Annotated in this window: 93 protein-coding genes, 6 tRNA genes, 3 riboswitches and 1 other annotated feature (2 of these 103 only partly in view); of the genes, 88 read left to right on the plus strand and 11 right to left on the minus strand. The window is 37.4% G+C overall.

The annotated features are described in order from the left end of the window. Both BJL90_RS07760 and aroF read right to left on the minus strand, forming a co-directional pair. Positions 1-133, minus strand: partial view of a hypothetical protein gene (locus BJL90_RS07760; protein WP_156778736.1) — the 5' portion only. Its footprint begins 416 nt before the window's first position; only the first 133 of its 549 coding nucleotides appear in the window; the start codon lies at positions 131-133; the stop codon falls past the left edge of the window. Positions 134-397: 264 nt separating this feature from the next. Beyond that, positions 398-1,399 carry a 3-deoxy-7-phosphoheptulonate synthase gene (gene aroF, locus BJL90_RS07765; RefSeq protein ID WP_070966203.1) on the minus strand — a complete coding sequence of 334 codons (1,002 nt, stop codon included), beginning with the start codon at positions 1,397-1,399 and terminating at the stop codon, positions 398-400. A gap of 499 nt (positions 1,400-1,898) precedes the next feature. Further along, positions 1,899-2,158, plus strand: a binding site (T-box leader). Positions 2,159-2,307: 149 nt separating this feature from the next. Between aroF and trpE the strand changes: the two genes are divergently transcribed. From trpE to ligA, 17 genes are all read left to right on the plus strand, one after another. After that, on the plus strand, positions 2,308-3,774 hold the full coding sequence (gene trpE / locus BJL90_RS07770) for an anthranilate synthase component I (RefSeq protein ID WP_070966205.1): 1,467 nt from the start codon (positions 2,308-2,310) through the stop codon (positions 3,772-3,774). Then, entirely contained in the window at positions 3,771-4,340 is a 570-nt protein-coding gene (locus BJL90_RS07775; protein WP_070966208.1) for an anthranilate synthase component II, read from the plus strand. The genes trpE and BJL90_RS07775 overlap by 4 nt, the downstream gene beginning before the upstream one ends. Positions 4,341-4,375: 35 nt before the next feature. After that, positions 4,376-5,395 (plus strand): anthranilate phosphoribosyltransferase, encoded by a 1,020-nt coding sequence (gene trpD / locus BJL90_RS07780; protein ID WP_070966211.1) that lies wholly within the window; start codon positions 4,376-4,378, stop codon positions 5,393-5,395. After that, complete coding sequence (gene trpC, locus BJL90_RS07785) at positions 5,392-6,165, plus strand: indole-3-glycerol phosphate synthase TrpC (RefSeq protein WP_070966214.1); 774 nt, start codon at positions 5,392-5,394, stop codon at positions 6,163-6,165. Before trpD ends, trpC begins: the two co-directional genes overlap by 4 nt. Before the next feature lie 4 nt (positions 6,166-6,169). After that, on the plus strand, positions 6,170-6,772 hold the full coding sequence (locus tag BJL90_RS07790; RefSeq protein ID WP_070966216.1) for a phosphoribosylanthranilate isomerase: 603 nt from the start codon (positions 6,170-6,172) through the stop codon (positions 6,770-6,772). A 1-nt stretch (position 6,773) separates the two neighbouring features. Then, positions 6,774-7,973: a tryptophan synthase subunit beta gene (trpB, locus tag BJL90_RS07795; protein ID WP_070966219.1), complete on the plus strand. Its 1,200-nt coding sequence runs from the start codon at positions 6,774-6,776 to the stop codon at positions 7,971-7,973. Next, the gene (gene trpA, locus BJL90_RS07800) at positions 7,963-8,763 is read left to right on the plus strand and encodes a tryptophan synthase subunit alpha (RefSeq protein WP_070966222.1); all 801 of its coding nucleotides are present in this window, start codon (positions 7,963-7,965) and stop codon (positions 8,761-8,763) included. Before trpB ends, trpA begins: the two co-directional genes overlap by 11 nt. A 144-nt stretch (positions 8,764-8,907) precedes the next feature. Beyond that, a complete protein-coding gene (locus BJL90_RS07805) occupies positions 8,908-10,035 on the plus strand; it encodes a prephenate dehydrogenase (protein ID WP_070966224.1) in 1,128 nt (375 codons plus the stop codon). After that, complete coding sequence (aroA, locus tag BJL90_RS07810; protein WP_070966227.1) at positions 10,019-11,299, plus strand: 3-phosphoshikimate 1-carboxyvinyltransferase; 1,281 nt, start codon at positions 10,019-10,021, stop codon at positions 11,297-11,299. The genes BJL90_RS07805 and aroA overlap by 17 nt, the downstream gene beginning before the upstream one ends. Positions 11,300-11,337: 38 nt before the next feature. Further along, the gene (gene pheA, locus BJL90_RS07815) at positions 11,338-12,159 is read left to right on the plus strand and encodes a prephenate dehydratase (protein ID WP_070966230.1); all 822 of its coding nucleotides are present in this window, start codon (positions 11,338-11,340) and stop codon (positions 12,157-12,159) included. Positions 12,160-12,171: 12 nt separating this feature from the next. Further along, the gene (aroC, locus tag BJL90_RS07820; protein WP_070966232.1) at positions 12,172-13,308 is read left to right on the plus strand and encodes a chorismate synthase; all 1,137 of its coding nucleotides are present in this window, start codon (positions 12,172-12,174) and stop codon (positions 13,306-13,308) included. Beyond that, positions 13,290-14,336, plus strand: coding sequence for a 3-dehydroquinate synthase (aroB, locus tag BJL90_RS07825; RefSeq protein WP_070966234.1), 1,047 nt, complete (start codon positions 13,290-13,292; stop codon positions 14,334-14,336). Before aroC ends, aroB begins: the two co-directional genes overlap by 19 nt. 14 nt (positions 14,337-14,350) lie before the next feature. After that, positions 14,351-15,130 carry a chorismate mutase gene (locus BJL90_RS07830; RefSeq protein ID WP_081561894.1) on the plus strand — a complete coding sequence of 260 codons (780 nt, stop codon included), beginning with the start codon at positions 14,351-14,353 and terminating at the stop codon, positions 15,128-15,130. 191 nt (positions 15,131-15,321) lie between these two features. Then, positions 15,322-17,334 (plus strand): sensor histidine kinase, encoded by a 2,013-nt coding sequence (locus BJL90_RS07835; RefSeq protein ID WP_070966238.1) that lies wholly within the window; start codon positions 15,322-15,324, stop codon positions 17,332-17,334. 83 nt (positions 17,335-17,417) lie between these two features. Beyond that, complete coding sequence (locus tag BJL90_RS07840) at positions 17,418-19,172, plus strand: methyl-accepting chemotaxis protein (protein ID WP_070966241.1); 1,755 nt, start codon at positions 17,418-17,420, stop codon at positions 19,170-19,172. A gap of 369 nt (positions 19,173-19,541) precedes the next feature. Continuing rightward, a complete protein-coding gene (gene pcrA, locus BJL90_RS07845; RefSeq protein WP_070966243.1) occupies positions 19,542-21,722 on the plus strand; it encodes a DNA helicase PcrA in 2,181 nt (726 codons plus the stop codon). A gap of 25 nt (positions 21,723-21,747) precedes the next feature. Continuing rightward, positions 21,748-23,730 carry an NAD-dependent DNA ligase LigA gene (gene ligA, locus BJL90_RS07850; protein ID WP_070966246.1) on the plus strand — a complete coding sequence of 661 codons (1,983 nt, stop codon included), beginning with the start codon at positions 21,748-21,750 and terminating at the stop codon, positions 23,728-23,730. Positions 23,731-23,830: 100 nt separating this feature from the next. Here ligA and BJL90_RS22315 read toward each other — a convergent pair whose 3' ends face one another. After that, positions 23,831-24,007 carry a hypothetical protein gene (locus tag BJL90_RS22315; protein WP_169824202.1) on the minus strand — a complete coding sequence of 59 codons (177 nt, stop codon included), beginning with the start codon at positions 24,005-24,007 and terminating at the stop codon, positions 23,831-23,833. Positions 24,008-24,215: 208 nt separating this feature from the next. Here BJL90_RS22315 and BJL90_RS07855 point away from each other — a divergent pair, with 208 nt between their 5' ends. Continuing rightward, the gene (locus tag BJL90_RS07855) at positions 24,216-24,896 is read left to right on the plus strand and encodes a TIGR01906 family membrane protein (protein ID WP_070966248.1); all 681 of its coding nucleotides are present in this window, start codon (positions 24,216-24,218) and stop codon (positions 24,894-24,896) included. Between the two features lie 72 nt (positions 24,897-24,968). On the opposite strand, the gene BJL90_RS07860 is transcribed toward BJL90_RS07855, so the two are convergent. Continuing rightward, positions 24,969-25,391, minus strand: coding sequence for a rubrerythrin family protein (locus BJL90_RS07860; protein ID WP_070966251.1), 423 nt, complete (start codon positions 25,389-25,391; stop codon positions 24,969-24,971). Between the two features lie 331 nt (positions 25,392-25,722). Between BJL90_RS07860 and BJL90_RS07865 the strand changes: the two genes are divergently transcribed. The 4 genes from BJL90_RS07865 (at position 25,723) to BJL90_RS07880 (ending at position 29,425) form a co-directional block, all read left to right on the plus strand. After that, positions 25,723-25,938 carry a FeoA family protein gene (locus BJL90_RS07865; protein ID WP_070966257.1) on the plus strand — a complete coding sequence of 72 codons (216 nt, stop codon included), beginning with the start codon at positions 25,723-25,725 and terminating at the stop codon, positions 25,936-25,938. After that, complete coding sequence (locus BJL90_RS07870) at positions 25,939-27,705, plus strand: ferrous iron transporter B (RefSeq protein ID WP_070966260.1); 1,767 nt, start codon at positions 25,939-25,941, stop codon at positions 27,703-27,705. A 168-nt stretch (positions 27,706-27,873) separates the two neighbouring features. Then, complete coding sequence (locus tag BJL90_RS07875) at positions 27,874-28,509, plus strand: SAM-dependent methyltransferase (RefSeq protein ID WP_070966263.1); 636 nt, start codon at positions 27,874-27,876, stop codon at positions 28,507-28,509. Beyond that, the gene (locus BJL90_RS07880; protein WP_070966267.1) at positions 28,445-29,425 is read left to right on the plus strand and encodes a lysylphosphatidylglycerol synthase transmembrane domain-containing protein; all 981 of its coding nucleotides are present in this window, start codon (positions 28,445-28,447) and stop codon (positions 29,423-29,425) included. The genes BJL90_RS07875 and BJL90_RS07880 overlap by 65 nt, the downstream gene beginning before the upstream one ends. 118 nt (positions 29,426-29,543) lie before the next feature. Here BJL90_RS07880 and BJL90_RS21855 read toward each other — a convergent pair whose 3' ends face one another. Then, positions 29,544-29,696 (minus strand): hydroxymyristoyl-ACP dehydratase, encoded by a 153-nt coding sequence (locus BJL90_RS21855; RefSeq protein WP_156778737.1) that lies wholly within the window; start codon positions 29,694-29,696, stop codon positions 29,544-29,546. Between the two features lie 93 nt (positions 29,697-29,789). Between BJL90_RS21855 and BJL90_RS07885 the strand changes: the two genes are divergently transcribed. From BJL90_RS07885 to BJL90_RS07950, 14 genes are all read left to right on the plus strand, one after another. Then, complete coding sequence (locus BJL90_RS07885) at positions 29,790-30,374, plus strand: hypothetical protein (protein WP_070966270.1); 585 nt, start codon at positions 29,790-29,792, stop codon at positions 30,372-30,374. Positions 30,375-30,424: 50 nt separating this feature from the next. Then, positions 30,425-31,408, plus strand: coding sequence for an AIR synthase family protein (locus tag BJL90_RS07890; protein WP_070966273.1), 984 nt, complete (start codon positions 30,425-30,427; stop codon positions 31,406-31,408). A gap of 189 nt (positions 31,409-31,597) precedes the next feature. Beyond that, positions 31,598-33,688 (plus strand): N-acetylmuramoyl-L-alanine amidase, encoded by a 2,091-nt coding sequence (locus BJL90_RS07895; protein WP_070966275.1) that lies wholly within the window; start codon positions 31,598-31,600, stop codon positions 33,686-33,688. A gap of 226 nt (positions 33,689-33,914) precedes the next feature. Then, positions 33,915-34,436, plus strand: a complete 522-nt coding sequence (locus BJL90_RS07900) for a DUF2179 domain-containing protein (protein WP_070966278.1) — start codon at positions 33,915-33,917, stop codon at positions 34,434-34,436. A 79-nt stretch (positions 34,437-34,515) separates the two neighbouring features. Continuing rightward, a complete protein-coding gene (locus tag BJL90_RS07905) occupies positions 34,516-35,526 on the plus strand; it encodes a GerMN domain-containing protein (RefSeq protein ID WP_070966281.1) in 1,011 nt (336 codons plus the stop codon). Positions 35,527-35,784: 258 nt separating this feature from the next. Next, entirely contained in the window at positions 35,785-36,561 is a 777-nt protein-coding gene (rph, locus tag BJL90_RS07910; protein WP_070966283.1) for a ribonuclease PH, read from the plus strand. Further along, a complete protein-coding gene (locus tag BJL90_RS07915; protein ID WP_070966286.1) occupies positions 36,551-37,165 on the plus strand; it encodes an XTP/dITP diphosphatase in 615 nt (204 codons plus the stop codon). The genes rph and BJL90_RS07915 overlap by 11 nt, the downstream gene beginning before the upstream one ends. Next, positions 37,158-37,643, plus strand: a complete 486-nt coding sequence (locus BJL90_RS07920) for a YfcE family phosphodiesterase (RefSeq protein WP_081561896.1) — start codon at positions 37,158-37,160, stop codon at positions 37,641-37,643. Before BJL90_RS07915 ends, BJL90_RS07920 begins: the two co-directional genes overlap by 8 nt. Before the next feature lie 290 nt (positions 37,644-37,933). Continuing rightward, positions 37,934-38,007 (plus strand) — tRNA-Gly (locus tag BJL90_RS07925). Positions 38,008-38,014: 7 nt separating this feature from the next. After that, positions 38,015-38,091 (plus strand) — tRNA-Arg (locus BJL90_RS07930). 10 nt (positions 38,092-38,101) lie between these two features. Continuing rightward, positions 38,102-38,177, plus strand: a tRNA-His gene (locus BJL90_RS07935). A 22-nt stretch (positions 38,178-38,199) separates the two neighbouring features. Then, positions 38,200-38,275 (plus strand) — tRNA-Gln (locus BJL90_RS07940). A gap of 35 nt (positions 38,276-38,310) precedes the next feature. Next, positions 38,311-38,385 (plus strand) — tRNA-Gly (locus BJL90_RS07945). Positions 38,386-38,409: 24 nt separating this feature from the next. Further along, positions 38,410-38,486 (plus strand) — tRNA-Arg (locus BJL90_RS07950). A 115-nt stretch (positions 38,487-38,601) separates the two neighbouring features. On the opposite strand, the gene BJL90_RS22515 is transcribed toward BJL90_RS07950, so the two are convergent. Together BJL90_RS22515 and BJL90_RS22520 are read right to left on the minus strand one after the other, a co-directional pair. Beyond that, positions 38,602-39,333, minus strand: a complete 732-nt coding sequence (locus tag BJL90_RS22515; protein ID WP_205684308.1) for a tyrosine-type recombinase/integrase — start codon at positions 39,331-39,333, stop codon at positions 38,602-38,604. 25 nt (positions 39,334-39,358) lie between these two features. Next, positions 39,359-39,730 (minus strand): tyrosine-type recombinase/integrase, encoded by a 372-nt coding sequence (locus BJL90_RS22520; protein WP_070966293.1) that lies wholly within the window; start codon positions 39,728-39,730, stop codon positions 39,359-39,361. Between the two features lie 172 nt (positions 39,731-39,902). On the opposite strand from BJL90_RS22520, the gene BJL90_RS07965 reads away from it, so the two are divergent. The 10 genes from BJL90_RS07965 (at position 39,903) to hypE (ending at position 49,611) form a co-directional block, all read left to right on the plus strand. Continuing rightward, positions 39,903-41,036 (plus strand): IS30 family transposase, encoded by a 1,134-nt coding sequence (locus BJL90_RS07965; protein ID WP_070966297.1) that lies wholly within the window; start codon positions 39,903-39,905, stop codon positions 41,034-41,036. Between the two features lie 451 nt (positions 41,037-41,487). After that, the gene (locus BJL90_RS07970) at positions 41,488-41,991 is read left to right on the plus strand and encodes a cytochrome b5 domain-containing protein (RefSeq protein WP_236905044.1); all 504 of its coding nucleotides are present in this window, start codon (positions 41,488-41,490) and stop codon (positions 41,989-41,991) included. Positions 41,992-42,006: 15 nt separating this feature from the next. Beyond that, entirely contained in the window at positions 42,007-42,885 is an 879-nt protein-coding gene (locus BJL90_RS07975) for a hydrogenase small subunit (protein WP_472235339.1), read from the plus strand. 21 nt (positions 42,886-42,906) lie between these two features. Further along, positions 42,907-44,316, plus strand: a complete 1,410-nt coding sequence (locus tag BJL90_RS07980) for a nickel-dependent hydrogenase large subunit (protein ID WP_070966299.1) — start codon at positions 42,907-42,909, stop codon at positions 44,314-44,316. Position 44,317: 1 nt separating this feature from the next. After that, entirely contained in the window at positions 44,318-44,770 is a 453-nt protein-coding gene (locus tag BJL90_RS07985; RefSeq protein WP_081561897.1) for a hydrogenase maturation protease, read from the plus strand. A 1-nt stretch (position 44,771) separates the two neighbouring features. Continuing rightward, positions 44,772-45,032: a hypothetical protein gene (locus BJL90_RS07990; protein WP_070966301.1), complete on the plus strand. Its 261-nt coding sequence runs from the start codon at positions 44,772-44,774 to the stop codon at positions 45,030-45,032. Beyond that, on the plus strand, positions 45,013-47,307 hold the full coding sequence (hypF, locus tag BJL90_RS07995; RefSeq protein WP_236905045.1) for a carbamoyltransferase HypF: 2,295 nt from the start codon (positions 45,013-45,015) through the stop codon (positions 47,305-47,307). The genes BJL90_RS07990 and hypF overlap by 20 nt, the downstream gene beginning before the upstream one ends. Before the next feature lies 1 nt (position 47,308). After that, complete coding sequence (locus tag BJL90_RS08000; protein ID WP_070966304.1) at positions 47,309-47,542, plus strand: HypC/HybG/HupF family hydrogenase formation chaperone; 234 nt, start codon at positions 47,309-47,311, stop codon at positions 47,540-47,542. Beyond that, positions 47,523-48,605 (plus strand): hydrogenase formation protein HypD, encoded by a 1,083-nt coding sequence (gene hypD, locus BJL90_RS08005; RefSeq protein WP_236905046.1) that lies wholly within the window; start codon positions 47,523-47,525, stop codon positions 48,603-48,605. The genes BJL90_RS08000 and hypD overlap by 20 nt, the downstream gene beginning before the upstream one ends. 1 nt (position 48,606) lies before the next feature. Further along, a complete protein-coding gene (gene hypE, locus BJL90_RS08010) occupies positions 48,607-49,611 on the plus strand; it encodes a hydrogenase expression/formation protein HypE (RefSeq protein ID WP_070966307.1) in 1,005 nt (334 codons plus the stop codon). 91 nt (positions 49,612-49,702) lie between these two features. On the opposite strand, the gene BJL90_RS08015 is transcribed toward hypE, so the two are convergent. Further along, a complete protein-coding gene (locus tag BJL90_RS08015; protein ID WP_472235342.1) occupies positions 49,703-50,257 on the minus strand; it encodes a cupin domain-containing protein in 555 nt (184 codons plus the stop codon). 127 nt (positions 50,258-50,384) lie between these two features. Between BJL90_RS08015 and BJL90_RS08020 the strand changes: the two genes are divergently transcribed. The 3 genes from BJL90_RS08020 (at position 50,385) to BJL90_RS08030 (ending at position 53,522) form a co-directional block, all read left to right on the plus strand. Beyond that, on the plus strand, positions 50,385-50,564 hold the full coding sequence (locus BJL90_RS08020; RefSeq protein ID WP_156778739.1) for a hypothetical protein: 180 nt from the start codon (positions 50,385-50,387) through the stop codon (positions 50,562-50,564). Between the two features lie 8 nt (positions 50,565-50,572). Further along, positions 50,573-50,636: riboswitch (Fluoride riboswitch) on the plus strand. 104 nt (positions 50,637-50,740) lie between these two features. Then, positions 50,741-51,925 carry a cation:proton antiporter gene (locus tag BJL90_RS08025; protein ID WP_070966315.1) on the plus strand — a complete coding sequence of 395 codons (1,185 nt, stop codon included), beginning with the start codon at positions 50,741-50,743 and terminating at the stop codon, positions 51,923-51,925. 130 nt (positions 51,926-52,055) lie between these two features. Further along, the gene (locus tag BJL90_RS08030) at positions 52,056-53,522 is read left to right on the plus strand and encodes a spore germination protein (protein ID WP_070966318.1); all 1,467 of its coding nucleotides are present in this window, start codon (positions 52,056-52,058) and stop codon (positions 53,520-53,522) included. A gap of 229 nt (positions 53,523-53,751) precedes the next feature. Here BJL90_RS08030 and BJL90_RS08035 read toward each other — a convergent pair whose 3' ends face one another. Next, the gene (locus BJL90_RS08035) at positions 53,752-55,149 is read right to left on the minus strand and encodes a DUF6179 domain-containing protein (RefSeq protein ID WP_070966320.1); all 1,398 of its coding nucleotides are present in this window, start codon (positions 55,147-55,149) and stop codon (positions 53,752-53,754) included. Positions 55,150-55,179: 30 nt separating this feature from the next. Continuing rightward, entirely contained in the window at positions 55,180-55,656 is a 477-nt protein-coding gene (locus tag BJL90_RS08040) for a DUF6323 family protein (RefSeq protein ID WP_070966324.1), read from the minus strand. A 316-nt stretch (positions 55,657-55,972) separates the two neighbouring features. Between BJL90_RS08040 and BJL90_RS21860 the strand changes: the two genes are divergently transcribed. Next, the gene (locus tag BJL90_RS21860; protein WP_156894486.1) at positions 55,973-56,143 is read left to right on the plus strand and encodes a hypothetical protein; all 171 of its coding nucleotides are present in this window, start codon (positions 55,973-55,975) and stop codon (positions 56,141-56,143) included. A gap of 124 nt (positions 56,144-56,267) precedes the next feature. Here the strand turns inward: BJL90_RS21860 and BJL90_RS08045 are convergent, their stop codons facing one another. After that, positions 56,268-57,509, minus strand: a complete 1,242-nt coding sequence (locus tag BJL90_RS08045) for an aminopeptidase (RefSeq protein WP_070966327.1) — start codon at positions 57,507-57,509, stop codon at positions 56,268-56,270. A gap of 352 nt (positions 57,510-57,861) precedes the next feature. Between BJL90_RS08045 and BJL90_RS08050 the strand changes: the two genes are divergently transcribed. The 38 genes from BJL90_RS08050 to BJL90_RS08235 form a co-directional block, all read left to right on the plus strand. After that, entirely contained in the window at positions 57,862-58,713 is an 852-nt protein-coding gene (locus tag BJL90_RS08050) for a transporter substrate-binding domain-containing protein (protein ID WP_070966329.1), read from the plus strand. Between the two features lie 78 nt (positions 58,714-58,791). Next, positions 58,792-59,475: an amino acid ABC transporter permease gene (locus tag BJL90_RS08055; protein ID WP_070966332.1), complete on the plus strand. Its 684-nt coding sequence runs from the start codon at positions 58,792-58,794 to the stop codon at positions 59,473-59,475. A gap of 4 nt (positions 59,476-59,479) precedes the next feature. Further along, positions 59,480-60,205 carry an amino acid ABC transporter ATP-binding protein gene (locus tag BJL90_RS08060; protein WP_070966335.1) on the plus strand — a complete coding sequence of 242 codons (726 nt, stop codon included), beginning with the start codon at positions 59,480-59,482 and terminating at the stop codon, positions 60,203-60,205. A 257-nt stretch (positions 60,206-60,462) separates the two neighbouring features. Beyond that, positions 60,463-60,777, plus strand: a complete 315-nt coding sequence (locus tag BJL90_RS08065; protein ID WP_070973086.1) for a DUF6506 family protein — start codon at positions 60,463-60,465, stop codon at positions 60,775-60,777. A 24-nt stretch (positions 60,778-60,801) separates the two neighbouring features. Beyond that, entirely contained in the window at positions 60,802-61,857 is a 1,056-nt protein-coding gene (locus BJL90_RS08070) for a 2,3-butanediol dehydrogenase (protein ID WP_070966338.1), read from the plus strand. Between the two features lie 103 nt (positions 61,858-61,960). After that, a complete protein-coding gene (lipB, locus tag BJL90_RS08075) occupies positions 61,961-62,665 on the plus strand; it encodes a lipoyl(octanoyl) transferase LipB (RefSeq protein WP_070966340.1) in 705 nt (234 codons plus the stop codon). Beyond that, a complete protein-coding gene (gene lipA / locus BJL90_RS08080) occupies positions 62,634-63,491 on the plus strand; it encodes a lipoyl synthase (RefSeq protein WP_335617830.1) in 858 nt (285 codons plus the stop codon). The genes lipB and lipA overlap by 32 nt, the downstream gene beginning before the upstream one ends. 206 nt (positions 63,492-63,697) lie before the next feature. Next, positions 63,698-65,668 (plus strand): sigma-54-dependent Fis family transcriptional regulator, encoded by a 1,971-nt coding sequence (locus tag BJL90_RS08085; protein WP_070966343.1) that lies wholly within the window; start codon positions 63,698-63,700, stop codon positions 65,666-65,668. A 462-nt stretch (positions 65,669-66,130) separates the two neighbouring features. Beyond that, on the plus strand, positions 66,131-66,514 hold the full coding sequence (locus BJL90_RS08090; RefSeq protein WP_236905047.1) for a Lin0512 family protein: 384 nt from the start codon (positions 66,131-66,133) through the stop codon (positions 66,512-66,514). Between the two features lie 12 nt (positions 66,515-66,526). Next, on the plus strand, positions 66,527-67,513 hold the full coding sequence (gene pdhA / locus BJL90_RS08095; RefSeq protein ID WP_081561899.1) for a pyruvate dehydrogenase (acetyl-transferring) E1 component subunit alpha: 987 nt from the start codon (positions 66,527-66,529) through the stop codon (positions 67,511-67,513). After that, positions 67,510-68,493 carry an alpha-ketoacid dehydrogenase subunit beta gene (locus tag BJL90_RS08100; protein WP_070966350.1) on the plus strand — a complete coding sequence of 328 codons (984 nt, stop codon included), beginning with the start codon at positions 67,510-67,512 and terminating at the stop codon, positions 68,491-68,493. Before pdhA ends, BJL90_RS08100 begins: the two co-directional genes overlap by 4 nt. 51 nt (positions 68,494-68,544) lie before the next feature. Then, positions 68,545-69,540, plus strand: coding sequence for an ATP-NAD kinase family protein (locus tag BJL90_RS08105; RefSeq protein ID WP_070966352.1), 996 nt, complete (start codon positions 68,545-68,547; stop codon positions 69,538-69,540). 54 nt (positions 69,541-69,594) lie between these two features. Further along, positions 69,595-70,902 carry a dihydrolipoamide acetyltransferase family protein gene (locus BJL90_RS08110; RefSeq protein ID WP_070966355.1) on the plus strand — a complete coding sequence of 436 codons (1,308 nt, stop codon included), beginning with the start codon at positions 69,595-69,597 and terminating at the stop codon, positions 70,900-70,902. A gap of 23 nt (positions 70,903-70,925) precedes the next feature. Continuing rightward, the gene (gene lpdA / locus BJL90_RS08115) at positions 70,926-72,314 is read left to right on the plus strand and encodes a dihydrolipoyl dehydrogenase (protein ID WP_070966358.1); all 1,389 of its coding nucleotides are present in this window, start codon (positions 70,926-70,928) and stop codon (positions 72,312-72,314) included. A gap of 243 nt (positions 72,315-72,557) precedes the next feature. Next, the gene (locus BJL90_RS08120; protein ID WP_070966360.1) at positions 72,558-73,601 is read left to right on the plus strand and encodes a PocR ligand-binding domain-containing protein; all 1,044 of its coding nucleotides are present in this window, start codon (positions 72,558-72,560) and stop codon (positions 73,599-73,601) included. A gap of 343 nt (positions 73,602-73,944) precedes the next feature. Continuing rightward, positions 73,945-75,810: a sigma-54-dependent Fis family transcriptional regulator gene (locus tag BJL90_RS08125; RefSeq protein WP_070966363.1), complete on the plus strand. Its 1,866-nt coding sequence runs from the start codon at positions 73,945-73,947 to the stop codon at positions 75,808-75,810. 214 nt (positions 75,811-76,024) lie between these two features. After that, complete coding sequence (locus BJL90_RS08130; RefSeq protein ID WP_070966366.1) at positions 76,025-77,305, plus strand: four-carbon acid sugar kinase family protein; 1,281 nt, start codon at positions 76,025-76,027, stop codon at positions 77,303-77,305. Positions 77,306-77,459: 154 nt separating this feature from the next. Continuing rightward, entirely contained in the window at positions 77,460-78,887 is a 1,428-nt protein-coding gene (locus BJL90_RS08135; RefSeq protein WP_070966370.1) for a GntP family permease, read from the plus strand. 255 nt (positions 78,888-79,142) lie between these two features. Continuing rightward, positions 79,143-80,378 (plus strand): nickel pincer cofactor-dependent isomerase, group 22, encoded by a 1,236-nt coding sequence (locus BJL90_RS08140; RefSeq protein WP_070973092.1) that lies wholly within the window; start codon positions 79,143-79,145, stop codon positions 80,376-80,378. Positions 80,379-80,436: 58 nt separating this feature from the next. Continuing rightward, positions 80,437-82,107, plus strand: coding sequence for a dihydroxy-acid dehydratase (gene ilvD / locus BJL90_RS08145; RefSeq protein WP_070966373.1), 1,671 nt, complete (start codon positions 80,437-80,439; stop codon positions 82,105-82,107). Positions 82,108-82,141: 34 nt separating this feature from the next. Next, the gene (gene panB, locus BJL90_RS08150; protein WP_070964061.1) at positions 82,142-82,999 is read left to right on the plus strand and encodes a 3-methyl-2-oxobutanoate hydroxymethyltransferase; all 858 of its coding nucleotides are present in this window, start codon (positions 82,142-82,144) and stop codon (positions 82,997-82,999) included. 136 nt (positions 83,000-83,135) lie between these two features. Further along, positions 83,136-83,324, plus strand: a riboswitch (cobalamin riboswitch). A 147-nt stretch (positions 83,325-83,471) separates the two neighbouring features. Next, positions 83,472-83,636, plus strand: a complete 165-nt coding sequence (locus BJL90_RS21415) for a DUF2292 domain-containing protein (RefSeq protein WP_205684282.1) — start codon at positions 83,472-83,474, stop codon at positions 83,634-83,636. A gap of 117 nt (positions 83,637-83,753) precedes the next feature. Further along, positions 83,754-93,017 (plus strand): S-layer homology domain-containing protein, encoded by a 9,264-nt coding sequence (locus BJL90_RS08160; RefSeq protein ID WP_070966376.1) that lies wholly within the window; start codon positions 83,754-83,756, stop codon positions 93,015-93,017. Between the two features lie 449 nt (positions 93,018-93,466). Continuing rightward, positions 93,467-93,997 carry an ECF transporter S component gene (locus tag BJL90_RS08165; RefSeq protein WP_070966379.1) on the plus strand — a complete coding sequence of 177 codons (531 nt, stop codon included), beginning with the start codon at positions 93,467-93,469 and terminating at the stop codon, positions 93,995-93,997. A gap of 13 nt (positions 93,998-94,010) precedes the next feature. Further along, positions 94,011-94,622, plus strand: coding sequence for a class I SAM-dependent methyltransferase (locus tag BJL90_RS08170; RefSeq protein WP_070966381.1), 612 nt, complete (start codon positions 94,011-94,013; stop codon positions 94,620-94,622). A 459-nt stretch (positions 94,623-95,081) separates the two neighbouring features. After that, positions 95,082-95,480 (plus strand): nucleotidyltransferase substrate binding protein, encoded by a 399-nt coding sequence (locus tag BJL90_RS08175; RefSeq protein ID WP_070966384.1) that lies wholly within the window; start codon positions 95,082-95,084, stop codon positions 95,478-95,480. Beyond that, positions 95,477-95,788 carry a nucleotidyltransferase domain-containing protein gene (locus BJL90_RS08180; RefSeq protein ID WP_070966386.1) on the plus strand — a complete coding sequence of 104 codons (312 nt, stop codon included), beginning with the start codon at positions 95,477-95,479 and terminating at the stop codon, positions 95,786-95,788. Before BJL90_RS08175 ends, BJL90_RS08180 begins: the two co-directional genes overlap by 4 nt. 134 nt (positions 95,789-95,922) lie before the next feature. Beyond that, a riboswitch (cobalamin riboswitch) is annotated at positions 95,923-96,112 on the plus strand. 410 nt (positions 96,113-96,522) lie between these two features. Next, positions 96,523-97,041: a hypothetical protein gene (locus tag BJL90_RS08185; protein WP_070966390.1), complete on the plus strand. Its 519-nt coding sequence runs from the start codon at positions 96,523-96,525 to the stop codon at positions 97,039-97,041. Positions 97,042-97,144: 103 nt separating this feature from the next. Then, positions 97,145-102,874, plus strand: a complete 5,730-nt coding sequence (locus BJL90_RS08190; protein ID WP_070966393.1) for a stalk domain-containing protein — start codon at positions 97,145-97,147, stop codon at positions 102,872-102,874. Positions 102,875-103,291: 417 nt separating this feature from the next. Next, positions 103,292-105,295, plus strand: a complete 2,004-nt coding sequence (locus BJL90_RS08195) for a hypothetical protein (RefSeq protein ID WP_070966395.1) — start codon at positions 103,292-103,294, stop codon at positions 105,293-105,295. Further along, positions 105,288-105,986: a hypothetical protein gene (locus tag BJL90_RS08200; RefSeq protein WP_070966397.1), complete on the plus strand. Its 699-nt coding sequence runs from the start codon at positions 105,288-105,290 to the stop codon at positions 105,984-105,986. Before BJL90_RS08195 ends, BJL90_RS08200 begins: the two co-directional genes overlap by 8 nt. Beyond that, positions 105,987-107,393 (plus strand): hypothetical protein, encoded by a 1,407-nt coding sequence (locus BJL90_RS08205; protein WP_070966400.1) that lies wholly within the window; start codon positions 105,987-105,989, stop codon positions 107,391-107,393. A 2-nt stretch (positions 107,394-107,395) separates the two neighbouring features. After that, positions 107,396-108,367 carry an AAA family ATPase gene (locus BJL90_RS08210; RefSeq protein WP_070966401.1) on the plus strand — a complete coding sequence of 324 codons (972 nt, stop codon included), beginning with the start codon at positions 107,396-107,398 and terminating at the stop codon, positions 108,365-108,367. A gap of 1 nt (position 108,368) precedes the next feature. Next, positions 108,369-109,208 carry a DUF58 domain-containing protein gene (locus tag BJL90_RS08215; protein WP_070966404.1) on the plus strand — a complete coding sequence of 280 codons (840 nt, stop codon included), beginning with the start codon at positions 108,369-108,371 and terminating at the stop codon, positions 109,206-109,208. Beyond that, positions 109,209-110,729, plus strand: coding sequence for a vWA domain-containing protein (locus BJL90_RS08220; protein ID WP_070966406.1), 1,521 nt, complete (start codon positions 109,209-109,211; stop codon positions 110,727-110,729). Further along, positions 110,716-113,142: a VWA domain-containing protein gene (locus BJL90_RS08225; protein WP_070966409.1), complete on the plus strand. Its 2,427-nt coding sequence runs from the start codon at positions 110,716-110,718 to the stop codon at positions 113,140-113,142. Before BJL90_RS08220 ends, BJL90_RS08225 begins: the two co-directional genes overlap by 14 nt. After that, entirely contained in the window at positions 113,139-114,557 is a 1,419-nt protein-coding gene (locus BJL90_RS08230; protein ID WP_070966412.1) for a DUF4430 domain-containing protein, read from the plus strand. The genes BJL90_RS08225 and BJL90_RS08230 overlap by 4 nt, the downstream gene beginning before the upstream one ends. Positions 114,558-114,591: 34 nt before the next feature. Next, positions 114,592-115,343, plus strand: the 5' portion of a protein-coding gene (locus tag BJL90_RS08235; RefSeq protein WP_070966415.1) for a prenyltransferase/squalene oxidase repeat-containing protein. The gene runs 718 nt beyond the window's last position; only the first 752 of its 1,470 coding nucleotides appear in the window; its start codon is at positions 114,592-114,594; its stop codon lies off the right edge, out of view.

The following is a 115,343-nucleotide window of genomic DNA, read 5'->3' on the forward strand; positions in this document are numbered from 1 at the left end:
GACCTTGTTCATTGATAGAGGCAATAGCTTGTTTTTCTTGATTTAGAAAATGAATCATCCATCCACCCAAAGTCAACGTAATCATCCATGAAACGACTATCAATAATGCTTTCCTATCCTTTAATCTTTTCAAAAGTGCTCACCATCTTTTTATTTATTAAATAGCCACTTATGATAGGGACTATTCTTATAGTTTGTGAAAAAACAATAGATAAGATCCAAGTGGTGCTCAGAAATATACACAGCTTGTTATGCTTTGATTCAACTGGGCTTACTAAGCTAAAACTTTAGGTAATCAGGTGAAGCAGATGCTTCACCTGATTGAAAGCTCTTATCTGTGCAGTGCTTAGAAAAAGAAGGTTATACTCCAAAAACAATATCATGATAAGCCGGTTAGTTATCGAATCGCCACAAGCTTTTCAATACCTCTCATCAATCGAGCAAACTTTTCAGGTTTAAGAGATTGAGCACCGTCGCATAGAGCAACTTCTGGTTGGTGATGCACTTCGATGATGAGCCCATCAGCGCCGGCAGCAACAGAGGCTTTTGCCAGAGGATCTACCATAGACCATTTTCCTGTGGCATGGCTAGGGTCAGTAACAATAGGTAAATGGCTTAGTTCTTTGATGACAGGCACAGCACTAACATCGAAGGTATTCCTTGTGTAGGTTTCAAAGGTTCGAACACCGCGCTCACATAAAATAACATTGTGATTGCCTTCTGCCATAATATATTCCGCTGACATCAATAATTCTTCTATGGTGGCAGATAAACCTCTCTTTAGAAGGATGGGACGTTGACTTTTTCCTGCTCTCTTTAAGAGAGGGAAGTTTTGCATATTTCTAGCACCGATCTGGAGAATATCTGCATATTCCTCCACAATATCAAAAGTATCTTGACACATTACCTCGGTAACAATAGGCATACCAGTGGCTTCTTTAGCTTTTCTAAGGATTTTTAAGCCTTCTTCCCCCATTCCCTGGAAGCTGTAGGGAGAAGTTCTTGGTTTAAAAGCACCGCCTCTAAGGATATGGGCTCCTTCTCTTTGCACAGCAAAGGCGGTTGTCATTAATTGTTCTTCACTTTCTACAGAGCAGGGCCCCGCCATAATCGTCACATTGCCATCACCGATTTTGACACCATCTACTTGGACAACAGTATTTTCGGGATGGAAAAGTCTGCTGGCCAATTTGAAGGGGTGTTGTACCCGTAGCACTTTTTCTACATAGTCATTGGCTTCAATCTGACCCTGATTGATTTTATTGGTATCTCCTATTAAACCCAATACACAGTAACTTGCTCCTTGTACCATATGAACCTCACATCCTAAACTAATCATCTTTTTTTCAATTTTTTCAATAATCTCCTGTGGTGCACCTGGTTTCATTACAATAACCATTGTTAACTCCTCCTTGTTTTTAATAAAATTTTATACAAAATAAAAAAGTGGACTCCTTCTTAGGAATCCACTTGTATAATCATACTACTTTGTGAAAGTGAGAAAAACTATGCTGGTATCAGCTTTTCATCCATATTTTTCCTTAGAAAGAAGCTTTCATATCTATTTTTTTTCCATGCAAAATAGCTGGCGCTAAAAAAGTAAAAGCCCCAGTAAAAGTTAAAATAATAGATATGAAGTTGGCAAATTTCTTTGGTTTTAGTTAACATGGAAATCACCCTTCGAAATAAAATGGTATGTTATATACTTATTGTATGTATTTAGCAAAATTAAGTATCAAATTGTTAGAAAATTTTAATCAAATTATAATGAAATTTTTTAAGTATGTCAATACAAATTTTTTTAAAACCTCATAAAAAATTTTAGTAGAGATATTTTTAAATTTACTGTTGACAGATAAAAGGAATCGTATTAAAATTTATAAAAAACATAATTTATCATAAATTCTGAGATTGGAAAGAGTAGATGAGCTCTGAAGCCAAAGCGAGTTGGGGATGGTGAAAGCCCGATGCAGATAGACTTATTGAATGGTTCCATGAGAAGCAGTGGGAAATCTTTAGAGAGTATCACTAGCCGTAGGTCTTACGTTATAAAGACAGGGTATCGAAATAGAAATCTATTTCCGTACCTGGAAGAGTGAGATGATATAGATCATCTAAAATAGGTGGCAGCACGGAGTAGAAACATTTCGTCCTATAGGGGGATAGAAGTGTTTTTTTATTTCCCTATAACCTGCATCTGTTTTAGAGACGCTATATATCTAATCAAGGTGGCAACACGGAATCTAAAGCATTTCGTCCTTACTATGGGGATGAAGTGCTTTTTTTTATAGAGAGGAGAAAAACACAATGATTTATCCAACATATCACCAATTTAAAGACTTAAGCAAAACCTATAAAATGATCCCTATTTCCATGGAGATACAGGGAGATACCGAAACCCCTATTACCTTGTTTAAAAAGCTGTGTAATACTGCCAATTGCTATCTATTAGAGAGCGTAGAAGGTGGAGAAAAGCGGGGAAGGTACTCTTACATTGGCAGAAAGCCCTTCATCATCATTAAAGGCAGAGACAATCAAGTAACCGTTGTGCGAAGAGATGCAACTTATGAGAAAAAGGGAAAAGAAATAGAAATTATCAAGGAAATTATGAAGGATTATGAAGCTCCCCAAATGGAAAATATGCCGGATTTTATTGGAGGCGGGGTAGGTTATATAGGCTATGATATTATAAGAAATTACGAGAAACTACCCTGTGTCAATGAGGATGACATGCATCTTCCGCTGGTACATCTTTTAGTGGCAGAAGAAATTATTGTATATGACCATGTGAAACAAAAAATTAAGATTATCATCAATTTGCCCATAGAAGAAGAGATAGAAAAGCTCTACGAAAATGGCGTAAAAAGACTTAAAAAAATACAGGAGGAGATATTGAAGAATTTTCTTTTAATGGAGAGGAATGAAAGTGCTTCAGAGCTTCAATATAAGAGCAATGAAACAAAGGATAGTTTTATGGAAAAGGTAAGAAAAGCAAAAGCGTATATCAGAAATGGCGATATTTTTCAAGTTGTTTTGTCTCAGCGTTTACAGGTAAAAACCGAGCTATCTCCCTTTGAAGTCTATAGAAACCTGAGGAGTGTAAGCCCTTCTCCTTATTTATTTTATATTGACTTTGGAGATTATCAGTTGACAGGATCATCACCAGAGCTTTTGGTAAAGGTAAAGGACCAAATCATAGAAACCTGCCCTATTGCAGGAACAAGGCCCAGAGGAAAAAATGCTGAAGAGGATGAGCTGTTGGCGAAGGATTTACTAGCAGATGAAAAAGAAAAAGCAGAACACCTTATGCTGGTGGATTTGGCGAGAAATGATATTGGTAAACTAGCGGAGTTTGGCAGCGTGGAGGTAAGCCAATATATGGAGGTCTGCAGATATTCCCATGTGATGCACATTGTATCAAATGTGATTGGAAAGCTGAAAAAAAGATATGACATGTATGATGCTTTGGTGGCTTGTTTACCGGCAGGAACCCTATCGGGGGCGCCGAAGGTAAGGGCGATGGAAATCATTGACGAACTAGAAAATAAAAAGCGAGGTATTTATGGCGGAGCTGTAGGTTATTTAGGTTTTAATGGCAACATGGATATGTGTATTGCCATTCGCAGCATTGTATTTAAGGAGAAGCAAGCCTATCTTCAAGCGGGAGCTGGGATTGTAGCGGATTCCAATGAAGAAGAGGAATATAAAGAGACCCTAAGAAAGCTAGAAGGGCTGATGGTAACCATGAACAGATTGGAGGAGAGGGTAAGTTGATTGCGATTATAGACAATTATGATTCTTTTACGTATAACCTTTATCAGTATATAGGAGAAATTGATCCAGATATTGAGGTCTTTAGAAATGATGCTATCGGTGTGGAAGCGCTAAAAGAGAAAAAGCCTTCCCATATTATTATTTCCCCGGGACCAGGTTTTCCTGAAAATGCAGGTATTAGTGAAAATGTTATTGTGGAACTGGGAAAAGAAATCCCTATTTTAGGCATATGTCTTGGACATCAGGCGATAGGCGAGGTATTTGGTGGGAAAATTGTTCATGCAGAAGTATTGCTGCATGGAAAAACTTCTATGATTTCCCATGATGAAAGCAATTTATTTTCCGGCATTGCTAGTCCCTTAAAGGTGACACGCTATCATTCTTTGGTGGTGGAAAAGGAAAGCCTGCCAGAGGAATTGGTGGTGACTGCCAGGGGACCAGCAGGAGAAATTATGGCACTACAGCATAAGGAATATCCGATTTTTGGTTTGCAGTTTCATCCAGAGTCCATTGCTACGGAGGAAGGCAAAAAAATTCTTGAAAATTTCTTGAAAATAGAAAAATAAGCGGTTAGCGATTTAAACTGTCGGAGGTGTATAAAATGATTCAGTTTGCTATTGATAAGGTGATAAAGAGACAACACTTGACAGAAGAGGAAATGATGAGGGTGATGCAAAGTATCATGGAGGGGGAAGCTACACCCTCCCAAATTGGTGGTTTTTTGGCGGCTTTGAGGATGAAGGGGGAAACAGTAGAGGAAATTACAGGAAGTGCTAGGGTGATGCGGGAAAAAGCATTAAAAGTGGATGTTGAAGGCTGTTATGCCATTGACACCTGTGGAACAGGAGGGGATCATAGTAACACTTTCAATATATCTACTACAGTGGCTTTCATAGCCGCCGCTGCTGGTGTAACTGTGGTAAAGCATGGGAATCGCTCAGTAACCAGTAGTTGTGGCAGTGCGGATGTCTTGGAAAAATTAGGCGTAAACATTCAGTTAACCCCGGAAGAAGTAAAACGGTGCGTTGAGGAATTAAACATAGGTTTTATGTTTGCTCCTAATTTTCATCAAGCCATGAAGCATGCTGTTCTTCCAAGACGTGAATTAGGTATTCGAACCATATTTAATATACTAGGTCCTTTGACGAATCCAGCTGCTGTTCAAGGGCAGGTTTTAGGGGTCTTTGATGATTCCCTTACAGAAATTATGGCAGAGGTATTGCTGGGCCTAGGTGTAGAGAGGGCGATGGTGGTACATGGATTTGATGGCTTAGATGAAATCACCATCACCGATAAAACCAAAGTAAGCGAACTAAAAGATAAGAAAGTGACGACCTATGCTATTGATCCCAGAAAATTTGATATACCTTTAGCAGGTAAACAGGAAATACAAGGTGGGAATGTTGAGGAAAATGCAGAAATTCTTTTAAATGTCTTAAGGGGTGAGAGAGGAGGAAAAAGAAACATGGTTCTCTTAAATGCTGGTGCAGCGATTTATGTGGGTAAGGCAGCAAATTCTTTAGAAGAAGGGATTGATCAAGCTAGGGAAGTCATTGATATGGGTTTAGCTTTAGATAAACTACATCAACTTATTGCTTTTAGTCAGGAGATGAAACAATGATTTTAGATAAAATCGTGGACTATAAGAAAAAAAGGGTGGAGGAAGAAAAACAACAACTTCCTTTAGGGAAGCTGATGGAGGAATTGAGCTGTATTCATCCCCCTAGAAACTTTAAAAAGCTTCTAAGCAAGGAAAATCAATTGGCCATCATTGCAGAGATAAAAAAAGCCTCTCCTTCAAAAGGCGTTATCAGGGAAAACTTTGATCCTGTAGAAATTGCTGTTTGCTATGAGGAAAGTAAGGTGGAAGCTGTCTCGGTGCTGACGGAAGATAAGTTCTTTCAAGGAAATAATGCCTATCTAAAACAGGTGAGAAGCATTACCTCCTGTCCTCTGCTTAGAAAGGACTTCATCATAGAAGACTATCAAATTTATCAATCAAAACTGTTGGGGGCAGATGCCATTTTGTTGATTGCCGCAATATTGACGAAACAACAGTTAGTAGATTTTCAAAAAATTGCGCAGGAAGTAGGACTTTATTGCCTGCTGGAGGTTCACAATGCAGAAGAATTAGAAAAGGTATTGGAGGCAGAGGGAGAAATCATTGGTATCAATAATAGGAACTTAAAAACCTTTAAAACCACCCTAAAGACCACAGAAAAACTGATGACCTCTATTCCAAAGGATAAAGTGATTGTAAGTGAAAGTGGTATTCATACAAGACAAGACATGAAATTCCTACAGGCGTTAGGGGTGAATGCTGTTTTGATCGGAGAAGGTTTTATGGTAGCTGATGATATAGGGAAAAAGATCAGAGAATTTAGGGGGTAAAACAATGACGGCAATTAAGATATGTGGGTTGACAAGGGAGGAAGATATAGGCTATGTCAATCAGTTAAAGCCGGATTATGTGGGTTTTGTCTTTGCAGAGAGTAAAAGAAAAGTCACAAAGGAGAAGGCAAAAAATTTGATACAGGGTTTGGAGAAGCAGATTAAGACCGTAGGAGTTTTTGTAAATACCTCTATAGAGGAAGTCAAAGAAATTGCCGCATATTGTGATTTAGATATATTACAGCTTCATGGGGAGGAAAACCCAAGCTATATAAATGCTTTTTCTCAGAAGGTATGGAAATCTTTTAGGATTAAAAATGTAGATGGCTTAAAACAATTAGAAAAGTATACTACGGAAGGCTATCTTCTGGACACCTATGTGGAGGGAGCATATGGGGGTACAGGTAAGACTTTAGACTGGACTGCTATTGCACCACTGCCCCAAAACAAGCCCATTATCTTGGCAGGAGGACTTACCCCAGAAAACGTAGAAGGAGCAGTAAAAATTCTTAGGCCCTATGCTGTGGATGTAAGCAGCGGGGTAGAGAGCAGTGGTTACAAAGACTATGAGAAAATAGAAAAATTTATAAGAAAGGTGAGGCGATAGTATGGTGACAAAAACACTACCTAAAAAGTTTGGTGCCTTTGGAGGGCAGTTTGTTCCTGAAACTTTAATGAATGCATTGATTGAACTAGAGGAGGCCTTTATCAAAGCAAAGGAAGATAAAGCATTTGAAGAAGCATATCAATATTATGTACAGGAATATTCCGGAAGACCGACACCTTTATACTATGCAGAAAATCTTACAAGAAAATTAGGTGGGGGAAAAATTTATCTTAAGCGGGAGGATTTAAATCATACCGGAGCCCATAAAATTAACAATGTTATAGGTCAGGTGTTATTAGCACGAAGGATGGGTAAAAAGAGAATTATTGCCGAAACGGGGGCAGGACAGCATGGTGTGGCTACCGCCACCATATGTGCTATGTTTGATTTGCAATGTGAGGTTTATATGGGACAGGAGGATGTAGAGCGGCAAGCCCTCAATGTATTTAAGATGGAAATGCTGGGAGCAAAGGTGAGGTCTGTGACTTCTGGAACTGCCACTTTAAAGGATGCTACCAATGAAGCAATAAGGGATTGGGTAGCCAATGTGGAGAATACTTTTTATGTGATAGGGTCTGTGATGGGTCCTCATCCTTATCCCACCATGGTGAGGGATTTCCAAAGAATTGTTGGCGATGAAGTAAAGCAGCAAATCCTTCAAAAAGAAGGAAGACTACCGGATTATTTAGTGGCCTGCGTTGGTGGTGGAAGTAATGCTATGGGATTGTTTTATCCTTTTATTGAAGATAAGGAAGTAAAAATGTATGGGGTGGAGGCAGCCGGCTTGGGTGTGAACACCGAACATCACGCTGCCACCATAACAAAGGGTTCTATAGGGGTCATTCATGGGATGATGACCTATCTACTACAAGATGATCATGGTCAGATTACACCAGCATACTCTATATCAGCGGGACTAGACTATCCTGGCATTGGACCGGAACACGCTTATTTTCATCAAACTGGAAGGGTACAATATGAAGCCATCACCGATGATGAAGCTGTAGAGGCTTTTCAATATTTAACCAAGATAGAAGGGATTATTCCAGCCTTGGAAAGCGCCCATGCCATTGCTTATCTGATGAAACTGGCGGCTAACACAAAAAAAGAAGAAATTCTTGTAGTCAACTTGTCCGGCAGAGGGGATAAGGATATGCATACCATACGAAAAGTATTAGGAGGAAAAGAAGATGAAGAGTAGAATAACGAAAAAATTTCAAGGGTTAAAGGAAGAAAATAAAAAAGCATTGATCACCTATGTTACTGCAGGAGATCCTGATTTAGATACCACCTATCATCTTGTATTGGAGATGGAAAGAGCAGGGGCGGATATCATTGAACTAGGAATCCCCTACTCTGATCCTTTGGCAGATGGACCGGTGATTCAGAGGGCGGCTGAGAGAGCCTTAAAGGCAGGAGCAAACATCACCTCTATTTTTCAGTTGGTAGCAAAACTTAGGGAAAAAACCCAGATTCCCCTCGTATTTTTAGTGTATTATAACTGTGTGTTTAAATATGGCATGGAAAGATTTTTGGACAATTGCCGCCAAAGCGGTATAGATGGGTTAGTCATACCAGATTTGCCTTTAGAGGAAAGAAAAGAGCTACAGGAGATGATGAAGGATTATCCCATTGATTTGATTCCCTTAGTAGCACCCACCTCAGAAGGTCGTATAGAAGAAATTGTTAAGGATACAGAAGGATTTATTTACTGCATTTCTTCTACGGGGGTGACAGGAACAAGGCAGGGTTTTGAGATAAATTTGGATAATTTCCTACAAAAGGTAAGAAAATATACTGATGTACCTTTAGCTCTGGGTTTTGGTATATCTACCCCTGAAATGATAGAAAGTCTAAAACACCTCTGCGATGGACTCATTGTAGGGAGTGCTATTATAGAAAAAATAGAAGAAGGAATTCAAAAGGGCAATATAAAGGAAAAAGTGTATGCTTTTACGAAAAAATTAGATGAGGCAAAAAACATTGCTTGACAACTGCTATAATATTCAGTAAAGTATTTAATTAAAATAAGTGTGACTGTAATTATGGCTTAAGTTAACGCTAATGATAAAATGATAAGGTTTTAGCAGTTTTTACAGGATAAGCAGATCATCAGATAAAAGGGGAGAAGGAAGATGCAGAAGTTTCAAAGGATTGTCATCATAGGCATGGGATTGATAGGAGGATCTATGGCACTGGCTTTAAAAAAGTCAGGATTTGAAGGTGAAATTATCGGTTATGATGTGTCAAAGGACACTTTAGAAGAAGCAAAGATCCTTAGAGCCATAGATACTTCCTGTGCAGACCCTAAAGAAGCAGTGAAGGACGCGAATTTAGTCGTGATGGCTGTGCCGGTAGGATATTATGCTGAAATTTTTAAAGAAATTGCTCCTTTTTTACCTGAGAATGTTGTTGTTACCGATGTAGGCAGTGTGAAGGGTTATGTGGAAGATGTAGTGGATGCTTATTTGCCAAGGGATATTCAATTTTTAGGGGGACATCCTATGGCGGGTTCAGAAAAGGGAGGGCTTGGAGCCTCTAGTCCTTCCCTTTATGAAAATGCCTACTACTTTTTAACGCCGAATAAAAATACTACTGAAGATACGATTGCAGCCTTAGAAGCTTTGATTAGAAATATGGGGGCATTCCCGGTGGTTGTGGCTGCTGATGAGCATGATAAAATTGTGGCACAAATCAGTCATATGCCACATTTAGTAGCGGTGCTTCTGGCAAACACTTTGGAACGACGCAACAGCATCTGCTATACACCCTTTGTAGGAGGAGGTTTTCGAGATACTACAAGGATTGCTGCAGGAAACCCTCACATGTGGCGGGATATTTTCTTCTACAATCAAAGAGAAATATTAGAGGGAATAGAGGTTTTGGAGGTAATGTTGAAGGAGTTTAAGGAAATATTGAGGCAAGAGAGAACGGAAGAAGTGCTGGATACCTTAAAAAAGGCTAAGACCATCCGTGATGCTATTCCTTTAGGGGCTAGGGATTATATACCTCCTCTGTACGAACTGATTGTTGACGTAGAGGATCGCCCTGGGGTGTTAGGGGAATTAACGCAACTTATTGGAGATAATTATATTAACATAAAAGAAATTGAAATACTTCATGCTAGAGAAGGAGAGAGGGGAGCAGTAAGAATTGCTCTGTCTTCTAAAGAAGGACAGGAAAAAGCCTTTGATCTTTTGAAAAACGGAGGATTTCCCTTAACTTATCGTAAAGGAGAGAGTGAAGATGTTGGCAACCAGTAAAATCAATAAAATTCAAGGAAAAATAACGGTGCCGGGAGATAAATCCATTTCCCATAGGGCTGTCATGTTATCCAGTATTAGTAAAGGGGTTAGTAGAATTCAAGGTTTTTTAAGGGGTGAGGATTGTCTTAGTACCATAGCTTGTTTTCGAGGCCTAGGCATTGAAATTGAAGATAAAGGGAAGGAAATCATCCTTCAAGGAAAGGGTCTTCATGGCTTAAAGGAGCCGGCAGATGTGTTAGATGCAGGAAATTCCGGTACTACAATGCGACTTCTTTCAGGTATATTGGCGGGACAGGAGTTTTTGACGATTGTTACGGGAGATGGTTCTTTAAGAAAACGACCTATGGCAAGAGTGGCTGTACCTTTAAGAAAAATGGGGGCCACCATTGAAGGGAGAGACAATGGCAATCTAGCACCTTTAGTGATAAGAGGAGGAAATTTAAAGGCAATAGATTATACTTCTCCTGTTTCGAGTGCGCAAGTGAAGTCAGCGATATTATTGGCGGGATTATACAGTGGAGGAAAGACCATTGTAAGGGAAGAGATTACTTCAAGAGATCATACGGAAAAAATGTTGAAATCTCTAGGAGCAAAGATTACAACAGAAGCAGGTAAGGTGACGGTAGAAAGGTCAGAACTTTATAGCCAAGGTGAGATAGAGGTGCCAGGGGATATTTCATCTGCTGCCTTTTTTATGGCGGCGGCAGCAGCTATACCAGGGTCTCACCTGATTATTGAAAAAGTGGGGTTGAATCCTACAAGAACAGGAATTATTGATGTTTTAAAGGAAATGGGAGCAGAAATTGAAATAGATAATGTTTTTACCAGCGGTGGCGAAGAAATTGGTGATATTATCATAAAAGGAAAAAAACTACAGGGTACTAGCATAGGAAAAGAAATTATGCCTAGATTAATCGATGAGATCCCTGTCATAGCAGTAATTGCCGCAGTAGCAGAGGGGAAAACCATGATTACTGGGGCAGAAGAATTAAAAGTGAAGGAATCCAATCGTATTACCTCTATGGTAACGGAGATGAAAAAATTAGGTATCCGAGTAACAGAGTTACCGGATGGCATGGAAATAGAAGGAAACAATCAAATAAGCGGTGGTGTGGTAGAAAGTTATGGAGATCATCGGATTGCTATGGCTATGGCGATTGCTGGATTATTTGCCAATGATTCTGTGGAAATAAATGATAGTGCGTGTATTGCTGTATCTTTTCCAGAGTTCGAAGAGACACTAAAACAAGTTGCTAAATAACTAAACATGGCTACTGCGACAGAAAAGAGGGGGATAAGATGAAATTAGGGTATTTAGGGCCAGAGGGTTCCTTTAGTTACACAGCGGCAGTACAGTATGCTCCTGATGCAACTTTAGTAGGGATGAAGACCTTTAAAGAGATTATTGCAGCAGTGGAGGAAAGGAAAATAGACCAAGGGATTTTGCCAATAGAAAACTCCACAGAGGGTGCTGTTACGCAAGTAATGGATGCTTTAATGGATACAAAGGTTTCGAAGATTCAGGCAGAGATGATTTTGCAAATACGGCATAATCTTTTGAGTGTGGAGGAAAATATAGAGGAAGTTTCTTATGTTTTATCCCATCCACAACCCTTGGAGCAATGCAGAGAGTTTTTTGCAAAGCATTTTCCTCAAATTACCCTTATTCCCTGTGAAAGTTCCTCCAGTGCCTGTAGGATCGCGAAAGAAAAGGGGAAGAGCTATGGGGCTATTGGAAACAGCTGGGCTGGAAAAAATAACGGATTAAAAGTTCTTTACAAAGACATACAGGATAATGTCCATAATCAAACCCGTTTTGTTATTATTGGAGAAGGCATGACTGCGCCCACTGGTAACGACAAAACCTCTATTGTTTTTTCCTTTCATAATGATGCTCCTGGTAGTCTGTATAGCGTACTGAAGGAATTTGCTGAGGAAAACATTAATCTATCAAGAATTGAATCTCGTCCTGCTAAAATAGAGTTGGGGAAGTATATTTTTTATATTGATTTTCATGGACACCAAGAAGATTTAAAATCTAAGAAGGTATTACAGCGTATTATGAAGAAAATTAATAAATTAAAGATTTTTGGGTCTTATCCTATTGGGAAAGTATGGTAAGGAGGAAGAAGGATGTTTCGATTATTAACAGCAGGAGAATCCCATGGTAAAAGTTTAGTAGGAATGATAGAGGGATTCCCTTCTAATGTAGCGATAGATGTAGCTCAGATCAATAAAAACCTAGCACGACGACAGGGAGGCTATGGTCGTGGTGGTAGGATGCAGATTGAAAAGGACCAAGTGGAGATTTTATCTGGCATAAGAGGGGGAAAAACACTGGGAAGCCCCATTTCTTTTCTCATTAAAAATAAGGATTATGAGAATTGGGAACCTTATATGAATCCCATAGATGTGGATGAAGAGACAAGAAAAGTTACGCAACCAAGACCTGGTCATGCGGATTTAACAGGAGTCATAAAATATGGTTTTTCAGATATTCGAAATGTTTTAGAGCGTAGTAGTGCCAGGGAAACAGCAGTAAGGGTGGCGGTAGGAAGTTTAGCACAACAATTGATGGAGGTCTTTAATATAGAAGTACATAGCCACGTTACTGCAATCGGCGGTGCATTTCTTCCTGAGAAGATTAGGGATATAGAGAAGATCAAGATAGCAGAAACTTCAGAAGTAAGGTGTTGTGATGCTGAGATAGAAAAGGCGATGATTGAGGAGATAAAAAGTGCTAAAGAAAAGGGAGATTCCTTAGGAGGAATTTTTGAGATACATATCACTGGGGTACCGATGGGACTGGGAAGTTATGTGCAATGGGACAGAAAACTAGATGCAAAATTATCCTATGCTTTAATGGGGATTCAAGCGATTAAAGGAGTAGAGATTGGTTATGGTTTCCAAAATGCTCAGCAGGAGGGTTCATTGGTTCATGATGAAATCTTCTATGGAGAAGATCAGGGTTACTATAGAAAAACCAATCATGCTGGGGGAATCGAGGGAGGTATGTCTAACGGTGAGGATATCATCATCCGATGTGCCATGAAACCAATACCTACCTTGTATACACCGTTGAAAACTGTAGACATTGCCACAAAGGAAGTGGTTTTAGCTACGGTGGAGAGAAGTGATACCTGTGCTGTGCCGGCGGCTTCTATTGTAGGAGAAATGGTAGCAATTACTGTAATTGCACAGGAATTTTTAAGAAAATTTGGTTCAGATTCATTAGAGGAGATTACAAAGCGATGGAAAAATTGTATATAGATTTAGGAGAAAATAGCTATCCTATAGCTATTAACGGCGGACTAAGATACGACATTGATAATTATTTAGGAGAAGCGGATAAGTGTCTGTTGATTACTGATGAAAATGTTGATGGTTTATACGGCAAAGATCTGCAGCAGTTTCTAAAGGAGCGAACAATAGAAAAAATTGTACTGTCTCCAGGAGAGGCAAGCAAAAACCTCGCTACAGTAGAAGGGATTTTGCATAAGATGATAGAAGGCGGCTTCACCAGAAAATCTCAAATTATTGCACTAGGAGGTGGCGTAGTAGGAGATATTGCCGGGTTTTGTGCGTCTATTTACATGAGGGGAATTCCTTTTATACAGGTGCCTACCACACTGTTGTCACAGGTAGATAGCAGTGTAGGGGGAAAGACTGGGGTAAATATGCCTCAAGCCAAAAATATTGTTGGGAGTTTTTATCAACCAAAGTCGGTGATGATTGATATTGAGGTGTTAAGAACCCTGCCTAAACGGGAGTTGCTGAGTGGTATCGGAGAAGTGATCAAGTATGGAATCATTTATGATTATGATTTTTTATGTTATATAAGCGATGAATTTGCTCAGATAATGAACCTGAAAGAAGAATCTTTGAAAAAGGTTATTAAGAAATGTTGTGAGATTAAAGCAGAAATTGTTTCAAAAGACGAAAAAGAGAAGGGGTTAAGGAAAATTTTAAATTATGGTCATACTATTGGTCATGGTTTAGAGGCAATTACCCAGTACAAAAAATATACCCATGGTGAGGCGGTTTTAATAGGTATGTATTATGAGGCCAAGATGGCAAAGGTCATGGGACTCATCAAAGAAGAATATTATAAGGAAATAGAAAATATCATAAAGAAAACAGAGATTTCTCTAGATATAGGAGAATTTTCTTTGCAAGATTTAGTAAAGAGCATGACAAAGGATAAAAAAAATCAGGGTGATAAAATCTCCTTTATCCTTCCCAGTAGTAAAGGAGAAGTAAAAGAAGTGCTGCTGTCTAAGGAAGAGGTAGTATGGTGAAGAGGTGAGAACAAGTGAAGGATTTAGAAGAGTTACGTCAAGAAATTGATGCATGTGATGAAATGATCGTAAAAAATTTTGAAAGAAGAATGGAACTGGTGATGGAGGTACTGGCTTATAAAAGAGAAAAAGGTCTTCCTGTATTTCATCCAGAAAGGGAGCAGCAGGTAATGGAAAAGGTACTGACGAGTTTTTCCCATACCAATTTACCGGAGGAGATTCAGCAGCTTTATAAAGAAATCATGAAAATTAGTAGAAAATTGCAGTCTAAAAGGCTCTTCCCCTATAGTATTGCTTTAATAGGTTTTATGGGTACCGGAAAAACAACAATAGCAGAGGATTTAGCAGAAAAGCTGGAAATGAGGTCCGTAGATATAGATACTTTGATTCAAGAAAAAATGGGAATGACCATAGGAGAAATCTTTGAAAATTATGGAGAAGCCCATTTTAGAAAAATGGAATCAGACACTGTAGAAGAATTAAGTGTTGAAAGAAATATGATTCTTTCCTGTGGTGGGGGGGTAGTATTAAGTCCCTACAATGTGATGAATCTCAAAAAAAATAGTAAGACGGTTCTTTTAAGAGCATTGCCAGAAACCATCCATAAACGGCTGCAAGGGGATAGCTCAAGACCTTTACTTAAGGGAAAAATGCACTTAGAACACATAGAAGATCTTCTAGAAAAAAGAAAGCCTTTGTACAATGAAGCAGCAGATTTTATTGTAGATACTGATGGCAAAACAATCGATGAAATTAGCAAAGAAATTATAAAAAAGTTATTGCAAGGGAACTAAGTGGCTATATGTTAACATATAGCCACTTTTAGTTATGTTTCTTTTTATCAAAAACCTCATTATAGAAAAAAATTATCTAGGATTGTCGATTCAAGATAAAGGAATTACAAGAAAAATGTAGAAATAAATAGTAAAAAAGTCTTAAAGGTAATGGAGAATTATGCTAAAACAATATAGGAGGGTTAGCATGTATGCATTATGAGGAAACGGCAATATCAGATAAACAATTAAATACTGTAGGAAAAAAGTTATACGCTGAATTCGTGGTGTTTTTTTTTCTAATTATAGGGAGCATGTATTTAAGTTTTTATAATTATGTATTATTTCATACCACAATAGAATTACTAGGTGTCATCATCATGCTGATGATGACTATGATTGTTGTTAATACTTACAAATTTAATAATGATCATTATTTGATACTGTTAGGTACCACCTATGGGTTTGTGGCAATGTGGGACTTATTGCATACCCTTGCCTATGATGGATTAGGGATTTTTCCAATGAATACTACAAACTTTGCAACACAATTGTGGATTATGGCACGATACATAGAAGGTATATCGATTTTGGTAGCAACGTTTTCTCTACGATTCAATAAAAAAATAAAGATGAGCAGACTTATTGTTTCATATGGATTCATTAGTGTTGTAGCTTTGCTAAGTATATTTAAGTGGAAGGTATTTCCTGAATGCTTTATAGAGGGCTCAGGTCTTACCATCTTTAAGGTTATCAGTGAGTATATAATTACAGGAATGCTGGTGATAGCTATCATCTTCATGATTTATAATAGAAGGTATTTGGATAAAAAAAGTTTTTGGCTATTAATCTTTTCCTTCATGTTTACCATTGCTTCTGAAATAACCTTATGTTACTACGAGTCTGTGCAGGATGCCTATATGACGATAGGGCATATTTTAAAAATTATATCCTTTTATTTGATCTACAGGGCCATTGTAGAAATTGAATTGAAAAGCCCTTATAGGAAGTTGTCCTACAGTGAAGAACGCTACCGTGGTGTTGTAGAATTGATGCCGATAGGAATTTGTGTTCATATTGAAGAAAAAATCACTTTTGTCAATCCTGCCCTATGCAAAATGTTGGATGCAACTACTGGAGAGGCGCTTATTGGAAAAAACATACTGGACATTGTTCATCCAGCGGATCATCCTCTGATAAAGGATAGAATGGAGGAGGTAAAGGAAGGAAAGGTTGCTGCAAGTATTGAAGAAAGGCTTGTCAACCTAAAGGGAGAAACTGTTCATGCAGAGGTAACATCAAGACTACTGCCCTTTGGAGATAAGCAAGGTATTGTAGCTATTGTGAGGGATCTTTCTGTAGATAAACATGCTATAGCTTTAGAAAAACATATTGCCTATAAGCAAAAAGAACTACAGCAATCAAAAAAATATCAAGAGCTTAAAACCGAGTTTTTCAGCAATTTATCCCATGAGATGAGAACACCTTTAAATGTTATTTTTGGCATTGTACAACTGTTAGAGTTGAAGGTTGAAAAAATTGCAGATAATGCTATAGAAAAGCATATAAAATCCTTAAAGCAAAACTGTTATCGTATGCTAAAGCTGATCAACAACCTATTAGATATTACCAAGATGGATGCTGGATACTTTCAGGTTCATTTACAAAATTATAACATTGTTGAAATCATAGAGGATATAGCCATGTCTATTGCTCCTTATGCAGAAAATAATAATATTACTGTTTTATTTGATACCAATGTAGAAGAAAAGTATATGGCGATAGATTTGAATGGGATTGAACGCATTATGTTAAATTTATTATCAAATGCCATTAAGTTTACAGAAAGAGGAGGAGAAATTTCAGTAAACTTCTGGGACAGAAATAAAAATGTCATAATCGCTGTAAAAGATACTGGAATTGGCATCCCCGAGGAGAAACTACCTTTTATATTTGATCGCTTTAGACAGGTAAATAAATCTTTTGAAAAAAATCAGCAGGGTAGTGGCATAGGTTTATCTCTAGTAGAATCACTGGTAAAAATGCATGGTGGAAGCATCAAGGTACATAGCAAGATTGGAGAGGGAACGGAGTTTATGATAAGCCTACCGGTAAAACTGCAAGAGGAAAGTAGAAAAGAAGTCAATATTGAAGAAGTAGACTTAAAAAGCAAATATGTAGAAAAAATAAATGTTGAATTTTCGGACATCTACCATATTGGATAAAAACTTTGTTGGGATTTTTCTGTTGTTTTAAACAACGGTTAAATCTATACAGCATTCAGTAAAAAACTTTAAAAGGAGTGACAATGGATATGGAACAAACCAATGAAGATAAGGGAAGAAATTACACGAAAAAAATTACTAGAAAAATTATTCTGCTATTTTTAATAACCACTTTAGGTAGTATCTTTTTAATAGCCGCTATTATTTATAATCAAACTGCAAAGATGCTAGTGGATAATCTAAGTTTTCGGGCAGTAGAGATTGCTGAATTTGTTAGTCAGACGATTGATATAGATCATTTTCAGCAGTTCAACACAATAGAAGATGAAAAAGGTCAGGATTTTCAGCAAATGGTTGAGGAACTTCGCTATATAAGAGAAATTAGTGGTGCTAAATATCTTTATACGATGAAAAAAAATCAAGCTGGAGAATATGTATATATAGTGGATAGCGCCTATGGGGAAGGAGAGGAAAGCCATATAGGAGAAGTGGAGGAGTTTTCTTACGTTGGCTTTGACAAGGTATATGAGGGACAGGCCTACAGAGCGCAGAAAATAAGTGTAGATGAATGGGGGATGCTAGTATATGCCTATTATCCAATTAAGGATACGACAGGAGAAGTCATAGGCCTTGTGGGAGTAGATTATGATGTGGAAAATGAGTATTTGGCTTTGCAGAAGTTTAAAGTATTTGTACTGCTTTTTTCTTTAGGATTAGGGGCTATTCTTTTATCGTTGGCAACAATTTTTACTAAAAAAATATTTAAACCAATTGGTATCATGGTAGACATAGCAAAAAATATTGCAGCACTAGATATAACGAAGGATATACCAGAGAAGTACACCAAGAGGGAAGATGAAATTGGTGTTTTATCAAATGCTTTACAAATGATTATTTACAATCTTAGGGAAGTGATGACGAAAATAACTGTATCTTCAGAAGAGGTAATGGTTTCTTCTGAGAAGTTAACAGCCACCTCCCAGCAGACTGCTAGTACTTCTAACCATATTGCTCATGCTACAGAGGAGGTAGCAGAACATGCCAATAAACAATTTGAGGAGGTTGTAAAAGCAACCAATGCCATAGAGGAAATATCCTCTATGATACAAAATGCTTCAAAAAATACTGAGGAAATTAATGACTTAAGTTATAAGGTGCTGGATAAATCTACTTCAGGTAAAGAGACCGTTAAAAGAGCCAGCAGTCAAATGCAGTATATTTATGAGAGCACAAATCAAGTGAAGGAGGCACTGATAGTTGTCACTGAGGGTTCCCAAAAAATGAATGATATTGTCCGTCTCATCCGAAACATAGCAGAACAGACAAACTTATTGGCACTAAATGCTGCTATCGAAGCAGCAAGGGCTGGAGAACATGGCAGAGGATTTGCTGTGGTGGCAGAGGAAGTGAGAAAGTTAGCAGAAGAATCTCAAAAAGCAACAGAAGAAATTAGTCAATTGATTGAAGCGAGTCAATCCAATATAGGAAATGCTAACTTTATTATGGAGGAGGACAATAAAAATGTGGAGGAAGGCATAAACATTATCGTTGCTACGGAAAAAAGTTTTGAAGAAATTGTGGGGCTAGTGGAAAAAACAAGTCATCAGATAAATCGTGTTGCAGGCTTTCTTAAGCAGGTTGTTGATCGTACAAATGTGGTGGTAAAGGCAACGGAGGCGATAGAAGCTACAACAAAGACTGTGGTAGAGGAAACGCAAGGCATTTCATCAGCTACAGAGGAACAAGCAGCTTCCATGGAAGAAGTAGCCTCTACTACAGAAAATTTAGCTGAGTTAGCAGAGAATTTACAATCAATCATTAAGGATTTTAAAATTTAATAAAAAAGGGATTTCTTGTGGGAGAGAAATCCCTTTTTTATTAAAGACTAACTGTGAAAACTGAGAGGTTTCAAGAAAATCTTATGTAAAAGAAAAAAATCCGAAGGAAAAAAATTTACTAAAGTCTAAGATTAACAGAAAAATAGAGGTAACCTGAAAACAGAAAATCATGATAAAAATTGAATAACCCAAGGAAATAATGTAAGATAATATATATAAATATAGCTATACGCCTTTGGCCTTGAAGTTTGGCATTTACAGTCTATGGTTTCATCTTTAGCTAAAAAAACATAACTAAGGATTGAAAATATAGACTTTAGTCTATTCAAGTTTATGGGTGGATAGCTATAGATTGAAGGGAGTAAAAAAATGAATTTATCACATTTGAATAATATGCAGCGTAGGGCTGTAGAACATACAGAAGGACCTCTCCTGGTATTGGCAGGGGCGGGAAGTGGAAAGACAAGGGTACTGACCCATCGTATTGCCTATCTAGTAGAGGAGAAGGGGGTATCTCCTTACAACCTATTGGCGATTACCTTTACCAATAAAGCCGCTAGAGAAATGAAGGAAAGACTTGAGAGTTTAATGGAGGAAGGCTGCAAGGATTTGTGGGTGAGTACCTTCCATTCTGCTTGTATGCGGATGCTTAGAATGGATATTGAAAAAATAGGTTATCAAAAAAACTTTGTTATTTATGATACTGCTGATCAGTTAACGGTGATGAAGGACTGTATAAAAAAATTAAGCTTAGATGAAAAATACTTCAATCCTCGAGCAGTTTTGGGAGCCATTGGAAAAGCTAAGGATCAACTGATAGGGCCAGAAGAGTTTACAAGAATACATGGCAGTGATTTTAGAGATGCTAAAATAGGTGAACTTTATAAAATGTACCAAAAGACTTTGAAGAATAATAATGCCTTAGATTTTGATGATTTAATTATGAAGACAGTGGAGCTTTTTAATCAAAATCCTGCTGTGCTCCACTATTATCACAACAAATTTAAATATATACTAGTAGACGAGTTTCAGGATACCAATATGGCCCAGTATACTTTAGTGAGTATGCTGGCAAAACAGCATAAAAATCTTTGTGTGGTAGGGGATGATGACCAATCCATCTATGGATGGAGGGGAGCTGATATTCAAAATATACTAGGTTTTGAAAAGGATTTTCCTGGAGCGGCAGTGGTAAAATTGGAAGAAAATTACCGCTCCACTAAAACCATATTAGAAGCTGCTAATAGGGTTGTGGTAAACAACGAAGGAAGAAAGGATAAAAAGCTTTGGACAGGTAATGATGAGGGAGAAATTATTCAGTACTATAAGGCCAATAATGAATACGATGAAGCCTCCTACATCGCTAATTGTATAGAGACTTTAAGAAAAGAAAAATATCCCTATTCAAATTTTGCTATTCTTTATAGAACCAATGCCCAGTCCCGTGTATTAGAGGAAGAACTGATGAAACAAGGCGTTCCTTATAAGATTTTTTCAGGTACACGCTTCTATGATCGTAAAGAGATCAAAGATATCCTTGCTTATTTGACGACAGTGGAAAATCCAGTAGATGATATCAGTGTAAAACGAATCATTAATGTACCTAAGAGAGGAATCGGTCTTAAAACGATAGAAAAGATCGAAGCCTATGGAGAAAAATTGGGGATAAGGTTTTTTGAAGCATTATTGGATATAGAAGAAATGGGAGATATCAGCGGAAGGGTACAAAAACAAATTAAAAAATTTACGGATATGATCATAGATTTAAGAGAGAGAAAAGAAGAAATGAAGGTAACTGAAATTGTTGAAGAACTTTACAAGAAAACAGGATATATTGATGCCTTGAAGGAAGAAGATCGTGTGGAGGCGGATACTAGAATAGAAAATCTTTATGAATTTCTATCCCTGACGGTGGATTTCGATGAGAATGCAGAAGTGAAAACCTTAGAGGAATTTTTAGCTAGAACCTCTCTAGAAAGTTCTTTAGATAGTGACAATGAGGAAGAAGATGCAGTCGTACTGATGACTTTACACAGTGCTAAAGGCTTAGAGTTTCCTGTAGTGTTTATGCCGGGAATGGAGGAAGGGATCTTTCCTTCCTATATGTCGATGCAAGAAAAAAATGAAGAAGAAGAGCGAAGACTTTGTTATGTAGGAATTACTCGAGCGATGAAAAAGCTCTATATGAGCCATGCCATGATGCGAACCCTTTATGGTAGAACCAGTTATAATAGCTGTTCTAGGTTTTTAGAGGAAATTCCTCAAGAACTTATTGCTAAGGAAAAGGCCTATAAGCGTAAGGAAGAAGTGAAAAAAATGCAGACTTCTCCCCTCTTTACTGGTGGAGGATTATCCAGTTTTCATGATAAGCCCAAGCTAAATACTACGGTCATAAAGAAGAAAGTAAATGCGGGAGATAAGGTAAAGCACCCTACCTTTGGTATAGGGACTGTAGTGTCTGCCGGTGGTGATATATTAACTATTGCTTTTCCAAGTGCAGGGGTGAAAAAGATTTCTTCAGCATTTGTTCAGTTGGATGTAGTAGAATAATATTGGCTTTTTCTGGAGGTATGAAATGGATCAGTTAGATAGAATAAAACAATTAGTACAACAATTAAATCAATACAATTATCAATATTATGTGTTAGATAATCCCACTGTTAGTGATAAAGAATACGATGCCCTCTATGATGAATTGGTGGCATTGGAAAAGGCGACGGGTATGCTACTGGCAGACTCGCCAACCCTAAGAGTAGGCGGAGAGCCTTTGAAAAATTTCACTTCTCATCATCATATTGCTCCTTTGTGGAGTCTAGACAAAGCAAAAACAGAAGAAGAGTTGTTATCTTGGGATGCACGTGTACAAAGATTGTTGGGGGAATCCCAGGTTCCCTTGGAGTACGTTGTAGAATATAAATTTGACGGACTAACGATTAACTTGACCTACGAAAATGGAGAATTAATACAGGCTGCCACTAGAGGTAACGGTGTGGTGGGAGAGTCGATTTTAGCGCAGGTAAAAACGATTCGTTCTCTACCGCTATCCATTCCATTTAAAGGAAAGATAGAGGTACAGGGAGAAGGACTAATGAAATTATCTGTATTAGAGAAATATAATGAAAGAGCAATAGAGCCCTTGAAAAACGCAAGAAACGCAGCGGCAGGGGCTTTGAGAAACCTCGATCCAAAGGTAACTGCTACAAGAAAACTAGATGCTTTCTGCTACAATGTAGGTTATTCAGAAGGTGTAAGTTTTTCAACCCATATGGAGATGATTGATTTTTTACGGGAAAATAAATTTCCTGTAAATCCATATATAAAGCGATGCGATAGTATGACAGCGGTGATTGAGGAAATTCACCGATTAAAGGATGGCATCAAGGAACTAGACTTTTTAATGGATGGTTTAGTAATTAAAATTAATGACCTGAAGCTGAGGCAGCAGTTGGGTTATACGCAGAAATTTCCCCGATGGGCAATTGCCTTTAAATTTGAAGCCCAAGAGGTGACAACAGCGTTGAAGGATGTTTTGTGGCAGGTAGGAAGAACGGGTAAGCTCACACCTTCAGCAGTATTAGAGCCGGTTGATATAGGCGGGGTTACCGTCAGTAGAGCCACCTTAAACAATTGGGAGGATATACAAAGAAAAAAAGTGAAAAAAGGAGGTAGGGTTTGGTTAAGACGATCCAATGATGTGATCCCAGAAATTATGGGGGCGATTGAAGAAGATAAAGGAGAAGTAATAAGGAAACCAGAGCATTGTCCTGCTTGTGGCAGTGAAGTAGTGGAAAAAGGAGCTCATATATTCTGTCCAAATACGCTTTCCTGTAAGCCTCAATTGGTTTCTGCGATTGTACACTATAGCAGTAGAGATGCTATGGATATTGAAGGTTTTAGTGAACGGACAGCGGAGCAACTTTACGAGGCACTGGGAATCAAAGATATTGCAGATTTATATACATTAAAGTATGAAGATCTAATTAGACTGGAAAGATTTGGAGATAAAAAAGCAAAAAACTTATTGGAGGCAATTGAGAAGAGTAAAATCTGTAGGTTAGATGCTTTTATTTATGCACTGGGCATTCCTAATGTAGGGCGAAAAACAGCAACAGATTTAGCCAACTATTTTAAGGCACTAGAAAAAGTAATGAAGGCGCAATACGAAGAATTAATTACCTTGCCTGACGTGGGAGGGATTGTAGCCACCAGCATTATAGATTTTTTTCAAGATGAAAAAATACTAGCCAGTATTCAGAGGTTATTGGATCAAGGGGTTCAGCCTACCTATCAAGGAGAAGAGAAAAAAGAAAGCAGCTTTACAGAGAAGACTGTGGTGGTTACTGGAACATTAAAAAATTATAGTAGAAAAGAAATCAAAGAGCTCTTGGAAAAGCTAGGCGCTAAGATTACCAGCAGTGTTAGTAAAAATACCGACTATGTTTTAGTGGGAGAAGAAGCGGGTTCTAAACTAGATAAAGCCCAAGAAATTATAAAGGCTGGTGTGGAAACAAACTTAAAAATTTTAACTGAGGAAGAATTTGAAGAAATGATGGAATAAAAACTGAGGAGATGCTTTGTATGTCAGATGTCTAATCTATGTGGTTGCAGGGTTTAAGGGTGGTCTTTAAGACCACCCTTTCAAAGTTTTCTTCTGTGGACTAGCACCAGAAGTATCTTCCACCAAATAGAACGATTAGTAATAGGAAGAAGAATAGTAAGCTATCTCCACCTATAGCTCTGAAGATACCGCAGTTGCAGAAGATAATCACTAGAAGTAAGAAGAAGAACAGTAAACTACTAGTACCTCCCCAAAAACCTCTTGTAGCGTCAGCCATAATCTTTCACCTCCTTGATGAGATAAAGAATACTTTATCTTCTGCTTTATAATATGAAAAAAGGGGAAATAGGGTGATAAAACTTTCAAAAATATTGTTTGGTAGCTGTGCAGCTGCTGCATAATAAAAAGTAGTAAATATAAGAATAAAAATAGAGGACATCTTCAAAATCAATAGATGCCATCTATACAGGTGAGGAGAGGAGAAGGTGCTAAAAAAAGTAAATGTATTTGTCTTTGGACTACTTCTATCTATTGTGTTGTTGTTAACCTCAGTAGAGATTGTAAGTTTTAGCAGCAGGCATTATGAAAGAGAATTTGAGAAACATCATATTTCTACGATTACAGGAATGGATATGAAACAATTACAGTACGTCATAGAGGAGCTGCTGGCGTATTTAAGAGATGAGCGGGATGATTTACACATCATAGCTACTGTAGCAGGAGAAGAAAGGGAAGTCTTTGGAGAACGAGAAAGGTTACATATGGTGGATGTAAAGGAATTGTTTGTTGTGGGAAGAAAAGTAAGAAATAGCGGTGTTTTTTTATTAGGTATACTATTGGTTATAGGGATAAAAAAAGACAAAGGATGGAAAAAAAGTTTATCAGAAACTTTGATGTTTACAGCCATCGTTAACCTTGGCTTGATGGCGGCTTTATCTTTATTGGTTTATTTTGATTTTACCAAGTACTTTGATTATTTTCATTTTATCTTTTTTGATAATGATTTATGGATGTTAAACCCTGAGACAGAAATATTGATTCAAATGTTGCCAGAGAAATTTTTTTATAATACAGCAGTACAAATAGCAATGATTTATATCACAACAATTATAGCACTAGGGGTAGGCGGTTTTTTTTATAATAAAAAGACAGATTTTACAGGATAAAATCCGAGGATGTAGTGCTGGAGCTCCCGCTTGTATAAGCGGGAGTCTTAGTAATATAACGAAGGATCATCTTTAAATGGATTTATCTTTTTCATTATTTTTTTCTTGTAAAAGTTTGGTAAGTAAGGTGGAAAGTTTTTTTTCATGTTCTAGTTCTATAGCCGCCACTTCCTGAAAAAACAAAGCAATTTCTTCAAATCCTTCTTGGCGAGCAACACGTGCAAACTCTTTGTACATGGTAGCTCCCTCATAATTTTCACTTACAGCTGATAACTTTAAGTTAGAAGCTGTATCTTTTATGCCATTTAAAAAGTTAAAGATTGTTTTGGCATGATCTTTTTCTTGATGAGCGATTTCCTCGAAAACATCAGCTATACCCTTATAACCCTCTTGCAAAGCTATTTCAGAAAAATAAGTATACTTGTTTCTCGTTTGGCTTTCCCCAGCAAAAGCAGCCCAAAGATTTTTTTCCGTTTTTGTTCCCTTCAATAACAAAACAAACCCTCCCCCAAAAAATAATCAGTATGTTTCAATCAAATGAAGTATGAAACAAGTAATAGAATGAATATATTCTAACACAATTGAAAGAAAAAAAGAATGGCAAAAGGGTTAAAATGAAAAAACTTCCTTTTATAATTCATAGGTGTTAAAAAACTCAAATCATACAGCAAAATGTAAATCTCTATTTTTTCAATGCCTCGAAATTCAACAGAAAATTTTCTTAATTTACAGAAAACACAAAAATCTATTGATATATGGAAAAAAATGTGTTAAAATTTTAATGAAAGATAATGAAATTTATTATCAGTTGAAGGGGGTTATTATTATGCCGTTGTATCATTTGCAAAAGAATAATCGTTGTATGATAGAAAAATTACCTGTAAATCATTTGTTAAAATCTTTAGGGGTCCGTGAAGGCATGACGGTTTCTGTGATGTCAAGGCAGCCTATGGGGGGGCCTATTGTTATTGGAATAGGCAAAAGAAGTATCGCAATAGCAAGAGATGTAGCAGAGCAGATTTTTGTGAAGGAGGTAAATTAATTGGGTTGTCATAGTACAGAGCAGGCAGATATACATATAGGGAAAGATGAACTAAAGATCTTGCTCATGGGCAATCCTAATGTCGGTAAAAGTGTTGTTTTCTCTAAGTTAACTGGTATGGAGGTAATGTCAGCCAACTATACTGGTACAACAGTAACCTATACACAAGGTAAGATTCGTCATAGGGATAAAAAAGGTGTGCTAATAGACGTGCCAGGTACCTATTCTTTAGAAGCTACTTCTGCTGCAGAAGAGGTAGCTGTTGATTTTTTACAAGATGCTTCTGTAGATGCGGTGATCTGTGTCTTGGATGCTACTAACTTAGAGAGAAATTTAAACTTTGCATTGCAGGTAAAGGAGTATGGTTTACCGATTGTGTTTGCTCTAAATTTAATTGATGTGGCAGAACGTCAGGGGGTAAGCATTGACGTAAAAAAATTAGAGGAAGCCCTTCAGGCTCCAGTGGTACCCACTGTGGCTATTCGTAATATTGGTTTAAGAGATCTTTTAGATAAAATTTGGCAAGTAATAAAGGACAAAGACAAGCTGGCACCTTCGCTGGAGTTATCGGAGGAGGAACGTTGGCAGGTGGTGGGTAGGATAATAAAAAGTACGCAGCAAGTAGAGCATAGACATCCTACGTTTTTAGAGAAATTAGGAGACTTATCGCTGCAGCCTTTTCCTGGACTACCTATAGCTTTTATCGTATTGGTGACAGCTTTAGGCGTTGTTGTAGGAGGTGGTAAAGGTTTAAGAGCTGCTATTTTTTTGCCTCTAGTAAACAACTGGATTGTACCTTTTTTCAGAACGGTGGTTTCTAGTTTTGTAGCAGAAGGAACTTTATATAATGTATTGGTGGGGGAATATGGAGTTTTTGTAAAAGGTATTGAATGGCCATTTGCATTGATATTACCCTATGTGTTTTTGTTCTACATTGTGTTATCTTTTTTAGAGGACAGCGGATACCTTCCAAGATTAGGGGTACTGGTAGATGCAACCCTACGGCGCTTAGGGATCCATGGAGGGAATATTGTGCCCTTCATCATGGGATACGGGTGTGCAGTTCCTGCTATTTTAGGTACTAGGGCTGCTACTACCTTCAAGGAAAGAATTATCGTTTCTTCCTTAGTATCATTAGCAGTGCCATGTGCCGCTCAGACAGGAGCTTTTATTGCACTTTTAGGAGATCGCTCAGCTGTGGTATTGGTTTCAGTATATTTAATATCCTTTATAGCGATTGTTATAGCAGGTGTTATACTAGATCGAATGGTTCCTGGAAAGACGGAACCGATGCTTTTAGAGATTCCAAATCTCTTGATGCCGGATGGTCAGAGTTTATTTAAGAAAATTTCGATTAGAACGAAAGAGTTTATGATAGAAGCTGAAGCACCTATGATGTTAGGGGTAGGCTTTGCTGCTTTGGTAGCAGAAACTGGTATGTTAAATTCCATCAGTAGTTATGTTGCACCCCTTACCAGTGGATGGCTAGGACTTCCTCAAGAAGCTACTTTAGGATTAATGCTAGGAATTATTCGAAGGGAATTGGCGGTATTACCGCTTTTAGAGTTGAATTTGACAACATTACAGTTATTGGTGGGAGCTGTAGTTGCCCTTTTTTATATCCCTTGTTTATCCGTATTGGGGGTATTGATCAAAGAATTTGGTGTGAAAATAGCTGTGACCATAGGGGTAGCCACGATAGTGATAGCCTTCTTATTTGGAGGAATCATTAATCAGGTGGGTAACTTTATGATTGTATTATTTTAATAAATAAAAGGGTGTATTTTTAGAAGAACAAATATACCCTTTTTAATGAATAGATACTCTCAATTACAAATTAATTTCACAAAATTTTTAGATTGATCTACGAAAGAGTTTTGATGCAATTTATAGATTGCATGTTACGTATTTATTATTTTAAAAGGTGGAATATATATGGAGATCAGACCATTTATTACGAGGGAGTTAGAGAAGATTTTATCAAAGCACCCTACTACAGGGCGTATCCTCTTTCCTTATTATAGAGGTATGATAGCAAAAGAAATCCAAATTGTAAATATTTGCAAAGAAGATAAAGTGTTGTGTATTGGTGGGGGCTCGTTTCCTTGTACTGCCCTAGAAATTGCCTTAAAAACAGGGGCTGATGTTGAGGTGGTTGATATAGATCCTATAGCTATTGATAACTCAAGAAGGGTTATCAAAAAGTACCATCTAGATAAGAAGATAAAAGTATTTCAGGAGGCTGGCCAAGAGGTAGACCCATCTAATTTTACTGTAATCCATATCGCTAGACAGGCTTGTCCTCATGAAGAAATATTAAATAATATTTTAAAAAAGGCAACACAAGGTACAAGAATATTGGTAAGGAGTCCTACAAATAGTTTGAAGGATATTTATAGGCTGCTGCAACGGGCGCGTTACTGTGATAAATATAGTTGTATGGAAAAGAAGTACACAATTATGAAGGAAACTTTGCTTTACATAAAAAACCTTGGAGGGAAAAACAATGAAAAAGCTAGTCCTGTTTATGGCAGGGATACTGCTGGTGGGCATCATCCTATGGCAGGCTGACTTTTCACAAGTATTTAAAGTCCTTAAGGACTTCAGTTTTGCAAGTTTATTGTTTGTATGTTTGCTACAGTTGCTTACTATATTATTGCTTAATCTTCAATGGTATAAGATATCTCTAGATATGGGGGAAAAAGTGTTTTTCAAAGACTTCGTATATATGAATATAGTAGGTACTTTTGTGGAAAGCATCACACCCTCAGCAAAGGCAGGGGGTGAGGCTACTAAAGTATATCTATTAAAAAATAAAATGGGGTTTTCTACTGGTAAAGCAGCAGCACTGGTGGCAGTACAAAAAACCATTAGCTTGCTGGCTTTTTTATTTTTAAATATTTTATCGATGGGATGGTTTGTGGCTTCGGTAAAGATGGAAGGATTACAAGTGCAAATTATTTTTGGAAGCTTCTTGTTTTTAACCGTAGTTTTGCTGGTATTAATTCTGTTGATCCTCTATCCTTCTAAATTACTAAACTTTATTAGAGGGCTTTCGATAAAAAAAACCTGGGTCGAAAAGCTATATGATATTTTGGTAACCTTAGAAGCGACGGTCAGAGATATGCTGAAACGAAAAAAACAACTTCTTTGGCAGTTGACTTTATCCGTTGTTATTTGGCTTTTATTTTCTGTAAAGGCATATTTGATAGCGAAGGGGCTAAATATACAGTTGTCTTTCATCGGGGTTGCAGTGATTACCTACTTGACCTATATGATAGGGATGTTGCCACTATTACCGGGAGGCGTAGGAACTTTTGAAGGAAGTATGGTTTTCTTTCTTTTGCCATTAGGCATAACATCTCATGAAGGCATAGCCCTTGCTTTAATACTGAGGTTTGTTACTTTTTGGCTGGTTTTTCTATTAAGTGCTCTTTGTTTAGGAGGACAACAATTAATGAAGTTGCAAAATTTTTATAGTCACTAAAAAAATCAATAGAGATAATAAAAAACAGCAGAAAATATATTTTTGCTGTTTTTCTATTCGTAAGGCTATGAAAATATTTTTGCTATGTTTTTAATAAATAACTTCAAAAAAGATCATACTACATTTTATTAGATTTTTTAATTTCATTTTCCTTTTCCTTATAATAGGCACAGCTTTTGTCGCTTAATTCTGATACTGAAGTGACATGGGTTAGAGTACATATACCTTCATTTTCATAAAGACATGAATGATTACAAAATATTGTTATCAAAACCCCACCTCCTTATATATATTTTGAGATAAAAAAAACTTCTAATACATTGTAATTATTACTATGTAAGGAAATTTCGTGAGAGGTGATGCTATGTTTTTTCAAGATTATGATAAGACGGGAGTCGTCTATCATATTGCACATATAACAGATCTTAAAAAAATTCTGAAAAATGGAATAGAATATAACGATAAAATTACTTATGAAAAGCATTATTACTCCTTCCATGATTTTATTGACACACTCCGACCTGATGATGTACCTCCTTGGGTTGTACGGAAGAAAGCTATATTTGCCTCCATGAACTATAGAAAAGAACCCACTTTTCATTCTCATACAGCAGTGTTAGCAGTAAAAATAGATCCTACAAGATGTTGGATTGCCAACGAAAATAGAGCAAATCAAATTTATGAACCTTTTATACTGCAAGGAATAGAGGGTTTTGATGGTGCGAGTAATTATCTTCAAACAAAGGGAAAGTCTTCAGTAAAAAGCTATTGGGAGACATCTTTAAGTTTTCAAGAAAATCTTAAGGAAAGAAAAGATTTAACAGCCGGTTATGATGCAGAAGTAATGATTTTTCACTCTATTCCTCCAGAAGCGATTGATATTTTATATTTGGTGTCAGATCATCGTACATTAGAGATAGAAGAATGGAAGAGGATATTTTGTATATAATCCAGAAAAAAACTATGTTATAATACCATTAATGGACGAGGAGGATGAGGATGAAGGTTGGAAAGGTGCCTACAGAGATATTGGAAGAAGTAATTTTTAAAAATATTCAACACAAAAGGCCTGAAGTTTTAGTACGACCCGGTATAGGGGAAGACTGCGCTGTCGTAGACTTTGGAGAAAATGTATGTGTGATGAGCACAGATCCTATTACTGGGGCAATAAAAGATATAGGAAGTTTAAGTATACATGTTACATGCAATGATATTGCTTCTAATGGTGTGGAGCCTCTCGGCGTCATGATGACAATTCTGGCCCCAGTGGGTACTACAAAGGAGGATTTGAATTATGTCATGCAGGAGGCGAATAAAGCAGCAGCATCCATTAATGTAGAAATCATAGGTGGACATTCAGAGATTACTGATGCGGTTAATCGCATGGTAATTACCACTACTGCTATTGGAAGACAGAAAAAGAGTGATCTGGTTACTTCTAAAGGTGCAAAAATAGGGGATAGCATTATTATGACAAAACATGCAGGATTAGAAGGAACAGCTATTCTTGCTGCTGATCTAGAGGAACGTTTAGAGAAAAGTATCTCTCATGAGGTGATAGAGACTGCTAAAGGCTTTGCTAAAAAAATTAGCGTAGTCAAAGAAGGGGTGTTGGCAGGGGCAGTGGGCGTAAGTAGTATGCATGATGTAACAGAAGGGGGGCTGCTAGGGGCGCTATGGGAACTAGGAGAGGCTTCTGATGTGGGGATAGAAGTCTATGAGGAGAAAATTCCTGTAGCTCCTGAAACATTAGAGATATGTGAAGTACTATCGATTGATCCCTTTAAGCTGATTTCCAGCGGTGTGATGATTATGGCGGTTTCGCAAGATAAAGAAAACCTGCTTTTGGAAACCTTTGAAAAAAACAAAATTGAAGCTGCTGTAATAGGAAGAATTGTGGAAGGGGAGAAGGTTATCTTAAGGGGAGGTATAAAAAAAGTATTAGAAGCACCGGAGGCTGACGAATTGTATAAGGTGATATAAATAGGCGTAATAGCCTATTTTTTATTACAAATATTTATCTATTTTACATCTTTATGACAATTCCCCTGATTTGTTGACGGGATATTTAAAACAATGATATAACTATAGTAGATACATTTATAGGTGTATGGTTGTTAGCAAAAAAATTTTTCAGCCTGAACCGGAATTATTTAACTGGGGGACAAGCTAATGAAAAAAATCTTTTCGATTGTATTGCTGTTTATCATTCTCTTCACTTCATTTACCTATGCCAATCCTACGAATAACCTTGCTAGAATGGTCATGGATGGGAAAACAATGGACTTTCATATTGTACAACTAAACATTGAAGGTAAACCTGCTACAACCGATGTACCAGCTGTTTTGCATGAAGCCAGGACGCTGGTTCCGATACATACTGTAAGGAGCATGGGCATAGATGTTGAGTGGAAGGATGCTACAAAGGAGGTAATCATCACAGCAGGAGATAAGACAATCGTATTAAAAATCGATAGTCCTATTGCTATGGTGAATGACGTAGCAAAGCGTTTACCTAGTGATGTGCCGCCGAAGATTCTTACCTATCAAGGCAGCGGTAGAACCATGGTTCCAATTGCTTTCCTTAGAGAATTGGGTTTAGAAGTAGCGTGGAATGAGAAAACAAGAACCGTATCTGTAGAAGGAAAACAGGTGGTGTACAAAACCATGAAGGGTATTCAAGTAAATACCATTGGTAACACTACTGAAATTCGTGTTAAAGGGGATCAACAGCTGACTTATAGCACATCTGAACTAAGCAATCCTGCAAGAGTGGTATTTAATTTTTCTGACACAAAGTTCGATTTAGACAATAAAAGCAGATTATTACCCAATGGTACACTACAATTAGAAGTAAATCAACAGGGAATTAGAAGTGTTAGAGCCGCACAATTTTCATTGGAACCTATGACAACGCGGGTGACTGTGGAATTAGAAAGTATGGTAAAACCTGAAGTATTTTATGATAATAACACTAATGAGACAGTTATTCAATTTGTAGCCGCAGAAGTTAGTAAAAATTATGTGAAGGATGTTAAGGCGGATATTTCTCAGGGTGGAGAAGTAATTATTATTCAAGGAGATAATATCGCTAAGCATAATATTGAAAGACTGCATAAACCAGAACGCCTTATAATAGATATAGCATCCTCTTCATTAGATCCTTCAAAAAATTTAAGAAATCTACAAGTAAACAGTAATCTGATTCGATCTATTGATATTGTTGAAATGGCTTCTAATGAGACTGTTAGATTGGTGGTGGATCTACAAGAAAAAGATCGCTATGGGGATTATAAAGCAGTAGTAGAAAGTGATAGGTTGCTTGTATATCTAGACAGTGTAGAAGGTAATTCTTCTACAGAAGTTTTACAATATAGAGAAGTCAGCAAAGACCTTACAAGGTTAGAATTAAAAACAGCTTCACTTACCCAATATGCTTTCAGTGTGAGGGATTATGGGGCAACTTTGCAAGTTGTTGTCTCTAAGGAAGATGTGGAGCTACCGATTAAAACGATGGAAATGAATGATGCTTTCGTGCAGAAAATTTCTATAAGTGAGGATACGACATCGAGAGAATATATTATTGTTATTAATTTGCAGGAAAATACACAATATAGGGTAATCTCACCAAATTATACGCGAGATTATATTATAGAATTTTTAGCCAAAAATAATAACCGTCCGGAGCCTTCAAAAGATCCTTTGATTGTGATCGATGCAGGGCATGGGGGTACAGATCCTGGAGCCATATCTCCAATTAATGGGCTGATGGAAAAAAACCTAGTGCTAGATGTAGCACAGCGTTTGAATAAGCTGTTGACAGAAGCTGGATTTAGAACCTATATGACAAGAGAAACAGATACTTCTGTGTCCTTAGCGGATCGTGCTGCGGTTGCAAATCAGTTGGGAGCAGATTTGTTTGTGAGTGTCCATGCTAATGCTGCCGGTTCTGCAAGCGCTCGAGGTATTGAAAATCTTTATTATCCAAGTGAAATCAATGCCAATGATGATCGACCGAATAAAAAATTAGCAGAAATTTTTCAAAGAGAAATGATAAAAATAACGGGAGCTCATAGTAGAAGTATTGTTCCAAGAGATAGACTGGTGGTTTTAAGAGATACGAAAATGCCGGCAGTGTTAAGTGAAATAGGATTTTTAACGAATCCTGAGGAAGTAGCAAAACTAGCTACTTCAGACTACAAGCAGTTGATAGCAGAAGGAATGTTTCAAGGAATTGTTAAGTATTTTGAAGAAGTAAAATAGAGATAATAAGTGGACAGAGGAACCCTCTGTCCATTGTTTACGTTATATAGTTGAAATGTTTTATAGATGTGCGCCCTTAAATTTTAATATACTAAGGGCTACATTTACAGCCCACGGTTTTGAGGCGAAACCGTAGACCGTGTATATTAAAATTTAACTTTAGAAGCGCGCATCTATATGGGCTATAATGAAAGTAAAGGTGAAAATATATGTAGGAGGGAGAAATATGGAGGGAATTTTGGGTTATCTGTTTATTTATTTTGCTAAGGTCTCTGATGTTACATTGGCAACGATACGTATGATTATGGTAGTAAAGGGAAGGCGGATTCAGGCAGCACTTATAGGTTTTGTAGAAATTACTATTTATATCATGGCCATAGGAAAAGTATTGACAGAACTAGATAATCCTGTTAATGTTATTGCCTATGCTCTAGGCTTTGCTACAGGTAACTATATGGGAATCTTTGTAGAGGAAAAAATGGCGTTAGGAAGCATCATTGTACAGGTGATTTCTTTAGGAAACTCTATGCACTTAGTGGAAAAGTTAAGGGAAGAAGGCTTTGGGGTTACAGTGGTTGAAGGTTATGGGAGAGAGGGAATGCAGCATCTGTTGAACATAATGATGCAAAGAAAAAATTTGTCCAAGCTATATAGAATCGTAGACGAGCATGATAGAAAGGCTTTTGTTACCATTACAGATGCCAGAGCAATACGTGGAGGATATTTTACGCGTTTTAAAAGAAGGTAAACAATGAATAGTACCGTACCCTTGATAATATAATGTTATAAAAGAAAGAGGTATTTTATTGTTGAGGGGGAAGAAAAAAATGAAAGTTTATAAACTATTGGTTGTTAGTATAATACTATGTTTTATGATGGGGTTAATAGGCTGTGAAAATCCAATCGCTAACTTAATACAGGAAAGAAAAGACATTGAAGCCTCTTATGTAAGTTATTTGGTGGACCAGGAAGGTTTTGTAGACTTTGAAAATGAGGGTTTGAGGCAAACTGTGCTCTACTATAGGGATGAAAAAGGATTAATTGTTCCTGTAATGAGAAGAATACCTTGGGATGAAGGAATTGCTCAGGCTGCAATTAATCAGCTAATAGACCGGCCGGTATTAAGAGAGGAGTTAGCCGTGATTGGCTTACAACCGGTATTGCCTACAGGCACAGAAGTGGTTGGAATGACGATCCAGGATGGATTATGTACAGTAGATTTTAACAAAAATATTTTATCCTATCAGAATGAAGCAGATGAAAAAGCCATGATTCAGTCTATTGTATATACTTTAACAGAGTTTGAAAGTATTCACCAAGTGCAGATTATGGTGGAAGGATCTATCGTAAAAAAACTTACATACGGTACAAATACTGCAGAACCTTTAGCAAGGGAATATATTAATCTAGCAGATACCTTGTCTGAAGAGAGTATTCCAGTTGTGGTGTATTATAAGGGAACTGTCAATGGGGAAGAATCCTTTTTTGTTCCTGTAACAAAGGGGATTAGTGCCCTAAAGGCAGATATTAAATCGGCACTAACAGCATTATTGGAAGGGGCTCCAGAAAACAGTGGATTATATAGTGAAATTCCCTTTGGTACTTCCGTCAATGATGTATATGTGAAAGATGGGGTAGCCTATATAGATTTTTCAGAAGAAATTAAAAGAATGCCGGAGAATGTAAGACATCAGCAGTCATTAATCTATGAATTGGGGTTAACCCTTAGGGAAATAGAGCCTACGATCGCGCAGGTAAGAATATTATCTAATGGCACAGAGATACAGTTAAGTAGTGATGTAAGCTTGAATCTACCGTACTTTTCAAATGAATTTTAAATTTAGTCAAAGAGCATAGGAGAAGAGAATCTCCTGTGCTTTTTTATCCTTCGGCGTATTGCCAAGACCCTTACTTCTACAATTGGAAGGTATAAGCGTAAAGACTTTGCTTATCTGCTTATGATTACTGACCTGGGGAAATAAAAAAGAAAAACTTTGGGAAAACTTTTATAGAAAAAGAAAAATATGATACAATACAATTTAGGAAGTTACATATTTTTCTATAGATCTAAAGAATAACAGAGAGGAAGATTTATTTTGAATAGAATAGATGGAAGAAGCTATGATGAATTAAGGCCTGTAAAGTTTACAAAGAACTATACAAAACAGGCACAAGGCTCTGTATTGGTGGAGATGGGAGAAACAAAGGTAATATGTACGGCTATGATAGAAGATAAAGTACCGCCTTTTTTAAAAAATACAGGAAAAGGGTGGATCACTGCGGAATATTCTATGCTCCCTAGTTCTACCCAAACCCGGAAGATAAGGGAATCCTCTAGAGGTAAAATCGAAGGAAGAACCCAGGAAATTCAAAGGCTAATAGGGAGGGCTCTTCGGGCAGTAGTAGACCTAGATCGTATAGGGGAAAGAACGATATGGATAGACTGTGATGTAATCCAAGCGGATGGCGGGACTAGAACAGCTTCCATTACAGGAGCTTTTGTAGCGCTAATGGAGGCTGTTAATTTATTGGTAGAAAAAGGAATGCTCCAAGAATTTCCTATAAAAAACTTTGTTTCAGCTATTAGTGTCGGCATTGTAGAAGACAAGCCTTTGCTAGATCTTTGTTATGAAGAAGATTCAAAAGCAAAGGTTGATATGAATATTGTTATGACAGACAGTGGAGAATTCATTGAAGTACAGGGCACAGGTGAGGAAGCCTCTTTTTCTAAAAAGGATTTAATGGAGTTGTTAGCTTTAGCGGAAAAAGGAAATGCTGAGCTTTTAGCTTTGCAAAAATCTGTATTGGGAGAAGTAGCCGTCAAAGCAAAAAAAATTATCGATGCAACAACGGAGGAAAATAATGAAAGATAATATTGCTGTTATTGCTACTGGTAACCCTCATAAACTTCAAGAAATAGGGGATATTTTAAAAAATTTTAGCTTAGAAATAAGGTCTATGAGGGATGTTCATTTGGAGGACCTAGAAATTGTAGAAGACGGAACTAGCTTTGAAGAAAATGCTTTAATTAAAGCGAAAACTGTTATGGAAAAGACCGGACACATGACGATAGCTGATGACTCTGGTTTAGAGGTAGAGTATTTAGATTGTCAACCGGGAGTTTATTCTTCAAGGTTTGCTGGAGAAAAGGCTACAGATGAGGAAAATAATGAAAAATTACTTAAGTTATTAGAAGATGTTCCCCTTGCAAAGCGTCGTGCTAGGTTTGTATGTGTGATAGCTGTTGCTATGCCTAATGGGGAACACTTTACCGTCAGAGGGGAGCTTTATGGCGTGATTGGCTTCGAACTTAAGGGTAAAGAAGGATTTGGCTATGATCCTCTATTTATGCCTAGAGAATACAACGGTCTAAGTTTGGCAGAGATAGGATCTCAAGAAAAAAATAAGATTAGTCACCGTGCTAAGGCGCTAGAACAAATGCAAAAGGTCCTTAGTAAAAGATTAGGGAGTGAATAGCTTGAAGATAGCGGTATTAGGAGATAGTCATGGACAGACAAAGAATATTGATTGGGCGATGGAATCTATTGCTACCAAGGGTGTAGATTATATTATTCATACGGGAGATAACTTTGATGATATGAGGTATATTGTTGAAAGTTCTGATATTAAAACGATTGGAGTAAGGGGCAACTACGATACTCAGCCAGAGGGAAAGGATGAACTGCTAGAAATCCTCGGAGAAAAAAAGTTATTTGTTACCCACGGACATCGATATGGAGTAAAATATGGATTAGAGAAAATTTTCTATAGGGGAAAAGAGCTAGAGGCAGATATTGTGATCTTTGGGCATAGCCATGTCCCCCACTACTCTATAGAGGAGGAAATGATCCTGTTAAACCCTGGAAGTATTTCTATACCAAGGGGAAACTCTTCAAGATGCTATGCTATTATTATCATTGACGAAGATGTTTCTGTTGAGTTTGTGGAGTTATGATTGAGTTCCTATAGGACTTGTATTGTCCTATAGGAACTTTAATGAAAATAAAATTAGTGGTATTCGTCTATATGGTACTTAATAATTAGGAGAAAATTAAAGAATAAAGGAGTATAATTTTAAGAACAAGGGGAAATCCTTAATAATAACAAGATGAATTTATTGACTTGTAGCTTTATTATAGGTATACTATATCTTGTCTTTCAAAAAAGAAAGAAAATAAACCAAAAAAAGTATTGACTTTTATAAATTGATGTGATAAAATATTATAGCGTTGAAAAAATATTTATGCGGGTGTAGTTCAGTGGTAGAACTTCAGCCTTCCAAGCTGACCGCGAGGGTTCGATTCCCTTCACCCGCTCCATTTTTATGTACCCATAGCTCAGCAGGATAGAGCAACGGCCTTCTAAGCCGTGTGTCCGGGGTTCGAATCCCTGTGGGTACGCCACTTTATTATGGTGGGTGTAGTCAAGTGGTTAAGACACAGGATTGTGGCTCCTGCATGCATGGGTTCGAATCCCATCATCCACCCCATGCTGAAGCTATATAATGACATTGGGATATAGCCAAGTCGGTAAGGCAACGGACTTTGACTCCGTCATTCGCAGGTTCGAGTCCTGCTATCCCAGCCAAATTAAACACAGAAGGGAATTGGCCCTTCTTATATGCGGAAGTGGCTCAGTGGTAGAGCATCGCCTTGCCAAGGCGAGGGTCGCGGGTTCGAGTCCCGTCTTCCGCTCCATTAATTTTTTGCACATATAAATATGCGCCCTTAGCTCAATCGGATAGAGTTGCAGACTTCGAATCTGAAGGTTGGGGGTTCGAGTCCCTCAGGGCGCGCCAGTTAAAATCATTGAAATTTCAACGAATGTTAGGAGTTTATACTTCTAACATTTTTTCGTTTTTTGCTAAACTTCTAACATTTTTCTAACATTGAAAAAAGCAGCCCCTCTCAGAGCTACTTTACCTTTCTAGAAAAAAGTTTTTCTTCTAACTTTTCAGCTGCCTCCTTTTGCATCTCCGGCAGAGCATGGGAGTAAATATCCATTGTAGTAGAAATCGTAGAGTGACCTAATCTTTCTTGAACAATTTTAGGATTGACCCCCATCTTCAATAGAAGGGTAGCGTGGGTATGTCTTAGATCATGGAAGCGGATCTTAGGAATGTCTAACTTATCTCTTAATTTTACAAACTCATTGGTGATATAGTCACAGGAGGTAGGTCTTCCATCAGGCCATGCACAAACAAAATCGAGATCTTGATATTCTTCCCCCAGCATCAGCTTGTTTTTAGCATGAAGTACTTTATACTGTTTCAATGTCTTTGCTACCATATCCAATAGGGCAATGGCCCTCCTGCTGCGATCTGTTTTAGTAGGAACTAAGGTTAGTTCTCCATTGATTCGCTGTAGGGAATTTTTAATATAAATCATCTTATTTTCATAATCTACATCACTCCACCTTAATCCTGCAATCTCTGCTCGGCGCATGCCTGTAGTGACGGCTAGAAAAACAGGAAGGTATACTTGCGTATCCTTGCAAGCGTTTAATAAGGTTTCAATGTGATTCTCATCCAGAATTTCCGTTTGGCTTTTATTTTTCTTAGGAGGCTCTACTGCATCACAGGGATTTCTGTTAAGAATTTGCCATTTTACTGCCTGTTTTAAAGCTTGTTTAAGAACTTTGTGGATGTAGAGGACTGTAGTAGTGCTTAAGTCACTTTCTAAGTTTAATTGAGTAGAGGGACTGAATTTCTGTGGGTTTTAGTTTCTGAAGCTTATGTTTACCCAGTAGGGGGACAATGTGATTGTGAATCGTCTCCTTATAGCCCCTAAAAGTATTATGCCGTACCTTATGCTCTGCGTAATCCTTTAGCCATTTGTTGAGATATTCCTCTAGGGTAATGTTATCACAGTCTACATAGGTCCCGGTATTTAACTGCTGCAGCACCTCAGACAACTTGGCCTGGGCTTCTTTTTTAGTTTTAAAGCCGGAAAACCATCTTTGCTTTCGTTTCCCTTTTTCATCATGCCCTACATCTACGGCAATGTACCATTTATTTCCCTTCTTTGTTACTGTACCCCTCATTTTTTTCTCCCCTTTCTAAACGTATGTTCGATACCAAATTTTAAAGAAAAGCCACAGTTTAAATGAAAAATTAATTATCTCATTCTTTTTATTAAATGTCCTTTTTAGTCTTGCACAGATTTTGACTATACTGTAAGTATGGTTGCCTGCCTGCAGCGGAAAGGAATCTTCTATGAAAAGAGAAAACTTTGAACGCAACCATAAAAATCTTACCTTTGATGAACGATTTTATATCGAAGGATGTCTTCAAGAAGGGCTAAATTTTACTGAAATTGCAGTTTTATTGAAACGTAATAGAAAAACAATAGCTAGGGAAATAAAAAACCGAAGATTCGCTAAGTGCAAAGACCCAAAGCTGAAAAAGAGCAAGTGTGCTTATTTAAAGACATGCAGTATAACAAACTTTTGTAATAATAGCTATTGTAAAAGAGATGTCCCATGTTCTAAATGCAAAATGCGTACTTGTTCACAGTATTGCGATAACTATGTCCCTGGGACTTGTCCTAAGCTTTTAAAGCCACCTTATGTTTGTAACGGATGTGCTTATCCTAGAACCTGTGGTTACGACAAGATGTATTATCGGGCTAGTTATGCAGATGACACCTATCATGATGCCATGTCTGTGTCAAGAAAGGGTATTGATTTATCACCTGAAGAGCTTTATGAGCTGGATAATCTTATATCACCCTTACTTCTTAAAGGACAGTCTATTGCACATGTTTATGCTACACATGCTGATGAAATTAAATGTTCTAAACGTACTCTATACAATTATGTAGATCAAGGTATCCTTAGGGTTCGAAACATTGATTTACCTAGAAAAGTACGTTACAAGCCAAGGAAGAAAAAGCAAAAGACAGTAAAGATTAACCAAGAGTACCGAGTTGGCCGTACTTATGAAGAATTTCTTGCTTTTACAGAAAAAAATCCTGAACTAAATGTAGTAGAGATGGATGTTGTAGAAGGGCAAAAAGGCGGCAAAGCATTGCTTACGCTTTTATTTAGGAACTGTAACCTGATGCTCATATTCCTAATAGATTCGGCATCACAAGAATGTGTAATCAATGTCTTTAATCACCTAAGGGAGGTTGTAGGGACGGAGGGATTTAAAAGATCATTTCCTGTTATTCTAACTGACAATGGTTCAGAATTTAAAGACCCTTGGTCCATAGAGCAGGATACTTATTCAGATACAAGAACTAGAGTATTTTATTGTGATCCCCATAAGGCCTACCAAAAGGCTAGACTGGAAAAAAATCATGAATTCATACGTTACATTCTGCCTAATTGTACATTATCTTTTTAATAGAAAAACGTCTACGTTGACGAATATGAAAATATGCTTTATGTCAGTAAAAGGCCTCATGGGTCAGCAAACCTTCAAAGAATCTGTAGGAAGTAGCTAAAAGCAGAAAATTCTTTGAAAATTTGCTCTTATGGGGTCTTATTGTTGCCAGTCCTTAGGTCCATCTCAAGGGCAAATCTGCCGCCATCGCCACAGACTATAGCATTTAGGGTAGAATCTAGGATAGAGCTGTAGACTGTTCTAGTGGCTGAGTCTAGCTTTCGGGTCTTACTCCAAAGCCTGCCTCTAGTGAAAGTAACGATGAAGATAGAGGCAGTAGGGTCATGTGGGGTCTATCTTTAGGGAAGAAGGAATTTCCCAGAATGGACATTTTTCGAATTGTGATAATTGTATAACCCATTACAATTTTTGGGTGCTAGATTAGTAGAGATCTAATAGGTGAGGTTAATAATTGCTAATTACTCAACATAAAATTTATAGAATCAAGAATTATGGAGGAGATGAAGTGAAGGCCAATTGTTGGTACTATAAAGAAATATGCCTCATTTATCACAATATACAATATTATCAGCAGATGATTATATTAAGCACAGATCCCTATCAAAGGATGTTTTATGAAGGTCTATTAAATAACGAAGTAAGACATCTGAATTATTGGCAAGGGTATGCTCAACAGCCTAATTATCCAAGTAATCAGGAAAGTGAAAGTACGTTATCCAATCAAAGAGAATTCACCCTTGAAGAGTTGACTCAGTATGATGGCTCTGGCGGGAGGCCTGCCTATGTTGCAGTAAATAGAATTGTCTACGATGTAAGCTTAGAAGCAACCTGGGGAGGAGGCACCCATTTTAGCTTGTATGCAGGAAGGGATTTAACTGGAGCTTTTATGGGATGTCATGGCGGTAGACCTGAGTTTTTAAGAAACTTACCACAAGTAGGGGTGTTAAAGTCATAGATTGGAGGGAGTTATTTGGATGGGATACTAAGCAACTGTCCAGTGATTAATTCAAAAACAATTACAGCTAGAAAGATAATGGATTTAGCAATAGAGAAAATCAAAAATGCTAGTATTAATAAAATTAATTTAATCTGGTTAGAAGCAACGGGGTGTGCAGGAAATATAATTTCTTTACTCAATGCAGAAAGCCCAGATGTAATTTATCTATTAGATCAGATGGTGACATTAAAATACAACAATAGTCTAATGGCTGCAGAGGGGGAGGCGGCTTTTCAGCAGTTTTTGGATACCTTAGACACGGAATTTATTCTAGTGGTAGAAGGAGCAGTAGCTACCAAGGATGATGGACGATACACTGTGATCGCCCGGTACAAAGGGGAACTGGTAACGGCCATGGAGGCAGTGAAAATGGCGGGGGAAAAGGCTAAGCACGTGGTGACAGTAGGAACTTGTGCCTCCTATGGAGGACCCTCTGCTGCCCGACCCAATCCTTCTCAAAGTGTCAGCGTGCCACAGGTTTTAAATCAGGAAGTGATCAGAGTACCAGGTTGTCCTAGCCACCCAGACTGGGCTATTGGAACAATTGCTAACCTCATCGCCTTTGGCGTACCAGCGTTAGATGCACAAAGTAGACCTATTATCTTTTATGGCATTACCATCCATGATCGCTGTACCAGGAGGTCTTATTTTGACAATGGCATCTTTGCCACAAAGCTAGGTGACCCAGAATGCATGTTTAAATTAGGGTGTCGAGGGCCTGTCACCAGAACCGATTGTCCTGTGAGGCAGTGGAATGGATATGTAAACTGGCCTATTGAAGACAACGCGCCTTGTATAGGTTGCGCCCAGGAAAGGTTTCCTGACGGGATGGAGCCCTTTGTTAGATATTAAAATAATATTTTGGAGGAAGCTATGGGAAGTAAAATTACTATCAACCCCATTACCCGAATAAGTGGATTTTTAGAAATCCAAGTAGAGGTTGAAAAAAATCAAATTATCAATGCCAGAAGTAGTGGTATGCTCTTTAGAGGCTTTGAAAAAATGCTAAGGGGAAGACCCCCTTTGGATGCCATCTATTTTACAGAAAGAATTTGTGGCATTTGCTCTACTGCCCATTCTATGGGATCTACTTTAGCCTTAGAAGATATATTAGACATCCGCCCCAATGAAAATGACAAGATGATTAGGGACTTTATGCATGGTTGTGAATTTCTTCAAAACCATTTAAGGCATTTCTACCAATACACCTTTCCAGACTTTGTACGGGGTCCAGAGATTCAACCTTTATACAATGCTACTCATAATGATTATAGACTACCAGAAAAATTGAATAGAGAGTTATCTAGGAGCTATTTAGAATCTCTTGAGTATAGTCGTTTAGCCCATGAAATGTTGGCTGTACTGGGAGGCAAAGCCCCCCACACCCATGGCATATTTGTAGGAGGTGTAACAGTAAACCTAGATGCGGCTAAATGGATTAAGGTCAAATCCATATTAGCTTCTATTAAAGAATTTGTGGTAGGACGAATGATCCCCGATGTCTATACCATTGCAGAATATTACCCTGATTATTTTGAAAATGGGGTAGGATATAAAAATCTCATGACCTATGGGATATTTGATACTTATGTAGAAAAAGACCTATTTTATGTAGCATCTCAGGTCTTCATCAATGGAGAGCTACAGGGGTTTAATCCTGAAAAAATAACTGAAAACATATATCGAGCTTGGTATGAGGCAAGGGAAATAGAACAAAGACCCACAGAGCTAACGGTAGAAGAAAATGTGTATAAAGAAAAAGCCTATAGTTGGATTAAAGCCCCACGGTATGAGGGATATCCCATGGAGGTCGGTCCCCTTGCGCGGATGTGGCTAAGTGGTGACTATAGCAATGGCATTTCAACGATGGACCGAACCATTGCTAGAGTGCTAGAGGTAAGAAAAATCATCGGAATCATGGAAGGTCTTTTGAAAGGGATGGAGCTTAAGCCCACCCAACAGGGGAGATATACGTTTTTAGGCGAAGCTAGGGGTAAGGGACTTACCGACACTACTAGAGGAGCGCTAGGTCACTGGGTCGCCACTGAAAATGCAAGTATTCAAAACTATGAGATTATTACTCCTAGTTCGTGGAATCTATCCCCAGAGGATTTGGAAGGGGTTAAAGGAGTAGTAGAAAAAGCATTGATTGGAACAACCATAGAAGATATGAAAAACCCTGTGGAAATAGGAAGAATTGTTAGATCCTTTGATCCCTGCGTTTCCTGTGCCACCCATGTACTAAGTGATGGCTATTCCCCGATACAGATTAGGATTGTATAAGATGGTTGTAAAATGTATTGGGATTGGCAATCGGATCATGGGGGATGATGGCATAGGAATCAGGGTAGCAGAGGAACTTTCATCACGGTTGAAACATATAGGCATAGAAGTAATAGTGGGTGAGGTAGATATTGATTATACCTTAAGCAAAATTGAAGATGGGGACTTTTTATTTATTATTGATGCAATGTATTTAAATGTAAAGCCAGGTATTGTAACCTTCACTCCTATCATCAAATCTATTACACAGCATCTTCAAGCTTATTCACAGCACCAACCAAATTTAATTCACCTTCTAAAGACCTATGGAAAATCAGTTGAAGGATTTATTATTGGGATTGAAGTGGAGGAGATTGATTTCAATTTAGAACTGAGTAACACATTGCAAACTAGACTCCCTCATATATGTGAGGAAGTGTATCAATTTATTTATCAAAACATAAGGAGGGTTTAAATTGCATGATACTTATTTATTAAACAAAATAGCACAATCTCTAAAGGACATATGTCAGGAACATAAACTTAAGAAAATAGAAGCCTTTACGTTGGTGGTGAGTCATCATAGTCATGTTAATGAAGAGAGCTTGGGAGAACACTTAGAGATTCATAGTAAGGAATTAATGGGAGATGATTTACGAATTAAGGTACGAAGAGAAGACATAGAGGAGCAGACAGCTATTATTCATAGTCTTCAAGGTGAGACCTTTGAACCATAACAATCGTCTTAATGATATCGGTGAAAGAAGGTATATGATAAAAATTTTTGGAATTGTACAAGGGGTAGGATACAGACCCTATATTTATAATCATGCTAAACTTTTTAACATTAAAGGTTGGGTTAGTAATCAGGGAAGTGCTGTCACTCTAGATATAGAGGGGGAAAAGGAAGCTATAAAAGGTTTTTTAATAAAAATTATTAAGAATCCCCCTAATCTATCCACAATAGAAAAGATAAAATTACTTCCGAAGGAATATAAGGGCTATATAGATTTTCAAATTAAGTCCAGTTCTTATGATGAAAAAGAGCTTAAATTTATTGGGATGGATGTAGCTACTTGTCACGAGTGTCTAGAAGAAATCTTTAATATCGATAATCCTAGGTATCATTATCCCTTTACAAACTGCACAACCTGTGGTCCTCGGTATTCTATTCTTAGGAAATTGCCCTATGATCGAAACCATACAACCATGGATACTTTTCAAATGTGCCCTAGCTGCAGGGGAGAATACAATGATCCAGGGGATAGGAGATTTCACGCTCAACCCAATTGTTGTCCAAATTGTGGACCCTCTTTAAGCTTATTGACGAATAAAGGAAGGGAAGTGCTATGCACCGATCCGATTGAGAAAACCATAGACCTTCTACATACAGGGAAAATAGTAGCTATTAAAGGCCTAGGAGGATATCATTTAGCCTGTGATGCTAAAAATCAAGAGGCTATAAAGACCTTGAGGAAAAGAAAAAATAGGCCCCATAAACCCTTTGCTCTTATGGTAAAGGATATAGAGATAGCAAGAAAACTATGCATGATCAATGAAATAGAAGAAAAAATTCTGTTAAGCAATAAAAGACCCATTGTTTTATTAGAAAAAAAGGGGTCTAAGACACTATCTGATGAAATTGCTCCTAACATAAAAAAACTGGGAGTGATACTTCCTTATACACCATTACATTATTTACTGTTTCAAGGGGCAATTACCATCCTTGTCATGACCAGTGGTAATGGAAGCAGTGCTCCAATACAATATGAAAATCATGAGGCGATTGAGAAGCTAGGAAGGATTGCTGATTATTTTCTAATACATAATCGCGACATACATATTCCAGTGGAGGACTCGGTTGTAAAGGTAGTAAATGACCAAGAAACTTTGGTAAGAAGGGCAAGAGGCTATACCCCCTTCACCCTTACAATCAATATCACTCAGGAAGCATTGGCCTTGGGAGCGGAGGAAAAAAGTACATTTTGTGCTGCTCAAAATCAATATGGGTATATGAGTCAGTATTTAGGAGACTTAAAGGATTTTGATACCTATGGGATCTATGAAAAAGCAATAGGAAATTTAGTAAGCCTATTGGGATTGAAGCCTAAAATAATCGCCCATGATTTTAACACAAGCTATCTATCCTCTCAATATGCAGAAACTTTAGCAGGGAAAAAGGTGGCAGTGCAACATCATCATGCCCATATGGTTAGTTGTATGGTAGAACACAATCTTTTTTGCCCCGTAATTGGGGTAGTTTTCGATGGAACAGGGCTAGGGACAGACGACAAAATATGGGGTGGAGAATTTTTTGTAGGCGCAAGGGAGAACTTCATTCGAGTAGGTCATTTAAAGTATGTGACTATTCATGGAGGAAATAAAGCAATCAAAGAACCCTGGAGAATTGCTATCAGCTATTTACATGCAATTAATTATAAGTATAAGAAGGTTTTAAGAGAGATAGATGAAAAAAGTATTCATACAGTCATACAGGCTTTAGAGCAAAACTTCAACTGTTTTGAAAGTTCTAGTGTGGGAAGGCTTTTTGACTGTGTGGCAGCCCTACTGAATCTACGACAACGAATTACCTACGATGCCCAGGCAGCCATTGAATTAGAGAATATTTTAGAACCTTCAGTTAAAGAATACTATTCCTATAATATAGGAGAAGAAAATGGAGTCTATCAAATTGATTATAAAAGTATTCTAATGGGAGTTTTAAAAGACATAGAAAAGGAAGTACATCCTTCTTCAATTTCGGCTAAATTTCATAATACCATAGGGAAGGTGACCCTAGAGTTGATCTCTAGAATAAAGGAAAGATACCATATAAACAGGGTAGTATTAAGCGGAGGGGTTTTTGAAAATACCTATCTATTGACTTATATAGTGAAGGGATTGGAGAAAAAAGACTGCGATGTCTATTATCATAGGCAAATTCCCACCAATGATAGTGGGATTGCAGTTGGACAGTTAGGGGTGGTAGCTGCAATAGAAGGGAAGGATTGATATGTGTATTGCTGTTCCTGGAGAAGTTATTAAATTATTTCATACCGAGGCGAGGGTAAAAATCATGGGAATAGAAACAATTGCTAATATACAATTAATAGATCATTTAAAGGTTGGAGAGCATGTATTAATTCATGCAGGATGTGCCATTGAAAAGATTGACAAAAGCTATTATGACGATTTGTTAGGTATATTTGAAAGTATGGTGGATGGAAATGAGAAGGAAGATGGATAAGGATTTGTTAACGGACTTAATTAATGAGGTTAATTCTATGGCCACAGAAGAAATAAAGATTATGGAGGTATGTGGTACCCACACCCAGATGATTGCTAAGCTGGGGTTGAAAACCCTGTTAGCCTCTAAAATAAAGCTTTTATCAGGGCCAGGATGCCCTGTCTGTGTAACGGAGGAAAAGTATATTGACTGGGCTATAGAAGTTTTAAATGGATTTAATGTAACGGTGGCTACTTTTGGAGATTTAATGAGGGTAAGGGGAATAAGGGGAAGTTTGCTGGAGGAGAAGGGCAAGGGGAAGGATGTAAGGATAATCTATTCACCTTTGGACCTAATTGAGATGGCAGAAAAGAACAGAGGAAAACAGATTGTTTTTCTTGGGGTAGGCTTTGAAACTACAGCCCCTATTATAGCCTTAGCAATTAAAACCACCTCTGAAAGAGGAATTGACAACCTATATTTTCTCACCTCCATTAAGCTAATGCCACCGATCCTCCATTATATTTTGAAGGAGTCTCAAAATCAGATCCATGGATTCATCTGTCCAGGTCATGTGGCTACCATCAAGGGAGCTGATTATTTTAAATTTATAAATAGAGAGTACCATGTTCCAGCTGCCGTATGTGGATTTGAGGCTATTGATATTGTAGCAGGGATATATTATTTGGTGAAACAGATTACCCAAAAGAAGGAAGAGGCCTTTCAAAATCTGTATAAAAGATGTGTAAGCTTTCAAGGGAATACCACTGCCAATCTGTTGATTGGGGAGGTATTCAACATTTTAGAGGGAGAGTGGAGGGGAATTGGTAACATACAAAACTCTTCCTTAGAGATTAATGAAAAATATGCTAGATTCGATGCAAGGAAGGTATTTGTGGTAGAAAGACAACAGGTAAAAGCCAGTATGGGCTGTGATTGTAAGGATATTTTATTGGGAAAGAAGACACCACAGGAATGTAAACTTTTTAAGGAAGGGTGTAACCCAATGAACCCCCATGGCCCCTGTATGGTGTCCACAGAAGGAGCTTGTGCTATTGCCTATCGGTATGGGGAGGAAGTATAGAATGGAGAAAATAGTGATGCTCCGTCATGGAGACGGTGGAAAACATACAAACTTACTTATTAGGGATATTTTTTATAAGCATTTTCATAACGATATATTAGTAAATTCTCTGGATGCTTCTATATTTGAAGTAAATCAAGAGAGACTGGCTTTTACAACAGATTCCTTTGTTGTAAAGCCTCTGGTGTTTCCAGGGGGAGACATTGGTAAATTAGCTGTCAGTGGTACCATAAATGACCTAGTTACAGCAGGAGCCAGGCCGCTATATTTAAGCTGTAGCTTTATCATCGAAGAGGGCTTTGACATGAAACTGCTTGAGAAAATTGCAGCCTCCATGGGAGAGACATGTAGAAAAGCGGGAGTGAAAATAATCACAGGAGATACAAAGGTGGTGGAGAAAGGGGCGGTGGATGGGGTCTTCATCAACACCTCAGGAATAGGCGTAGTTCAGGCTGCGTATCAACCAAAAGCGATTCAAGAGGGTGATCAAATTATTATAACTGGAGGAATTGCCCAGCATGGCACTACTATATCAGTGGAACGATATGGAATAAAAGTAGAAGGAAATATAAAAAGCGATTGTGGACCATTAAATCATATCTTTGAAAAGCTGCAGCCGTATATGGGAAGTATTAAGTTAATGAAGGACCCTACCAGAGGAGGTTTGGCAACTGCCTTAAATGAAATCCTAGAGGTATCAGGAAGCGAAATTCAGCTATTAGAAAAGGCTATTCCTATAGCTGGGGAAGTGAAATCTATCAATGAGCTATTGGGGTTAGATCCTCTATATCATGCCTGTGAGGGTAGGATGATCATCGTAGTTGACAAGCAGAAGGCTGGAGAGATATTAGAGGAAGTTCGAAGATGTGAAGACTGTGAAGATGCAGCAATCATTGGTAGCTTTGCTCCCACTGGCCTATCCCCAAAAGTAGTGATGGAAACAGTTATTGGTGGTAGGAGAATTGTTGGTTCGTTAGAGGGAAATATGCTACCAAGGATATGCTAATAAAAAATAGAGAAAGTGTAGAGAATAGGCTATAAAATGCCATAAGACTCTACACTTTTTTGATTTATATGGGACAAAATTCTTTTAATATTTAGTACCCATGATGTTTTTCAGCATCTGCTTTCGTTCTATGAATTGTACCCCGAGGATGTTCAGGCGGAGCATAAATAGAGTACAATTTCAGAGGTGTACATCCTGTATTAATCAAATTGTGCCATTTACCAGCAGGGATAAATATCGCATAATCATCATAGACTTCTGCTTTAAAATCTAACTGATCTTTTCTATCTCCCATCATAACAATTCCCTGGCCTTCTTCAATACGTATGAATTGATCATGGTCTTCATGAATTTCTAAACCTATATCATCACCAACATTAATACTCATTAGGGTAAGCTGCAGGTATTCACCTGTCCATAAAGCGATCCGGTAAAAATCATTTTGTTTGGTAGCCTCTTCAATATTAACCACATAGGGACATGGGCCATAATCCTTTAACTGAATAGGCTGTCTTCCATAGTCAGGATGATGCATCGGTAGGTGTCCCCAATAAGGGTATTGATAGGGACTATAGCTATTATATGGATAATAGGGGTTATATATTGATGGATAAGGGCGTGGATATGGTGGGTATCCATTATTCACATTGATCACTCCTTTCACTGCTTTGCTAATATTATATGATATATCTTCATGAGAGGTGTTTAGATTCGTAGAAGATTAGTACAGAATACCTTATAATATATTTTTATTGAATTTCTATTACAGTTGTATGCTTAGAGATGTGTATGGAAATTATATTGAAGAAGAAGCTTTATATAATGAAGCATTGATAAAGGAAGATGAAGTAATAGTTAAGAACTTGCAACGAAAATCCAAAGAAATAGATTCACCTAGTACTATTAAAATATTTCCTTTATATGGTTGTAAAAGGTGTTATGGCATGATATAATTCTTTTATAATTAAATGGCGATGGAGTTCGCCCTTAACCACTGAAATTCAGTTGATGACTCCTGTAAAACAATCGATATCGATTGTTTTACAGGAGTTTTTTGTATTTGAAGGTTTGATTGAGTTTGGTGGATAGGAAAAAGCACTATCATTAATAATAAATAGGAGGGGTTTACGTGGCGTTTAGTTTGGCTATGATCATTTTATTGGGTTTATTGTTCAATCAATTGTTTACAAAAATGAAGCTTCCAGGATTACTGGGAATGTTGGTGTTGGGGGTGTTGATTGGTCCCTATGGATTAGATTGGTTAGATGAAAGTATATTGCTTATTTCGGGAGATTTGAGAAAAATTGCTTTAATTGTTATTTTAATTCGAGCAGGTTTTGGTATTAATCGAGATACTTTAAATAAGATAGGTATACCTGCTTTAAAATTGAGTTGTATCCCAGGAATTTTTGAAGGATTAACAGTCATGTTGGTGGGAGGATATCTTCTTGGTATTAGCAGGGTAGAGGCAGGTATGTTAGGATTTATCCTTGCTGCTGTATCACCGGCGGTTATTGTACCTTCAATGCTTTCATTTATTGAAAGAGGCAAGGGAGAAGAAAAAGGAATTCCCACACTAATACTGGCAGGAGCTTCCGTAGATGATGTCGTTGCAATCACGATTTTTTCTAGTTTTGTAGGCATGTATGGGGGGCAAAATATTAATTTTATAAGACAATTACTAAACATTCCTTTATCTATTGTGATAGGAATAGCTTTGGGTGCTGTTTTAAGCATACTATTACTTTATATCTTTAATCATTTTCATATTAGAAATACGAAGAAGGTATTAATGATTTTGGCTTCAGCAATTATCCTAACTGGACTGGAGGATATACTCAATGACACTGTGCCTATTGCAGCTTTATTAGGTGTGATGGTAATTGGATTTGTGATTTTAGAAAAGAAAGAGGCTTTGGCTAAGGAATTGTCTAATAAATTTAATAAGATATGGGTTTTTGCTGAAATTATCTTATTTGTTTTAGTAGGTGCCCAGGTAAATATCTATCTTGCAGCAGAAACTGGGTGGATTGGTTTGGTGATTATTGCTATAGGTCTTATGGCAAGGTCCTTTGGTGTATACTTATCGCTTTTAGGAACAAATCTTTCAACAAAAGAGAGGGGATTTTGTGTTGTTGCCTATATACCAAAAGCAACGGTACAGGCAGCGATTGGAGCAGTGCCATTGTCTATTGGGGCACCTGCAGGAGAAATGATATTGGCATTGGCTGTATTGGCTATTGTTGTGACGGCACCTATAGGAGCGATTGCCATTAAGGTAACGGGAGAGAGGGTTTTGGAAGAAAAGTTATAGTTTCTGCTGAGGATAAAGTTTAAAGATTGTTAAAATACCCATCCTATCTTAGCATAGGTTAAAACATTAGAGTATAAATAAATTCCCTTCAATACATAATAAAACCATAAATGGCGAAGGGAGGAAAAATATGGAGGATAAAAATAACGAAAGTTCCCTTTCTAAAAACTTTAGTGAGAATATTAATTACCTCCTAAAGGAATTACGTATAGAAAAGAATTTTGATGTAGTTCACCGTAAGTTAGAGTATGGCAATAAAAAATTTGGGTTGTTTTTTATAGATGGATTTGCAAATGCTGAAGTAATGCTTGAAATTATGAAGGAACTTAAAAAAATTTCACCGAATGCCCTTTATAAAGATGCCATTCAAAAACTAGTTCAACAATTCATTCCTCATATAGAAGTTGAAACTAGTAAAGATTTAGAAGAAGTAATTTCACAGGTATTGTCGGGACAAGCTGCATTTATTGTAGAAGGCTACGATGAAGCGATTTTAGTAGATATACGTGAATATCCAGCCCGTTCTCCTGAAGAGCCTGATATTGAAAGGGTAGTAAGGGGCCCAAGGGATGGGTTTGTAGAAACTATTGTGTTTAATGCTGCTTTAATTCGCAGAAAAATAAGGGATCGATCTTTAGTGATGGAACATTTTACTGTAGGAAGACGTTCTAAAACTGATGTTATTGTGGCCTACTTAGATAGCGTAGCAGACAAGCATCTTGTAGAAGAAATAGCAGAAAAAATTAACGACATTCGCATTGATGGTTTACCTATGGAGGAAAAGTCCCTAGAGGAATTTATCTTTGGACGGCATTATAACCCATATCCAATGGTTAGGTATACTGAACGAGCCGATACATGTGGCGTGCATCTTAAGGAAGGGCATATATTGATTTTAGTTGATGGCTCCCCCAGTGTCATGATTTGTCCAACAACTTTTTGGCATCATCTTCAGCATGCGGAGGAATATCGGCAAAAACCAATTGTAGGAATATTTTTACGCTGGGTTCGTTTCGTAGCCATATTGGCATCTTTATTTTTGCTTCCATTATGGTATGTTTTAGCAGAAAACCCTCAGTTACTACCAGAATCTATAAAATTTATAGGTCCTGAAAAAACAGGAAATATTCCATTGTTTTGGCAATTTTTTCTTGCTGAAATTGGTATTGAAATCCTTAGAATGGCAGCGATCCATACCCCAAATGCCTTAGCTACTGCCCTTGGCTTGGTGGCAGCCATACTGATTGGAGAGGTTGCCATTAATGTAGGTTTATTTGCGGAGGAGGTTATTCTTTATTTAGCCATCGCTGCCATGAGTACCTTTGCTACACCTAGTTATGAACTAAGTTTAGCCAATCGGATTTTTAGGCTTGTGTTTTTAATAGTAGGAGCAGTATTAGGTATCTATGGGTTAATAGGGGCTGTTATCCTATGGTTCATTTTACTGGCAACAACAAAGTCTTTGAATGTACCTTATTTATGGCCATTAGTACCCTTAAATATAAGGGCTTTAATAGATTTTTTATTTAGAATTCCTGTACCGCTCAAAAAACAGAGGCCTAGCATTTTAAATACACAGGATGATACAAAAAGTTAAAAACTTTTCCTTAATAACAACCTTCTGTAAGTAAAGCTGACATTATAAATAAAAAAACACTCGTCAGCTTTACTTAATACTTGTTTTATATTTATTGAAAAAGAACTGTACGGGTGATTTGCTATCAGTATTTCTGATATGTGGGGTGCTTTAACGGTTTGATGCTTACACTCCATAATCAACGAATCGAGAAAAATGTTTTCCTCAACTAATTTTGAAATTATTCAAATTAAACAATTTCAGATGCAAGGTTTTTGTAGACCAATAGCTCAATATCTTGAATGCGTTTTTTGTCTAGCTTCTTCAGCCAATCAATAAAAGCTTTTTCCCAATCATATTTAAATGTAATAGGTTTAGAGAGAAAAGTAGAAAGTTTCTCTTCTCCTTTTAGCATATACTCCTTAAAACCACTAATGGCTAAGATGCAAAGTTCTAGATTCCCCAAGGTATCGAAAACATAGTCATACTCTTTTTCATAAAAACAGTCTGTTTTCAATAAATCAAGAAAATCATCTAAAGAATTAACGTATTTATTTAATAAAATTACTTTATCTTCAACGGTAGCACATTCTAATATTTTTTTGTGTACAAGTCTAAAAAATCTATTATTCATTTTATGTCTCGGGTCTAAAATGACTCTTTCTCTGTGGTGAGTGGTTTCTTCTAATACAATCATATTTGCAAGGTGACCTTGAGGTAACGCATTATTTAGACGCTCTACCATATTCTCCGAATAGCGATAGATTAAATCAATAAGATTAGCGTTCGTGATTTCTAAAGCCGTTATTATTCTATCTAAGAGGCTGAAAATAAGTGTTTTTATCTTAAATTTGTCCAGCAGATTTAGCTTTTCTTCAATCATTTGAAGTTCTATAGTTGAAATTAGAAGATTTTCATAGCTTTTATCTAATAATGTTAAAAAGACAATATTATTGAATATAAGCTCAAATAAGTTGATAGGTACTTTTTCGTAATTTTGACCAATTGACTTTCCATAGGATTGAAGTATTCTGGTTATATTTTTAGCACTGAAGTTACAACAAAAGGCATTTTCTAATGCAAAGGCTTCAAGATATTTTCTGATGTAAGTGATTCCTTTTGTCGTCATGTCATTAAAAACTAAGGGGTAGTCTAGATCACTTGAAGTACTATGTGCTGAAAAAATTATATCATAGTTTAGAAAAAAATTTGGTATTGCCTCTGTGAAGGTTTCGTTATAGACGACATTTGGCACTTTTACACGTTTTGCTTCGACAGCTTGGTACAATTTTTTTGTGTCTTCTACATAGTCCTTTGCATAGGACATTGCCTCTTTGTATAGGGTTTTGATGTTGCATGATTCTAAATGACAGATAGCATCCTCTGGATTAGGATATTTCATCAAAAAAAGATCTAGGACATAGAGGATGGATTTCATCAAACCTTCGGCTGTTGCAACTTTTAAAGTAGAGCTCTCTCCTTTTGTGTACATTCTCATAACTTCTTTAAGAATTTCCATTACATCAAAGGGAATGCTCCTGGAAATTTCTGCGCTTAATAGTCCTCTTTGAGTGCCTTCCTGCATTAGGGAAACTAAATATTGGTCTTTATCTAACTTTTTTTTATCAATCCCTACGATTTCTCCCATAATAGATCCTCCTAACTATTTTGTTAAGCTTCATTCTTCCTCCATATCTAGATCAATGTCTTGCTCATCCTCGTCTCCAAATTTGTACTGCTTTATAATCTTTTCTGTTTCCCTACCTTGTAAAAGATCCAAAGCACCAAAACAATTATTATTATATAAATCTGCAAGCTTTTCAATCAATTCATCATCGCCTATGTTATCGTCTAGCTCATTTTTTAAATGATGAAACAACGTTTGAATTTCCATAATGGTATCTGCATAATCAGTTTGTTGAAGATAAGGAGATGAGCAAAACTGCGTGATTATTTTCTGAGTGATTTCATTATCTACCTCAACTCGTTCATACTCCTTCAAAATGGCATTTCGATTCATTATAATTTCCTGTGAATCCTGTGGCGATAGATATAATCCAAAACTTTCTGAAATCGCATTTGTACACATAATTTCATGGATCATATCCTCGATAAAAGACACACCAGTTTTAGAAAAGATGTCAAGAAAGTTCATAAAAATTCCCTCCTGAAAAATTTTAAAAAAATATTGACAAATTCTAAAAAATGTGATATAATAAAATAGAATAAGTGTAAGTAAATTGCAATAGGGTGTAATTACTATTATACACTCTATTAAATAATACGTCAATCTCTAAAATACTTATTGAATGCTGGAATTAAATGTAAATATTAAAATATATTAATTAAGATAAAAAACCTCTATAAGGAAGTTTTCCGATAGAGGTTTTTTATCTTAATTTTGTTTTAGGGTGAAGACCCCACTCCGCCTGATTCTCCGATGTTTCGGTTTGCTGGAACGAGCTCACAGATTGGCAACTGTGAAAATTAAGCTGAGGAATATGATTGATGTAGAATATGGCGTAGATGAGAATACCGAACAAGAAGAAATGCCAACTTCAGATTCAGGCCAAACATCAGCAGGGTTTGAAGACGGAGAGCATCAAATGGACGTAGATGTTAAACAAGAGGATTCTTTATAGAGAGGAGTATTTTTATGAGGGTATTACGCGATTTATGCTAGTCACTTAAAAAGTGCAAAATGATAGTAAGTAAAGCTGACTAGTAGCTATTTACAATGTCAGCTTTACCTGCAATCCTATCTTATCAACCCAACGATAAATCCCAGTTACCATTCCTAAACAGTTCAACCTTATTACCATTCTTTTCATAGGCGGTAATATTAAGTTCTGTCCCCCCCACCATAAAGTCCACGTGGATTAGACTGAAGTTTGCACCCTTGGCGGTTAATTCCTCCTGCGTCATTTCAGAACCGTTTTTCATCGTATAAGGATAGGCTCTGCCTAAAGCAAAGTGGACTGAAGCATTCTCATCAAATAATGTATTGTTAAAAAGTATTCCCGTATTGGATATAGGTGAGTTGTTTTCAACCAATGCAACTTCTCCTAAATATTTGGCACCTTCATCATTTTCCATTAACTTTGCTAAAACCTCGTAGCCCTTCTCTGCATAGAAATCAACCACTTTGCCATCTTTAAAGGTAAATCCAAAGTCATCCACAAGTTTTCCGTTCAAGCTAAGGGGTTTGGTGGCTTTTAAGGTACCGTTAACCTTGAGATAATGAGGGGTAGTGAACACTTCCTCAGTAGGAATATTGGCAACAAAGGGGTCACCATTTTCGCTTTCTTTAGATCCGCCCATCCAAAAATGATCATCTGCTAGATAGACTTCTAAGTCTGTTCCAGGGCTTTGAAATACTAGTTTTTCAAATTGTTTTTCATTTAAAAAGTTTCTATACTTTTTAAGGTTACTATCATGTATTTGCCATGCTTTTATGGGATCTTCTTGGTCAATGCGCGTTGCTTCAAAGATTTTTTTCCATAAGTTTTCCATAGCGGCTTTTTCTTCTAGATCTGGGAATACACTTTTTGCCCACGCTGCTGAGGGCATAGCAATGATAGACCATTTTGTTATACCAGTCATTCTGTATTTCATGATAGGGGATGCTGCGAGAGAAGCAGATTTTTGACTTCTGGCAACTAAATCACTATCAATGTCCTTTAATAACTCCGGATCTGGTGCAGAAATGAAAAGATGATGATAATTGTCTTTATACATGGCCTCTAAGGAATCAACCTTCCACTGGGGAAAGTTATCAAAAACATAGTCTTTTCCATACTTAAATCGAATTAAACTCATTTCATCATCTGACAACTGAAACTCCACATGCTTTGCACCGGCTTCGTAGGCTTTTTTCATTACAAGTCTTGCAAGTGGTAAAGTTTCGGTGTTTCCGCCGATGAGCAAACCTTCTTTTTCTTTTAGATTAATTCCAACCTTTATAGCAAGCTCAGCGTATTTTTCAAGCTTATGATCAAAGTTTGACATAATACCCCTCCTCCAAAAAAAATTTGTTATGTAATGCTTATATTTTACCACAATTTTTAATTTTTAGTTTCCCGCTTAGTTTTTTGTTAAAAGTTTTCACGGGAATAATGGTTCTGTTTGAAATAAATGATATGGGAGCATACAAAAGTATACAGGAGGATTACTAAGGATACTTTATTACATCATGGGAGGTGTAAAGACAGATAGGCTGTTGTAAAATTAAGGTAAATTCTCCTCTTTGACCCAAAACTAAAACTATAGTAAAATATTGAACAAGCTAAAGGCTAAACCTTGTGTTCACGTGAAACCTTTGCTGTCGACAGCCCAAAATATACAAATATGGAGGGTGAAAATGCGTAAAAAAATAAGTATATTATTGATAATAATGTTGTTAATTTTTATGGTTGGGTGTGCTGCTGAGGAGACGGGTTCAATCGATACAGATGTTGATCCAGGTGAAGGTACAGAGGCAGCTGATGGAGATACTGCCGCAACAAAAGATACATTGGATGAAATTAAAAAAAGAGGAGCCTTAACATTTGCAATGACGGGGGCGTATCCGCCATTTAACTTTATTGATGAAGATGGAACCTTGATAGGTTTTGATATTGATATTGCTAATGCTATTGCGGAAAAAATAGGTGTTGAAGCGGAGCCTATAACCGTCCTATGGGATGGTATTCTTGCAGGATTAACCAGTGGACGCTTTGATATGATCATTGGTAGCATGGCCATCACAGAAGAAAGATTAGAAAAAGTTAACTTTTCAAATCCCTACTATTATGATGGTGCACAGTTCTTTGGGAGGGAAGATCTTGATGCAGATGATTTAGCAGAGATAGAAAATGCAGCTGTAGGGGTTGTAACAGGAACCACCTTTCAAAATTTCTTGGTAGATATGGAAAATGTAACAGATATTTTGCAATTTGAGAGTGATGTAGACAACATGCGGGCAGTTCAACAAGGAAGATCTGATGGCCTAATCACAGGCTTATTAGTAGGGCTACATGGTATTGAGAAATTTGATATGCCGCTAATACCTGTAGGAAACCCACTATATATTGAAGAGATTGGCATAGCCATAAGAAAAGAAGATGGCACCCTATTAGAAGCAGTAAATGCAGCTTTACAGGAAATGATCGATGATGGTACTTATGAAGAAATCAGTCTTAAATGGTTTGGTACCAATATATTAGACAATTAAATTGACGTAGATATTAGAAATGGGTAATAGCGATATTACCCATTTCTAGCTTTAAAAGAGGAGCGTGGGAGCTGAAACATGTTAAATGAAATAATAAATCAGATAAGTAATTTTGTACAGGTGGTTATGACATATGCCCCCAAATTTTTACCGGGTGTGAGAATGACACTACAGTTATCATTCTTTTCAATTTTATTGGGGACAGTTTTTGGACTGCTTGCTACTATGTTGAAGATGACAAGGATCAAACCCTTAATGAAGGTAATTGATGTATACATAAGCATTGTAAGGGGGACACCATTACTCCTACAGCTTATATTTATTTTTCAAGCCCTTCCTGAAGTTGGTATAAGGTTATCTCCTTTTATATCAGCTGTTATTGGCTTGGCTTTTCATAATGGGGCCTATATTAGTGAGATATTTAGAGGTGCTATTGAATCTATTGATCATGGTCAAAAAGAAGCAGCCAGATCTTTGGGTATGACCAAATGGCAAGCTATGAGGCGAGTAACATTACCTCAGGCATTTAAAAGATCTGTACCTGCTTTAGGGAATCAATTTATTATTGCTATCAAGGATTCTTCCCTGGCCAGTGTTATTACGATAACGGAGATTTTAATGCTGACAAGACAGTATACAGCAGCTACCTTTAATCCATGGCCTATGTTCTTTATTGCTGGGTGCTACTACATGATTATTACGATAGGATTATCTAAAGTATTACTAAGGATAGAAAATCGATTAAAGGTTTATGAGAGGTGAAAGAATGGTAGAAATTAAAAATTTACATAAGTATTTTGGAAATCTTCAGGTACTAAAGGGTATTCATATACGTGTAGAAGAAGGTCAAGTTGTATGCATGATAGGTTCAAGTGGCTCTGGGAAAAGTACACTGCTTAGATGTATTAATTTTTTAGAAAGAAAAAATGAAGGAGAAATTTGGATTGATGGGAAACAAATTATGGGTAAGGGAAAAGAGATTAATGCAATCAGACAAAAAGTAGGCATGGTGTTTCAGCGGTTTAATTTGTTTCCTCATATGACTGCCTTAGAGAATGTGATGGAGGGGCCTTTGACAGTAAAAAAACAGGAAAAAGATATAGCTAAGAAAAAGGCATTAGCATTGCTAGAAAAGGTTGGTTTATCAGATAAGGCCAATCAATATCCTGCTATGTTATCTGGAGGACAGCAGCAAAGGGTAGCTATTGCAAGAACATTGGCGATGGAACCGAAGGTAGTACTATTTGACGAGCCTACTTCTGCTTTAGACCCTGAGCTAGTGGGAGAAGTATTGGCGGTTATGAAGGACTTAGCAAAAGAAGGGATGACGATGATTATAGTGACCCATGAAATGAGGTTTGCTAAAGATGTATCGGATCAAGTAATTTTTTTACATGAAGGTATTATTGCAGAACAAGGCACACCAAAAGATATTTTTGAAAACCCTCAGCATGAAAGGCTAAAAGCATTTTTGGGACAAATTCATTTTTAATACGAAGAAACTACATGAGAAACATCCATCATGTAGTTTTTTTATGTAGTTTTTTGATGAGTTCTTAATATTTTGATGATGGGTAGAATTTAATGTATCTCTTTTGAAACCATAGTTTAAATTTGGCATGGTTATTGCATTGTTATAATTGGGGACAAAGTTTCCACGATTTAATCAGGGGGGTGATAGGATGATGGTCATATGAAAAGATGGAAAAATTCAATGATAAAAAATCATACAGGAAGGAGAAAGTACGTATGTCACTTAAAGCTGCATTTATATTTGTTGCTCCTGAAGCTGACGCTAGTAAGCATCGGGCAGTGATAAAAGTGATAAAAACATCAGTGGTAAGTCTTACTGTTGTAGGGGTGAAAGATTATAAGGAAGCAATTGAAGTAACAAAGGAGCTTGTAGAACAGGGTATAACCGTCATCGAACTGTGCGGAGGATTTGGGTTAGAAGGAGTAGCAGCCGTAAAGAAGGCGGTGAAAGGTAAAGCGGATGTTGGTGTAGTACGATTTGATCATCACCCAGGGTTGCAGTTTAAAAGTGGAGATGAAATTTTTCAATAATTTATAAAAAAGAGGAGGGTTTTTATGAAGGCAGCAGTATGGTATGGAAAAAAAGATGTTAGAATCATGGAGGTACCAGAACCTCCAGCACCAGGTAAGGGAGAAGTAAAAATAAAAGTTCAATGGTGCGGTATATGTGGCTCAGATTTACATGAGTATTTAGCAGGTCCTATTTTTATTCCAACAGAACCACATCCATTAACAGGCGATAAGGCCCCTATCATTCTCGGGCATGAATTTTCAGGAGAAATTGTTGAAATAGGTCCGGAAGTTGAAGGTTTTAAAGTAGGGGATAGGGTTGCACCTGATGCATGTCAAGTTTGTCATACCTGTAATCCCTGCAAAATTGGAAAGTATAATGTCTGTGAAAAACTAGCTTTTACTGGCTTGATGACAAATGGCGCTTTTGCAGAGTACGTTGTTGTTCCTGATTATACCCTCTATAAAATTCCAGACGATATGACTTATGAAACAGCAGCCCTGCTTGAACCGATTTCTGTAGGGATTCATGCGGTACGGCAGGCACCAATTCTTCAGGGGGAAAACGTTGTAATATTTGGGGCAGGGACAATTGGCTTAGCCACACTTCAAGCAGTTCGTGCTGCAGGGGCCAGCAAAATATATGTGGTGGAAGTAGCTAAGGCTAGAAAAGCCTATGCCAAGCAAATGGGAGCCACTGAAGTCTTTGATCCAAACGAAGTGGATATTAAGGAAAAAATTAAAGAAGTCACCAAGGGTGTAGGAACAGATGTGGTTTTTGAATGCATTGGCAGTGAAAAGGTAACCCCTCTAGCTGTGGAAGTAGCTAGGACAGGTGGAAAAATTGTAGTAGTAGGTGTTTATGAAAAAGAAACCAGCCTTAATTTCAACAATATTGTATTTAAAGATAAGCATATTGTTGGTTCATTGGCTTATGCTGGAGATTTTGAAATTGCAATTGATCTAATGAATGATGGACGTATTCAGGCGGATGCCTTAATTACCGGAAAAATCAAAATAGATGATTTAGTAGAAAAGGGATTCGATGAATTAGTTCATCGTAAGGAGGAAAATATTAAAATTTTAGTCACGCCTTGGTAGTCTAGTTACTGATGAAATAGAACAATAAAGGACTACTATGATTTTAGTAGTTCTTTGTTGTTCCTTTTACATTAAGAAAAATAGAACAAATCAGGAGGCTATAATGGAAAAAGTATCTTTTATGAATTTAGAAAAAATGAAATATGAGAAGGCGTTAAATATCCAAAAAGAGTTGTTTGAATATACCAAAGATCATGAAGAGGCAGCAGGTTTTTTTATAATCCTTGAACATGAACCTGTATTTACGATTGGGAGAGAAGGGGGTTTTGAGAACCTGCTTTATACACAGGAGGTAATGAAAGCAAAAGGAATTGATATTTATGAAACCAATAGAGGAGGAAATATCACCTATCATGGCCCAGGGCAAATAGTAGGTTATCCCATCTTAGACTTAGCAAAGTTTAACAAAGACCTCCGATGGTATGTGGACACCATAGAGGAAATGATTATAAAAACCTTAAAAAAAATCGATATCGTTGGAGGAAGAAAGAAAAAACACAGAGGTGTATGGATCATGGATAATAAGCTATGTGCAGTAGGAATACGTGTAAAAAATTGGATTACCATGCACGGGTTTGCTTTGAATTATAATACAGATTTAGATTATTTCAAGCTGATTCATCCCTGTGGTATCACAGAATTTGGCGTAACTTCTATAACATCTATCAACAAGGATATAAAAAAGGAGACGGTGATAGAGGCGCTAAAAAGCAGCTTTGAAGAGATGTTTCATTGTAACTTAGTGAGGGATAAAATAAAGGAGGTAACATATAAAAATGATGAAGACAAGACCATCATGGTTGACTAAAAAAGCAGCAGATCAAAAAAGTTTTTTAAAAATGGAAAAATTGTTAAAGGAATTAGCATTAAATACGGTTTGTGGAGAGGCGGACTGCCCTAATATTGGAGAATGTTTTCAGAAAAAAACTGCTACATTTATGATTTTAGGAAAAATATGTACAAGAAATTGTGGGTTCTGTGCAGTCTCTAAAGGGATACCAGAAGCTATAAAAACAGAGGAAGCAGCCAGTGTTGCTATAGCAGTAAATAAACTGAATTTAAGACATGTGGTGATTACTTCCGTAACACGGGATGATTTGCAGGATGGGGGTGCGCAGCATTTTGTAGATACCATAAATGAAATCAGGAAACATAATAAAAATGTTACCATTGAGGTACTGATACCGGACTTTAAAGGAAACAAAAAATCTATACAAAAAATAATAAATGCTGAACCTGAGATCATTAACCATAATTTGGAAACCGTACCCGTACTATACAGTGAGATAAGATCAGGGGCAAGCTATACCCGATCATTAAATCTCTTAAAACAAGTAAAAGAAAGCAATAAAAAAATCATTACAAAAACTGGAATGATGCTGGGCTTAGGGGAAAGAGGAGAGGAGGTAGTAGAAGTGATGGATGATCTAAGGAACATAGGTTGCGATGTTTTGACGCTTGGGCAGTATTTAAGGCCAACAGAGGAGCATGTAGAAGTAAAAGAATATATTTCTCCTGAAAAGTTCAATGATTATAAGGAAATAGCTTTTAAAAAAGGGTTTAAGTTTGTTGAGAGTGGACCCTTTGTAAGAAGTTCTTACCAAGCTGTAAATGTGATTGAGAAGATCATTTAAGGTTTTTTACGAATGTTTAATTATTAAAAAAATATTTAAACAATTCTAAAAAATAGTCATCATAATTAAAAAATTTTATGTTATGCTATAATAAGGAATATATTTAAAGGAATAAATCTGACTTTTTCTAATACTTTTTATGAAGAATAGAAGGCTTGTTAGAAATGTGAAATTTCCGTTATCTGTTAAGGGGAAAGGAGAAGGGCATGTTAGATAGGGCAAGTAGTTCTGGTAAGCTAAGTATAAAACAGGCATGGAATAGATTCGTCTTGTCAGGAAAAATAGAAGGAGTTTATGTACGTGATGTTATAGCTGATTCGTGGCTTCGCTGCTATAATGCAGAAGTAAACCACCGAGACGGCTATTGTCAAGACTTACTACCCAAGGAAAAAATCCAACAATACATTGAAGAAAAAAAACAGCTTATAGAGATTGCAAGGCCTATTATGAGAACTTTATTCAAGTGTGTGGAGGGTTCTAGCTTTGTTGTTGTATTGGCCAATGAAAAAGGTCTTATACTTGAATCTATGGGAGACCCAGATATTCTAGCAATGACAAAAACCATCAATTTCCTACCTGGTGGAAACTGGTTGGAAGAGTGTGTTGGTACAAATGCTATAGGAACTGCACTGGTGAGCGATAGCCCTATACGGGTTTCGGGGGCAGAACATTATTGCAGTAAACACCACATTTGGGCTTGCTCTGCTGCTCCCATACATGATTCCTTCGGAAATATTATTGGCTGCTTAGATATGTCTTGTTTAGTAGGACGTGAACATTCTAAGGATTTGGGTATGGTTGTTGCTGCGGTAAGAGCCATAGAAAATCAATTGCATAAGGAAGAGACACAAGGACAATTATTTGCTGCACATAAACATTTAACCACTGTTTTGAACACAATTTCAGAAGGCATCATGTCCATTGACAAGGATTTTATGATAACCCATGTGAATCCAGCCCTGTCTAAAATCATAGGTATGCTTTCCAGCCATATGATTGGAAAACAGGTCAGCAGCATCATAGGGGATTGTTATCATATCAAAAGGGTATTAGAAACAGGAGAAAGTTGTTTAGAAGAAGAAGTCACAATAGATATATTCAATCGCCAGATTCATTGCACATTAAAAGCCAGCCCTATAAGAGATAAATCTATGCAGGTTGTGGGGGCAGTGATAACTTTTCGAGAGATTAAACAGGTCCATCAAATTGTAAATAAGATGGCGGCTACCCAGGCAAGATTTCGTTTTAGAGATATTGTTGGAAAGAGCGATAAAATTCAAGAGACCATTAGAAAAGCGAAGGTAGCGGCTAAAAGTCCATCTACTGTCTTATTATTGGGAGAAAGTGGTACCGGTAAAGAGGTTTTTGCACAGACCATTCATAATTCCAGTGAACGCAGAGATGCACCTTTTATCGCTGTGAACTGTGCTGCTATGCCCAGGGAATTGATTCAAAGTGAACTTTTTGGTTATTGTGATGGAGCCTTTACCGGGGCTAAACGGGGAGGCAGACCTGGGAAATTCGAATTAGCCGATGGAGGTACGTTACTGTTAGATGAAATAGGGGATATGCCTATCGATATGCAGGTGAATTTACTAAGAGTTTTGCAAGAAAAAAACGTAGTGAGGGTAGGGGGCGATAAGCCAATCCCCATCGATGTTCGTGTAATTGCTGCTACAAATAAAAATTTAAGTCTAGAAATAGAAAAAGGCATTTTTCGTAAAGACTTGTTTTACCGCTTAAATGTTGTTACTATCAATATTCCTCCTTTAAAAGAAAGGTATGGAGATATTGAATTATTTGTTGAATATTTTCTTCAAAAGATGGCACTTAAGCTAGGGAAGGAGATTCCGGAGGTTCATCCTCAGGTGATGGACATTTTAAATAATTACCATTGGCCTGGGAATGTTAGAGAATTAGAAAATGTATTGGAATATGCTATCAATATGGTAGAAGGTAATAGCATGACAAAAGAATGTTTACCTCATTATCTTAACAAGGCAGAGATAAAAATAGAGAAGGAAGATGAGCTTTTTACGCTTGCAGAACTAGAGTGTAACGCAATCAAAAAAGCTCTGAAAAAATTTGATGGTAATATCACTCAGGTAGCTCAATCGCTGGGAATCGCTAGAAATACCCTTTACGAAAAAATGAAAAAATATAAGATAAAAAAATAAAGCATAGCTATGCTTTATTTTTTTAGTTTAAGAAAGCAAAACTCCCAGCAGTTTTTGAAAACCAGTGGGGGGGTTTTTAGTGTCCTGAAATTGATGGGTGTTAGATATTCTAACAATAGATGCTGAAAAACAAAGAAACGCAATGACTTCTACCAGAAAGTGCAATGAAAAGTGTTAGAAAAGCTAACAGATACTTTCGTTTTAATGATAACGACTACATTTATAAAGGTATTTCTTATTAAGAATTATTAAAAAAAATATTTTTTAAAAACGTTTCATAGGTATGTCACTACACTTGAATTTTTATAGCTAGGGTCTGGGATTTTGCCTTGGCTAAAAAATATAGCCAAAGACTGCAAACGTAGTTTCTAATAAAAAATTTTAATGATATTTTAGGTACTGGCATACTTATTGCTTTATTTAATAAGGGAAGGTCAAGAGAATAGCGAAGGGGGTGGCATGATGTGGAAGAGATATATCGTTGAGTTAGGGTGGGGAGCAGATCTACATGGACAGGATGTAACGAAAGCAGCTGAAAGAGCTGTAAAGGATGCAATCTCTAAAAGCTGTCTTTGTGGTTTGAAGGAAATACTCGAGGTCGAAGATCTTAACGAAGTAGGTGTACACGTCACGATTGCTGCACCTTATCCAGAAAAGGTAGAGGCGGAAAAAGTGATGAAGGTTCTACCTATAGGTAAGAAATCAATAGAAATCGTGAAGGGGGGGATGGAAGTACCAGGACTTTGTGTGGAGGAATTTGGAGATTTAAAAGATAGTATAGTGATTGCGAACGCATGCGTAGAAGTAAAGGTGTCTTGTGAAAACTTTATATCAGCTAAAAAATGAGGAGGGAATAATGTGAATTTATCTAACGATAAGGTTATTGAAGTCTATAACCAAATGTTGAAAATAAGAAAGTTTGAAGAAAAGGCTATGAAGCTTTTTGCGGAAGGTGAAATTCCTGGATTTGTTCATCTATATATTGGAGAGGAAGCTGTTGCCACAGGTGTTTGTGCAAATCTAACGGAGGCTGATTATATTACAAGTACCCATAGAGGTCATGGACATATTCTTGCTAAAGGTGGAGATTTAAAAGAAATGATGGCAGAGCTTTATGGAAAAGCAACAGGATATTGCAAAGGAAAAGGCGGGTCCATGCATATAGCAGATGCTACGAAGGGGATTTTAGGTGCCAACGGTATTGTAGGTGCTGGACACAATCTCGCTGTAGGAGCAGGGATTACGGCGCAATATAACGGAACAGATCAGGTTTGTGTTTGTTTCTTTGGAGATGCTTCCACTAATCAGAGTACCTTTCACGAAGCATTAAATCTTGCAAGCATATGGAAACTTCCTGTGGTTTTTGTTTGTGAAAATAATTTATATGGTATTTCCATGAGTCAGTCCAGGCATCAAGCGATACAAGATGTATCCGATAGAGCAGTTGCCTATAACATGCCTGGGGTAACTGTTGATGGTAACGATGTATTTGCTGTTTATGAAGCAGCAAATGAAGCCATCAAAAGGGCTAGAAAAGGCCAGGGACCTACCTTAGTAGAATGTAAAACCTATAGATATAGAGGCCATTTTGAAGGAGATCCTACTTCCTATCGGTCTTCAGAAGAATTAGCAGAATGGTTGCAAAAGGACCCCTTGGAGAGATTAGAAAAACATATGTTGGCCAACAAAGTAATTACGCCTGAGAAGTTAGAGGTATTGCAAAAGAATGTGGATCAGCAGATAGCAGAGGCTGTAGAATTTGCAGGCAACAGTCCATATCCTGCACTAGAATCAGCAGTTGAAGATATTTATACAGATATCGTAGAGGAGGTTCGAGTTAGATGAGAAATATGACCTATGGTGAAGCAATAAGAGAAGGAATGAGGATAAAAATGAAAGAAGATCCAAAGGTATTTATTATGGGGGAAGACGTTGGTGCCTTTGGAGGATGCTTTGGTGTAACGGCTGGACTTTTTGAAGAATTTGGAGAAAAAAGAGTGAAAGATACGCCGATATCGGAAGGTGTTATTATTGGTGGAGCCGTTGGTGCTGCAGCAACTGGACTTAGACCTATAGCCGAATTAATGTTTATTGACTTTTTAACGGTGGGCATGGATCAGATCGTAAATCAAGCAGCAAAAATGAGATATATGTTTGGTGGAAAGATTACTGTACCTATGGTTGTTAGGCTGCCTGCTGGTGGTGGTGTTCAAGCAGCAGCCCAACATTCACAATCCCTTGAAGCGTGGTTGACCCATGTGCCTGGATTGAAGGTAGTATATCCATCTACCCCACAGGATGCATTAGGATTGATGTTAACTGCTATTGAAGACGATAACCCAGTGATGTATATAGAGCATAAGGCAATGTATGCTATGAAGGGTAATGTAGAGGATAATGTAGCACCGATTCCTTTTGGGGTTGCTGATATAAAAAGAGAAGGTGAAGATGTCACAATAATTGCCTATGGAAAGATGCTCCATGAGGCGTTAAAGGCAGCAGAAGAGCTTGCCAAAGAAGGAATCGAAGTTGAAGTAATCGATCCAAGAACATTATATCCATTAGATCAAGAAACAATATTAAAATCTGTTGAAAAGACAAATAGAGTAGTCGTTGCTACGGAAGAAAACAAAAGAGGTGGCTATGGCGGGGAAATTGCAGCGCTTATTGCTGAAAAAGCCTTTGATCATTTAGATGCGCCTATTGTAAGGGTCGGTGCATTAGATACCCCTATACCATTTACAGCTTGTCTTGAAAATTATGTACTTCCCAATTCTGTGGATATCATAAGCGCAGTAAAAAGTACTGTACATAGTGCTGTCTAAATCAATAGGGGGGTAACTTATGTTACCCCCCCTTTAAAAGGGTGGTAAGGTATGTCAAGCATAGGGATTATTGCCAATCCTGTATCAGGTAAAGATATAAGAAGACTTGTTTCCCACGCAACCGTTGTTGATAACCATGAAAAAGTAAATATTGTTGAGCGAATTCTACTGGGGGCGCAGCAATGCGGTGTAAAGAACATTTATATTATGCCGGATTCCTTTAATATAGGTTATAAGGCAATAGACAACTTATCCTATTCAAGAGAGTTGACCAGTAGCGTAGAAGTTTTATGTATGAAACTCAATGCTAATCCAACAGATACTACATGCGCCGCAAAGATGATGGAAGATATGAAGATAGGCTGCATGATTGTACTAGGTGGGGATGGCACCAATAGAGCAGCAGCCAAGGCGATAAAAAATACGCCACTGATCAGTATATCGACAGGCACCAATAATGTTTACCCTGAAATGGTGGAGGGCACTGTAGCTGGAATGGCTGCAGCAGTAGTTGCTTCTGGAAAATATGCTAAGGATAGCATATGTAAAAGAGATAAAAAAATTGAAATTTATAAAAACCAAGAATTAATAGATATTGCATTGGTGGATGCAGTACTATCAAAAAATTTATTTGTTGGATCTAAAGCAATTTGGGATATGGAGGATATGATAGAAATAATTGTATCGAAAGCACATCCTGCGTCTATAGGCTTTTCCTCCATTGTGGGATGTAAAAAAATCATAAGAGATGAAGATGATTTTGGTGCTTCTGTTAATTTAACAGAAGGTAGATATAGCATTCTTGCACCGATGGCGGCAGGGCTAGTAAAAAAAGTCCGCATGGGTGAACCGAAAATTTTAAAACTCAATAAAGCCTACGTTTATGAAACAAAGTGCAATGGTATGATTGCGGTTGATGGCGAAAGGGAGATTCCCTTTAGAGAAAATGAAAAGATAACCTTTAAAATAACGAGGAATGGACCTCTTCGTGTAAATATAAAAAAGGCATTAGAAGATGCGCAGAAAGATGGTTTTTTTCTTAGATGAGAATAGAAATGAAATTCTGTAAATAGAGGACTACAGTATAGAGGAGGATGGAACATGGCGAAAGTAGTAACAATGCCAAAGTTAGGACTGACAATGACAGAAGGTAAATTGACAAAATGGTATAAAGCAGAGGGAGAAGAAATTCAAGCAGGAGAAGTATTTTTTGACGTTACCACCGATAAGCTTACTAATGAAGTAGAAGCAACAGAAAGTGGAATTGTAAGAAAACTACTGGTGAAGGAGGAGGATGTTGTAGAATGCTTAAAGCCAGTGGCTATCATTGCTGCTGCGGATGAAGATATATCTTCTTTAATCGCAGCGTCAGGAAGTACAGGTGATGAAGCAATTGACATAGAAACCAGTGATGAAAATACTGAAAAGGCATCAGTAGATAAACCAAAGGAGGGAAGACGAATAAAAGCTTCCCCAGTAGCAAAAAAATTAGCCGAAGAGAACAATATTGATCTTGAGCTTGTAACCGGAACGGGTCCTAATGGTAGAATCACATTAGAAGACGTTGAAAACTATATAAACAGTGCAGCAAAAAAAGTGAAGGCCTCTCCAATGGCTGAAAAAACCGCAGCTGCTCTTGATGTAGATTTATGTGAAATTAAGAAGGATTCCAGAATCATGAAGGAAGATGTGTACAATTATCTAAAGGATAAAGATGTACAAGGTCAGACAAACCTAATAGAAACAAGAATTCCAATGAGTCAGATGAGAAAGATCATTGCCAGCAGAATGTTCGATAGTTGGAGGGTATCGCCAGCTGTAACCTTTGACATAAAAGTAGATGTTACCAGACTGAAAGAAATTAGAAATTGGTTAAAAAGTACCTGTAAGGTTACTTTTACAGACCTATTGGTTAAAATTATTGCAACAACCCTATTGGAATTTCCATACTTAAACAGCAGAATTGAAAATGATGAGATTGTTACACGCAATTATGCCAATATTGGTGTCGCAGTTGCTTTAGAAGGCGGTCTTGTTGTACCAGTCGTTAAATATGCCAATACAAAAGGTTTAAAACAGATTTCAAGTGAAGTAAAAGAATTGGCGGAAAAAGCAAGAAATAATGAATTGAGCCAGGAGGATTTGACAGAAGGAACTTTTACGATTACCAACCTTGGCATGTATGGTATAGAGTCCTTTTCGCCAATTATCAATCAGCCGGAGGTGGCTATTTTAGGGGTCAATACCATCACTGACACATCTGTTGTAGTCAATGGGGAGATTGTGATTAAACCATTGATGAACTTAAGTCTTACGGCAGACCATAGAGTAGTAGATGGAGCGGTAGCTGCACAATTTTTATCAAGGGTAAAGGAATATATCGAAAAACCAGAGATGCTATTACTATAGAAAATTTTATAGGGGGTAAAAAAATGAAAGTTGTTGTCATTGGAGGAGGCCCTGGAGGATATGTAGCAGCCATCAGGGCAGCGCAGCTAGGGGCAGAAGTTACACTTGTAGAAAAAAAATACATTGGAGGAACCTGCTTAAATGTTGGTTGTATCCCTACGAAGGTTCTGCTTCATACTGCTGAATTATATACTACTTTAGCAAAAGAATCGAAGAAATTAGGGATAAAAATTGAAAAGCTTGATATTGATTGGAAAAAACTTCAGCAGAGAAAAAAGGTAGTAGTGGGTCAATTAATTGGTGGGGTGAATATGCTTTTAAAATCCAATAAAGTTAAGGTGATAATGGGTAAAGCATCTTTTTTAAACGCCAATCAGCTGGAGGTTCAACAGGAGGAAGGAAAGAAAGCAACAGTAGATTTTGATTATGCGATTATTGCTACAGGTTCAAAGCCCTTTATCCTTCCAATACCGGGAGTTGACTTAGAAGGGGTGATTACAAGTGATGAAGCCCTTTCTTTAGAAGAGATCCCTAAGAGTATGCTAGTGATAGGCGGCGGTGTTATAGGGAGCGAATTTGCCAGTGTTTATAGCAGTATGGGAACAAAGGTGACAATCGTTGAAGCCCTTCCAAATATTGTAGCTACAATGGATCAGGAGGTCACTGATTATCTTGTGGAAGCATTGAAAAAAGCTGGAGTGGATATCTGTACAGATACAAAAGTAGAAGGGATTGAAAAAACTAAAACAGGTTTAAGGGTGAAGGCAGTATCTAAAGAAGGAAGCAAATCATTTGAAGTAGAAAAAGTCCTGTTAGCTATAGGAAGAAAGCCAGTAACTGAAAATATGGGGTTGGAGAAAATTGGTATTAAACTAAATAAAGATAAAATCATCACAAATAAAAAATTTCAAACAAATATTAGTAATATCTATGCAATTGGGGATTGCAGAGGAGAAATCATGTTGGCACACGTGGCTTCAGCAGAAGGAATTGTCGCGGTCGAAGGGATCATGGGGAAAGCTTCAAAAATTGATTTTAAAACAATTCCCTATGCAGTATATACCAAACCAGAATTAGCAGCAGTAGGTATGACAGAAAAGCAGGCGAAAGAGAAGGGGTATGAAACCAAAACGGGAAAATTTCCATTATACGCCAATGGAAAATCCCTCATCATGGGAGAAGCTAAAGGGGTGGTAAAATATGTAGTAGATGCAAAAACAGAAGAGATTTTAGGGCTTCATATGGCAGGGCCGAGGGCAACAGAATTGATTGTAGAAGGAGCACTTGCGCTAAGACTAGAAGCCACTATTGAAGAGATAGCAACAACAATACATGCGCATCCTACAGTAGGAGAATCCCTTCATGAAGCAGTTCACGCTGTTCATAATATGGCCATTCATTTACCTAAGTAAAACTGTATTAAAACCTATACAGCCCATAGTACTATACTATGGGCTTAAATTATTTTAAGTAAAGTGATAAGCAGGATATTCACTACAAATGGAGAATAATTACAAAATTATGGCTTAAGTTAACGCTAATGATTACAAAATAAAAAAGAAGACGGGCAAGTCGAAGCAGAATAGCTAAGTATGAAAGATGTATTGATCTGCGTTATTATTATAAAAAAACAATTATTTTAGGGAGGTTTCGGCATGGTGTATAAGTTTGCTAATTTTGTTGATATTTCTAAAATCCAGGAACTGACAAATCTTTTTTACAAAGCGACGGGGATTCTTACAGGGATCCTTGATCTAGAAGGAAATATTTTAACCGCTTCAGGCTGGAATGAGATCTGCACAAAGTTCCATCGGACCCATTCGAAGGCAAGAGATAGGTGTATTGAGAGTGACACCTATATTAGTAAAATATTAGCTGATAATAAAAATTATAAAATTTATCAATGCCAAAATGGTCTAATTGATGCGGTAGCTCCTGTCATTGTTCAGGGGAAACATATTGCAAACGTATTCACTGGTCAACTGCTATTAGATAAGCCTGACCTGGACTTTTTCATCAAACAAGCTAGAGAACTTGGATTTGATGAATCTGAATATGTAAGGGCCTTGCTAAAAATTCCAATCGTTGAGGAAGAAAGACTGAAACATATTATGGGTTACCTTTGTGGTTTTGCAGAAATACTAGGGGAAATGGGGATGAAAGAACTAAAGTTTCTGGAATCACAAGCAGAAATCCAGGCGGCAAATGCAGACTTAGAGACTTCTCAAAAAATATTAATAGCTGCCTTAGAAGAGCTAAGGGATCAATATGATAAATTACAGGAAAAGGAAAATTTAGCAAGAGAAAGTGAAAAGCGTTGGAAATATGCCATTGAAGGAACTGGTTTGATTGTTTGGGATTGGAATATAAATCATAGTGAAGTTTACTTTTCCAAAGCATATAAAAGTCTACTTGGATTTGAAGCAAATGAGTTTATTGGGGATACCAAAGAATATATAAGTAGAATTCATCCAGAGGATCGTAAAGATGTCCTGAGAGAAATGAGAAAATATTTAGATGGGGATATCCTGTTTTATCACAGTGAGTATCGTATAAAAGATAAAGAAGGAAATTATAAATGGATTATCTCAAAGGGACGGGTTATGGAAAGAGATCAAGAAAATAAACCTACAAGAATGGTGGGCACCCTTACAGATGTTACAACGCGTTTTCAAAAAACTCAGAAGATAACTAAATAAGATTTTGTTTTAAGTTGATATGATCATAAGGAGAGTTTTGTCAAAGAGGAAGTCCCATGTAGTACTATAGCGTATACTACATGGGGCTTTCATTTTGAAAGCATATTAAAATTTCAAAACTAAAATAATTTTAAAATAAGTCTTTATTATTTAGACAATAAATAATAAACTGAATATTACAAAGTGAAATAAAGTGAACTCGTCCAGCTAAAGCTGAACATCGGGGAATCCGGTGGAGAGTCTACTCTGCTTGATTGAGAATCCCACCTACGCTAACGCTTAGAGGTGGGGTCTTATACCCTAAAAGCAAAATCATGATAAAAGGAAGGGTGAGTAGGATAGAATGAAAAGTAAAATAGCGATCATAGCGCCTTTTAAAGAATTAGCCAACAATGCTATGGAGGTTTGTAAGGAGTGGAATGATGATATACATGTTTCGATAGGTAATTCTTTAGAAATAGTAGGACTAGCTAAACAACTAAATAAAAATGGTATTGACATTATTGTCAGCAGAGATGCTACTTTAACCGCCATAAAATCCGCTATGAATATACCTGTTGTAGAGATTCCTATTTCAAGCTGGGATATAATTACGGCTCTAAATGAAGCTAAGAAATATAGTAAAAATATTGGCATTGTTGATCTGGAACATATCTCCTATCAGGCTAAAAAGTTAGAAGGATTGCTGGATGTTCGCATAAGTCAAATTCAATTGCCTTTAGATAGAAGTTTAATTACAACTGAGCTTGAGGGCGTTGATGTTTTGCTTGGACAATATAGTGTCAGTGAAGTTGCAAAAAAATATGGCTTAAAGTCAATGATTATTAATTCAAGTACAGAATCCATTAGACAAGCCATAAAACAAGCCTATGAAATAGCTTCTTTAAAGAAAAAAGAATGGGCAAGTTATGAAAAAATTAAAGCTGTTTTAGAACATACTTATGAGGGAGTCGTTGCAGTTGATCAAAGGGGTTATATCAATTTTATTAATAAAAAAGCTCAGGAAGTACTGAAATTAGATAACGCAGTGATGGACAAGCATTATTCAGAGGTAATGCCTTTTATTAATTTTAATGAGGCACTGAAGTATAAACAAAAAAGTGTAAATGAAATATACCAGATAAAGGAGAATAGGATTATTTTCAATGTTATGCCCATCAATATTGAAAAAAATGTTGTGGGAGCTGTCTGTACATTACGGAAACAAAATCATCTTGACACAAACAAAGTTTCTGTTAAGAGAAACAATAATGGTTTTGTAGCCAACTGTACATTTTCAAATATTATTACGAAAAGTGATGTTTTAAATAAAACCATTGAAAAGTGCAAAAAATTTGCGACGGTGGATTCGAATATATTGATTATAGGTGAAACAGGAACTGGCAAAGAACTTTTTGCCCAGAGTTTGCATAATTTCAGCAGCAGAAGAGAGGCTGCCTTTGTAAGTATCAACTGTGCGGCATTGACAGAGACATTATTGGAGAGTGAACTGTTTGGTTATGAAGATGGGGCATTCACTGGAGCTAAAAAAGGTGGAAGGACTGGACTATTTGAGTTGGCTAATGAGGGAACGCTTTTTTTAGATGAGATCGGCGATATATCTATGAATATACAATCGAGATTGCTAAGGGTCTTGCAGGAAAAAGAAATTATGAGGGTAGGGGGAGATAAAATTATCAACGTAGATGTAAGGGTAATCACTGCCACAAATAAGGAGATAAGTGAATTGGTAAAAGAGGGGAAGTTTAGACAAGATTTATATCACAGGCTGAATGTCTTGAAAGTAAATCTTCCTCCCTTAAGGGAACGGAAGGAGGATATACTTCTACTGATTAACTGGTTTACAGATTTGTTCACGGAAAAGTTTCATTACAAAAGACCCGTATTTACAAAAGAAGCTATTGATTATTTACAGAAATACGCATGGCCTGGAAATGTAAGAGAGTTACAAAATATGGTGGAAAGACTGGTGGTTTTAAGAAATGGAAGTACTGTAGATTTACATGATGTAGTGTCTCTTACTGACTATAATTTGCAGGAAAACCCTGCTAATAAAATAACATTAAACATTGAGCAGCCTTTGTGTGAAATAGAAAAACAAGTTATTTTAGAAGTGTTGAAGATTTGCAAAAATAAAGAAGAAGCTGCTGAAAAATTAGGAATTAGCACAACGACCATATGGAGAAAATTAAAAAATATTTCAAAATGAAATGATTGTTTCGATTTGAAATATTTAAAAAAATATGTAAATTCAAAGGGTAACAACAAGGTGTTTGAAAAATGATTATTCCAAAATGAAATGATAATTGAAAAATATTTATTAAGAAAATCTGTGTGGTATTACAAAATAGCAGAAAAGTAATGTTGGCATGAAAGTTGCTATGTATATCTAGTAAGCAGCAAAAAAGTTTAGGAGTGATAATTTGAAAAGGTTAGGCATAATTTCTGATAATATCATTGGGGCAAATGATACAGGGGTAAAGTTTAGCAAATTTGGATTACCTACCTTTGTAAGCCTAGATGTTGATAATTTAGATGCAATTGAAGATACAATAAAAGTTATTTCTGTCAATACAAACACTAGACACGCTAATCCACAGGAGGCATATAAATGTGTAAGTGAAGTAACCGACAGATTAAAGAAGGTGGGGATAGATTATTTTTATAAGAAAATTGACTCTACCCTCAGAGGAAATCCAGGCATTGAAATTCAGGGGATTTTGGATACGTTAAAATTAGATATGTGTGTAATTGTACCTTCTTTTCCTGATCATAGAAGAATCGTAGAAAATGGATATTTATTAGTTAAAAGCTCTAAAGAGGATAATGCTGATTATCCAGTCTGCCATATTCCAACGCTTCTTGAAAGTGAAATAGAAACACAAGTGGGACTAATAAACTTAAGTGATGTCCGTACTGGCGCAAAGCATTTAGAAAAGAAATTGTTTGAGCTTAAAACGTCAGGAATAAAGTTTATCGTGGTGGATGCTGTATCTGAGGGTGATTTAGCTGTAATCGCAAACGCCATCAAAGTCTACAGCAATCATTGTCTTATTGCGGGTTCAGCAGGGTTAACAGCCCATTTACCATTTGTTTTGGACTTTAATGATAACGATTCGAAAATTTTAATTAAAGAGCAGCCTTCGATACTAGTGATTGCAGCTACCTTTAATCAAACAACAGCTGATCAAATAGCAGAACTAAAAAAGATGAAGGATATTAGAGTAATTGAACTGGCTACTGAGTTATTGAATAAAAATAAAGAAGAAGTTTTTGAAAAATTATTATCTGAAGCAGAAGAAGCTCTAAGGAATAACTTAATAACAGTTATCGCTACGGATACACTGTTAAAAAATCGAGAGGAATTGGAGGGCTATAAAATATCTGAAAACGTTAGCTTATATGGTACTTTTTTAGCCGAAGGTTTAGGAAATACAGCGAAAGCATTGGCACTAAGAGGTTTGGTGACAGATATTGTTGTAACCGGTGGGGGAACAACATCCTATGTGGTAAAACAAATGGGTGCCGATGGTATTATTTTAGAACAAGAGTTATTATCTGGTATACCTTTAGGAAAATTAAAGGGTGGCAAATGTGAGGGGATACGTATTATCACCAAAGCAGGAGGATTTGGAACAAAAGATGCATTGGCTAAGGTGGTTGCATTTCTTAAAAATACAAATCTTTATGCTATCGTTGATTAAATTAGCAAAAAGTATAGGAGGTCATATTGAAAAATTCTCAATGCTATAGATAGAGATAAAGTCATGAGGAGTAAAGAGAAGAGAGGTTATTGGCTTAGCTATACATGATGTAGCTAAGTTTAATAAATAAAAATTATAAGGGGGTTAATTTTTTATGGAAGTAGTAGTATCGGGAAGTCAAATGATTATTGGGTTGGTGGTGGGAATTATTTGTCTGATATTCATGGTAATGAAGACAAAAGTTCACGCATTTTTAGCCCTGATTATTGCCGCCTGCATCACAGGACTTATTGGAGGAATGCCACCAAATAGCGTGGTTAGCTCTATTACCGGCGGATTTGGAGGCACACTTGGAAGTATTGGGATTATTATAGGTTTTGGCGTAATGATGGGGCAGCTTTTTGAGGTTTCTGGCGCTGCTGAAAAGATGGCAAAAACCTTTATAAAGAGTCTTGGAAAGGACCGTGAAGAACTAGCGTTAGCACTAACTGGTTTTATTGTTTCAATACCAATTTTTTGTGATTCAGGTTTTGTGATTTTATCACCACTTGTAAAGGCGATTTCTAAGAAAACAAAAAAATCAGCCATCTCACTAGGTGTTGCCTTAGCTGTGGGCTTAGTTATTACCCACACGGTTGTACCACCTACACCGGGTCCCGTTGGTGTGGCTGGATTATTTGGGGTAAGCGTTGGAAGTCTATTGCTGTGGGGGATTGTTTTAGCTATTCCCATGACAATGGCAGGGATGCTTTATGGTCAGTGGATTGGCAAGAAAATCTATCAGCTTCCTAGCGAGGATGGGGAAGAATGGGTTCGTGTATCACAGGAAGAAATAGCTGCAAGTGCCTCAATGGGCAATAGTGCAGCAGGGGCAGTTTTGGGTGGAAATGGTGTTGATATGGAGGATACAGATGATAAAAACTTACCTTCTGCTTTTATGTCCTTTGCACCTATTTTATTACCTGTATTATTAATATTATTCAATACCGTTGGAAACACATTAAAACTTGAAGGAACCTTGATGACCCTCATTGGATTTTTAGGGCAGCCTGTTATAGCTGTAGGAATTGGTTTGCTGGTAGCTATTTATGGATTGACCAGCAGTGATTCAAGAAGAGAAACCTTAGAGAAAATGGAGGATGGTATCAAGTCCGCAGGAATCATTATTTTGGTAACTGGTGGTGGAGGAGCATTGGGAGCGGTTTTGAGAGATAGTGGTGCTGGAAACCATATTGCACAGCTTATTGCAGCATCTGCTATACCTGCTATTTTACTTCCTTTTGTAGTTTCGACACTGGTTCGATTTATCCAGGGCAGTGGGACTGTAGCTATGATTACAGCCGCTTCTATAACAGCACCAATGATCACAACATTAGATGTTAATCCTGTATTTGCAGCATTGGCAGCTTGTGTAGGGGCAGTATTCTTCGGCTATTTTAATGACAGCTATTTCTGGGTGGTAAATCGTATGCTGGGAATCAAAGAGGCAAAAGAACAAATTAGAGTATGGTCAATTACAACAACAATTTCATGGGCAGTAGGAATTATCACATTGTTAATTTTAAATGCTATTTGGGGATAAGAGAAGCACATATCATAAATGAAGCACTTACTTAAATGTAGTTTAGCGCAATAATCTAAGTTAATAAAATAAAAAGCGTTTAAATGCTATGGATATACGTCTTTATATTTGAATTTTGATATACAGCTATGGTTTTCACCCCTGTAAAACATTTCTTAGTATATTAAAATTCATAGACGTATATCTATATTCCAAAATAAATAGAGTAAGGTGATTGATTTGAGTCGAGATTTAATAACGAACTTAATACCTAGGATGTACAGAATAAAACAAACAATTAATAATCCGACAGTTAAAAATGTAGAAGAAGAAATCGAGAAACAAATGAAAAAAATTCTACCCTTGATAAAATCTGGGAACAAAATAGGCATAGCCGCCGGCAGTAGAGGTATTTATAATTATAAAAACATGATTAAGAAAGTTGTAGAAATCGTTAAAGCTGTCGGGGCAAAGCCTTATATTATACCTGCTATGGGTAGTCATGGAGGAGCTACTGCCGAAGGGCAAATCAAAATATTAGAGAACTATGGTATTAGCGAGGAAAAAATTGGGGCACCGATTAAGGCTACTATGGAAACCGTTAATTTAGGCATAACGCCAGAAGGTGCTACGGTATACTTCGATAAATATGCTGCCTCTTTGGATGGTGTCATTCTGATAAATCGTGTGAAATCTCATACAGACTTCCGTAGTAATGTTGAGAGTGGCATTCTTAAGCAAATTGCTGTGGGTTTAGGAAAACAAAAAGGAGCTTCAGAGATTCATCGATATGGTATCTATGGACTTCAAAAGTTAATTTCTTCGGCGGCTAAAATAAGCATAGACAAAGCACCTATCTTAGGTGGCATTGCAATATTGGAGAATGCCGAGGGTACAACAGCTAAGATAGCGGTGATGCCTAAAGATAAGATATTAGAACAAGAACCTAAATTGTTGAAGGAAGCAAAAACCTTGCTACCATTACTACCCTGCTTTCCCTTGGATGTCTTGGTGATTCAGGAAATGGGGAAAAACATAAGTGGTGTAGGGATGGACCCAAATATTACAGGAAGATATTTAATCCGCGGTGAAAGTGATGATCAAAGTAAAGCGATTTACAGAATTGTATGTCTTGATCTAACAGAGGAAAGTCATCATAATGCTACTGGGGTGGGTATCGCAGATGTGATATCAGACCGCTTGTTGAAAAAAATTGATTTTGAAGCTACTTATACAAATGTAGTTACATCTGGATTTCTTGAAAGGGGATTTTTGCCAGTTGTGGGGAAAAATGATACTTCTGCCATCAATATTGCTTTGTCTTGCTGCAATAAATATATCAGTAAAGAAAATGCCCGAATGGCATTGATAAAAAACACGCTAGAGATCAATGAATTACTGATTTCACAAAGAATTTTTAATGAGATTAAATCATTAGATGCTATAGAAGTGATAGGGGAGGAAACATTGAATTTTGATCATGAAGGAAATTTAAATTTTCCTTTTAAATAAATACACGAAAAAATACAAATAGAAAATTTAAATTAAAAATTTTAAAGGGGTGACATCAATGAAATTACGGAGTCAACAAATTTTAAGCAGGCCAGAATGGAGTATCAACAGAGCATATTATAAGTCAATGGGTTATTCTGATACAGATTTAGATAAACCGATTATAGGTATTGCTAATGCATGGAGCACCACCGTTCCTGGCCACTATAATTTACGTCAAGTTTCTGAATCAGTAAAAGAAGGCATAAGGGAAGCAGGGGGGACACCAGTAGAATTTGGGGTGATAGGTGCCTGTGATGGAATTGCTGAAGGCCATGAAGGAATGCGGTATATTCTTCCTACAAGAGATATCATTGCCCATAGCATTGAACTCATGGTTCAAGCACATCAATATGATGCCATCGTGTTGCTGGGCTCCTGTGATAAAATTGTTCCTGGTATGTTAATGGCAGCAGCTAGATTAGACTTACCTTCAATATTTGTCAATGGAGGTCCTATGCTTAGTGGTCCTGTGATCCATGGAAGAAAAGCAGATACTACATCGATTATTGAAGGGGTAGGGAAGCTGAAAAAAGGTGAGATTACAGAGGAAAAATTAATACAGATGGAGGACTCATGTGCTCCAACCTGTGGATCATGCTCCTTTTTAGGTACAGCAAATACCATGTGCTGTGTTGCAGAAGCGATGGGGATGTCTTTGACGGGAAGCGCTATGATTCCTGCAGTGTACAATGATAGGCTAAAAGCTGCCCAAGATTCAGGTAGAGCCATTGTAAATTTAGTAAAAGAGGGTATAACAGCTAGACAGATCATCACCAGAGCATCCATTGAAAACGCAGTAAGATTGAGCTCTGCCATAGGAGGATCTACCAACGCTGCCCTGCATATTCCTGCCATAGCCTATGAAGCCAAGGTGGATTTTGACATGGAGGATTTTGATAAGTTAAGCCGAAGTACTCCCCTGATTGCCAAAATGAACCCTGCAGCATCACCAAATGTCATTGACTTTTATGAATCTGGGGGTGTACCGGTAGTTATGAAGGAAATCGCTTCATTGCTACATAAAGGTGCCATGACTGTTACCAGTAAAACAATAGAAGAAAATATTAAAGATTTTAATTCACCAAACAATGAGATTATAAAAACCTTCAAAGAGCCTTTTACAGCAACAGGAGGATTAGCAGTACTATATGGAAATTTAGCACCTAATTCTGCAGTGACAAAACCTGCTGCGATTAACCCCAAGATGTGGACATTTAGTGGTCCTGCTAAGGTGTTTAATTCAGAAGAGGAAGCAAACAAAGCTATTTTGGATGGCGAGGTCAAAGAAGGGGATGTTGTTGTTATAAGATACGAAGGACCAAAGGGTGGTCCCGGAATGCCTGAAATGTTTAAAGCAATGAAGCTTCTTTATGGACTAGGCTTAGCTGATAAAGTGGCATTGGTTACTGACGGGAGATTTTCAGGTACCAACAATGGATGTTTTGTAGGTCATATCTCACCGGAAGCTCAAGAAGGAGGACCTATTGCCTTTGTGCAGGATGGTGACATGATAGAAATAGATATTCCTGAAAGAAAATTAGAACTTTTGGTTGGTGAAGAAGAATTAAAAAAACGAAGAGCTGCTTGGCAAGCGCCAAAACCAAGGGTTGAGGAAGGTTATTTGTATCTTTATAGCAGATTGGCTGAATCTGCAGACAAAGGAGCAATTATTAAAAACAGAGCATAAATTACTTTCAAAATAAAAAAGGATGGTGTTTAGAATGGCAAAAAAATCGATTCATGACTTTCACAAAATGGTGGCAGAAGGAGAAAAAATAACCTATCTTACTGCTTATGACTATCTAACTGCAAAAATGATGGAAAAAGCAGGGGTAGAGATGCTTTTAGTTGGAGATTCATTAGGGATGGTATCCTTGGGCTATGATACAACCCTACCAGTAACCTTAGAAGATATGATTCATCACTGCAAAGCTGTTCGCCGTGGTGCTCCTGATACATTTATTGTTGGGGATATGACCTATATGTCTTATCAAATTTCTAATCAACAGGCTGTAGAGAATGCAGGAAGATTAATTAAAGAAGGTGGCTGTGATGCAGTTAAACTAGAAGGCGGCGGTCCAGAAATAGCTGGTAGAATAAAAGCCATCAATGATGCTGGTATCCTTGTGATGGGACACATTGGATTAACACCGCAGTTTATGGGACAACAGGGTGGCTACAAAGCACAGGGTAAGAGTGCTCAGGCTGCAGTAAACATTGTCAATGAAGCCAAAAGAATTGAAGAAGCAGGTGCCTTCAGTATCCTGGTAGAAGGTGTACCAGCTCCTGTAGGTAAGGCGATTACTGAAAGAAGCGGTATCCCTATTTTAGGTATTGGTGCTGGATCTTATACCCATGGACAATTACTAATCTATGCGGATATGATTGGACTATATGATAATTTTACGCCAAAGTTTGTAAAACAATATGCCAATGTGAATGAAATCATGACAAATGCCTTTAAAGAATATTATAAAGAAGTAAAAGAGAAAAACTTCCCGATTGATGGAGAACATACTTATAATATGAAGGCAGAGGAAGAAAAAGAGTTTTTAAACTTATTAGAAAAAAATGCTTAAAACCTAAAATAACTACTAAATAAACCGAGAAATTGCCGTTGAAGCTTTAGCCTAACGGCGATTTCTCGGTTTTGACGAAGGATATAGTATTAATTTGTTGATTTAAGTTAAAAAAAATGGTATTATGATGATAATTGAATAAATTTGTTTTTATGGTCTTTTAAAGGGATACCTTTAAAAGTTAAAAGGGAAGTTCGGTGCAAATCCGATGCGGTCCCGCCACTGTAACGTAGAGCAAACTATTATATCCACTGTTATTATAACGGGAAGGAAATATTTTGCGATGAAACGAAGCCAGGATACCTGCCATAAAGATCCTCTAAATTTCTCACGAGGATGGGAAGGAGAATAGTCTGTCATTTTATATAAGTAGTAGTAGCTACTTTTAAAAATGATGATATTTTTCCTTGAAGCATCTTTCTCCTTCCAGATAGAAAAGATGTTTTTTTATTTTAAAAAAGGGGGAATAAAATTGGAAGCTTTAAGAAAACAAGAAAATCTTCAGAGTAAAATGACAGAAAAAGAAAAAAAACTTATTAACTTAATTCGAAAAATTGGACATGGGGAAATAAAAGTGATTATTCAAGACAGCTGTCCGATTCGAGTAGAAGAGTTTAAAAAGTCTATCAAACTGTAAAATCTTAAATAAGTACTGACTGGCAAACCAGAGGTACCTACTTTGTAAGAAAAGGAGGGAACTGGTTTTTTTGTTTGCAAAAATAAGAAATTTATACTGAAAAAGGGGGTTTGGGAAGTGACAAAAAAGCAATTGAATAAAAACATAGCTTTGTGTATTACCTTAATGATGATTTTGTCGTTATTTAACCCTATGATTGCATGGGCTATGAATGAGGGTATAAACCCTGATGTGGTGAAGTTAACTGATAACCAAAAAACTTTGACAGAATTGACAGTTACTGAGGCTATATATGATAGTGATCAGAAAAATACTAGGGAGATATTACAAGCAGCAGGTACAGAAGCAGAAGATAATAGTATACAGGTAAATATTGCTGTAGTAGGGATGTATAATGAAATTTTGTTTGCCCCACAGCAAATTACAGTAAACTACGACGAAGATGACCCTACAGCTGAAGATGCATTAAAGGCCACAGACTTACAAGTAGATATACAGAATAATGGATGGATTGAAGGGATAGAAGGTCAACAAAATGGCATAGAGGATAGTTACTACGGTCTAGAAAGTGGTTGGATGTATAAGATCAATTTTATGATGCCAAGCGGCCTTGCTAGAACGCAAAAAATTGCAGACGGTGATTATGTATTTTTCTATTATGCAAAGTCACCGTATGACTTGTTGCCATCCTATGATAGTTTTCAAAACGATTTTGTAAGTGTGACGGTGACAAGCAAAAAGGATGCTGTTTTTACTGAAAATGTAACTGTGCTGAAAAACAACTCTGTAAATGCAGCTATTATGGAAGCATTAAAAAAACATGGCAATGACTTTGAAAAAGCATCATTACCGCTTGGAGTACTAATGTCAGAGGATGGGATGTTTTGGAGTTATACTTTAAATGGTGATAAAAGTGCTTACAATAGGAAGGATATACAACTAGAAGATGGAGATAGCATAGAAATTTTTAAAGATCTTGGAGAAGGTTTAGAAGAAGTAGTAGAAAAAGAAGTATTACAAACAACAATCACATCGGCTCATGAAAACAAAGAATCTGTAACAGTAAGTGAAGAAGGCAAAGATGTAGAACTAGCAAAAAAATGGGTAACTGAAGAGGCTATGACAGCTTATGAGGTTGCAATAGCAGATGCGAAAAAGGTGTTTGATGATGAAGGAGCAACACAAGAAGAAGTAGAAGCTGCAGTGACAGCGTTAGAAGAAGCAACAGCAATATTTAATGCAGCGAAGCAAGATGGAAGCAAAGCAGAGGAAAAACTTACAGTAAAAGAACAGCTGGAAAGAAACTTTGCTTATATTGTTAATACCGTAGACAACCCTGCTTATGGAACCCTTGAGGGAGAATGGTCGATTCTTTCCTTAGCAAGAGGAGAGTATGTAGTTCCAGAGGGGTATTACGATATCTATTACACCAATGTGGAAAATGAAGTAGCCAGATTAATGCCAGCCTCTGGGGCAAAACCTGATGGAAGGTTAGATAGAAATAAAGGAACAGAGCATTCAAGAGTAATTTTAGGTTTAACTGCCATTGGTAAAGATATTACCGACGTTGTAGGCTATGATTTAAGAGATGGCTTAGCAGATTTTAATTTCGTAATTAAGCAAGGAATTAATGGACCTATCTTTGCACTGATAGCATTAGACAGTAAAAACTATGAAATACCTGTCATTGAAGGCGTAAGCCAGCAAACCACAAGGGAGAAATTGATTAACTACATTTTGGATAGAGAAATAGATGGCGGAGGCTGGTCATTATCAGGAGCTGCAGATCCTGATATTACAGCAATGGCGATACAAGGGCTAACACCGTATTATGAAAGCAATATGGCAGCAAAAGCAGCTATAGACAGAGGGATCAATTGGCTTTCAAATGTACAAAGAGAAGACGGAGGCTACACCAGTTGGGGAAGCGTGAATAGCGAAAGTTGTGCACAAGTCATAGTAGCTCTAACAGGTTTAGGAATAGATCCACATACTGATCCTAGATTCATTAAAAACGGCAATTCAACTGTGGATAATCTAATGAGCTTTGCTGTACCTGCTGGAGGTTTTATGCATGTAAAACCCGGTGAGAATACAGGTGGGGGAGCAGAAGCCGGCGTAGTAGATGGTATGGCTACCGATCAAGGAACCTATGGACTTGTAGCCTATAACAGATTCACAGAAGGAAAAAAACCTCTATATGATATGACGGATGTAGTAGTTGAAAAGCCAATGGATAAAGCAGAACTACGAGCAAAAATAGAAAGTGTAAAAGCATTAGACAAAAATAAGTATACACATTCAGCATGGGAAGCAATAAAAAAATCAATAGAAGTTGCAGAAAACATAGCAGCTAAAGAAGACTTAACCCAAGACCAGATAGATTTTCAAATAAGAATCTTAAATAGCATTCTTACAAATTTAAGACCACAGGTAGAAGGAGAATATGCAACAGTAGCTATAGAAAAGTTTACACTAGGTCAAGGATATATTATGGAGCCGGTTCTGGTGGAATTAGAAGAGGGAGATACGGCCTACTCCATATTAGAAAAAGCCTATGGAAAAGCAAATCTAGATGTCACCACGTATAGTGGCATGGGGGTTTATGTTGCTGCCATAAAGGATGAATTAACACAAGAAGAAATGACCCCTACGCTTCCAGCTTACCTTCAGAGGGTGTTTGATGAAAACAATTTAAGCCTGAGGAGCAGATGGGATGATCAATGGTTAGGAGAATTTGACTTTACCAGTACCTCTGGCTGGATGATTACTACAAGCGAATATTTTATACCCATGTCATCAGGCTTATGGCAAGTTGAACCAGGAGATGTGGTACGTTGGCAGTTTACCCTTTATGGATTGGGAGCAGATCTAGGATCTTATTTTATGAGCAGTGAAGGAAACGGAGCAGATCCTGTTGTAATCGTTGCAAACAGAGATGCTATTTTGACAGAAATTGCAAAAATAAATGTCTTGGATGCCAGCCATTATACAGAGGATCAATGGGCTGAAATTCAAAGCTTAAAACAAGAAGCCCTGGCAATAACAGAGGATCTGACAACAGATCAAGAGATCATTAACCAAAAAACCATTGCCATAAGAGAGGCTATAAAAAAAGAAGAAGCACCAGAAGCAAATAGAGAAGCGCTGTGGGCAGCAATCACAGCAGCAAATGAAAACAAAACTTCAATAGCCGTAAGTGAAGATGGAAAAAACATAGAAGCAACAGAAAGGTGGGTAACACCAGAGGCTATGACAGCATATGAAACTGCAATAGCAGAGGCTCAAGCAGCGTTTGATGATGAAAATGCTGTACAGACAGAAGTAGATACAGCTTTAGAAGCCCTGACAGCAGCAACAAACAGCTTCGATGAGGCTAAACAAGCAGGAATGAAGGAGGAAACATTATTTAATTTTGAAGCTTCCACCGGAACGATAAAAGGTTATTTGAATAACGAACCTCCAGAAAATTTAGTTATACCTTCTGAAATAAATGGAGTAGAAGTACAAAAAATTGCACGTGGAGCATTTGCATATTATCGATGGGGTGGAGGAATAAAATCACCTATAAAGACATTGGAATTACCTAATACGCTTAAAGAAATTGGATGGTATGCTTTTGATGGGAATGCTCTTCAAAGTATAACTATACCTGAAAGTATTGAAACTATTGAAGAAGGAGCTTTTAAAGGTAATTTATTAACAGAAATAAATTTTTCTGAAAATCTAAGTGTTATAGATAAAAGTGTATTCGAAGGCAATAAGTTAACTAATATTGCTATTCCATCAAATATTAAACAAATAAAAGATTCTGCTTTTAAGGAGAATTTATTACAGACTGTTGCTTTATCTGAAGGACTGGAAGTAATTGAAAGAAATGCTTTTGGGTTTAATAATATTGAAGAAATAGTTATTCCAAAATCAGTTATACAGTTATCAGATGATGGAATATTATCAAGAAGCTTTGTAGATACCAGTTTGGATCTAAATAACAGAGTACAAAGATATACCAAAGTTTATAGTAACGCCAGCATTGTTACTGACTTAAACACTAGAGGTATTGTTAATCCTGCAAAGGTTACACTTGAATATCAAGATCAATCAGGAAATATTTTAGAAAGCAAGGATGTTGTAGGATTAGAAAAAAAGAAAATGGTTCATAACGAAATTGTTGAGGGCAGCAACAATTATTTAACTGACTATATAGCCAGCAGCAACCATTTTAGTTTATTTAATGCTATGGAGATTTTGGGAGGAAACTATTGTAGAATTGGTGAAATCTATGAATTTGTACCTACACCAATAGAAGGTTATAAAACACCCAATGCTCAATCTCTAAAACTTGAAAAGGAAAATAATAAAGTCATCTTTGTCTATTTAGAAGAAGGAACACAGCAACCAAGTGTTGGTGACAATGAAGGTCTAAAGGAGTTATTAATTTATACCGCTACTTCGCAGTCAAATATGCAGTCAACTGCTTACTTTGGTACTCCAAATGCAGCCTATCCTGATAGACCAGCGTTTAATCAAAAGATTACCCAATATCATTTAAATGAGCTGGATGTCCGCTTGAATGAGACTACACGTTTTGCTTTTGTACCGGCGGAAACGGAGTCAAAAGTAACCGTTTATTATGGTGATGAATTGGCTGAAAGTAAGCTAATGGCAAATAATATTTCCTTAAGCCAGCATATCGGCACCAACTGGGTAAAAAGCATTACAAAGCCTGGGAAAAATACTTTTAGCATAGTGGTAACTCCTCCAGATGGTTCTGAAAACAAAGAAGTAGTATATACCTTTAATGTTTATTTATCTCCTACTCTCTCAGAGTTGTCTTTAAAGGATGGTGATAATGAACTTTATCTAGATAAATCCTTTAATTCAACTATCTTTACATATAGTACAGCATTAAGTGATGATACAAATACAGTGGAGATTTTGGCAACGCCTAAACTTGATAGCTATACAGTTACGTATAATGGATCTAATGATAATCATGTAAATATTGCAGAAGTAGAAAAGATTGAGATTGAGCTTTCTACTGGAGAAGAAGAAGAAAAACGTAGTACCGTTTATACAGTAGAATTAAATAAAGTTGAGGGGTATGATGTAAAATTTGCTGTTTCTCCCACAGATGCAACTTTAGCTTTGTATGACCAAAAAGGAGTTAGAATAAAACCAAATGAACCTCTTAGCTATACAGGCATATTGCCGGGTATGGAGTATACTTATGTAGCAACTAAATATGGCTATGTAGCACAAAAGGGTGTGCTTACCAGTCTTGATAACCTGAATAATGGTGTATTAAGTATTGCTTTAGTAGAGGCACCTGATCCAGAGGTTCCACTGCCAAATTATGATGGAGAATGGATTAATTTCCGTGGTAATGCTGAAAACATGGGTATTACAGAAGCCCCAACCCCAATTACAGTTGAGGAGACTTATGAAAAATGGGCAGTGAGAATAGGGACAGGCTGGGCAGCAGCACCGACACCTCCGATTATAGTTAATAATCATCTTTATGTAGCATCCGCCAATAAAGTGCATAAGCTTGATAAAGAAACTGGCGAAATCTTAGCCTCAAGTTCAGAAATGGTTGGTAATGTAGGCTATGCGTTAAACCCTATTACCTATGCTGAAGGAATGATTTTTATACCAGTTGGAAAAGGACAAATCCAAGCCTTACGAGCTGATACATTAGAAAGCTTATGGGTCAGTGAAGAGGTAGAAGGGCAAACACTGACGCCTATTACTTATCATAATGGTTATATCTATAGTGGTACCTGGAATAATGAAACTAGAGAAGGAACCTATTATGGAATCTCAGTAACGGATGAAGATCCAACAAAAACAGATGAAGTAAAATTATGCAGTTGGAAAATCACCCACATTGGTGGTTTCTATTGGGCAGGGGCATATGCCACAGATAATTATGTAATTTTTGGATCTGACGACGGTAGTCCAATAAATCAATATACAGAGACTGCGGTACTTTATTCCGTGAATCCTTTAAGTGGGGATATTATAGATACTATAAATGGTGTTAAAGGAGACATCCGCTCTACCGTTTCCTATGATAAAGCATCAGATCGCATTTGTTTTTCAACTAAAGGTGGAAAGTTTTATCAATTAAAAGTAAATAGTGATGGAACCTTTGATCATAGCACAATAAAAACTATGGAACTTGGTGGAATGGCAACTGGTACACCGCTTGTATATAATGGCAGAGCCTATCTAGGGGTAGCTGGAGAAAATCAGTTTAGTCCCACTGGACATAGTTATAAGATTATCGATATTAATAATATGAGTGAAATTTACTCAGCCGAGGTTCCAGGATATGTTCAGACCAGTGCCCTTCTATCGAATCACTATTTCGATAAAACAGGTAAGGTATATGTTTATCTTACTTACAACTATCTCCCAGGCGGCATTTATATGCTGGAAGATAGTGCTGGTCAGACCGAAGCCAAAACGCTTTCAATCTTTGAACCAACAAATTCCCAATATTGCATTAGCAGTCTAGTAAGTGATAATAATGGGACCATCTATTATAAAAATGATTCAGGGTATTTAATGGCAGTGGCACGAATGAGCAACACCGAAGATATTGATAAAGAAGCACTAGAAGACGCGAAAGCACGAGCTTTAACAAAAAATGAAGCAGATTACACGGAAGAAAGCTACGATCTGTTGCTACAAGCTTTAGCAATGCCAGAAGCAACTCAGGAAGAGGTAGATGCCAAAGTATTAGCCATTAATCAGGCCATAGCAGGATTGCTTGAAAAACCAAAACCAGCTAAGATTCTCATTAAGCGTCCAACCAATGATATGAACATTTTAAACGCAAGGAACAACAAAAATGGTGTGGAATTAGAGCTGGTAGCAGAAATCACTGACACAGAGAACAAAGCTATAGAGGCAACAGAAGGAGTAAAGTGGTATTATAAAACCTCTGATAGCACGATGACGATAGAAGCAAAAGATCCTATCATCATAGCAGAATCAGCAGGAACAGAAGTAACCTATCTCCTATCGGATGTAGCCATTAATTGGATGTATCACGCAGGCTTCATAAGAATTTATGCGGAATATGGAGAAGGAGAGGAGAAAGTAGTTAGTGCGGGTATTACCCGGCCTATCAGCTTGTTTAAAAATATTAGTTTGGATAAAACTACAGTAGCTCAGGGAGAAAACATAAATGTAAGGGCTTCTGCACCGGCACATTATGCAGGAGAAACCATTAATCTGACTTTGAAAAAAGGAAATACTCTTGTAAAACAAGGAGGAGAGAATGTTGTTTTAAGTGGTGTATTGACAGCATCAGAGGGAGCGGCAGTAGCAACATTGCAATATACTGTGCCGATTGATTTGGAACCAGGAGACTACAGTTTTCATTCTTCCACCGGTGCTCCTACTCCAGAGGTGATCTTTACTGTTACTGAAAAAGCTCAAGTACCGGAAGTAAATAAAGAAGCGCTAGAGGCAGCAATCACAGCAGCAAATGAAAACAAGGTTTCGGTAGCCGTAAGTGAAGATGGAAAAGACATAGAACCAACAGAAAAATGGGTAACACAAGCCGTTATGACAGCTTATAAAGCTGCAATAGTAGAAGCTCAAGTAGTGGTTAATAATGAAAATGTAACACAAGCAGAAGTAGATGCAGCGCTGATAACCCTGACAACAGCAACAACTAGCTTCAATGAAGCTAAGAAGTTTGGCACAAAAGTTCAAGTACCGGAAATAGAAGAAATTCCATTGCCTGAAAATGACAATGCACCTAAAATAGAAATCCCAGAAGGTAACAAAAACTATAAAATCCCTGTAAAGGAATCAGACCTAGAAAAAGAAATCACGATAAACCTTCCTGAAGGAAACAAAGGAAAAGTTTTTGTTGAACTTCCAACTAACACAAGTTTGCCAAGAATTGAAGTCAACAGAGGTGAGACATCTGTAATGATTCCAAAGGGTGTAAACATTACAAGCGGTGATGCTACAATAACACTTGAACTAATTACTGCAGGAAATCCTGAGGATGCTGCAGTAAAAGATAAGATGAAGGGTGTTATGCCTACAGGCAAAAAACTTGATGAAATTCTTGTAGTTGTTGCTATAGGAGGAGATACAAGGGTGGAATTCAGTGATTTTATAACTATAATCTTTGTAGGTAAGAAAGGCAAAGAAACTGCTTATATTCAAGATGGAGAAGTTCATCTTATACAGAAATTTGCAAGTGATGCAGAAGGATTAAATAGCGACAAGAAAGAATATGCGTATGATGATGAAAATGATTTAATTGTAAAGACTAAGCATTTTACTGACTTCATTGCCTATACTGCAACATCAACAGGAACTTCCAGTGGTGGATCTAGTTCCGGTGGAGGAGGGAAAAGTACTTCAACCTCATCCACAACTGTAAAAGCAACTGAATCAGCCACAGTCAAAGAGCAGGGTGTTACTATTGATTTTCCTGCTAATACAATGAATGGTGACTTTGAGATAAAAATCGAAAAAGTAACTGGTATTTCTAGATTACCAATGGCTTCAAATAGCAAGTTTGCAGGAGATGTATTTGAGATTAGCAAAAATAAAGAAGGTAATTTCAAAAAAACAGTAACCTTAACTGTACCTTTTGACAAATCTAAAGTAGATTTTGACAAATATGATATCTCTCTTTTCTGGCTGGATGAAGGAAAAAAACAATGGATAGGGCTAGATAACATAAAAGTAGATCAATCTAGTGGTAATGTAAAGGGTGAAGCAGATCACCTTGGAAAGTTTGCTGTATTAGCGATAGAAAAAGAAAAGGAAGCAGAAGAAGCAATTGAAGTAATAAATGCAGTCGAAGAAGGAGCAGAAAAATCAGTGGAAACCTTCAAAGATGTTATAGGTCACTGGGCAGCAATACATATTAACAAATTGTTGGCGAGAGAAGCCATCGGCGGTTATCCAGACGGAAGTTTTAAACCAGATGCTTCTATCACAAGGGCTGAATTTGCTACAGTACTGGTGAAAGCTCTGGGTTTAGAAGTAAAGTCAGGTAAGTTGTTTGCTGATACAGAAAATCACTGGGCAAAGGATTATATCGCAACAGCCCATGCCAATGGTATTTTAAGCGGTTATGACGATAATACTTTTGGTGCAGATGATTTTATTACTCGTGAACAGATGGCGGTAATGGTAGTAAAGGCTGCTGATTTAGGCAATACAGCAGTACAAAAAAGCTTTATAGACGGTGAAAGCATTTCTTCTTGGGCTAAGACAGCAGTAGATACTGCGAATGTCAATGGTATTATTAATGGTTATCCAGATGATACCTTCAAGCCACAAGACAATGCTACAAGAGCTGAAGCAGTAACAGCGATTGTAAAAATAATTCAATAGCCTAAAAAAAGAATAGGGGTGTACCTGTACTCCTATTCTTTTCTTGATGCAACCTCAAAAAACCTTGCAGTGAACCAGGGTATCCTTAGTCCTGTGTTTACACAAGAAATTGTAAATAAGCTAAGTATAGAATTAAATGAACTGCTGCTTTTACCATAATACTTTGATATTGTGCATTATGAAGCTTTAACCCATGATGCTTTAAAAGAACAGATAGATAAATTTAGTAAAACTTTTTATAATGGAAAATAGGTGGTAGGCAGAGTGCTTTTCCAACAAATAGAAACAAATAAAATTATTGACATATCCCAGAGTAAATGATATATTTTTAACAAAAGCATCTAAAAATGTTCATACTAAAAAAATTAAGCTAAAAACCATGAAGGTTGATGTAAGACTGAAGTCTTGAACCTGAGTGGTTTATTTTTTGTTTAAGGAGAGGATTTGTTATGGAGACAAGAAAAGTTGTTCTAGGAGGTTTTTTTATTGCTTTAGGGGTACTGTTCCCTATTTTGTTTCATACGGTAAGCATGGCGGGGTCTGTGTTTTTGCCTATGCATATTCCAGTACTGCTAGCAGGGTTTATACTGGGGAGAAAATATGGCTTTTTTGTAGGTTTACTGACGCCTGCCATTAGTTCATTTTTAACTGGTATGCCACCTCTAATGCCAACACTGCCTATTATGACGGTAGAACTATCGATTTATGGACTTATAGCAGGACTTTTGGTTGAAAAATTTCAACTTAATACTATCTTCAGTTTAATCGGTGCCATGGTATGTGGTAGAATAGGGGCTCTATTTACAGTTTTTTTGATGGCTAATCTATTAGGTGTTGTACGGCTAGCACCTATTACCTGGATTAAAGGAGCTGTTGTAACTGGACTGCCTGGCATGGTTATTCAAGTGATTTTTATACCAACTTTGCTTTATATGTTAAAAAATGGACTTAGTAGAGATATGACCCATAATTTGAAATAAGGAGGAGATATTGATGAAGGCTCAGGTGGATTTTTTTAATGCAGTAGCCCATAATTGGGACAATATGATTACGGTAAATGAAGAAAAAATAGGATATGCCCTAGAGGTAGCACAGATAAAACCGGGTCATGAAGTATTGGATGTAGGAACGGGCACGGGGGTGATGTTGCCTTTTATTCTAGACAAAATAGGGAAAGAGGGAAGAATTACAGCCATTGATATTGCAGAAAACATGTTGAAGGTGGTAAAAGAAAAGTTTAAGGGAGAGGACCGGATAAATTTTCTCCATGGTAATATAGAACTAGAGGCAATAGACAAGTTATTTGACGTTATTATTTGCTATAGTGTATTTCCCCATTTTTCTCAAAAAGTAGAGACTGTTAAAAAGCTAGTGGAACATAATTTAAAAGAAGATGGTAAATTACTAATATTTCATTCTCAAAGCAAGGAAGAAATCAATAATATACATAAAAAAGCAGATGATATTGTAGCAGAAGATAAATTGATTGATTTTCTTACTCAAAAAAATATATTTCAAAGGGTTGGTATACCCGTCCTAAAGGGTATTGATAATGAAGAGATGTATCTGATTTTAATTGGGAAGGAAGCCTCAACAATCTATTGATAGAGTATTACGTTACCCTGAGCATGGGGAAGGATCTTGAAATAAAGAAAATAATGCATGATTGCAGTGATAAATTCATTGTTGGATGAATAGCAGGCAAATACCACGCCTAAATAAAAAGGGGTGGTATTTTGTATTGGTGGGGTGCAAGGGGAAAAATGGACATAGCAGCAGAAGTAGCAAAAGTACAAAAAATGTTCGAAATTTACAAATGCATAACGTTGACAGGAAATTAAGAGGATTTTTTATTTTTAAAAATCTGTTAGGACGCCAGACTGTGTATATATATTTTATATGGTAAATCCTTTGACACTTTGATAAAATAGCAGTAAGATAATCGGATAAAAATAAAAGAAATAGCTGCTGAATATAAAATTCAAAAAATTTGATGTAGTATTTGTAAATGAAGGTTTCAATGATAAGCTTATGGAGAAGATATTAAGAATGAGGTGTATTAGTATGGAAAAAGAAGTCAGGTGGCGCCAAAGATTTGAAAATTTTGATAAGGCGTATAAACAGTTGAATGCTGCTATTTTAGACTTTGAAAACCTTAGTGTACTTGAAAAAGAAGGTTTGATTCAACGGTTTGAATATACCTTTGAGTTGGCTTGGAAGACATTAAAGGATTACTTAGAAGCAAAAGAAGTAAATGCTAAATTTCCTAGAGATGTAATAAAAGCAGCTTTTCATTATGAAGTTATAAAAGACGGAGAAGTATGGATGGACATGCTAGAAAAACGAAACTTACTAGCCCATACTTATGATGAAGAACGCTTTCACTTTGCTATAAAAAAGATTAAAGAAGAATATTATGAAGCTATATCGCAAGTATATAATTATTTAGGAGAGATGAGATGAATTTTGGTATATCATCAAAAAGTATGGAAATGATTATCAATACTTTGATGGGCAAAAAAGAAATAGAGAAGGCAGCTATTTTTGGAAGTCGTAGTATGGGGAACTATAAAAATGGATCTGATATAGATATAGTTGTTTACGGGACATATATTACACAAGAAATTGTAAACCAACTAAGTATAGAATTAAATGAACTGTTGCCTTTACCATACTACTTTGATATTGTCCACTATGAGGCTTTAACCCATGATGGTTTAAAAGAACATATAGATAAATTTAGTAAAACTTTTTATAATATAAAATCATAGGCGTTAATTTAAGCTAATTATTACCAATACACCTCTCAAAGTGTCATTCTGATCGAAACTTGCCAGTGGATTCTCTTGAAAAATGGTTGTAAAAATATAGCAAATCCTGTATAATAAAGGCAAGTTTAAAAAACCTATAGCATAATCATTTTGGTGCTTTGTGTATTTTATCGAAGCTTAAAAGGGAATCAGGTGAAAATCCTGAGCGGACCGGCCACTGTAAATGGGGAGCAACTTTTCAAAATACCACTGGAGAATCTCTGGGAAGGGGAAAAGGAGCTGAGAACCATAAGTCAGGAGACCTGCCAAGATAATGCAGTATAGACCTTCTAGGAACTAAGGGGTATACAAATATAGTGCTTTGACATGAGGCGCTTTGTGATACACACAAACCTTGGTTTCCTATAGAAATCAAGGTATTTTAGTGTCTAGAAAAACATAAATTTTTTCAGTTGATAGGAGAGTATATCCAAGCAACTAAATAGACAAAAGATTTAAACTTAAAATAAAGAAGAAACTGAATTAAATAAAAAAAGCTGACCAGAAAACTGGAGGCAGTATCTATATCAAATGGATACTGCCTTTTGTTATATAGAAAGAAGGTGATCACAGAGGAAAAAACATTCCAAAAGGAGGTGATTAAGAAATATTGACGAGGAGAAGGGAAGTAAAGAAGTGTCGTAAGTGTGTCTATGTTGTCTAGTAAAATATTAATGAATTAGGAGGTTTTAATAATGAGATACGGATTTAAAAAATCAATGGCATTGACATTAATGGTTTTAATGCTTACAGTGTTTATGGCGGTTCCCGCTTTTGCCCAAACAGTTTCTGCAACCGTAACCTTTAATCATTTTGAAGATGAAATTTCTAGCGAAAGTATAAGTTTCGATACGAATGGTTTTATCACTCTGTTTGATGTACCGGCAGGAGCTACCCATCAATATTTAAACCAGCCTACAGTTATGGATGCTGTTATACAGTCCCTTACAAATCTGGGGGTTGAAGAGGATAGTCCGGTTTATTGGGACACATCAAGAAATCCTAATGGAGCGTATATTAGCAGTATTTTTGGTGAGGATACAGAAACCATTGACTACTTCTACAGCAGCATTCCCGGTGCGTCCTACTGGAAAGGAAATACCTGGGTTCTTTATATTGATGGAGAGGAAGCAGCGTTTTATGCCAGCAATATACTACTAAATGAAGTTGATAATATTGAATTCTCTTATGAATATGTAGAGACCTATTGGTAAAACAATGGGAATCAAATACTTGATAGTTTGATAAGACCTTCAATAAGGCGGGGAAGAACTTCCTTTCCCGCCTTATTGATGTGTAATTACAAGGAGAGATGGAATGAATGCAATGATGAGGAAACAAAGGAAAAGTAAGATTAGTTTATTATTGGTTTTTGTTATGCTGATGGGGCTGCTGCTTCCTTTGGGTTCGGTCTTTTCCCAAGGATTGGAGGGGCAGGGTGTAACTGTTACTGATCAGGTTTATAAGGAAGGCAATGGTAGGGACCAACCTGTAACCGTTGCCACTCATGTTTATGATGGTAACAATAAAGGTAGTGCCTTAGAGATTACCCTCAACCTGGTGGGAGATTCTGTCCCTGTAGCCGGGCAGCCTGTCACTGTGGCAGCTCAGGTTTATAACACAGGCACCTCTAGTTTAATAGCACTGAATGTCCCGCTTTATTTAGAGGATGTCGCCGAGCCTATAGGAACTGAGGTCATTGAGGAGCTAGGCAGTGGAGCTGCTGAGACGGTGAGCTTCCTTTGGACACCGGCTGCTGCAGGCTTTCATAATCTCCGGGTTGTGGCGGATGGTGGCTATGAGGCGACCTTAACGATTCAGGTCTTTTTACCTCGGCCTACCACGATAGAGGAAATGATTGCCGGAATTGAGGGGTATTTATTTTCATTGAATTCCGACGGTGAGGATGGAAAGCCCCATCTTACCATGTCTCTATATCCCTTTGCATTAAAAGCGACAGGGCTTGATGCCAGTAAGTTTGACCTAACTGCAGATGCGGATACATATAACTATATAACTAGGTTAAGAAATGCTTCAGAATATAATAATAATAAATGGATAGATACTTTGGCTTTAGCCGATAAAGTTTTTGACCAAATTGCCAAGGGAGAGGACCCTCTTTCAGATATAGAGGAACTTCTGGGGCGACAGGAGGATAATGGCTGGTTCAAAGATTTGAAAAATAACAAAGATATGAAGCATAATGCTTCTACCCAAGCCCGAGCGATTTTAGCCATCGATGCCTATTACGGGGCGGACCCCGATGAAGAATGGCCAAATGCAGAGGAAGGTACTGCCAAAGGGCGGGTTGGAGCAATCCTAGCGCTTATAGGTGAGCAGTACCCAAAGGGTTCAAGTGGTGATACAGGAGGTTTTTTATCATATAGCTTCCGCAGTTCACTAATGCCTACTTTCGGAAATTTTCAATATAGCAGCAGCAACTTGTATGGTGCCTGCGATGCACTGGTAGCTTTATCTAATTATACAGACCATCCCCAAATAATCAATACCCAAACGAAAGAAACCTTAGGAAATGCGGTAAAAGAGTCTATTGCTTTAGGATTAGAAAAAATTGAAAGAGATACACGTACTTTTTTGAACAGTTATCGTGTTATTCCTGCTTTGATTGCAACAAATAATGATCATCTAATAGATAAATACGATCTAATAAATGTAATGCTAGATAAGGTACAGACTAACGGTAGCTACAAAAACAATAATAATACAACAAATTTAGGCGTTGAGTACGATACCCAGCAGGTTTTGATTGCCCTCAGCGATCTGCTGGCAGGAGAGACTGCCTGGAAGCGGATTATTACCCCTAGAGCTCAAAATGTCAAGGACGTCCTGGCGGATAGGAATGCTCTAGGCCTGCCGGATGCCGTTACAGAAACCATCAAGCTTGATCTAGCTTCTGTTGGTCCCTACGGTTCAACAATCAAGTGGTATTCCCATCAGCCTGATGTTATCGATCATGAGGGGATGGTAACCTTGCCGGAAGCAGGGCGGAAAAGAGTCACCCTGACGGCCACTATCTCCAAGGGAGAGATAGAAAAAACTCGGGACTTTGTCATCACCGTTGACAGCCAGCTTAAAACCCGGAACGAGCTGATGCTGGAAAAGGCTGTTAACGCTATCGGTGAGACCTATGGGACAGACCTTTCCAATGCAGGCTTCAAGGGTGCTTTTGCCCTGGCGGCCGCCAGCCTCAACTTGGCTGAATACAGCTTTTACGATGTGGTCGGCCACAAGCAAGGAGACCTCAGTCAATACAGTCCCCAGGATTATGCTGAAATTATCCTGCAGCTTGTTTTGACGGAAAAAAATCCCTACAACCATCAAGGCATGAATTATGTGGCTGAGCTGCAGAACCTAGAGCAGCAGGGTAATTTCGGCAGTATGAAGGATAATATATGGGCTTTACTGGCTTTAGATGCTGCAGGAGGGACATATGATGCTGATCTGATTAAGCTTATCGCTGAAGGAATAGACGAAAATACTCCTTTAGCCACTTTAGGACAAGCTCTGTGTGGTCTTGCCTCCCATCGGGGATTAAAGCCAGTGGATACAGCCATAGAGCAGGCTGTAGCTCGTCTGGAGAGCTGCCAGATTACCGAAGGACCTTTAGCAGGAATGTTCTTTGAAGATGATGAACAGTATGATTTCAACCTTCATGCCGTAATAACCTCTGGCTTGACTGCCGTAGGGGAAGACTTAAGGGAAAACACTGAAGGTTCAATAAAATGGATACAATCGGGTCAGACCCCCTTAGATATCTTTGAGCTTTATCAGCTGGAGGACGGAAGCTTTAAAACAGACCTTACCGATACAATCGGTGCTATCAACTTTGATGCTGTTATCGCCTTGGCGGATATGACAGCCGGCAACAATGTCTGGTCACAGGCCTATCTTAGCCCTACTGATTTCCAAAACCTCCTGACCAGAGCAAAAACATTGATTGATCAAGTGCTGGATTTATATACCCCTCAAAGCGGACTGGCACTTAGGAATGCCTATCAAGAGGCTGTAGCCGCTAATGTACCTCCAGGCACCATCAAAGGCTATGGGGAAAAACACTTTAATTTATTGACGGCTATCAATGGTCTTTCAATGGAGTTTCTTCCTATTTTTGAGGATGAGGGTATGTACACCCCTGAGAGCTTTGAAAAATTCAAAGCCAAGGTTACTGAACTTTACAAAACCCTAAGCAGTGAGAAGGCCACCACTGAGGAGGTAGCTGAAGCTTGCGGGACCGTGGTGGAGGCATATGAAAACTTAGAGCCGGCAGCAGCCGCTTTTAGCTCAGCTTTTTTTAGCCAAGGAGCAACATTTGCAGAACCGATGGCTGCTATGACTGCCACCACGTTTGCTATGGCTACAACCACGGCTACCACCGATACCCAGAAACAAGCGCAGGCTCTTTTAGATAAAACCATGGCGGCGTATCATGAGTATTATGGTTTTGATGTTTCCAATGGCGGTTATTGGAGGGTATTTGAGCTGGCCAGTGCAGGTATGGATTTGGCCCAATATAAACTTTATGATGTAACCACCCATAAAAACGGATTGTTTAACACCTATCAAGCCACCGATTATGCCGCTATTACCCTACAGCTGATTTTAACCGGAAACAATCCCTATGATTATCAGGGCATCAATTATGTAGAAAGGCTGCAGGCTTGTGACAAAGATAATACAGGAAATTTTGGAGCCTATGGCAATAATATCTGGGCGCTAATGGCTTTAGATGCTGCCGGCGCTGCTTACCATCCTCAGCTGGTTACAAACGTCAAAAATCAGGCTGCTTCCGAAATGTTTGATACAGATATGCGGGGTTGGGCTTTGGCCGCCATTCAAAACCATCAAGATGTCATTGATGCCGAAGAAATGAAGGCCATTGTAAATTCCTTCCAAAATATTCAGCAGAAAGAAGGACCACTGCGGGGTTGGTTTAAACTGATGAACTTAAGATATAACTTAAGCACCCATAGTGCTGTAGTATTAGGATTGAATGCCGCCGGTGTGGACCTGTCGGCACCAGAATGGACTAGAGATGGCCAAAATCCCCTGGATATTATTGAACTCCTGCAAAGAGAAGACGGACAGTTTTATTTTGCATTTGATTCAGATGTTATTGAAAACGGTGGTCTACTTCCTGGTTTCAATCAAGATGCAATCGTTGCTTTAGGAGATATTGTCCAGGGAAGCAATGTCTGGCAGCGTCTGGCTTTGAAGCCTGGTCATATCAATGATGTGCTTCGGGAGGCTAAAGATTTGCTGGAGGGAGACCTCAGCATCTATACTGCCGCCAGTGTTAATGCCCTACAGGTGGCCTATGCCAATGCCATCACGATTCCTTCCGGTGAGGTAAAAGGCTATGGTGACAGATATTATAGACTGGTGGCTGCCATTAAAGGGCTGGACAGTAATCTGATTCCAGCGTTCACTGACCAAGCCAAATATACAACAGGAAGCTTTGCCTCTTTCAAAACGGCAGTTCTGGACACCCGGAAACTATTGGAACAGCCCAGCACAACAGCATTAGCAGTGTCTCAGGCATGTGAGACAGTTGGACTGGCCTTTAAGAATTTGTCAACCGGCAGCGGCGATAATCCAACTAACCCCGGTGGTCCAACTGATCCAACTAAGCCCGGCGATGACATCACCGTAACCTTTACCTTATTGGGGGGGGATGCCCACGGTGGCAACAATGGACCGATATATATTTATAAAAAGAATCCTGGGGCTTTTCAGAGATGGATATCCCCTACATCGGTGACAGTTGCTGCCGACTCCACCGTCTATGACGTCTTTACTAAGGTATTGAAGGATAACGGCTATACCTACGTAGGAGCCGAAAGTAATTATGTTAGTTTTATACAAACACCAGGGGGCTTGACCTTGAGTGAATTCAGCAACGGTCCCAAAAGTGGCTGGATGTACATAGTGAACGGCACCCATCCCAATGTGGGACTAAGAAACTATGTATTAAGAAACGGCGATAACATCATTTGGCACTATACCGATGACTTCACCCAAGAAGAGGGTTCTGAAAAGTGGGGCGGCGGTGGAGGAGGAACTGTTACAACACCAGAGAAGCCTATAGAAGAAATTCCTATCATAGAAGGACAGGCAGAAATTGATTTAGAAAAGCGAGAGACCGTCAGAATTTCAGCGCAAGATGTTTTAGAACTAGCTGAAAATGATTTCCTGACTATCTTTAAGGAAGGAATTAAGGTAGAAATTCCTATGACAAACTTAATAACCGATGCTTTCAAAATACTGGAAGAAGAAACAAAAGCCCTGCTAGAAGTGACCATAAAAGAATTAACTGCTGCTGAAAAGCAGGAGGTATTGGACAAAGGCAAACTGGGAGAAGATAGGGGAATTTTTGATATTGACGGTAGGATCTACGATATCACCTTAAGCATAATAACTGCCGATGCAGGGGGCAACGAAACTAGAACTAAGCTGATTGCCTATCACCAGCCTGTTATAATAACTTTGGATCTCTCAGAATTAAATGTCAGTGAAGAAGATATGTCTCAACTGACAGCAGTGCGCTATGAAGTAGATGAGCAGGATGCTATCAAAGTGGTCAAGCTAGGGGGAGAGTATGATGCCGAAACCAAACTGTTGCGTTTTTATACCAACACCCTCAGCTATTATGGAGTAGCTAAGGCACGGCACCTGACAAAAATACAATTGGCTATTGACAGCTTGGATGCCCAGGTAAACGGTGAAAGTATACCGTTAGCCCAGCCAGCCACCATAATCAACGATCGAACCATGGTACCTTTGAGATTTATTGCAGAAGCCATGACCGCTGAGGTTAAATGGGATGGTGAGGAGAAAAAAGTTACCATCATTGATCAGAGTCAAAACAAAACACTGACCCTCTATGTAGATCAAATTCATCCAGAACTGGATACACCTCCTGTCATTATAAACGGCAGAACTATGGTACCAATAAGATACATTGCCGAACAACTGGGTGCTTATGTCCTCTGGCATCCTGACAGCCAGCAGATAGACATAGTTAGATAAGGTTATTCTCATATTCAGTTATATAACCTCATCCAGCAATAAAGCCCTTAGCTAATACTATCTGATTCCAGTAATGAATTGATTGTTAGATGAATGAGAGTAGGTAAATACCACTCCTTAGTAAAAAAGGGGTGGTATTTTGCATTGACAGATGGGGGAACTATTGATTTAAAGGACGAAAAATGATATACTATTAACAAAGTAAATGAAAGAAAAAGCTTTTTGTAACTGCAGCAGGGTATTGTCGTGAAAACGAAGGATTATTTTGTAAAAAAATAAGGTGAAATTGAAGAAATTCCCTGAATAATAAATAAAGTACTGACTGGAAAACCAGAGGTACCTACTTTTGAAAAAAAGTAAGGTCACTGGTTTTTTTTATTTGCAAAAATACTCACAGGACAAAGGGGGCAGCAGGGTTTGAAAAAAAGATTGATCATAGGTTTTTTTGTTATGCTATTTTATTTGTCAAGCATGATCTTTTCTCTTGCTTTTTCAGAGGGAAGTATAACCATTGAAGCAGGGTTTGATGGCAAGGTTAAACCAGGGGTTATGAACCCGATAAAATTAAATATTCAGTCTCAAGAGGATCCCTTCAATGGTGAATTGGAAATAAAATTAGGGGAGGAAAGTTATTTTCTTGGGGTGGATTTAGAAAGAAACACAAAAAAAGAGTTTATCTCTTTTTTGCCATTCGATGGTAAGGATAGGGAAATACAAGTAATCCTTTATAACGGTGGTAAAGAAGAAAAAGAAGTCTATAAAATAGAGATGTTGGAGAAAGAAGTGTTATTGATAGGTTTGCTGTCAAGGGACAATAGACCTATCAACTATCTACAAAGCAGGGGAAATAGCAGACTAGGCTATGATACAGCTATGATTGTAAATATCGCTGATAAAAGCTATTTTAGCAGTGACCATCTAAGGGCCTTTGATTTCCTTGTAATAGATCAGTACGATACACAACAGCTTTCAGAAGAATTCTTACAGCGTATAAGATTTTGGATTCAAGAAGGGAATACACTTTTTGTAAAAGATTCTAATGCTGCTGCCAGCATAGCAGGCGAAGAGATAAATGAAAAAAATAAAAACCATCCTCTAGCATTTGGAAAAGGAAATATTGTTGTTTTAAAAGAGCCTGTTGAAAATATAGATGAATACTTTGATTTATATTACCCCTATAGCAGATTACAGCAAAGAAATAACCATACAGACAAAGCTTTGGATGAGGTTGAAAGAATTTTTGCTTCAGGAGACCTATGGCAAAGGGATGGTTATGGGGGCGTCTATAGTTATATTGCCTTACTTATAATCTATCTTCTTTTGTTGATAGCAGCAGATCAGTATAAAAAAGAAAAAATTTTTATAGGAATATTGCTGCTTTCTACAGTTGTTTTTGTGGTAGCAACAAATTTTATTGAATTCGGAACAAAGACTTTTGCTGTTTTAGAAATTAGAGAAGGGTGCTATGTCACGGACATCCATACTTTTATGCGGTTTCAAAATAGCAGAGAAAACACTCGTCTAAAAATGAAGGGAGAGGCTATAAGGGACTATTCTGAAGGAATTTCAAAAGTTTATTTAGATGAAGGCAGCATCGTATTTCAGGAAAAGGGAGAACAACGCCTCTATAGAAGGGCTACAGAGGCTTCTGAAACCACGAAGATAGAGGTACATGTAAGTGCTGAAGATGTCCTTAAAGGAACCATAGAAAACCCCTTTTCTAAAACCTTAGAGCAGGCAGGACTTTTGATAGGAGATACCTTCATTCCCATCGGAGATATTAAGGGAAAAGAAAGGATTCAGTTGCATTATAAGCTTGATCACAATTTAAGTAACACCAGTGATTTTAAATATTTGAGCACGATATTTATACAAGGAGGCTTTAATCATCTTCAGAGAATGCTTTATGAATATTACTATTATCATCAGGATGAAGGTCTTTATAATATGAAGTTAATAGGATTTTCATCGGAAACAGAAAGGATGGAGCAAAACAGTAAAAGCATAAAAAATGATAAATATGTGATGCATGTATTGGAGGTGGACTTTCAAAAAGAGAAGGAGATGGTTTACCCCATGGGAACCATAAAACCACAAACAATATATGAAGGTTATGTGGAGGGGGTTTCTAAGAGAGAATTTATTTTAGAAGAGGAAGAAAACCTGCTGATTTATTACAATATCCCCAGACACAGCAAGATAGAATCTATTGAGGTGCAAATGAAGCTTGAAACAGGAAATCCTGTAATAGAAGTCTTCAATCAAGCAACCGAGATGTGGGAAGATATTGGATACCTATCCATAAGTCCCATAGACAATTATATTTTTAAAGAGCCGCTTGCCATAAAAGTATCAGGAAAAACTAGAATTCTTTTGCCTCAGATTCGTGTTTTAACAGAGGAGGAAAATAGAGATGCATAATGTTACTGAAAAAGTCTTGTTTAAAAAAGAAAATAGAAGGATTCTGATTCTAAACCTTTGCATAACAGTTTTTGTCCTAATGGGTTATTTGTTGATCATTGTCTTTAAAAAATCTCCAGAAGAAGAATTATTTAATATGGACTTCTATTCTTTTTTCTTTCTTTTTCAATTCATTCTATACACCCTACTGGTACAAATATTGGAAGTTGAAGAGGGAAAACAGATGGATAGTTTGGTGCAAGTAGGGGTATTTACTTTGGGCATAATACCATTGATTATGGTGGCAGCTCATGGCAAGGGGATAGAAAGACTTCAGACCTTTGTACCTTTGAGTATTCAATATCTATGGGGGATTACTCTAGTGAATCTAAAAGTTCGTATAGCATCTATAAGTAAAGAAAAGACCTATTATATAAATCTTTTTAATTTTTGTGTGATGGGGGGAGGGATGATGTTACTTTACTTATTTTATCAATATAAGGGACTGGTTGTGGTGTCTGTTTTTGATAAAAGAATACCTATTATATTTTTCATTAACCCTCTGCTGACGATGATTGGCAGTTTAAGAAGCCAAATGGGGGAGGTGAATTATAGAGGTTATCAGCCTATCATCATTTTTTTCATCTTTTGGTGTTTGTTCGGTGTAGCACTGAAGTTGATGGAAAAATATACAGTTTCGAGGAGAGATTAGATGGAAGAAGAAAAAATCTATGAGGCGCTTAAGAAAATAAGAAAAAAATATTGGTTCCAGAGACTTCTTCAATATATGGCTTATGCCATCCTATGCTTTGGTACAACCATATTACTGTTGGCTTGTATCAGTCATATGAAGGTTATTACAGGAGTTAGGGGTAAGGGCATAAGTTTTATGGCAGGATATGCTTTTTTTGCATTGCTGATGGCCTTATGGAAAAGACCTTCTTTACTGGATGCTGCAAAACTTGGAGATGCTATGGGGTTTAAGGAGCGGTTTTGTACATATCTTCAGTATAGAGAAAGAGAAGACCAGACATGGTACTGCTTTTTAGAGGAAATGGAGGAGGCTTTAGAGGAGGAAAAACCCTACAAAAGTTATCAAGTAAAGGGATATAGCAAACTATTTTTTTTAGGTATAGCAGTTTTTTGCATAGGGATATTGGTCTTTTATTTGCCGACAGCTCCAAGAGAAGCGGCTTATGAAAGGGAAAAAATCAATCAAGAAATTAGAAAAGAAGTCTTAGCGTTGGAGGAAATTCTCAAAGAGTTTCAGGAAGAAGAAATCACTTTGGGAAAAGAAGAAAAGAACCAAGGGATTGAAGCGGTTAAGATCTTAAAAAAAGAGTTAAACAAAGCTTATCAGTATCATGATGCTGCATGGGAAATTCAAAAAACTCAGGATAGGCTAGTAAGTATTTATGGTGAAGACTTTTTAAGTAAAAATTTCAGCAGTACCTCAAGGGAGATTAGTAATATAGATGCAGGAAACAACCCGTCACAAAGAACAGACGGGGAAGAAGGGGATTTTGAGAAAAAAGATAACTTAGAAGGTTTTGCGGATTTACAGCAAAAGGACAGGCTTTCGACACATATGGATAGGACAAATAAAAAGTTGGAGGAGATGAAACAGAGGATGCTTTCTAAGGAGGAAGATGGGTTGAAAAGTAAACCAGGGCAGGATAGTATAGAAAACTTTGCAGCAGGAGAAACGGAAGCCTTTGAAAGGGCAGAAGCCTCTAGACAATCAGGAGAAAAAGTAACAGAAGGAGGATTTGGAGAAGAAAACAGCAGGGAAAGTGGTGGGGTAGGAGGATCAGCCGCAGGTAATCAAGGGGATGCCACCTTTAAAGAAGAGGGTAGTATAGGCAGCGAGGGAGAAGCTTTTTCTTTAGAAGGGGAAAACTTTGTAGAAGCAGCTTTTTCTGGAAGAGAATCGGAAAAAGGTGATTTTCAGCAGAGAGGTGTGACGGAAACTCTAGGGATAGAAGGGATGGAGGAAAACAGACTTGCTTATTATAAAGATTTTATCGAAAATCCTGTTGGTTATTTAGATAGATATGGGGTGCCCTCAGCAAATAAGAATCTTGTCATAAACTATTTTAAGGAATTAGAGGGGGAGTAACAATGAGGAGAAGTATGGCGGAGGACTTTAAAAAAATTTTTGATTCAATTACAGCAGAAGTAGGCAAACAAGTTGTGGGGCAGAAGGAAAACATTCAGTATGTTTTAATGGGTATTGTATGTGGAGGCAATATACTGATGGAGGGGGCACCGGGCTTAGGAAAAACCTTGCTGATAAAAACTTTTTCTAGAGCATTGAATCTACCCTTTTCAAGAATACAATTTACACCTGATTTAATGCCCATGGATATTATCGGAACAGAAATCATAAGAAATACACAAGAAAAAATGGAGATTAGCTTTGAAAAGGGACCTATATTTAGTTCTTTGATATTGGCAGATGAGATCAATCGTGCTACCCCTAAAACACAAAGTGCTCTGTTGCAGGCGATGGCGGAAAAAACTGTAACAGTGGGGAAGACGACCTATCTCCTTGAAGAACCTTTTTTTGTCTTGGCCACCCAAAATCCTATAGAAATGGAGGGAACCTATCATCTGCCAGAAGCCCAGCTAGATCGTTTTATGTTTAAAGTAGAAATGAAACTTCCCAAACAAAAGGAGTTGTTAGATATCGTGGATATTACGGTAGGAGAAAAAACAGAAGTAGAGATCAAGGAAATAGCCTCAAAGGAAGAAATTGTTGAGATGAAAAAATTAGTCTATAGTGTGCCGGTATGCGATGAAGTAAAGAATAAGGCTATTACTATTTTGCTTAACACTCATCCACAGGAAACACAGGTGACAGAGGTGAAGGATTATGTACGATGGGGTTGTAGTCCTAGAGGCTTGCAGGCTTTGATCTTGGGAGCAAAAGCAAAGGCACTGACGGAAGGAAGATATCATGTAGCCCTCCAAGACCTTTATGATATTGCTCCTATTGCTTTAGATCATCGATTGAAATTAAACTTCAGGGGTATTTCAGACAGAGTTGATGGAAAGGACGTTATTCTCAGGATATTAGAGCAGGTGATGTAAAGTGGAAAAATTTTTAAGAGAAATTGAAGGTTTAAAAATCACCCCTAGAAGAAAAATTCTTCAGGGAAGCAAAGGAAATACAGCGTCTTATGGATTAGGGACTTCTACGGATTTTTTTGAGCATAGATCCTATGTACCTCAAGATGATTTAAGGAAACTGGATTGGAAGATTTACTGCCGTACAAAGGAACTTTACGTAAGACAGTTTACTGAAGAAAGCCAAATTCATATAAAAATCATTTTAGATGCCAGTTTATCTATGGACTATGGCACATATAGCAAATTTCAATTAGCAAAACAGCTTGCTATAGGGATTGGCTATTTAGCTTTAAAGGGATTAAATTTATTAACGGTTGTGAAATTAACCCATCAATCAGAGGTTTTAGCATACAAATTAAATGGGTTAGGAAATTTTTATGGCTTCAAAAAAAGAATGGAGGGGTTAGCATGTGAAGGGAAAACCAATTATGAAGGGCTTTTGCAGACAGATGTTTTCTATAGCGGCATAACCTTTTTTCTTACGGACTTTTTATCGGAAGGCTATGAAAAAGCCTTAGATTTTTTAAATGTTAGAGGGGAAGAAACTATTGGGATCCATATCTTAGCAGAAGAAGAAAAGAGGCCTAAGCTGAGGGAAAATTTAAGACTTGTAGATATAGAAACAGGAGAAAAAGAAAGAATTGCTGTTACAAAGGAGCTTTACAGCATTTATCAAAGAAAAATTAATAGTTTTCTTGAAGATACAAAGGTAAATTGCAGCAAAAGAGGTATAAAATATGTTTTTTCAGAAACCACAAAATCTCCAGCAAAAATTTTGTTTGAAGCTATTGGGGGTATATAAATGAGTTTTTTGAATCCTATGGCTTTATGGATGCTGTTGACTACCATCATCGTATTGATAATTTATTTTAAAAAACAGCAGGAAATAGAACTGAAGGTTAGCAGTATAAAGCTATGGCAAGAGGTTTTAGCAGAAGCAGAAAAAATTAAAATAAGTAAGGTAAATCAATACTTGCTGTTATTACTGCAGCTGGCAATTATTTTATTGATTGTCATGGCTTTATCAAGACCCATCATCTATGGAGGGGGACAAAAAGAAAGCGTCACCATCCTTCTAGATAACTCTTTTTCTATGCAGGCAATTTCACAAGGTAATAGGCATTTAGATCTGGCAAAAGAGGAGGGCAAGGAGTATATCCATGGTCTTAGCAGAGATGTTGTGATCAATCTTATGACAATCAATGAAAGCGTCAGTCTTCTGCTGGAGGAAGGCAGCAAAGCACAAGCATTAGCAGGTATAGAGGCTATTGTTCCTTCTCAGAAGCCATTAAATATAGAGGCAATGGAGACGATCAAGACATCGTTGCTTTCAAATAAAATCTTTATTACAGATAAGAGCATCCATGAGGTTGAAGGTGTGATAAAGGTGGGAGAGGACTTATATAATTTAGGGATTATCGATGTAAAATATGATTACTATGAGAATATGGTTATTTGCAGTATTAGAAACTATGGTGCTAGTGAGGTAGAAGCGAGATTATTGATTACAGATGAAGGTGGAAGAAAATATCGTCAAAGAAAAGTGATTGAAGGTAAGCAGAAAAAAGATATCCTTATAGGACTTGAGATGGAACCAGAAATCCTAAAGGTGGTTTTAGAGATTGAAGATATGCTGCAGCAGGATAATGAATTTCTACTAGGGGTGGGAAAGGATTATAAAAAAGAAGTGCTTTTGATAGGAGAGAATGATTTTATAGAAAAGGCACTGAAAAGTATAAGAGGAATCAATTGGAGGAAGTCAGATAAAATGAAGGAAGGCTATGATCTCTATATCATAGGGGATCATCAGAAATATGAAACCACAAAACCTGTTTGGTATCTTAAGGCAGAAGATTTCTTAGGGTCAGAGGAGAAACAAGGTACTGAAAAACTTACTATCAGAGGCTATGAAACATCAGCGGAAATGATATCTATAGAAAATCCTATTGCCTTAAAGGAAAAGGAAGGATTTCAAAGGATCATAGAGGCTGGAGAAAAACCTTTAACGATAGCAGGAATAGAAGAAAATAATAAGGTGATTTATTCTTCTATGGATCTAGGAAAAACAAATTTACCAATGACACCATTCTTTCCTATTTATGTGGAAGAGATGTTGTATTGGTTGTTGGATGAAGATTTTTCAAAAAATATGGAGGATGTAAACAATCCTCCTGGAGATTTTATGCTAGGGGAAACTGATCTTTATGTTTCGCCGCAAAAAAGCTGGGTTCCAGCAGTAATGAAACCCCAAAATATATTTATATATTTGGCAATGTTGTTGCTCTTTATAGAATGGAAGGTGTATAAAAATGTTCAAGGTTAAAAGGGGGAATCGATGGCTTTTGTTAAGGCTAGCTGCTGTTATGTGCTTAGTGCTTTCCCTTTTGCCTGTGAAAATATCACAAAAAGCTGCTGATAGCAGCACCATATTCTTGGTAGATAGGTCCCTTAGTGTTCTAGAACACGAAAAGATGATACAAGCATATATCAACGCTCAGATTGAAAGAAAAGGAAAAAGGGATATGTACAGCGTCATATCCTTTGGCAAAGATGCCATGATAGAAATACCCTTCACTACTGAAAAAAAGCAAGCAACCTTTCATACCAGCATAGATAGGAATTTTACCAACCTAGAAAATGCCTTGAAGGTTGCACTGACCTATTTTCCTGAAGAGTATCATAAAAGATTGGTTTTATTTACAGATGCGGAAGAGAACATTGGCAACTATCGTGAAATTTCCTTAAAGCTAGCTGATGAAAATATCATGCTATTGGCATATCCTTTGAAAAAGCAGGTAAAAAAAGATATTCAATTCACTAGACTGCACTTACCAAATACCCTATATGAAAATGGGGATATTCTTATTACTGCTGAAATAGATGCCAACTATCAAGGGAAAGGTGTTATAGACTTTTATGGTTTTGGAGGAGAAGTCATCTCAAAGGAGATTGTATTTGAAGCAGGTAGTAATTTTTATGAAATACACCTGGAAAGGGGGACAGTCTATGATGAAAAAATAGTAGGTGAAGTCACGGGAGCAGGAGATGAGAATCCTCACAACAATAGGGCAACAGCCTATATACATAGTGAAAAAAGACCCAGAGTCCTGGTCATAGGTGAAGAAAGCCACAGAAGGAATGTTGTGGCTCTTACAAAAAGCTTAGGAATGGCGGTAGATGGCATAAGGGCTGGAGGAGGGAATTACACAATAACAGACTTAGCTGAATATGACCAACTGATCTTGGTCAATGTATCTCATCATGCTATTGGAAAAAATCTGGAGGAGGCAATAGAACATTGCGTCAGCCGACTAGGAAGCGGACTTTTGGTGATAGGAGGAGAAAATAGTTTTGCTTTAGGAGAATATGAAGAAAGTTTACTAGAAAAAATGCTGCCAGTGGATAGTTTTATACAGGCAGATCAGGAGAAGGCCAATATGGGTTTGGTGATTGCTGTAGATGCTTCAGGAAGCATGGAGGATGGTGTTATAGAAAAATTGGCATTGGCAAAAGAATCTATCATAGAAGCGGCGAGAATTCTTGATAAAGAAGATTATTTGGGTGTAATAGCTTTTTCCGATACTGTTGAATGGATTGTACCCTATAAAAAATCTCCAGAGGATCTTGAAGTAGCCTCTAGTGTAAATAGAATAAGTGCTGGGGGAGGTACATTGATACAACCATCCCTCAAGGCAGCGACAGAAGCTTTAAAAATCAGTGATACAAAGATAAACCATATCATTCTTATGACGGATGGGGAAGGAGAAAAGGAGGGATACGAAGACCTTTTACAGACAATGAAGGAAGAGGAGATTACCTTATCTACCATCGCCATAGGGGCAGATGCTGATAGAAGGTTTTTAGAAAAATTGAGTGATGCAGCGGGAGGAAGAAATTATTTCGCTGAAAATCCAACTGAAATTCCTCGACTACTGACAGAAGAAACCTATGTTTCCAGCAGAAAATATATCAATGAAAGAGAGATTCTGCCTACACTGAAGGGGAGCAACAATCGTTTTCCAAAGGATATGCCCAGTTTATATGGATATGTTTCCACTACATTAAAGGAAGGGAGCCATTTAATACTGGCGACTGATTTAGAAGAGCCGCTGTTGGCGGAAAGAAACTATGGTTTAGGAAAAACGATGGTATGGACCTCTGATTTAGTGGGGAAGTGGTCTGCTAATTGGATTGCTTGGAGGGAAATGGGGGAGGTTTGGAGGGAGATGTTAAATACCACCTTAAGACAGCAAAGCCTTCATGAAGATAAAATAGAAGTGTATTTAGAGGGTGGCAATCTTCATTTAGTGGTGGCGGTAAGTGATGAGGTGGAGAATGTAACTTTAGATACTATCCATGCTTCTAACCTAACTTCCCATAATACAATGCTTCAAACATCAAAGGGAATCTTCGAGAAAAAGCTGGGCTTGGAGACGGTAGGGGAATATCTACTGAATATCCAGGTCAACTTAAAAAACGAAGAAACCCGAAGTCATAAAAGAAGGATCGCCTTAGACTACTCTCCCGAATACGATATAAAATTGCAGGAGGATAGAAGACAGCAGGTTTTCAAAGATTTTACCCTCATAGACAATAATACAGAAGTGTTTAAGCATCCTCTTTCCATGAAAATAAGATCCTATAGGGAGGCAAAGGGTATTTTTTTAACTTTGGCGATTATCTTTTTTCTAGCAGATTTATGGCTTAGAAAAAATTGGAGGAGGTTTTGGACTTGATAGGAAAAAACAGCAAAAAGCTTTTAGGGTTACTGTTGATAATGGTATTCATAATAGGAGGTCTTTTGGGCTGCTTTCATAGGTCTCAAAAAACAATCACAAACCTTGATGAAGGTGTTATAGAAGAGATAAAAGAGATAAAAGACCATGATATGGTTTCTGAGAAGGAAATAGGAGAAGAAGAAAACAAAGAAAGCTTAGAAAAAGAAAAAAAAGATAAAAAAGATATACAAGAGAAAGCTGAAAAGGAAATAGAAGCAGTTTCTGAAGAAGAGAAAATAACAAAAAATAAAGAAGTAACAGAAAACAAAGAAATTAAAGAGAACAAAAAAGCAACAGAAGAAACAAATACCGAGGAAAACACAAAAAAAGAAAGGGACAATCCTGTTACCATCATTGATGGGGTGGAATATACCAATTATAAAGGACCTGTGCAGGGAGAGATAAAGTATGTAGAGGGAAGACCTGCGGATGAAGCTTCTGCTTATAGAAAGGCATCAGGAGATATCGGCAGTCCTTATCAAGTAGATCTACGTGTTACCACGAATTTTGGTCATAGTAAAATGTATGCTGAAAATGTAGGTATGGTAAAAGATGAAGTAGGGATGGAGGTGCTTTTCAGGAATTTGGATATACAGACTGCCTATGGAGGGGGGTTCGTAAATGCGATTAATGGTGTTGAATCAAAATTCACCTTTTTTACAGGAAGTCAAAGAAAAAAAGAAGATTGGTTTTATTGGGTAAATGGGATATTAGCCCCCATAGGGGTAGCTGAATATCGCCCAGAACCAGGAGATGTGATCTGGTGGGATTTTCATGATTGGGAGACTACGATGTTTATTCCTGCTGTCATAGGAGCATATCCACAACCCTTTAAAAGTGGTTTTATGGGGAGCAATCCTGGAACTGTCATTATGTACACTGAAGCTTATGAAAAGGAAGCAGAGGAGTTAAAACAAAGCCTGCAAAATCAAGGGGTAAAAAAAGTAGATATAGCTGTGTATGATGCAAAGCTTTTAGAGAATCCTGCAAGATATTACATTGTATTGGGGATTTGGGATGAACTGGTGAAGGAATCTACCATCACCAACAGCAGAGGAAGAGAAATCAATTTATTGGAAGAGACAAATGACCAGAATAAATTTATTGGCGTCTATGCCAAATTTGATGAGGGAAAGCTGCATGCTTTAGATTTTAAGGGAAATAAGAAAACTTCTTATTCTCAGGCAGGTACCATCTACGCTTATGCAGCTGGGCTAGGGGCTATACGACCAATATGGATTGTGTCAGGAACTGATGACAGGGGGGTTAGGATGGCCTTTGAAACCCTATTGAATCAACCGGAAAAGATAAAAGATACCTTTGGCGTAGTGGTATCTGAGAAGGGCATAGAAAAAATTCCCTATACCCAATAGGGAGGGAAGAAAAGTATAAATGGAGGTATAAATGATGATGAAAAGTACATGGAAAAAACTTTTAGCACTTTTATTAGTATGGGGTATGGTATTGGGGGCATGGCAGCCTGTTTTTGCTGAAAATAAATCCAGTATCAGTAGAGAAGAACTTTATCAAAGGGCACAAAAAACCATTAACTACTATCATAAAACCTATAAGGAATACAGTTATGCGGGTATTTTAGATTGGCCGGCATTAGGACTTTATGGTTTTGGAGAGGATGTAAGTGGTCCAAAATGGACTGTCGGTGGTAAAAATGGTGCCTATTGGAGAGAGGAGCAGGTGAAGGCAGGAGCAGGTCTTTCAAAGGTAAAAAACACAGATTATCAAAGAACCATTATAGGGGTAACAGCAGCAGGAAAAGATCCCCGAAACTTCGGAGGACAGAATCTTGTGGAGACGGTGAAGGGTACGATGATGCAAAACGGACATTTTGCTGACTCCGTAGCAGATAATATAACCGGCGAACCTGTAGGAGAAACCCTAATCAATGCCCATATATATGGTATCATTGCCCTTCATGTTGCTGGAGAACCTATTCCCAACAGAGACAAATGTTTAGAATGGCTGATAAAACAGCAGCATATGGATGGTGGATTTACATGGGATGTCAAATACTTCGATAATCCTGAGGATTATCATAGAGTTATATCAGATGTAGATATGACAGCAGCAGGATTGATGGCATTTGCCATACTGGGGGAAGACATCAATGCCCCCCATGTACAGAGAGTACTGGATTTTTT

Source organism: Clostridium formicaceticum (assembly GCF_001854185.1).
Taxonomy (GTDB): Bacteria; Bacillota; Clostridia; order Peptostreptococcales; family Natronincolaceae; genus Andreesenella; species Andreesenella formicacetica.

What these genes read in the sequence shown, in the direction of transcription:
- BJL90_RS07915 (WP_070966286.1), top strand. Translation starts at nt 36,551, where the DNA reads ATGAAAGATAATATTGCTGTTATTGCTACTGGTAACCCTCATAAACTT.
- BJL90_RS07885 (WP_070966270.1), top strand. Translation starts at nt 29,790, where the DNA reads ATGTTTTTTCAAGATTATGATAAGACGGGAGTCGTCTATCATATTGCA.
- BJL90_RS08175 (WP_070966384.1), top strand. Translation starts at nt 95,082, where the DNA reads ATGGAAAAAGAAGTCAGGTGGCGCCAAAGATTTGAAAATTTTGATAAG.
- BJL90_RS08090 (WP_236905047.1), top strand. Translation starts at nt 66,131, where the DNA reads ATGTGGAAGAGATATATCGTTGAGTTAGGGTGGGGAGCAGATCTACAT.
- pheA (WP_070966230.1), top strand. Translation starts at nt 11,338, where the DNA reads ATGAAATTAGGGTATTTAGGGCCAGAGGGTTCCTTTAGTTACACAGCG.
- BJL90_RS07880 (WP_070966267.1), top strand. Translation starts at nt 28,445, where the DNA reads ATGAAAAAGCTAGTCCTGTTTATGGCAGGGATACTGCTGGTGGGCATC.
- BJL90_RS08045 (WP_070966327.1), bottom strand. Translation starts at nt 57,509, where the DNA reads ATGTCAAACTTTGATCATAAGCTTGAAAAATACGCTGAGCTTGCTATA.
- trpA (WP_070966222.1), top strand. Translation starts at nt 7,963, where the DNA reads ATGAAGAGTAGAATAACGAAAAAATTTCAAGGGTTAAAGGAAGAAAAT.
- BJL90_RS08035 (WP_070966320.1), bottom strand. Translation starts at nt 55,149, where the DNA reads ATGGGAGAAATCGTAGGGATTGATAAAAAAAAGTTAGATAAAGACCAA.
- BJL90_RS07790 (WP_070966216.1), top strand. Translation starts at nt 6,170, where the DNA reads ATGACGGCAATTAAGATATGTGGGTTGACAAGGGAGGAAGATATAGGC.
- aroC (WP_070966232.1), top strand. Translation starts at nt 12,172, where the DNA reads ATGTTTCGATTATTAACAGCAGGAGAATCCCATGGTAAAAGTTTAGTA.
- BJL90_RS08060 (WP_070966335.1), top strand. Translation starts at nt 59,480, where the DNA reads ATGGTAGAAATTAAAAATTTACATAAGTATTTTGGAAATCTTCAGGTA.
- BJL90_RS08200 (WP_070966397.1), top strand. Translation starts at nt 105,288, where the DNA reads ATGCATAATGTTACTGAAAAAGTCTTGTTTAAAAAAGAAAATAGAAGG.
- BJL90_RS08140 (WP_070973092.1), top strand. Translation starts at nt 79,143, where the DNA reads ATGTACAGAATAAAACAAACAATTAATAATCCGACAGTTAAAAATGTA.
- BJL90_RS08055 (WP_070966332.1), top strand. Translation starts at nt 58,792, where the DNA reads ATGTTAAATGAAATAATAAATCAGATAAGTAATTTTGTACAGGTGGTT.
- trpB (WP_070966219.1), top strand. Translation starts at nt 6,774, where the DNA reads ATGGTGACAAAAACACTACCTAAAAAGTTTGGTGCCTTTGGAGGGCAG.
- BJL90_RS07895 (WP_070966275.1), top strand. Translation starts at nt 31,598, where the DNA reads ATGAAAAAAATCTTTTCGATTGTATTGCTGTTTATCATTCTCTTCACT.
- BJL90_RS08120 (WP_070966360.1), top strand. Translation starts at nt 72,558, where the DNA reads ATGGTGTATAAGTTTGCTAATTTTGTTGATATTTCTAAAATCCAGGAA.
- BJL90_RS08210 (WP_070966401.1), top strand. Translation starts at nt 107,396, where the DNA reads ATGAGGAGAAGTATGGCGGAGGACTTTAAAAAAATTTTTGATTCAATT.
- BJL90_RS08085 (WP_070966343.1), top strand. Translation starts at nt 63,698, where the DNA reads ATGTTAGATAGGGCAAGTAGTTCTGGTAAGCTAAGTATAAAACAGGCA.
- ilvD (WP_070966373.1), top strand. Translation starts at nt 80,437, where the DNA reads ATGAAATTACGGAGTCAACAAATTTTAAGCAGGCCAGAATGGAGTATC.
- BJL90_RS22520 (WP_070966293.1), bottom strand. Translation starts at nt 39,730, where the DNA reads ATGAGGGGTACAGTAACAAAGAAGGGAAATAAATGGTACATTGCCGTA.
- BJL90_RS07905 (WP_070966281.1), top strand. Translation starts at nt 34,516, where the DNA reads ATGAAAGTTTATAAACTATTGGTTGTTAGTATAATACTATGTTTTATG.
- BJL90_RS08190 (WP_070966393.1), top strand. Translation starts at nt 97,145, where the DNA reads ATGAATGCAATGATGAGGAAACAAAGGAAAAGTAAGATTAGTTTATTA.
- ligA (WP_070966246.1), top strand. Translation starts at nt 21,748, where the DNA reads ATGGATCAGTTAGATAGAATAAAACAATTAGTACAACAATTAAATCAA.
- lipB (WP_070966340.1), top strand. Translation starts at nt 61,961, where the DNA reads ATGGAAAAAGTATCTTTTATGAATTTAGAAAAAATGAAATATGAGAAG.
- BJL90_RS08070 (WP_070966338.1), top strand. Translation starts at nt 60,802, where the DNA reads ATGAAGGCAGCAGTATGGTATGGAAAAAAAGATGTTAGAATCATGGAG.
- BJL90_RS08110 (WP_070966355.1), top strand. Translation starts at nt 69,595, where the DNA reads ATGGCGAAAGTAGTAACAATGCCAAAGTTAGGACTGACAATGACAGAA.
- hypD (WP_236905046.1), top strand. Translation starts at nt 47,523, where the DNA reads ATGAGAAGGAAGATGGATAAGGATTTGTTAACGGACTTAATTAATGAG.
- BJL90_RS07835 (WP_070966238.1), top strand. Translation starts at nt 15,322, where the DNA reads ATGCATTATGAGGAAACGGCAATATCAGATAAACAATTAAATACTGTA.
- BJL90_RS07875 (WP_070966263.1), top strand. Translation starts at nt 27,874, where the DNA reads ATGGAGATCAGACCATTTATTACGAGGGAGTTAGAGAAGATTTTATCA.
- pcrA (WP_070966243.1), top strand. Translation starts at nt 19,542, where the DNA reads ATGAATTTATCACATTTGAATAATATGCAGCGTAGGGCTGTAGAACAT.
- lipA (WP_335617830.1), top strand. Translation starts at nt 62,634, where the DNA reads ATGATGAAGACAAGACCATCATGGTTGACTAAAAAAGCAGCAGATCAA.
- BJL90_RS07840 (WP_070966241.1), top strand. Translation starts at nt 17,418, where the DNA reads ATGGATATGGAACAAACCAATGAAGATAAGGGAAGAAATTACACGAAA.
- BJL90_RS08185 (WP_070966390.1), top strand. Translation starts at nt 96,523, where the DNA reads ATGAGATACGGATTTAAAAAATCAATGGCATTGACATTAATGGTTTTA.
- BJL90_RS08125 (WP_070966363.1), top strand. Translation starts at nt 73,945, where the DNA reads ATGAAAAGTAAAATAGCGATCATAGCGCCTTTTAAAGAATTAGCCAAC.
- BJL90_RS08180 (WP_070966386.1), top strand. Translation starts at nt 95,477, where the DNA reads ATGAATTTTGGTATATCATCAAAAAGTATGGAAATGATTATCAATACT.
- aroA (WP_070966227.1), top strand. Translation starts at nt 10,019, where the DNA reads ATGTTGGCAACCAGTAAAATCAATAAAATTCAAGGAAAAATAACGGTG.
- BJL90_RS07890 (WP_070966273.1), top strand. Translation starts at nt 30,425, where the DNA reads ATGAAGGTTGGAAAGGTGCCTACAGAGATATTGGAAGAAGTAATTTTT.
- BJL90_RS07965 (WP_070966297.1), top strand. Translation starts at nt 39,903, where the DNA reads ATGAAAAGAGAAAACTTTGAACGCAACCATAAAAATCTTACCTTTGAT.
- BJL90_RS08170 (WP_070966381.1), top strand. Translation starts at nt 94,011, where the DNA reads ATGAAGGCTCAGGTGGATTTTTTTAATGCAGTAGCCCATAATTGGGAC.
- aroF (WP_070966203.1), bottom strand. Translation starts at nt 1,399, where the DNA reads ATGGTTATTGTAATGAAACCAGGTGCACCACAGGAGATTATTGAAAAA.
- BJL90_RS08040 (WP_070966324.1), bottom strand. Translation starts at nt 55,656, where the DNA reads ATGAACTTTCTTGACATCTTTTCTAAAACTGGTGTGTCTTTTATCGAG.
- BJL90_RS08205 (WP_070966400.1), top strand. Translation starts at nt 105,987, where the DNA reads ATGGAAGAAGAAAAAATCTATGAGGCGCTTAAGAAAATAAGAAAAAAA.
- trpD (WP_070966211.1), top strand. Translation starts at nt 4,376, where the DNA reads ATGATTCAGTTTGCTATTGATAAGGTGATAAAGAGACAACACTTGACA.
- lpdA (WP_070966358.1), top strand. Translation starts at nt 70,926, where the DNA reads ATGAAAGTTGTTGTCATTGGAGGAGGCCCTGGAGGATATGTAGCAGCC.
- BJL90_RS08050 (WP_070966329.1), top strand. Translation starts at nt 57,862, where the DNA reads ATGCGTAAAAAAATAAGTATATTATTGATAATAATGTTGTTAATTTTT.
- BJL90_RS07985 (WP_081561897.1), top strand. Translation starts at nt 44,318, where the DNA reads ATGGTTGTAAAATGTATTGGGATTGGCAATCGGATCATGGGGGATGAT.
- aroB (WP_070966234.1), top strand. Translation starts at nt 13,290, where the DNA reads ATGGAAAAATTGTATATAGATTTAGGAGAAAATAGCTATCCTATAGCT.
- BJL90_RS07980 (WP_070966299.1), top strand. Translation starts at nt 42,907, where the DNA reads ATGGGAAGTAAAATTACTATCAACCCCATTACCCGAATAAGTGGATTT.
- BJL90_RS08165 (WP_070966379.1), top strand. Translation starts at nt 93,467, where the DNA reads ATGGAGACAAGAAAAGTTGTTCTAGGAGGTTTTTTTATTGCTTTAGGG.
- BJL90_RS08105 (WP_070966352.1), top strand. Translation starts at nt 68,545, where the DNA reads ATGTCAAGCATAGGGATTATTGCCAATCCTGTATCAGGTAAAGATATA.
- panB (WP_070964061.1), top strand. Translation starts at nt 82,142, where the DNA reads ATGGCAAAAAAATCGATTCATGACTTTCACAAAATGGTGGCAGAAGGA.
- BJL90_RS08065 (WP_070973086.1), top strand. Translation starts at nt 60,463, where the DNA reads ATGTCACTTAAAGCTGCATTTATATTTGTTGCTCCTGAAGCTGACGCT.
- BJL90_RS08225 (WP_070966409.1), top strand. Translation starts at nt 110,716, where the DNA reads ATGTTCAAGGTTAAAAGGGGGAATCGATGGCTTTTGTTAAGGCTAGCT.
- BJL90_RS07900 (WP_070966278.1), top strand. Translation starts at nt 33,915, where the DNA reads ATGGAGGGAATTTTGGGTTATCTGTTTATTTATTTTGCTAAGGTCTCT.
- BJL90_RS08220 (WP_070966406.1), top strand. Translation starts at nt 109,209, where the DNA reads ATGAGTTTTTTGAATCCTATGGCTTTATGGATGCTGTTGACTACCATC.
- BJL90_RS08135 (WP_070966370.1), top strand. Translation starts at nt 77,460, where the DNA reads ATGGAAGTAGTAGTATCGGGAAGTCAAATGATTATTGGGTTGGTGGTG.
- BJL90_RS07865 (WP_070966257.1), top strand. Translation starts at nt 25,723, where the DNA reads ATGCCGTTGTATCATTTGCAAAAGAATAATCGTTGTATGATAGAAAAA.
- trpC (WP_070966214.1), top strand. Translation starts at nt 5,392, where the DNA reads ATGATTTTAGATAAAATCGTGGACTATAAGAAAAAAAGGGTGGAGGAA.
- trpE (WP_070966205.1), top strand. Translation starts at nt 2,308, where the DNA reads ATGATTTATCCAACATATCACCAATTTAAAGACTTAAGCAAAACCTAT.
- BJL90_RS22315 (WP_169824202.1), bottom strand. Translation starts at nt 24,007, where the DNA reads ATGGCTGACGCTACAAGAGGTTTTTGGGGAGGTACTAGTAGTTTACTG.
- BJL90_RS08030 (WP_070966318.1), top strand. Translation starts at nt 52,056, where the DNA reads ATGGAGGATAAAAATAACGAAAGTTCCCTTTCTAAAAACTTTAGTGAG.
- BJL90_RS08100 (WP_070966350.1), top strand. Translation starts at nt 67,510, where the DNA reads ATGAGAAATATGACCTATGGTGAAGCAATAAGAGAAGGAATGAGGATA.
- BJL90_RS07805 (WP_070966224.1), top strand. Translation starts at nt 8,908, where the DNA reads ATGCAGAAGTTTCAAAGGATTGTCATCATAGGCATGGGATTGATAGGA.
- BJL90_RS08020 (WP_156778739.1), top strand. Translation starts at nt 50,385, where the DNA reads ATGCTTAGAGATGTGTATGGAAATTATATTGAAGAAGAAGCTTTATAT.
- BJL90_RS08000 (WP_070966304.1), top strand. Translation starts at nt 47,309, where the DNA reads ATGTGTATTGCTGTTCCTGGAGAAGTTATTAAATTATTTCATACCGAG.
- hypE (WP_070966307.1), top strand. Translation starts at nt 48,607, where the DNA reads ATGGAGAAAATAGTGATGCTCCGTCATGGAGACGGTGGAAAACATACA.